Here is a 115,343-nt window from a genome sequence, read left to right on the forward strand (position 1 = left end):
TAGAAGCAGTTCGTGAAATAACACCCAAGAAAGCAAAGATCCAACTGATTGCCCAAGAACAAACAATAACAAGAATTCCTGCCAAGATCACAAAGCCTATACCACCATCTGGTCGATAACCCATAATATATCCCATCGTAAACGTAAGAGTTGTGGCAATGGTATAGCGAATAGTATCAGCAAGCAATGCTCCTGCTAAAGGAGCAATTCTGGCAATCGGCAAAGACTTAAAGCGGTCAAACACTCCTTTATCCATGTCCTCCCTGAGCTGGACACCTGTTACCACTGATGTTGTAATAACAGTTTGAACGAGAATTCCCGGAATAATAATCGGTAAATAGTTTTGCACATTGCCAGAAATAGCTCCGCCAAAAATATACGTAAACATAAGAGTAAAAAGAATCGGCTGTAAGGTAACATCTGATAATTGTTCAGGTGTACGCTTTATCTTAAGCAAACCTCTATAGGCCATTGTTAATGAATTTCGCACTGCTTGACGAAAAGTGGAGTTTCTGTAAACTTTTTGTTCTCTGGTTGGTTTTAATGTAGTACTGCTCATACTAATCCCTCCCCTTTACTAGATTTATCTACATTTGCATTAGAACCAGTAATAGCTAGAAATACTTCATCTAATGTTGGCTTTTGCACACTTAATTCAGCCAATGGAATGCCAGCTGTCTTTAATGTCATAAGCAAATCGGTTACTTTATCCGCATCAGCCATTGGCGCTGTAATTTTTCCACCTTCTGCTGATACAGCTGATTGAACGTTAAGCACACGTTCCACAATCAGGCGAGCTTCCTGCATATTTTGTTCATTTTGAATACTTAAGTGTAAGGAGGAAGTCCCGATAGACCCCTTCAACTCATTCACTGTACCTTCTGCGACCACTTTTCCATGATCGATGACCGCAACTCGATCTGCAAGTTCATCTGCCTCTTGCAAGTACTGTGTTGTCAGCAGGACTGTTGATCCCCCTTTTACTAATTTCCTGATTGTCTCCCACATTTGATTACGCGTTCGTGGATCAAGTCCAGTAGTTGGTTCGTCTAAAAAAATAAGTGGCGGCTGTGCAATAAGGCTTGCAGCTAAATCCAGTCGTCTCCGCATTCCTCCTGAAAAATTTTTCAATGGACGTTTTGCTGCTTCTGTTAAGCCAAACTCTTCTAATAATTCCATTGCTTTACGTTTTGATTCGATACGCCCTAAACCTAATAACCGAGAAAAAATGATTAAGTTCTCTGTTGCGCTTAGGGATTCATCAACAGACGCATACTGACCTGTTACACCAATTAATTGGCGAACTTGCTGTGGCTCCTTTCCTATATCGTAGCCGAAAATCTTTGCAGAACCTGCATCTGCCTTCAACAAAGTTGCGAGCATTCTAATCGTAGTTGTTTTCCCTGCTCCATTAGGACCAAGCACCCCATAAATAGAACCTGTGCGAACCTGTAAATCCACACCATCTACAGCGCGATTATCGCCAAATACCTTTACCAGCCCTTCCGCTTCCACAGCCAGTTCTCTACTATCTATAATCTTTTTATTATTAGTCACTTGATTCAAAGTAAATCCTCCCTCTTTCATCTTATGTAGTGATAATAAATTATAAATATGAACTAAATATGAACTGGAATAAAGAGACGGATTGAAGCAAAGACAGAAGTCTTTTTGGAATGAAATAGACCTTTATTATCAATAATCCTATCTTTTTTTAGTGGAAATATTATATTTATCTTTTTTTGAAATAAGCGCACAAAGACGGTTCTACCGATGACAATTATATTAATTGCTCTCAGTAGAACCGTCTTTTGACTGCCTTGGCCTTAAAAGTCTATATTTTCTTCACAAATTCCGATTTTAATTTCATTGCTCCAAACCCTGCAATTTTACAATCAATATCATGATCGCCGTCTACTAAGCGAATACTTTTTACCTTTGTTCCTTGTTTTAAAACTGATGAACTCCCTTTTACTTTAAGATCCTTGATAACCGTAACGGTATCTCCATCATTCAAAACATTTCCATTTGCATCTTTGATAACTTTGCTATCATCATTTTCCTCTATATTGCTATTGAATATCCACTCATGTGCACATTCCGGACAAACTAAAAAAGTTCCATCTTCATATGTATATTCAGATTTGCATTTTGGGCAATTAGGCAAGGTGCTCATTATTTTATTCCTCCACTGGTTAATTTGTCTTTAAAAATATTATTATAACAAAAAGAAGGGAGCACCCTATGCTTCCCTTTTCATTAATCTACAGAGGCAGAAGATGCAGCTGCTTGGTCCGCCTTTACACAATTAATTGCAACAACCAAAGCAATGAGTATTGCTTCTGTTTCTTCCTTCAGTATCTGCACTTTATAGCTATCTCCCCAGGTAAACCACTCTTTGCTCACCCTGCCTACTTCTTCCTCATTCTGAAAAACACGGAAATCCATATCCCACCAATTCCCACTTACTTCAATGCCAGCAGCATCAATGGTGTAACGTGCTTTAAAGAAAGAAAGCTCTTTGTTAATCGTTAAAACATTTTCCCCATTGATTTCGATATAAAATTTCGGTAAAAGGCTAAAGACCTTTTTGGTAATTAGGGCAATTTGATTATTACTTGTATCCTTTATGGAGAAGGTTTTAGGGATTTTAAAAAAACTTCCTTCCACATAATAAACATCTTTTTCCTGTTGATCCTTGACTGTAAATTTTTCATTAAGGCTAAAAATCTTTTACTTCATATAGAGTTGTTTCATTCAGTGCCTCCATAATTAAAATAGTATCCTTTTCTCTACGAATAGCTGCCATCTGCTAAAGCTACTTTCGTATAAAAGAGATGTTATCCTTATATTCAACACTTTATGACATAATACCTTTCTCATTCACTCATTAAAGCAGTGACATACAACCAGTTATCTTCTAGTTAAATTATTGTTTACCTTTTCCTATAATTTATTTTGATTTCTTGCTAAAATTTCCTATTCCAATTCATTTATTTATTTAGTTAGCTAACATTTCAGCTGAATGAGTTATTTCATTTGTTGCTTGATAAAGTTGATTGACAATTAAATCACTGTTTTTTATCTCGGTAAATATTATTTCTGTTTTTTCTTTTGATTGTTGAACTGCCTGGACAATTTGATTAAAAAATTCGATTGTTTCTTCCGTGATTTTTTGGTTTTCTACGATACCCTGATTAAAATCGGTAACCGAAGCATGTACTTGTTTAACTTGTTGAGAAATATCCTTCACTAAGGAACCAATTTCTTCCGTAGATTGTTTAGTCAAACTCGATAATTTTCTAATTTCTCCTGCTACAACAGCAAATCCTTTGCCGTGTTCTCCTGCACGAGCTGATTCAATCGATGCGTTTAAAGCCAGAAGATTGATCTGATTGGCAATAGAAGTTACTACATCTACTACACTATCAATCCTTTGACTAACCATACTCATTTTGCTGATTTCGTCTTGCAGAACAAAAATCTGATTTTTTATCGAGCTCGCAGACTCTTTTTCTTGACCCATTCTGATTTTCCCGTCTTCGGACAATTTTTCTACTATTTGAATGGCTTGTCCGCCATCTTTAGTGAGTATTTGGATTTTTTCAAATTGGCTGATGAGCTCTTTTAATGAGGCACTTGTTTCTTCCGAAATTGCTGATAACTCATGAGCTGTTTCTCTCATCGTTCCCTGTATTTTTTCTTTTTCTGATTCCTTTACTTTACGAAGAGATTCTTCCCTTAATTCATAGGATTCTAATACCAGTTGTTGTTCTAGACTAAAGATTTTTTGGAGAGAACGAACAGCTTCAAATAATTCCGCTTTATTTTGAATTTCTTTGTAGAAAACTTCTATAATTGTATTCAGCAGCTGTTGAAAGGCATTAACATACCACTTCGTTCCTAATCCGATTTTGACATGGACATGGGCAATTCTTTTTCTCTGCATGACGTAAGATTCATTTACCTTCCCAGAAAATATTTCTTTAATATGGTGGTATAATGTTTTTCCAAGTTTTTCAACATTGCTATAGGTATTAATAATTGTAATTAAGGAAGGTTCCTTCCCAATAGTTTCATAAAATGAATCTACTAGTTGCTGTGCTTCTCTTTCTATAATTGGCTGCAAAACAAATAATCGCTTCACATCTAGCTCTGTTAATCCAATCATTTCAATTTGGGTTTGTAATTCTTTGGGCAAATTAAAATCAACTTGTATGGTTCCTAAAGAGGAAAAATATAATTCTTCCTTTTTCTTTCCTAATAAGAGCATAATGAGTCTCTCCTTGTTTGTTAGAAAATGTATATTTATAACTATTATACCATTATATATATAGGTAAATGGACTTATTGATGTATATTGATATAATTAAAGATTCCATTTTTTTATAAACCTTATTTATAATTAACTATTTATTTAAAAATAAAATTGACTCATCCAATATGAAAAACATCATTAAATTATTATACAAAAATAACATCGAAACTATAATTCCATATATAAATGGCCATAAAAAAAGAGAAGCCCATTGACTTCTCTTTATCTAGTTATGCTATCTACTCCACCTTGTCACTGCTGCTGTCATGCTAGAAATCACCATTTTTCTCTTTAAATCATCGGAACCTATTTCTCATCATAGAAGACATTAGAAAATTATACTGATTGCATCCGATTCTTTTACAGATGACTTACAAAAGAGACCCCACTTTAACAAGTCTTTCCATGCAAGTATTATAAGCTAACTTGTGGTTGTACAATGGTGCGCTTTAGGAATTCCTTCGTACGTTCTTGTGAAGGATGGTGGAAGATTTGTTCCGGACTTCCTTCTTCCGCAATAACGCCCTTGTCCATAAAGATAACCCTGTCTGACACTTCCTTTGCAAACTCCATTTCATGTGTTACCACTATCATCGTTAGGCCAGAATGTGCGAGCTCTTTCATAACCTTTAATACTTCTCCTACCATTTCTGGATCAAGAGCTGATGTAGGTTCATCAAATAGCATCACATCAGGATTCATGGATAAGGCTCTTGCGATTGCCACACGCTGCTTTTGACCGCCTGATAATTGTTTTGGCTTTGCATTAATATACTTGTCCATTCCCACAACATTTAAGTAATGCATTGCTACCTTTTCGGCCTCTTCCTTGGAGCGTTTTAAAACTTTTATTTGTCCTACTACACAATTGTTCAGTACGTTATGATTGTTAAATAAGTTAAATTGCTGAAATACCATTCCTAAATTTTTTCGGTAGACCGCAACATCATGTTTCTCATCCAGTATATTTTCGCCATGGTAGAGTATCTCCCCGCCACTTGGCTTTTCTAATAGATTTATACACCGAAGAAGCGTTGATTTACCAGAACCAGAGGAACCGATGATCGAAACTACTTCTCCTTTATTAACAGAAAAATCAATATCTCTTAATACTTCATGTTTCCCATAGGATTTATTCAAATGCTTGATATCAATAATTTTGTTGTCCAACCTTATTCACCTTCTTCCTTATTTTAGTTTACCCCTTAATGGTTGTGCATCTGTTCCGATAACAGTGTAGCTATCGGACCCTTCTAACTTTCTCTCCATATATAACAATATTCTCGTAACAATAAAGGTCATTACAAAGTAAATTAGACAAGCTACAAAGAATGATTCAAAATACTTAAAGTTATTTCCAGAAATTGATTTTGTTACAAAATATAATTCGGTAACAGAGATAACATTTAATACAGATGTATCCTTAATATTAATAACAAATTGGTTACCAGTTGCAGGTAAAATATTACGGATGACCTGTGGCAATACAACGTTCCACATTGTCTGCACATGATTCATTCCAATCGCATGTGCTGCTTCAAACTGCCCTTTATCAACAGAAATAATTCCCCCTCGAACGATTTCTGCCATATAGGCACCTGTATTAATGGAGACTACAATGATTGCTGCAGCAAAAACATTCATGTCTATACCAAATGCTAGCGCAGAACCATAATAAATCACCATTGCTTGAACAATCATTGGTGTTCCACGGAAGAATTCAATATAGATAGACAGGATGATATTAATTACTTTTAAAATAAACTTTTTTATGCCGCGTTCCGGTGTTGGAATAGTGCGGATAACTCCCGCAATCAATCCTATAGCAGCTCCAATAATGGTCCCTATCAAGGCAATGATAAGCGTTAACCCAGCACCACGAAGAAACATCGGCCAGTTTTCTGATATTATTTTAACGATCCACTCAAGACTCATTTTTTCTCCTCACTTACTATATAAAACCGCCTGTATAAAGATATACAGCCGGTTTTTTTCTTTTTTATTCTGCTGCTGGTTGATTTTTGATTGCATTATCCATCAAGCTTGTACGTTCTACCTCTGGGATATCTGCTAAGATTTTATTAATCTTCTCTGTTAAATCACTATCCTTTTGCAGCCCTACAGCAATGGATGTGTCTTCTTCTGATGTTTTAAATCCTTCCTTAAATTCAACCATTGCAAATTTATCATTTGCAGTTGATGCACTAACTGCTTCAGGACGTTCTGATACGTAGCCATCTATAACACCAGATTCTAAAGCAACCCTCATAGCTGGGAAGTTATCCATTGCTGTCTTTTTTTCTACCCCTTCAATTTGGTCAATGACAGAATAGTGAAAGGTATTTAGCTGTGCCGTAACTTTAGCTCCTTTAAAATCCTGGATAGAAGTAGCCTTTTCATACTTGCTGCCTTTTTTCACTACCATTACTAAATTTGATTTATAATAGCTATCTGAAAAGTCAACTGTTTCTTTACGTTCTGCAGTTGGTGACATCCCTGCTATAATAGCATCTATTTTCCCTGAAACTAACGCTGGTACTAGCCCGTCCCATTCTGTTTTCACAATGACTAATTCTTTTCCAAGACCTTCAGCCACTTTTTTAGCAATTTCCACATCATATCCACTAGCATATTCTGAAGACCCTTTGATTTTAACAGCTCCATTAGAATCAGTGTTTTGTGTCCAGTTAAAAGGAGCATATCCCGCTTCCAGTCCTACTCTAAATGTATTGTCATCTGATGATCCAGAAGCTGACTTATCGCTTGTTCCACAGCCTGCCAATAAAAGAATGGCTGAGACCATTAAAACCATCATCATTAATAATTTGTTTCTCATGTTGTCTCTCCTCCTATTTTTCTTTCAATCTACTAAAACAAAAAAACGACCTGAGATCAACTCAGGTCGTAGTATATGCAATAGCCCTAAAGTCCTCTCTTTATCCCAAATGAGATAGCACAACTCAATAAACTAGGCGTTTATTGAGACAGTCCTGCAGCTCTTAACTACAGACCCAGCATGTAATACGGAGAAATATTACAAACTTCGGCGACATTTCCTTCTCCTTAGCATCATAGCTTCTCAAACTCCACTAAAGACTGTTAAATATCGCGCCTCTACCTCACTGTAAAAAAGTGAGGTCTTATTCAATTAATTTTAATAGTACCGTATTTTGGCAAGATTCGTCAACACGTTTTTCCTTTCTAGTTTTTTCCTTATTTAATTTCACCCTGTCTTGTTAAAAAAATTTTTCCTGTGAATTATTTATTCTTTAACGCCTCTGCAAGTTTCCTTAAAGACTGATATTCCTTTATTTGATAATTCCTTCCGTCCTTTTGTAAATATTGTTTTTCACAAAATTTTGTAAGCATGTATAACAAATGGCGATAGGATACCCCTAAATAATCACAAACAATTACATGTTTCTCCTTATAAATTCCATTGTCTGCCGTTTGCAAGATAAAATCTGCAAGTCTATTTTCAAGGGGAAAAGCGAGAGTTTGCGAATACTTAGCTGCCATTACTGTTGCCTTTTCACTTAAAAACCTTGTAAGCTCACGCAAAAACTTAGCATCCTCCAATAATTTTGTTCGGTAATAATAAAATGGAAGAGCAAAACAAATAACTTTAGTTGATGCTTGTATGCCCTTTGTATAATACACATCATGCAGTAATTCCATTTCGCCAATATAATCATTTGCATTAATGAAATTTATTAAAGATACCTTTCCATTTTGATGTGTTACATATATTTTCGCTTTTCCTTCCATTACAAAAAATAAATAATCCGGTCTCATTCCTTCTTTTATAATCCATTCATCCCGCTGATATTCATGAATTTCTATATATTCTTCTACTTGGAAAGAAAATAGATCAGCAATTGAAGTCCTTGTTAAAAATTGCTGCTTTTTATCTTCTTTGTAAATTTGCATCTTCTGCCTCCATAAATAAGAGATATCTCCTATTATTTATCTTTACTTCTATGATACCATGCTAATGAATGAGGAGGATAAGAATGAATACACAACGATGGATGAGTACACGTTTTTTTAGTTTTTTTATGACTTGGGGAATATTCCTGCCTTATTGGTCTGGCTGGTTAATTTATACAAAAGGAATCTCCGTCTCACAAGCCAGCTTCATTATGAGTCTTGGCTTAATCGCTAGAGGGCTGTCAACATTATTTGCCTTTCCTTATTTGTCGGAGAAATTTAGTAGTAAATCGTTATTAAATATCATGGGAGTCGGCACATTTGTCTCTATTTGTGGTTATATGCTAACAGACTCTTTTTCCGGTCTATTACTCGTAACGGTTATTTTACATCTGTTTTATCCAACTTTAATGCCAGCTTTAGATAGCGCAGCAAGTGTCCTTGTGCAGAATAAACAATTAAAACACTATGGGAGAAGCCGCCAATGGGGATCTATTGGGTTTGTTTCAGTAGGAGTCATATTAACTATTTTCACCGGAAAGTTTGGGGATGAGATCATTTTTTGGGCGCTCTTACTAGGGATTATTGGGTTCGTAGGTCTTAGTTTTATGAATGCACCTGCTATTTTAGCGAAAAAGCCACAAATTAAGCCAACAGAAAAAATAGGTTTGTCTCAACTATTTCGCATCAAGCATTTCATTTTAGTACTTGTTATTGTCATTTTGCTTCAAGCAGCTCATGCTACATATTACAATTATGGCTATATTTTTCTTCAGGATATACACGCACCTATTTATCTCATTGGAGTAATCATTAACATAGCCGTCATTGCCGAAATCGTCTTTTTTTCCATAGCAGATAAACACTTTAGTAAGTTCTCTGTCGGTACGTTATTGGCGGTAGCAGCAGCGGGTTCTTCTCTGCGATGGATATTCATTTTTGCGTTTCCTAATGTCATTGTTTTCTGCCTGGCGCAAACTTTACATGCCTTTTCGTTTGCAATGGGACATTATGCCTTTATGAAATACTTAATTAGCAACATTTCACAGGCACAAATTCCCAAAGCACAAGGGATATATTCAGCTCTGGCTCTAAGCTGGAGCACTGCCGTATTCACCATACTTGGAGGCTTTTTATACGAAATAGAACCAAGGTATGCCTTTCTTGGTATGCTCGCTTGCAGTCTGCCCGCAATGATCGTTGCACTGATCTATCAAAGGCTAGAGCAGCGAAAACAAGTTCGGATTTCTAATTGATATACCCTTCAAAACAGCTTCACTGTTCCTTCACTTAAAAAGGATTGGCCGCTATGATGGACCAATCCTTTAGTCATTATTTTGCCTTTTTAGATACTCTTACAACGTTAAAGATGCTGGCTGCTAAACCACCCCAGAGGATGATCATTCCCACTATCATCATAGTGATTGCACTAGCTGACATATTAAGCAACCTCCTTATTTTTGTCTAGAGCTATTTTCGCATTCCATTTTTTCCTGGATAGAAGAACTCCAATAATGATGCTTAGCGCAACCACAAGCACACCGGCAGACAGAATCAATTCTGTTGGATATCCTCCATAATTTTCTCTTAAGTTTTGGCGAATATTATCAAACATCATATAGCCTAGAACAATAGGTGTTATAACACTTAAACAAAATTTCCACCATGCACCAATACGCAAGTCAGAAATAGCATTCGTATGTGACTGTAATCCGTTTAATCCTCTAAAGAACCATGCAATTAAGATTACTTCTACAAATCCTGCCGTAACAATTCCAAAGTTATTAATAAAGTAGTCCACTACATCCAGTAAATATAAACCGCCATTTGTTGCGAAAAGCAGGGAGATAACTGTTGCAGCAATTCCGCTTGTTAATACTGCTTTTGTTCTTGATACATTAAATTTCTCTTGCACACCTGCTATAAAGGTTTCGACGATTGAAATCATGGATGTCAAACCGGCAAAAACAAGAGAAAGGAAAAATAATACCCCAAATAATCCGTTCATACTAGGAAATTCATTGATGATGCTTGGGAAAACCACAAATGCTAGTCCAATTCCACTGCTGACTACATCTTGGACCTCCACACCTTGTTGGTTAGCCATAAATCCAAGAGCAGCAAAAACACCGATCCCCGCTAATAATTCGAATCCAGAATTTGCAAATGCTGTAATAAACGCATTATTATTGATATCTGATTTTTTTGGTAGATAGCTAGAATAAGTAATCATGATGGCAAAACCAATCGATAAAGAAAAGAAAATTTGCCCATATGCGGCAATCCAAACTTTTCCGTCCAAAATCATATCCCAGTTTGGCTTAAAGAAAGCATTCAAGCCTTGGGCAGCTCCATCTAATGTTAAGGCACGAATAACGATTACCAAAAACATCACAATAAGAACAGGAAGGAATATCCTATTTAATTTTTCAATGCCTTTAGAAACTCCACGATACAATACAAATAACGCTACAACCCATACAAAAAGTACTGGAATGACAATACCAGGAACTAACCCGCCAATCGTTCCAGCTGTATCTGCTCTCTTTAAAACATCATTGAAAAAGAAACTTTCCGGATTTGAACCCCATTGGGTCCCAAATGAATAAATAGTGAACTTAATAGCCCATGCGACAATGACAGAATAATAAGTACAGATGACAAAGGCAATTAACAACTGCCACCAGCCAAGCCACTCTGCTTTTTTATTTAAACGGAATAGAGAAAGTGGTGCGGAACCACGAAATTTTTGTCCGATAGTGAATTCTAATATTAATATTGGGATACCTGCTGTTAAGATCGCAAATAAATAAGGTAAGAAAAATGCTCCTCCCCCATTCTCATAAGCAACTGCTGGAAACCTCCAAATATTTCCTAAACCAACTGCTGAGCCTACAGCCGCCATGATAAAGCCATAGCGTGACCCCCATTGCTGACGTTGTTCCATAAGATGACCTCCAATTAAACTATTTTTTGAAAAGATTCAGATAGTTTAGTTTTTTGCATTCTATTAATATAGGTGTTATTTGCATGAATGTCAAACTACTTTTTAAAGTTTTTGTCGAAATTTAGGTGGTTATTTTTCCCACCCTTTTATATAGTAATCATCCGCAGACTGAATAAACTTTGCCTTCCATGGGGCGAGCCCTCGTTTGAAGGGAATCTCGAACTATCTCGCAGCTCCCATAAGAATCTATGTGTATTCAATCTGCTCCGTTTTTTTTAACAATCTTGACTGCGAACTGTTCTAAAGTCTTTGTCAGTCCTTCTTTGCTTCATATACCTTCAAGGATTTCCCTTTTATCGGCGTATTCTTCATCTTTTCGAGCACGATTCGTCCTTTATCATTCAAAATCTCTACATAAGAAAAAGTATCCATGATCGTAATAATCCCAATATCCTCTGCTGATACCCCATCTATTTTTGCAATTGTTCCAACAAAGTCGACTGCTCGAAGCTTCTTTTTTTTGCCGCCATTAAAGTATAATTTCATAATATGCTTATTTAATTTTTCATTTTTTGCCTTTTTAATCGCCGGCTCGATATTCTTTTTTACCTCAAAGTCAGACCGCTTATCGGCAATTTCCTCCTCTGTAGGAACAGCCATTATAGGAATTTTAAAGCCAATATATTCTTCTATCTCCTGTAAAAACTTCTCTTCAAACGGAGTCATGAAGGTAATGGCTCTGCCTTTTTTACCTGCCCGTCCAGTCCTTCCAGTACGATGAACATAGCTTTCCTTTTCTAAAGGAATATCATAGTTGATCACATGGGTGATATTATCAATGTCAATGCCCCTTGCTGCTACGTCTGTCGCAATTAGATAGCGGAATTCTCCTCTTTTAAAATCATTCATAACATCTAGCCTATCTTCCTGTACCATCCCGCCATGAATTTGATCACAGTTATATCCTAAGTCCGTTAATTGGTCACTCAGCATGTCCACCCTATCTTTTGTCCGACAAAAGATAATACAACTATCAGGATTTTGTACAATCGTTACGGCTTGAAGAAGAGAGAATTTTTCTTTTTCGTCTACTTTTATAAGCGTATGGTCAATTTTATCGGTAGTCAGTCCATTTGCCTTGATTTCAATGTCAATAGGTGTTTTCATATACCGTTGCGATAGCTCTTTAACTGCCTCCGGCAACGTTGCTGAAAACAACATAGTTACTCGTTTTTTTGGTAAAGCCTTGATTATTGCCTCTACCTGTTCAATAAATCCCATGTTTAGCATCTCGTCCGCTTCATCGATCACAAGATAGTTCACTTTTTCTAAGGTCAATGTTCCTCTCTCGATATGATCTAATACGCGACCTGGTGTACCAACTACTACATGTGTTTTTTGTTTTAATTCTGTTTTTTGGATGGCAAACGGCTGCTTTCCATATACAGCTGTTGCTTTAATCCTCTTCAGTCTTCCTATATCAATAAAGTCATCTTTGACTTGAACAGCAAGTTCCCTTGTTGGCGTTAATATTAACGCTTGTGGTTTATTCTCTTCCCATTCCACTAATTCACAAATAGGAATTCCATAGGAAGCTGTCTTACCACTTCCTGTTTGAGATTTTACGACGAGATCAATCTTCTCTAACACAAGGGGGATAACTTTATTTTGAACCTCTGTTGGATTTTTATATTCTAAACTATCTAGAGCTTTTACTATTTGATTACTTAAATTAAATGCATGAAAACCTTTTTCACTCATAACAAAGCCTCTTTTATTTTGGATTATTCTTTTATTATTTCCGTAAGCTCCTATTATACGCTATTTTTAACTTGATTCTCCTTGAATATTTAGAATGACAATTTTAAATGAATATTTTTCTCATTCACTCATCTAAATTTGCTAAATACGCTTGCCGAAATAATAGAAGAAGACGATCCACTTCATACGTGAATCGTCCTAATACTATTCAAGAAATTTTTGCATATCCTCATTTAAATAAACCCAGCCCTTCCAGCCAATATGAATCGTATCCCTCATAAAATAGGGATCGTGCTCATGGCCGGAGTAATCAGCATAGTTAAAGCCATTATCGCTTATCTGTTTCTTTATACGATTGTAATAATCTTGCCGCCCTTTTTTAGGAAAGCCTGTGTAATCATAATAAGCACCATTAACTGGGATAATAACAAAAAGCGGTTCAGCTTCTGCCTTTTTTAGAATATCAAGCATCAGCTGAAAATCATCGTACTCCAGCGATTCAGCATAGGAATGACCTTTGTTCTTTCCTTTCATACTCTTCATATAATCATTCTTATGCTTATATACTTTATCATCAATGTAAAATTGAGAATGCTGTGTCCGTTTTTTGCCATAGGCATCAGCTTGTGCACGTAATTCTTCCCACGTCTTATCCTTCACTTTAGCTGACTGATGTCGATTGGTTGGTTTATCTTTCAAAAGCGTAAAATATAAATCCTTTTTCTTAAGGATGGATATATACCCCTTTGCAGGAACGGATAACATATTAAACAATGTCTTTTTGTCTTTTAGATAAGCATCATAAAGTTGATAGAGTATCGTATCGTTCTTGACCGCACTATATGTCATCAGACGCTCCATCAATTTTCGTTTCACCTGCTCATCCACATCCTTATTAAATGGAAGCTGGTACGCTTGCAGGGCAGAATAATTTGGTGCAAAATGCTGTTCATCTGTACCATGCTTTACAAACCATTGCGGCGATACAATAATGACCATTTGCTTGTTCTTCAATTGAGCAGCATGTGTTGCAAAGTTTAAATCATGAATAATTGACGTCATTCCGCCTTTTCCTATTAAATAAGGTGTGAATGGGGCGGAATTCACTTCGAAATAATTGGATGGATGAAATGGATCCCAGCGTGACAACTCCGAAGAGCCATAGATCGGAACATAGGTCGAACGCTTGAGCATCTCATTTTGCAAATATGTTCCTTGGAACATATTTGGCTCTAAACTGATTGCAGATTCCTCTAACCGATCAGCAGGAACTAGCTTAGCCAGCCATGATGTGGGTATAAATACAACCCCGGCAAACAGGACCAATGCAAGAATGATTGGTCCAAATAAATATTTCTTCTTCATTATTTCAGCTCATTCAGACGTTCAACGATAGCATTTGGTGTATTCCATGTATCTCGGTCGAACTCTGTAATTGGTACATTGATTTCAAGTTGTTCCTCAAATTTAACAAGTAATTCTACAGTCCCAAACGAATCGATCAATCCTGAATCGAATAAATCCAAATCAAGCTCTTCTTTCACCACATCATCTTGACAAACTTCTGCAATAACTTGTAGTACTTTTTCTTTAAAATTCATATATAGATCCCCTTTTTATTGAAATGGTTTGCCGGAAAACAGATAAAAACCGAAACAAACAACATGGAAAGTAATAATGATAGAAACCACTGTCATCGCTTTTCCTGTTGGCCAGCGTTTATGTTTTTTATTCCAAGTCTCGAAGAAATTAAAACCGCTCATCATCAGGGCATGATATGCTCCATAAATGATGTATTGAATCTCTAATCCATGCCATACGCCCATCAAAAGGAACAGGAGAATATACCCTAAATTTGAAACGAGCATATTGTTCTTTATCCATTTTTTCTTCTTTATTAAAAAAACAAAGCGCATAAACACATAATCACGGAACCAAAATGACAAAGACATATGCCATCGATTCCAGAAATCCTTTATATTACGGCTCATAAATGGCTTATTAAAGTTCTCCGGTGACCGGATACCCATTATATAACTGACTCCGACTGCAAATGCCGTATAGCCGGCAAAGTCGAAAAATAGGTATAGGCTATAGCTGTACATGTATAGCAGGTGATAAGAAAGCTTACCATCTGAAATATAAGTTAAATTCATGATGAAATATGCATTAATGCAATAGCCGATTATAAATTTATACAAAAATCCAAGGAAGATTTTGTTAATCCCTTTATAAAGCAGCTCTCTATATTCCTCTGGTGTCCAACGCTTATTCTCATCCTTCTCAAATCGACGGAAACGGTCAATCGGCCCAGATGAAATGGTCGGGTAAAATAACATAAAATTAACAAGCTGAAAAATCGAAAGCTGATTTTTAATCAATCCATCTCTTGTTTCAATAATAATTTGGACAGCTCGGAATGTCAGATAAGAGATACCTAGAAAACTCGCCCAATTATCCACTGCCAAAATAGGCAAGACTTTAGATAAAATTAAAGGCAGAATGGATAGAAAGCTTATTACATAAAATATGAGACTACTATTCTTTTTCTGGCGATAATGAATATAGCCTTTTACCAATATTACTTGAAGGATAGTGAAAACTACTAATGAGAAAAAGCCTGCATTCCCACTAGAAAAGATAATGGCCAGTACAACAATAGAAACAAATACATTGTAAAAACGCAGGTTCTTGCCCTTTATACCGAGGATTATCGTCGGCAGTAGCAAGATACCTAAAATAATAAAGAAAAGGAAAGAACTATACGGGGTCATGCTAGTACCTCTTCCTTCATCTTCTTACGGTCTACTTTTCCATTTATCGTCATTGGAATAGAAGAATGATACGTAAATTTACGAGGAATCATATATGCTGGTAAGCGCAAGGCAAGATCCTTACGAATAGCAGCAGTCAGTTTGAATTCCTTATCAAAGTCATGATTCTCTGGAACAACTGCCGCAATCAAGTATTCAATTTCTTCATTTGGTGCATAAGGAATAATAATGGCAGTCTTAATATATTCAGACTGATTCAGGTGGAATTCAATTTCTTCCAGTTCCATCCGATAGCCATGCAGCTTAATCTGATAATCCATTCTTCCTTGGCAGTACACCACTCCGTCTTGAATGAACCCTGCGTCTCCGGTACGATATGCATTCATTCCGTTTATCATGCCAAATGCCTTTTCTGTCAGTTGCGGCTCACCGAGATATCCTTTTGATACACTTGGCCCTGCAAGAATAAGTTCACCTTTTTCTCCTTCTGGGAGCGGATTATCTAATTCATCCAAAACGAAAACACGCATATCCGATTTTGGATAGCCTACTGGCAGAGCCTTCTCTTCTGCAAGCAATTCTTCCGTAATTTCAATAGATGTCACCGCTACTGTTGCCTCTGTAGGTCCATAGGTATTAAAAATTCTCGCTTTCGGGAAGCGCTCCTTCAGCTCCGTGGCTACAGCAAGTGGCAGTACTTCCCCACAGAAAAGGAATAGTTCAAGCTCTGGAAGCATCTTTTGATTAAAATCTGGGTTAGGAAAACACATTTGCACAAAAGATGGTGTCGATGTCCATATTTGTATAGACGAATGACTTAAGTTCTCAAACAAAAGCTTCGGTTTATTGCTTACTTCTTTCTCCAGCGTATGAATGGTACCCCCACTCTGTAAGGCTGGATAAAAGTCCATTACAGACAAATCGAATGAAAAGGGAGCCTGGTTCAAGAATACCTTTCCTTCCCCTAGCGGAAAGTCCCCTGTCATCCAATCGGTAAAGGATTGTAGATTCGCTGCAGTTATTTGAACTCCTTTGGGATTTCCAGTACTGCCAGACGTATAAATGATATAAAAAACCTCATCACTTTGGACCCAGTACTCTTCTCCAATATGCTCTACTTGTTCCAAATTCATTTCTAGCATCTGTAAAACTATAACACCTTCAAAATCCAGCTTGCTAGTTGTCGTATTAATTACCACCCCAGCGCCAGATTTTTCGACAATAAGACGCACCCGTTCGATTGGAATCGATGTATCTACCGGTATATAAGGATGGCCGGCTTGAACACAAGCGAGAAACGATACCGGCATATCTATTCCCATATGTCCATACACTACAATTGGCGTCTGCCGCTTAAGCTTAATGGCGTGTAATAAGCTTGCCAGCCTTCTTGATTTATCCCAGAGCAATCCATAAGTCAGCATCTGGTCTTCTGTACGATATGCTATCTGTTCTGATTTTTTTACCGCATGCTGCGCAATACGAGTTAAAAGTTTCATTTTATTATCTTCTCCATTTAGAAATCATTATAAATATAGTTGCCTGTATTGGCCGTATGGAAGCCATACAGCAAGAATAAGGTAATGAGGATAGCCAAATAAAAACAAGTCTGTAAAGCAAACCGGACGCCAGTATGCCTATACAACTGTTTAAGCTTATTCATCTTCTCTCTCCTTTCTTTTATTCAAACTTATAGCCTGTTCCAATAACAGTCCGGATATGATGGGATTCAAAGCTTAATTTAGCCCTAAGCTTTTTAATATGTGTATCCACAACTCGACTATCACCATCGAAGTCGAATCCCCATACATGATTCAAAATTGTTTCACGTGAAAGGACATTATTTTTATGCTGAAGTAAGAAAACTAATAATTCATATTCTTTTGGCGTTAATTCGACTTGTTGACCTGCAAGCTGAAGTTGATGAGACTTAGTATTAACAATTGCCTCACCGAAGCTTATCATATGACCAGTCGGCAGATAATGCTCTTTTGCCCGTTTCATTAAGGAATTAGCACGTGCTACTAACACTTTTGGACTGAACGGCTTGGTAACATAATCATCAGCTCCAAGTTCAAAGCCATGGATTTTATCATCATCACTGGATTTCGCTGTCAGCAAAATAATGGGTACGCCAGAGCTCATGCGAACCTGCTTGGTAACAGCAAATCCATCCATTTGTGGCATCATAATATCAAGAATAACTAAATCAGGATATATGGCATCAAACCAATCTATTGCACTGCTGCCATTATCCGTTTCATACACTTCCCAGCCGTCCTTTTTAAAATAATCAGCTACGACTTCTCGAATTCTCACTTCATCCTCGACAAGCAATACTTTCTTCCCCATCGTGAATCTTCCTTCCAATTTAAAGATATTAACAAGGTTATATGTCTTTCATGTGTCCTATAAGAAATTATTACCATTAACGAAAGTGAATATAGAAACGTACACCGCCTGGTATGTTTTCTGCTCCATAATGAAAGCCATGCAGGCTGAGTATTTGCTGAACAATGGCCAATCCTAATCCTGTACCACCAGTCATTCGGCTGCGAGAAGATTCAGCTCGATAGAAACGTTTCCAGATTTTATCCAGCTGCTCTTCTGGTATCTGTGGACCTGTATTCTCGATTTGAAACACACTGTTGCCATTATCTTGATCCAATTCGATACAAATTCTAATGACAGAGTCAGGTTCGCTGTGGCGGATCGCATTAATAAGAAGATTCTTCATTACTCGTTCCATCCACTCATAATCTGCCAAAATATGCTGTTCATTCTTCGGCATGATTTCAATTACCACATTTTTCTCTCTAGCTATACAAAATAGTTTATTTGCCAAATCCTCAATCATTTCACTAAGCAAGAAAGATGTTTTTCGTAGTTTGATTACACCGTTCTCCAACTTAGCCAAATCCAGCATATTTTTAATCAGCACTTCCATCTTTTCTGATTCCTCAATAATTACTTCTATATAGTGATCCTGTTTATCTGGACTGACTCCATCTTGCAGCCCTTCTGCAAAGCTTTTGACAATACTCAGAGGGGTCTTCAGCTCATGGGAAGCATGTTCGAAAAATTCACGCTGCTCCTTCTCCATTTGCAGACGCTTTTCCATATCCTCTTTCAGCTTTCCATTGGCTTCTTTCAAACCATTTAATGCAACATCCAAGTTCTGCGCCATAACAAGCATATTGTTCGCCAGACTCCCCAGCTCATCCTTCTGCTTAATCGGTTTCAGCGATGAGAAGTCTAGATGCACCATTTTTTTTGCCATTTCATTCAGCTTAATCAGTGGTCTACTAACAAGACGGGAGAAGAATAACGACAATAAAAGGATGAGAATAAAGCCAGCAATTCCGATATATACATAAAATATTCGGAGCGATTCATTGGTATCTCTGATTTCTTGAAGAGATGTGACAGAGAACATAATTTGCATTTCTCCGTCTTTCTTGATTGGCTCCATTAATACTAAATAATGTTTTCCACTCCATGACTCTACCCAGTCTAACTTTAGGCTTTCTCCTCTGGAAAGCTGCTTTATCTGCTTCTCTTGAAGAGGGAACCATTCCAATAGTGCATCATAGAGAATTCCTAGCCCTCTACTTGCCACTTTCCCTTTAGGCAGCGAAATACTTTTTACCTTCCCTTTAATGGTCACTTCATTCTCGGCCTGACTTTCCCCAACACTAGAGCTATTCTTCGTAATAATAGATGGATAAATGACTGAAGAAACTAGAGCATCTGTTTCCCCTTGTACAATCACTGTATCCCCCTTTGCAATATTCAATGCTTGTACTTGTTTTCCATAATCTGTGATGAGTAATGAAAGTGATACTTCCACAATTTTGCCATCCTCTGTATCCAACATGATATTAAAAGGATCTTGTACCAACTGATAACCTTCTGTGTCCACAATCGTCAACGGGCTTTTTGTCTTCTTTATGTAGGACAATGTCTGTTTTGTCAGTTCTGCTTCGCTCCAAGAATTTTGCTCATATCCTTCTGCTAACTGATGGATATGCTTTGCTGCTTCTTTCGTTTTATGATGTTGATAAAAACGGTCAAAGAATACTAGCTGAAATATCATAATCATGGCGTAAAACACCAAAAAGAATATAGACGTTACAGCGAATAACTTGACAGTAATACTGCGTTTTCTCATGTTATACTCCTTTGTTTCATGCGGCAGTTTATTCCTAACTTAAACTTAAGCTATGGATATGTTTTTTGTGTGTCCACATGTAATCATCCATATATTAACCATTTTTTTCAAGTTAGGGAAGCCATTTTTTATCTAGATTTTAATATTAGAATAAAAGAGATTCTCGCCTAAACTAATATGGATTATAGCAAATAACGATATGCAATATTTTAGTGACGTGGATTATTTATCCAGCGGAGAACACCTATTTTTTGTACGTAATTATTCGAAAGAGACAAGTGAGGAAAATTAAAAGATGATCTTAAAGTCCTATAGAACCTTAAGAAAGAGATAACCTAATTGAAAACATGCGCAAAGACTATTTCTGCTTTATCTAAAAGTGGAGAGGTATCCTATTATGTGTTAAATCGAAGATGAAGAGATTTTATATTATGTATATAATCTAAATTGGCTATTACCTAAAGAAAATTAATCTCTAAATATGTATTATTATATTTGATAATACATATTTAGGAGGGATATAGATGATTTTTGAAATGACTACTCAGGTTAGAGTTGCCAATATTGAAGAAGGGCAAAAGTGGTATGAAACACTGCTTAATAAGAAGCCTGATTTCACTCCACACGAGGGATTTGCTGAGTGGGAACTCATTCCTGGTTGTTGGTTGCAGGTCGCAGAAGGAACTCTTACCGAGGGTAACGGACCTTTACGTTTAGGAGTTACTAACATTGAAGCTGAAAGAGACAGACTGATAGATGAATTAAAGATTGATAGTTTTGAAATACATTCAAGACCTGAAGTACCAGTGAAATGGGGAACTTTCACAGACCCTTGGGGTAATCGACTGGGATTTTTCGAATACTTAGATAAGGGCGAAGAGCAAGAACGTATTAAAACTATCATTGGAACAATAGAAATTTAAAAAAGTCTAGTTAGAAAGGGAACTTCCCTCGGAGTTCTCTTTCATCTATGAGAAAAACAACAAAGTTTACGAAAACAGCGTTTCTTTTTAAAAAGGAGGTTGTGAGTATCATCCACCTCCCGGGCATCAAATTATCAGATTAACTACTTCGTCGTAAAATAGAAAAAACGCACATTTTTCTTTTTACTGATTCTTTATATTTTCATTTATCTTAAATCAATATTTTTTATTCTATCTGAGGGTGATGTCTTTTTTGATATCGGAGTATTTTTCCCAACGATTACCGAAACGACTACAATTATTGCTGTTACGATCGTTACAAGCGTTATCGACTCATCTAAAAAGATTGTTGCAAAGATAATCATAATAAAAGGTTGTATATATTGAAGCTGGCTAACCCTTGCAACACCTCCTAATGCCATGCCGCCATACCAAACAATGTATGCTAAAAACTGGCTTACAATAGCTAAATAGATTAAGCTAACCCAAGCTTGAAATGGGGCAGTTAACATTTCAACAGAAAAATCCATTACAACTGGAATGACGAAAAATGGCGCTCCAATAACGATGGCCCATGCTATTACTTGCCAACTTCCTATTTCTTTGGAAAGCTTGCCCCCTTCGGCATAACTAAAACCTAAAATAATGACTGCTGTCAAAAGTGCCAAATCTGCAAACTGAAGTTTGCCAAAACCTAAATTAACTGCATAAAAAATTACGGCACCGGCACCGATTAGACTGGCAATCCAAAATCTCACTGAAGGTTTTTCTCCAGCTCTTAACATCGCAATCCCTGCTGTAGCTAATGGCAATAAAGCCACTTCAACCGCTCCATGCGAAACTGGTAGTGCTTGCATTGCCCATGAAGTTAGTAATGGAAATCCTAAGACAGCGCCCATGGCGACAATTAGGATACTTTTAAATTGCTGCCGATTAGGAACTCTCTCCTTTCCAACAACAAGCACGATACCAGCTATAATTGCTGCAAGAACCGTTCTTCCTAATCCAACCACGGTAGTACCAAAATATTCAACAGAAATACTGGTAGCTGGCAAGGTTAAACTAAAACAAATTACTCCCACCAAGCCTAATAATAACCCCAATTTTTCCTTTTCCATTCGTTTTCCTCCTACTATTTTTTTCTGTCTTAAGAAACCTAAATATACAGTGACAGTTTTGCTATAATTTAGATAATACCTGATACAGAAACCAAATATACATATCTATTTTCTAAATCTGTCATGGTACAGTTTGAGGAGGTTGGCCATTATTTTGAGCACAAAATACAAAAAAATTGTAGAGGAAATTAAGAATCAACTTACAAATGGGACACTTGTCGCTGGTAGTAAATTACCTTCTGTTCGCCAGTTGTCTGAAACGTTTTCCTGTAGTAAAAATACTGTGATTAAAGCTTACAGTGAGCTAGAAAAAGAACACTTAGTTTATGCAATACCTCAAAGCGGCTATTATATCGTAAATGAATTTGCCCTCTCTGCCGAGGATTCTACCATTGTTGATTTTTTATCAGCTGGACCAGACAACCATTTAATTCCTTATCTAGAATTTCAGCATTGCTTAAATCAAGCTATCGAAATATACAAAAAGGATATATTCACCTATTCAGATCATCAAGGCTTTTACTCCTTACGTACAGAAATAGTTAAAAATCTTCAAGATTCACAAGTATTCACCGATCCTGATCGTGTTGTAATTGTTTCAGGCTCGCAACAAGCTATCCATCTGCTTACAGCACTCCCTTTTCCAAACGGCAAAAAAAATATTCTTATTGAGCAGCCAACCTATTTTGGCATGATTGAATCACTGCAAATACATCAAGTTTCCACCTTTGGGATAGAACTCTCCATGAACGGTATCGATTTAGACCGCCTTGAATATATTTTTAAAAATAATAACATTAAGTTTTTCTATATCATTCCAAGATTTCATAACCCCCTTGGACATTCTTATACGAATAATGAGAAGAAAAAAATAGTGGAGCTGGCAAATAAGTATGACGTTTATATTGTGGAAGACGACTTTTTGGGTGAATTAGACCGCAACAAAAAATCTGATCCATTATTCTCTTATGACACTTCTGGAAGAGTCATTTATATTAAAAGTTTCTCAAAGGTATTTCTTCCAGGGCTGCGTATTGCTGGAGTGGTATTGCCAAAAATAATGATAAATAACTTCTTACGCTATAAATTTAGTTCGGACTTTAATAGTTCCGTCCTTTCACAAGGTGCGTTAGAAATCTATTTAAAAAGCGGGATGTATAAAAGTCATATTAAAAAAATAAAAGAAGTTTATTTTCATAGAATGCAATTACTAAAAAGTGCTTGTGAAGAATTACTTCCTGAGGGGACACATTACACGCAACCGGACAGCGGTTTTTATCTCTCTATTTATTTACCTGAAAATGTATCAGCCAAAAGACTAGCTTTTTTATTATCTGAAAAACTGATATTAATTGATGATGCGGATAGAATGTTCTTGACCAACTACAAGAAGGATAATCTCATCCGTTTATGTATATCACAAGTACAAGATCATCAAATAAAATGGGGAGTAAAAATGATAGCTGAAACCATCACCCTATTGAGTAATAAAAGGAACTATTATTACTCTCTTCTATAATAAAAATAAAAAATCCACACCAATCTTTAATGATTGGTGTGGATTATCATTAACATTTCAATTACCTGTGATACGTTTTCTCATGTTGAAGCAGCCATTCTTTCCTCCATAAACCTCCTGCATAGCCAGTTAATGTCCCATTTGATCCGATTACTCTGTGACAAGGAATGACAATGCTTAACTTGTTTTTTCCATTTGCGCTTCCTATAGCTCTAATCGCTCTTGCATTCCCAATGGACATGGCTATATCCTTATAGGACCCCGTTTCAGCATACGGTATTTTTATTAAAGCGTTCCATACCGCGCTTTGAAAATCTGTTCCTTCCAATTGGTATGGGATGGAAAATTCATGGCGCTTGCCTTTAAAATATTCGTCGAGCTGGTTATAGCATTCTATTAAAACGAGAGGAGTTTCTGGTTGTAATAAATTCACACTCTTATCATTCTCTTCAGAAAATAAAATAGAAATAATTGCTTCATGGGTACCAATTATTTCTATCATTCCAATCGGCGATTCATAATCTAATTTATATATTTTTGTCATATAATGACCTCCAAAGATAAAAAGTTGCATATGCCTGCCAGCCTTTCCAACCTTCTGCTAATTCTTTCGTTTTTTCTATAGTCGGTTTACTCTTAAGCTCTAATACATTCTTTAAGGCATTATGAAGGCCGACATCTGAAACTGGGAAGGAGGAGGTGTAGTGGAGGCATTTCATCATGACATACTCTGCCGTCCATGCTCCTATCCCTCTTATCAACAGAAGAGATTTTTTTACTTGATAATTATCTTGCTTCATAAGTAATAATTCTTTTGTTAATTTGCCGCTTTGCATATCTTTAGCAATGCCAATGATGTATTCAGCCTTCCTTGTAGTAAATTGAAGTTCCCTTAAATCATCGACATGGATAGACGCAATTTTTTCAAATGAGGGGAATAACCACAATGTTTCCTCTTGGAATGTTAGGCTTTCGCCATACTTTTCAACGAAGCGTTTCTTTAAGGTATAGGCAAATGTTAAATTAATTTGCTGACCCATAATTGCCCACACGGCCGCCTCAAATAAGTCAGGAATGCACATAATCCTTAAACCATGGTATTTATGGGTAAGCTGCCTTAACACTTTATCTTTATCTGCAACTTGGTAAAAGCTCTCCAAATCCTGATCCAAATCAAACCATTCCCAAATATACTCCGCCACTTTTTTGTGTATGTCATTGGATGCTGGATTCAATGGAAATTCGACCTTTATGGCATGATCGATTGATCCAACTTTACATAAAATCAACGATTCATTCACTTTTATCAATTTGTATAAAAATCCCTCTTCAATCCGATGAAGCACTTCCTGATTGGATCTGCCTAAAAAAACTAAACACTCTTCAAAATTAAATTCCTTTGGAGGATAAATCTCGATATAAGATTCATAATCAATCCAATTCATGTTGGTATCCCTTGCGATATTCACTAGGAGAACAGTTTTTTATGCTTCTAAATACTTTGTAAAAATTAGAGGAACTCTGGAAACCCACCTCATAACAAATTTCTAGGTTTGTCATAGCAGTGCTTTTGAGAAGGTAGGCCGCTTTATCAATGCGTATTTTTTCTAAATAAGCACGTGGGGTTTCAGCAGTTTCCTTTTTAAACAATCGCTCCAAATAAAAGGGACTCAAACCGACATGGGCTGCTATATCCTTTAATATCAAATTTTGTTTATAATGATTGACTAGGAAGGTAATGATATTTCTGACAAGTTCAATATGAGGAGAATGCTCAACTTCTGGCTGGCACCTTTTGCAAGGACGATACCCAGCTTTTTCAGCTTCATTCCTATCATAGTAAAATTCAACATTTTTCTTTTTAGGCTTCCGTGATTTGCAGGAAGGACGGCAATATATTTTTGTTGTTTTTACTGCGGTAAAAAAAATCCCATCATATTTACGATCACAATTGATGATTTTCTCCCACATCTCTTCAAATGAAAGATTGAGATTAGTCGACATATAAACCACTATCCTTTCACCCTAGTGCTTCTTTTTCATACAAAGAGGACGTATCCTTGAACTCTAATAATTCGCCAACCTTTTTTTCTAAATGAACAATTACACTATCAGATAGAGCGTTTCCAAAACTAAATCGTCTTACTCCTAATTCTTTAAGCATATTACAATTCGTCAGCCCAGGTAAAGATAATAGATTTAGTGGAGCGCTAACATTCTTTGTAATTTCTTTAATCTCTTTATCCTCTCTTAACCCAGGAACAAAAATTCCACTGGCACCACTTTCCACATATGCACGAGCTCGTTCCATTGTTTCCAGCAAGGGATTTTTCCTTTTTAGGTAAGTATCCGTTCTGGCGTTGATATAAAAGTCTTTATAACCATTTCTATCTAAGGCTGCCCTCATTTTTTCCATTAGTTTACAATGCTGCGTTATTTCTCTCAATTCATTTGATTTTTTCAGTGAATCCTCTATATTGATACCAGCAACTCCAATCTCAGCTGTCCTTAATACATTATTAATAATTTTATCTATATCCTCACTGTATCCAGCTTCAATATCAGCGGAAACAGGGATTCTTACATTCTCTGTAATCGTTTTGATTATAGCTAAGTGTCGATCAAAATCAATTAATTCTCCATCTGAATATCCTAATGAGTTAGCAATTCCCCAACTAGTTGTACCAATTGCTTTAAATCCAGCCTTTTCTAGCGTTAAAGCTGAAAGAAGATCCCAGGCGTTTCCAAGAAATAATAAATCCTCTGAAAAATGTAGTTCCTTGAATTCCTTCATCTTATTCATTTTAATTTTCCTCCAAATCTTTTATTGGACCTATTTTAACAAGTAATCTGCCACCATTTCGTCCTCATTCTTGCTTTTATGGTCTGTCTTTAGAAAAAGAATATTATGCTCTTCTTAGCTCTATTAAAATGAAAGAAGATAACCATAAACGGCTATCTTCTTTAGATTCACAAGCGTATTTTATGAAATATATCCACCCAAATACAATAACAAAGAAGTCCTGTCTATACTTTTAGACAGGACTTCTTTGTTATTTAAGCATCGTAGCTTTTAAAAATTCTTGTGTTCTTTCTTCTTTTGGATTGTTAAAAAATTGCTCAGCTGTACCGTGTTCAATAATCTTTCCATCATGCATATACACAATACTATCTGCTACTTCTTTAGCAAATCCCATTTCGTGGGTTACAACCACCATGGTCATTCCTTCTTCTGCTAAGTCTTTCATCGTTGTTAATACCTCTCCCACTAGCTCGGGATCCAGTGCTGATGTCGGCTCATCAAAGAGCATAATATCTGGTTCCATTGCAAGTGCTCTGGCAATGGCTACCCGCTGCTTTTGCCCACCTGATAGTTTACTAGGATAAACATCTGCCTTATCCTCTAAATCTACTTTTTGCAGTAACTGTTTTGCTTTGGAGATAGCTTTATCTTTGTCTACACCCTTTACCATGATAGGTGCTTCAATAATATTTTCCAGTACGGTTTTATGTGGAAATAAGTTGAAATTTTGAAATACCATTCCTACCTTTTCCCTAATTTTGTTCAAGTTATCGGTGCTTGGATTGACCTCATTCCCCTCAATGATAATGCTGCCGTTATCCTTTTTTTCTAAAAAATTCAAACAGCGAAGGAGGGTACTTTTTCCTGAACCACTTGATCCTATTAAACAAACGACATCACTTTCATAAACAGTCAAATCGATATTTTTCAATACATGTAAGTCTCCAAATGATTTATTCAATTGGTTTATTCTGATCATTTCTTTCTTGTCCAATTTCTTCGCCCCTATCTGTCGCTTACTGCTAATTTTAATTCAATTCGGTTTACTACAAATGTCAACAGTGCTACTAGTACTAAATAGTAGACAGCTACAATGAGTAAATAGGTCATTTCGTCAAAATTATTGGATCCTAGTGTTGTTGCTACATTGAACAGCTCATTCATGGAGATAAATGCAGCTAGCGAAGAATCTTTTAAACTAATGATAAATTGATTACCTAAAGGTGGCAGCGCGCGTCTAAATGCCTGTGGAAGAATAATTCTCCTTAATGTCAGTGCCTTTGTCATTCCCAAAGAACGTCCTGCTTCTAACTGACCTTTGTCAACTGCCTGAATTGCTCCACGAAGAATCTCAGAAATATAAGCTCCATTATGGAATGCTAACGCCAGGGAAGCAGCCCAAAAATCAGGAAGAAGGAAAATTCCACTTATTCCGAAATAGAGAATAAATATTTGAACAATCAGCGGTGTCCCGCGAACCAAATAGACATATGCATCGGAAATAAACTCCAGCACTTTGATTTTAGAAATTTTTAATAAGGCAAAGATCAGCCCAATGACGATTCCGAGTACGATCGAAACAGCTGTCAGCTCTAATGTCAAAAGCATAGCTTTTAGGAATACACCTTTTGTTTCCGCTAGTATGTTAAAAAAATGTGAAAAACTTGGCAAAGTATTACTTCCTTTCTATTCTGGTATAAATTTATTCTGGTTTAGTCGTAATGTCCTCTCCAAAATATTTCATGCTAATGCGAGTAAGTGTCCCATCCTCTCGGAGTTTTTCCAAGGCTTGGTTTACTCGCTTCAATAGTTTTGGATTATCTTTGGGAAGAACTATCGCTTGTTCACTGCGATCAATTAACTGCTGTGCTTTAATCTTAAACCCTTCCTGTGCAGCACTTTTCCCTGTTACAAAATCGGTGATTACTGCATCATGGCGACCGCTGCTTAACGCTTGTAAAGCCGTAATATCACTGTCATATGTTTTTATTTTGTCCGTATACTTGGAGGCAGTATCGGCATATGTAGAACCTTTTGCAACAGCTACTTCCTTTCCCTTTAAATCGTCGACCGTCTTAATTGAACTATCTGGTCTGGTGAAAATTTGCGGGCCCGAGTAGTAGTAAGGAGTACTGAAGGCAACATGTTTGCTCCGCTGCGGATTAATCGTGTGACTGGCAACGGCTGCATCTGCACGTCCTGTTTTCACCCCTTCTACAATCCCTTTGAATTTAATTCGCTTCTGAACTGGTTCAAGTCCCATTTCTTTTGCAAGTGCTTCGCCAACTTCAACATCAAATCCTGACATGGTGAGATCGTTATTTATATAACTAAATGGCTTAAACTCACCAGAAGCAGCAAAAACAAATTGATTTTTATTAATCAGTTCAGATCCATCTGCAAGCTTCTCCTTTTCGGCACAAGCAGATAAAAGGCAGAGCCCGATTAAACTGAAGAACAGTAGTATCTTTTTATTCAACAACATGTTGGCTATCCATCCTTTTTCTTTCATTTACTTTTTACCATTACCTCTAACTTGATATATTGCTTATGGAAATATATACCCCTTATCCTTCTGATAAAACAAAAAAGTCAGGTAGATTAATAGTAGGTAATTCCGTTTTGTGAATAAAACACTATAAATACATGTAAATTTGCTAGCTTGCAATATAGCAAATAACACCCCTAATCGCTTCTTAACAATAAATATTGAATCGTGCAATCGGGGTGTTATTTTGCTTGTTATTTGGTATGTCATTTTTATCTCATTCAGGAAATTTCAATAGTTATAATTCTGATGCCTGCTATAAGAAATATATTTTTACACTTAAATAAATGAGTTCAAATAAAAAGACAAAATCCAGAAGAAAATCCATTTTGTTCAATTCTTATTCAAAATAGATTTTTTGTGTTTGCTGTTAAATAAGGAATTAATGTGATATTTCTGAGAAAGATGTCCATGCCTACTACCAATATTCCAATGTTTTTCTATATTATAATTAGCAGAATAACTGGCTCAAAATCTCTGAGTATGGTTTTGTTATGTAGATTTAGGTTATTTACTATACTAACCTAAAAATTTGGTGGGATTAAAATGACGATTAGTCTAAGTCTTGTTTTTGTAATTGGATTTATTTTTATTCATTTCTTTTCTAAAACAATGAAGTTTATCAAAGATTCACCTAGAAGTAGATTTCTCTCAATCGCTGGTGGTATAGCAGTTTCTTATGTATTTATCCATCTAATGCCCGAGTTAAGCAAACATCAAAGAGTATTAGAGCAATTAGGAGATAAAGGAATTTTTCACCTATTTGAGAATCACGCCTATCTGATAGCTCTGCTGGGATTAACTATTTTCTATGGACTAGAAAAGATGGTTAAAAAATCAAAAAAAGAAAGTGGGACAAAAAAATCGAAAACCGGTGTATTTTGGATTCATATAACATCTTTTTTTGTATATAACGCGCTAATTGGTTATCTTTTGATTAGAGAAACATATAGAAGCAATTGGGGAATGTTATTCTACTTCTTAGCAATGGCGGTTCATTTTGTTACCAATGATCACAGTCTAAGAAAAGATCACAAAGAAATATATGACCATTTTGGTAGATGGTTACTAACATTAGCAATATTATTTGGATGGATGGTTGGCTTATTTACTGAATTAAAGGAAATTTATATTTCCATGCTCACAGCATTCTTGGCAGGGGGGATAATTTTAAATGTACTGAAGGAAGAGTTACCAGAAGAAAGAGAGAGCAGTTTCATTGCTTTTTTCCTTGGTTTGGTGAGCTATTCTGTCTTGTTATTGCTTGTTTAGCTAGAAAGTTTTGAAGTGTTTAAATAGCCAAAGCATAAGTAAGAAAAAAGAAAGCTTGTAAATAATGCTACTTAAACCAAAAGATCCGTCCGTTAAATAAGGGATACATTTTTACTAATAGGAAAAAATAGGAATATCTATAAAACGACATTCCTAAATTATTACTGATAAACTTCTTTCTATCCAAATAGAACCAGTAAAGAATGGTTCACTAATTAATGGTAGTTCGGCCAAGACATTATGTTTTATATTTTACGGGAACCACCACCATTTTTTCTTTACTGAAAATTTTTCTTCTAGAACAAGATATGCACTCATTGTTAGAGCAGTAAGTACATATTTCTTAATTGTTTTTTTGCTATAAGCGGAATAGATAAACAAGGTAAAGTAACCATTAGAATGAGAAGCCAAATTTTTTCACAGCATAAATATTTACAATCTAACTACCTACAAGTTCTCTTATAATTTTGCTTAACTGGTAAATTCCCTTTTTCAAGTTAGCGATGGAGGCATAGCTATAAGAAAGGCGAAGATAACGGTTAGAATCTTGACCATATATACTTCCAGGGTTCAGTAATATGCCTCTGTCTAAGGCTTTTACATAAAGTTCTTTCATGGAAATTTTTGAAGTTATTTTTAACCAAATAAAGAATCCACCCTTTGGTGTATACCAAGAAGCTATATCGCTTAAATAATATTCTAATGTTTCTAACATAACTGTCCGTCTTTTTTTTAACTCTTCTCGTACCAAGCCAAGGTGTTGTTCATATAACCCACTTTTAAACCATTCAGCTGCTACTCTTTGAGATATGGAGCTGGAACCATAATCTGTCTGCATTTTTATATCGGATAATCGTTCAATGACTGGTTCTGGTCCAACAATCCATCCAATCCTTAAACCAGGGCTTAACGATTTAGATAGACTGCCTAAATACAATACATGACCATGTTTATCATTTGCCTTAATAGGAGAAGGTGAAATTTCATCAAGCCATAATTCTCGATAAATATCGTCTTCAATCATAGGAAGCTGTTCCTTTTTACAAATGCTAAGGAGCTCTTGGCGTCGTTTGTCAGGCATTAAGATACCTGTAGGGTTATGAAAACAGGGAATGGAATACAAAATGGCTCTGTTGCGTTGTTTATTTGTGATGGAAATAGAGTTAGGTATAAGTCCATCTTCATCAATTGGTAGTCCTGTAAGCTTCATCCCAGCAGATTGAAAAACACGAAGGGAATAAAGATAGGAAGGTTGTTCCAGTAAAACACTTGAACCTCTATGGAGTAGCCCCACTGAAATTAATTGCAGAGCCTGTAATGCACCAGATACAATTAAAATGGAAGAAGGGGAAGCCTGAATACCGATAGTTTTAAGATAATCACTCAAAGCTTCTCTTAAAGGAAGAAACCCTTTTGGTTCTTCATACCCAAAAGCCTCTAATTGGTCAGATACTCTTCTTAACACTGATTTCATTGTTTCTAAGGGAAATAAATCTTTAGATAACTCCCCTTTGCTAAGTTGTATAAGATCAGCATTAGATTCGGCCAAATTTATTTCCTGTACAGTTGATTGACTTGGTCTAAGTAATCCAGATTTTACATGTTCATCCCAATCAGGTGGTGGATTTGTAGCCAATAAAGTCCATGTGTTATTCGCTACGTATGTGCCTAATCCAATTTTAGCCTCAATTAATCCATCAGCCATTAACTCTTCCAAAGCAGTAATAATTGTACTTCTATTAACCTCGAATCTTTTTGCTAATACTCTTTGGCTAGGTATTTTACTTCCGATTGGCCACTCTCCATTAGATATTTTCTCTTTAATAAAATCGATTATTTGTTGATATTTTGGAGTTTTAATTTTCAATACCAATTCCGTTTACCTCCATTAAAATTCCCTTATCACTTAAGTGGTTGGTTTTTTTCTTTTTTAACTGGTTGCAGACATTTTAACAAATCTTAAATACTATGGGAAAGAAAAATAGAATTGGTTGGAAATTTTATCGAGGATGTGAACATATGCCGTATAAATTGAATATTAGGATAGTAGTGGCAAATTGTCTTATAATTTTTCTTTGGGGATCAGCTTTTACAGGGATTCGGGTCGGATTACAATCTTATACACCTGAGCACCTTGCCCTATTTAGAATGTTAGTGGGTTCCATATTACTCATAGGAATTGCTATTATTTTTAAAATGAAATTGCCTGAATTTAAAGATATTCCCATTATATTTTTGTTTGGATTTTTAGGCTTTACTGTATACCATTTGGCATTAAATATAGGAGAAAAGACAGTTAGTTCAGGAATTGCCAGTTTACTGGTCTCAACTACACCGATTATTTGCGCTTTTTTAGCTGGTTGGTTTCTCCAGGAAAAATTCGGAATATCAAAATGGATTGGATCTATTATTAGCTTTTTTGGAGTAGCTTTGATTTCCTTAGGAACATGGGGTTTTGGAACTGGCAGTGGAATTTTATTTATTCTTATAGCATCAATATCAGAAAGTTTTTATTTTGTTTTTCAAACGCATTATATTAAGAAGTATGGTTTTTTCGCCTTTACTGTTTATACCATTATTGCTGGGACTATTTGTATGCTTTTTCTTCTCCCGGGTTTAGTAGGAGAAATTACAAATTCTTCATTAGAGTCCACTTTAAGCGTCATATATTTAGGGATATTCCCTACCATTATTCCGTATATAATATTAGCTTACTTAACTTTACGTGTTGGGTCCTCTGTAGCAACTAGTTCGCTTTATTTAACTCCAGCACTTTCATTTGTGATTGGGTGGTTTTGGCTTGGTGAAAAACCAACACAGGTATCTCTATTAGGGGGACTACTAATATTAGCAGGGGTATCGTTTATTCATCTTAATTTAGAAAAATTACAAATTAGATTTAATTTGAGAAGAAGGGGATTTCAAAAATAAGTAAAGGAAGTTAAGTGAATTTGTATAATAAAAATAATCTGATGTTGAATATATCTCTATTTAGAGATAGGAAGATTTCCATAATAATTGAATTGAAAGGGAATTAGCCTGTTAAGAAATATACTTAAAGTAATGGGGGAGCTCGTTGAAGAAAACAACTTTGCAAACAAAACGATTGGATAATAAATCCAATCGTTTTGTTTGTTATCATATATTAGTTCATCGAGTATTTAAACTACAAGTTAATCCTCATCTATTCCATCCCTATGCCTTAGCAGCAAACGATTGTTTGCCGTATAAATTTTCCCTTTGGGACTTCACACCGATCTACTATTTCAAAACCTGCTTCACCCAGTATTCCATCTATATCTTCAGTCGTTACGATGACCATTTTTTTAGCAAAGCGACGGGCGCTTTGCAGCATTGCAAATTTTTCCTCATCGGAAACAACGGAGCAAAGATTATATGGCATGTCGATAATTGCCACATCATACATTTCTGTTATGTCTCTGATATCCCTTAAAAATACAGGACCAGAAAGTCCAAAATGGGCGAGATTGTTCCGAATGCCCTTCATGACTAAGGGATTATAATCACTGCCTGTTATATTAACTCCCATCGATAAAGCCTCTACCAATACTGTCCCGATGCCACAGCATGGATCAATCACCTTCACTCCTCTTAATTCTGGAACTGCAATATTTACTAGCGCTCTAGCCATTCGGGTAGTTAGTGCAGTTGAGTAGTTATGAGGTTTCTGTTGATGAATAAGCCACATACCCTGATTTTCCGAATAGTATCCGAAATACCATTTTCCTTTTAACTTGGTAATAGCAAATACTATCTCTGGATTATGAAGACTTGCTGCACCTGGAACCAAGCATCCAATTTGTCTAGCGATTCCTTTCCTATCATTAAATTCCATTTTATCAAGGGGATCGATGTCCCGATAATTGATGCCGATTACCTTATACGTACTAGGCAAAGAAGGCATTGCCTCTACCCTTTGTTTTAGCTCTTCTAACGTATCACCTGTAAATAGAACCGCTATTTTTTCTTTTATAAAAGGACTCCTGCTTGGATCTCTATTTATACTGCTCTCTAATACAAAGGCATGTAAGTCAGCACGAAATAGAGAACGAACTTCTAATTTACATAGGTGTTCTTCTTCCTCCGCATAATTGAAGGTATACAAGAAGGTATTCGGGACCAATCTATTTTGACTCAAGTTCTTTCTCCTCCTTTTTTTTGGATAAGCCCTTGAGCTGTTCCACGTTTTCATGAAAATAGTAAAACGGGGCTGAGACAAAACTAAAAAGGATAATGCTTAAAGCTGAATAATCATTTGTTGAATTAGACGAATGATAAATAAAATCTATTTTTGTTTCTCGCCCCATTTTATAAGATTAGTGAAATGGAGTGGAAGACACTCGACTCCTGCGGGAAATAGAGGAAAGGCTGAGACCCCGCAGCGCAGTGAGGAGGCTCAGCTTCCTCCCCGCGGAAAGCGAGTGACTGGAGCGCAATGGAACGAACTTGTTTTTTAGCTATAAAAAAGATAAATCAGCGAAAAGAAAAACGCGAACTATTACGATGTTTTATTGTATTATAGTTTGGCTTTTTCTTTATGTAAAATTCTTTTGTCCCACCCTCTGCGTTGTTTTTCCTACGTATCTTAAATGGAAGACTTGTTAAAGCCTTCTTCCTTTAAGTATTCACAAGCTTCCTCGTAGCTTGAAAAACTATTTTCTAGATTGACTCCGGCATATATATTCCAAAACCCTTCTTCTTGAAGAAGAAGGAGTGTATTATTTTCCGTATCAATCCATGTTTCTTCTTCCACTGTTTCTTCCTCGACCGTCTCTTCTTCTTGTATATTCGGTCTTAATGATTGAATGGATTTTTCAATAATTTCTTTTAGTTCTTCTTTTGAAAAATCTCTAATATTGACCATCCCTTTTTCATCTGTCTCATACTCATTCAGCTTGTCCGCATATACAAATCCGTTTCCATTGGGATGTAAGTGATACACGACGTTCTTTTTGTCACTTCCACTTTCCGCATAATGAAAATTAACGCGTTTTAATGAAACATTCTTTCGTTCTAATTGAGGGAACTCCTCAATAATATTTAGTTTTTCTTCAAATGATAGCATATTTGCCTCCCGAATTTTTATTATATTATTATAATTAGTCTCCGTTCTAATTGTGGGTAAAACTAATATACCACGTTTTATTAGTATGAATATAGTTCAACTTATTAGGATGTAATTTCTAAAATATTTCCATCTGGGTCTATAACATAGAATCGAGAATGGATAGAACCTCTTCTTACCTTAAAATTTTGTGATTCTAATAGTCGATAAAGATAAAATATTTGCATCGGTTTCGCTTCCCGTATTGCTTTAGTGAGTGCAATAATAATTTCTTGATTAGAAGAGGGGATTTTTATATTATTATTTTGTAATTTTAGTTTCTTTCTAGACCGATGAAGTGCTGTTTTAATCGCCTCATTACTTATTCTTAACATGGATGCCATTTCTTTTGAAGTGTAGCCAAATACATCCTTCAAGGTAACTAGCATAGCCTGTTTTAAAGGTAGGGTGGTAAGTAAAATTTCTATTAAACCATCGTAATCTATAAAATCGTAGGCTTCTCCGAAAATGTCCTCATTAAATAAAATACTCTCTTTATATTTCCTGTTCTCATCGATAAACTGATTTTTTGCCACAGTACATAAATAAGAAAATGTAAACTCCCTTTTCGGCTCTGCCTTTTTTATTTTATAAACCTTTAGGATCGTTTCTTGTACTAGATCCTCGGCTGTCCAAGGAGACCCTGACAACCTTAAACAATATTTATAAAGTTTCTTAATCACAACCTCGATATCTTCAAAAACCATGTTTCCTCCTCTTTTATATAAATTTATATGTAAGTGTAACTTTTCCACTATTATATTCGTTATAAGGAAGAATTTCATTTCAAGGAGGAAAATTATGTTTAAAGTAGGTAGTATATTTATTCCCGTTACAGATATTAAGAAATCTACCGATTGGTATGTAAAGTTTCTTGGTGTGAAGATAATCGATAGTTGGGAGGATGGTGCCGGCTTTTATTTACCAGCTGGAACAACACAATTAGCCTTAGTAAAAGTAGAATCCCCCCAGCCTACTGAATTTATTATTAAAGGGGATCAGAAGAACTCCTATTTTAATTTTGTCGTTGATAATATTGAAGCTGCCCATCAACAATTTAGAAACAATGGCATCGTTACTACCGAAATCGATGATTTTGGCGGAATGAAATTTTTTGATTTCTTTGACTTGGACGGTAACCCATTTAGTGTCGTTAATGAAGTGAGCAATTCTCCCTTCCACTCAGAAAATGTGAGAGAAATGCAAGAAAGAGATAAAACAAAGAAATAACTATTAAAAAAAGAATTACCCATACTTTTTTGATGGTAATTCTTTTTTCTTTCACAGTAGGATATGTTCAAGTCGTTATTATCCCCATTTAATAATATTTGGACAAAGTTTATCTGATGCCGCCTTCCTTACAGCCAGAGACTGAAATGGTCCCATTAACAGTAAATATAATAAAAAAAACAAAATTTTGCTGGCTATATGTGAAGTAAATCACACGTAGACAGCAAAATTTTTTTTATTGTTGTATAGAGGACAAATATGAAATCATAAGAAAGGATATCGTCATATGAAAAAACAAACGATTCAACTAAATCTGCAAACGTTTAATCTTGTCATTGGATTCATGGTGTGGGTGATCTTATCCTCCCTAATGCCTAGTATTCGAGAAGATATTTCATTAACAGCATCACAAGTGTCATTAGTGACGGCGCTTCCTGTTATTTTAGGTTCTATACTGCGGATTCCCATAGGCTTTTATACAAACCGCTATGGAGCAAGACTATTATTTAGTATTAGTTTTTTTATTCTTCTATTTCCCGTCTACTTTATTAGTATAGCTAATTCATTCTCAGATTTAGTAATTGGTGGATTATTTCTTGGAGTCGGCGGAGCTGTCTTTTCCATTGGTGTCACCTCGTTACCAAAATATTATCCGAAAGAAAAACATGGTTTTATTAATGGAATTTATGGCGTAGGTAACATTGGTACAGCCGTTACTTCCTTCGGAGCCCCTGTTATCGCAGCAATGCTCGGTTGGAATAAAGCGGTTCAGATGTATCTTGTCTTATTATTATTGTTTATAGCTTTAACTGTTTTTTTAGGAGATAAGCAGGAAAGTAAAGAGCATGTCGCTTTATCTAAGCAATTTAAAGCTGTATACAAAAATGCGACATTATGGGCGTTAAGTCTTTTCTATTTTATTACCTTTGGAGCTTTCGTGGCGTTTACCGTTTATTTACCTAATTTCTTATCTACTCATTTTGAATTGAGTACGGTTGATGCAGGAATGAGAACGGCAGGGTTCATAGCGCTTGCGACTTTCCTAAGACCAGTTGGTGGCTGGCTTGCTGATAAATTTAACCCGTATATTATTTTAATGATAACATTTATCGGCATCACTGCTTCAGGTATCATTTTATCATTTTCCCCAACCTTGACTTTATACACGATCGGAACATTATCTGTCGCTGTAACAGCAGGTATCGGGAATGGAACGATCTTTAAATTAGTTCCATTGCACTTTCCAAAGCAAGCTGGGATTGTGAATGGAATAGTTTCTGCCATTGGTGGTTTAGGCGGGTTCTTCCCACCTCTTATTTTGACTGCGGTTGAACAAATGACAGGGCAATATTCGATCGGATTTATGGCATTGTCCCAATTTGCATTGGTTAGCTTCGTTATTGTAGTTTGGATGTATTATCAAGATGAGAAAAACATCGAGAAGCAGATCATAGAAAACACAGCCGAAGCAATTATGTTAACAGATAAAAAACGCGTCATTAAACGGGTAAATTCTGCATTTTCACGGATTACTGGGTATACAACAGAGGAAGCCTTAGGAAATACTCCTGTGCTCCTCCAGTCGGGCAAACACGACAAGTCCTTTTACCAAGAAATGTGGAAATCGATTGATCAGCATGACTTCTGGGAGGGTGAAATATGGAATAAAAGAAAAGATGGCTCCTTTTATTTACAATGGTTGACCATTAGTGCCATCAAAAATAATGTCGGGGAAGTCCGGTATTATGTCGGGATATTTAACGATTTAAGTACAGCAAAAAGGGAGATAAACGCTTAAGTTCATATAAGTGTAAAGGCGAAGGACCATGATTTACTATCATTCTTCGCCTTCTTATTTTTTCTCTACTTAACTTTGAAGCAAAGAGTGAGGATAGTCATGTAAATAAATATGATCATTAAGTAATTCACAGAGTATAAAAAATTCCAATGCGCCCATTTCCATTGATCTCTTACCAAGAATCCCGATAAAGCTAAAATAAGCCAGCCCATTGTGAAAACAAATGTCACGATCACAAATACTTTTCCAAATGAAGCAAGGAGAAAGGGAATTGGTAACAGACATGCAATATAAAATAACATGTGATATTTTGTTTTAGTTATTCCCGATACAACTGGCAGCATTGCTACCTTCGCGTCCGCATACTCTTGAAACTTTTTAATAGCGATGGCATAGGTGTGAGGCATTTGCCAGATAAACAAAAGCAAAAATAAGGCAAGTGGGATTTTATGAAGAATAGACCCAACTGCCGCCCATCCCATCAATGGGGTCACAGCCCCTGATAAACTGCCTATCAATGTATTAAAAGCATAGCGGCGTTTAGACCACATTGTATATAAAAAGACATACGTAAACCAACCGATGAACGCAAATAACGTAGTCTTCATATTCACCATCAGTAAAAAAATAAAGCCAGCTATCGTGAAGCCTATTCCTAAAATAAGCACCGTCTGCAGTGGCACATTACCTGTTACGGTTGGGCGCTTTTGCGTACGCTCCATGATGGAATCAATATCCACGTCATACCAATTATTCAGTACCAATGCTCCTCCCATTACCAAAGTTGAACCAAGTAAAACAAAGATAAATTCCATCCAGTAATCTAAAAATCCTTCTCTAAGGATGTTCAGTGCTAATAGAAAGGAAGTCAGCACTGGCAAAACATTAGCTAATAATACCTTACATTTAATTAACAATAATAAATCGTGAACTGTCCATTTATAAAGAGGCTTCTGTAATTGCTGCTTCGTATCCTTATTTATGTTCATTTCCTTATATTCCTTGTCTCTAATTTATAGCACCTATCCAGGCATTTATACTCTTGGCTACTTCTTTATTAGATAATCGTAATCCCGCTGATAATTCAAATTGTAAAAAGGCTCTTCATCTTCCACCTCAACTGTTTTTACCTTTAGCTTTTGAAGGAGCTGATAAACAGCATAGTCCCCAGCTTGCAGCATTTCCTCAATGATAGGAGCAACGGTCGCATGATATACACCGACTAAAGGTTGTAACCTTCCTTTACAAAATGGAATAATTGCCTGATATCCAGGCTGGATTTCCTTTACGATCAAATGAATCGTAGCTTCTGTCATAAATGGGACATCGGTAGGGATGACTAAATACCATGTACTTCGATTTTCCTGCATGGCAGAATATATCCCGGCAAGCGGGCCTTTTTCTTTTATAGAAGGCAAATCTATCAGGATAGAAACATCTGCCTCTGCACTTTTTATCTGATCTACATAATGCGGCTGGGTTACCATGTATACATGTTTAACAAAAGGGGTAATAGCATCCAGACTATGATGATAAAAAGCTTTTCCATTATGCTCGGCAAACATCTTCGGCGAACCAAAGCGGCTTGATTTTCCTCCTGCCAATAAAATACCAACGATAGGTTGCTGCATGTCATCACTCCATACTTAGACGCTTATTGTTTAAAAATTGTCATTAAGTTTTAGTTTTTCAACGAGCTACTTGCATTTTTTTCATGCTATCATGGAAATGAAACCATGATAAGGGGGTCTCCACGTGAAAATTCCAATACAAGCATCAAGGAAAAGAATGATTTCTCCAGAACTGCGGCATTTGCTTGTGTCTATTGGTACAAAGAAAAAAATATATAAAGACCATTATCTATTCCGCGAAGGAGAAGAAGCAAAAGAAATTTATTTACTAGAATCCGGTTTAGTTCAAATTAGCAAGCTTACTGCAGAAGGAAACGAACTATTGCTGCGGCTTTGTAAACAAGATGATATCGTCGGTGAGCTAACGCTGTTTGCTGATAATCCAAAGTTTCTATTAAGCTGTAAAACGCTCCAAACCGGTGAGGTCTATGTGATAAAAAGAAGCAAATTAGAAAAAGAATTAATGGCTAACAGCGCACTCACCTTTGAATTCATGCGCTGGGTAAGTGACCACATGAGAAAATTCCAATCAAAGCTGCGCGATTTACTATTAAATGGAAAAAAAGGTGCTGTCTATTCTACCTTAATTCGCTTATCCAATAGTTACGGTGTCCCTGTGGATGATGGCATCCTTATCGACATGACCTTAACAAATCAAGAGCTAGGAAGGTTCTGCGCAACTACAAGGGAAAGTGTGAACCGCATGCTCGGTGACCTTCGGAAAAACAATATTATTTCTTTGAATACACAAGGAAAAATAATCCTTCACGACATTGAGTATTTACGTCAGGCGATCGGCTGTGAAAACTGCCCGCTGGAAATGTGTAATATTGATTAATGAAGCAGATTTTGCGTGTATTGTTCCAGAAGCCAACAGGCCAATTTTTCTAATTGATTAGGCTTAAATATCGGAACAGATATTTCTTCTAAAGGAATACTAGAAACTACCGCTTTCAGGTTAGATACTTTATTTATTAGATGGATATCCTCTTGCTCCCCAATTAGCACAATTTTCGGCTTTGGTTCATGCTTGTATCCTTCTATAAATAGAATATCTACGTTTAATAGCGTGTATAATTGTAAAATTACATCTAGATTCCATTCCTTATTTGTCGCAATTTGCAGCAGGTTTTCTCCTTGCACACCAGCAAAATCTGCTCCTGCTTGAAGATGTTTTGCATTATCTGTCTTCTCCCACCCTAAAGGAGGGCCTCCATGTCCATGGTGCTTGATTGCTGCCACTTGGTAATGGTATTTTGAAAAGTATCCTATTAAATGCTCTACTAAAGTGGTTTTCCCACGATTTTTATAACCGATAATTTGTACACATTGCATGTGCTATCATCCTTTAATATCAATTGAACTAACTGCTTCACCCGCCGCTGACTGGCGGAATGAGTGCCACTACATCATCTTTTTGGATCATAGCTTGGCCCCTTGCGAATTCTTCATTTACGGCAATCATGACCTGGTCTAAAGAATCAATCCCATAGCTTTGTTGAAAGGCTTCTTTAAATGTCTGAACCGTCTGTGCTTCCCAATCCAGCTCTAATTCTGATGTGCCAAGCTGCTCTTGTAAATGTGCAAACACCAATATTTTCATTTTAAATGCCTCCCTCGTTTGTTGACCATGGATCATGATAGGGGATTTGCTCGAGCTGATCTCCAATCCATGTTTCGCCGTTTTCCCAATGCTCTTTTTTCCATATTGGTACTATTTGCTTAATTCGTTCAATCGCATACTGATTTGCCTGGTATGCAGCTTCACGATGCGGGGAAGAAACCGCTATTACGACGGCAATATCCGTAATTTCTAATCTACCAATTCGATGGGTGATTGCAATTTCGGTATTCGGCCATTTTTCCGTTATCTCATGTCCAATTTGTTCCAACATTTTTATTGCCATTGGAATATATGCTTCGTATTGTAAATAGATGGTACGCTTTCCTTTCGTCCATTCCCTTACCGTTCCAATAAATGTTGTAATGGCACCTGCCTCAGGACGCGTTACTTTGTCAATAAGTTCATCGATTGCAATAGGCTGATCCACGATTTTGTAACGCTTAGTGTCCATGCTGTCTCTCCTTTAATTGATAATTGTTTAAGAACTCGGCATCCCCTTCTGCATATTCGAGTAATAAGGCAACCACACTGCTTCCTTGTTCATATCCCCTTGTGCCTCCTGGTAATACAATCAATACATCTGCTTCTCCTAATGAGGAAACGACATTTGATTTATCTAGCCCGATCGGCGTGACAACAGGTTGTGCTTCGGTAAAATAAAGCTTGCCGCGCACAAATCGATCAAATGGATTTGGCTTTGCAAAATCCAATCCAAGCCTAGCTTGGATTGCTTTATTATAGGCTAGTGGATTTCCTAAAAAGAACTGGAGCACTGGTCTTACAAAAAGCTCAAAGCCGACATAGCACGCAGATGGATTACCAGATAACCCGAATAACAGTTTGCCAGCTAATTCGGCAACAGTTGTTACACTGCCCGGTCGCATCCCTACCTTATTAAATAATACATTTGCTCCCATTCTCCGATAAATCTCTGGCAAGTAATCATAATCCCCTACTGACACACCACCTGTTGTTATTAAAAAGTCCACCTGTTCAATCGCTGTATTTACTTGGTTATAACATACTTCTAAATCATCGATAAATTGACCGAAATAGATTGCCTTTGCGCCAGCTCGTTCTAATTGGGCCATAATCATATATGCGTTACTATTTCTAATTTTCCCTAGTACAAGTGGTTCATCTACTTCTAGTAATTCACTGCCTGTCGCAATCACTCCTACAGTCGGCTTTTTTGCTACAGGGACTTGCTTATAGCCAAATGTGGCAAGTAGTGCGACAATTCCTGGGTTAATTCGAGTTCCTTTTCTAACAATGGCATCATTCTTTGTTGTATCTTCGCCTTGAAAGGAAATGTTATCATTCGGCTTCACTTTACGTTTTATGCAAATCTTGTGCTCGGATACTTCCTCTACTAGTTCTAGCATGATAACAGCATCACATCCAACAGGAATCGGCCCTCCTGTCATAATCCGGACCGCTTGATTTTCCCTAACGGTATTTGCAAAAACTTCCCCGGCGCCAATATGACCGATAACAGATAGTGTGATAGGATTTTCTGTTGATGCTCTGCAAGTGTCACTGGAGCGAATAGCATATCCATCATATGGCGAACGATCAAATGGGGGCACATCATGATCGGCCAGAACATCTTCTGCCAGAACTCGATCCATACTTTGTTCCAATGCTATATGTTCAATGTCGCCTGCTGCCCCATATTGCATGACTCGTTCAATTGCTTCTGTAACTTTTATTGGTTCTCGCCGTTCCATCATTATCCCCCCTTAACCTACTAGCTGATAGTAAATTTTTTTCGCTTCTGTAACGGAATTAGTGCCATGTATTAATGTTCTCCCATCAAGGAAAAAGACAATTCGATAGGACTGGTACGTAATCGATACTAGATATTCATTCTGTTTTACACTTGTAAATACTTGAAATCGGGCTGCTAATGCTGCTAAGGAGTGTGATGTACTCGCCCTAAGCTGGACCGTATCTCTTCCACACAAGACTTCCGTCTTCACCTGATTTTGGTATGCTAATGCTGGATATGTCGGGGTCATCCCACAAGTAAGGCACTCATCCCGCTTTACTCCCTCCACTCTAATCGTTTGATAAAGGTTATTCCAGAGATCAAACGTTAAATAAGTGGCTCGTTGTTTACCTGCTGCACCTGTTAGGAGCTTCAATGCTTCAGCTGTTTGATGTGCTACAACCATTTGCACGGCAGGACCAATGATTCCAACTGCATCACATGTCACACCTGCTACCGGTATGGCGTCAAGCAAACAACGTAAGCAAGGTGTTTCATTTGGAATAACCGTATAGCTCATTCCCGTAGCACCGACACAGGCACCAAAAATCCAAGGTATCCTATGCTGGTGCAACGCATCATTCAAGATAAATCGAGTATCAAAATTGTCAGTTGCGTCCATTACCAGATCCACATCTTTTATTAATGGCTCAAGCGTTTCACCTGTTACATCCATCACATGTGCATGGATCTTTATACACTGATTTATTTCCCGCAGGTGTTGTTGAGCTGCAATTGCCTTAGGGAGCTGCTGCTCTACATCTTTTTCCGTAAACAGATGCTGGCGTTGTAAATTACTCTCTTCTACATAATCTCGATCCACAATAGATACTTCCCCAACTCCCGCGCGGACAAGTGCTTCTGCATTAGCCGATCCTAAAGCTCCACACCCTACTATTAATACGTGCTTTTTCGCCATTTGCTCTTGTCCATGCTCGCCAATTGGCTGAAAACGTATTTGTCTGGAATATCGATTATTCATCGCTTTGCTCTCCTTTATTGATCTATCCACCAATATAGGACATCTCCATTTTCTTTCTATACTTCGCTGACTCTTCCGTCCGTTCATCTGAATAGCGGTCGTTTCTGTTTTTCCATGTTGGCACAATTGATTGTAAAATTGTCTGGTCATCTGCATTAGAACGTAATAATGTTCGAAGATCGAGCCCGCCGCTTGCAAATAAACAGGTATAAAACTTCCCATCTGCTGCTAGCCTGGCTCGTGTGCATGTAGAACAAAAGGATTCAGAAACTGACGTAATGAATCCAACCTCTGCATTAGTTCCAACATAACGATAACGCTTTGCCACTTCTCCTATATAGGCAGAATCCACAGGTTCCAGCTCAAAATGATGGCTTAATTGCTCAAACAGCTGTTTTTTCGTTAGCACCTGGCTGAAATCCCAACCATTTGTTTGGCCAACATCCATAAACTCAATGTATCGCAATGGTATTTCCTGTTCTTTAAAGTATTTTGCCATTGGGATTACTTGTTGATCATTCATTCCCTTTTTGACAACCATATTCACTTTTACACTGAGTCCAGCCTTTCGTGCCTGTTCAATGGAGTCTAATATTTTTTTAGTCGGTATACCGCTATCGTTAATTGATTGAAAAACTTTATCATCTAATGCATCCAAGCTCACATTCACACGTTCTAAACCTGCTTGCTTCAAACTTTTTGCCATTTTCCCTAGCAGCATTCCATTTGTTGTCAAGCCAATATCCTCTAACCCATCAATAGCAGCTAACTTCTCAATTAGGGTTGCAATGTCTCTTCGTAATAAAGGTTCCCCGCCTGTTAAACGAATTTTCCTTACGCCTAATTGAACAAATAGTTTAGCTAATCGTTCAATCTCCTCAAAACTTAGCAACTGGTCTTTGGGCAAGAAAGAAAAGTCTTTACCGAAGATTTCCCTTGGCATACAATACGTACAACGAAAGTTACATCGATCAATAACTGATATACGTAAATCTTGTAATGGACGACCGAGCCTATCCTGTAACATGCTAAATTCTCCTCTGTTGGTTGTAACCTCATATTTGATCGCTTTCTTCTCTTTTATACGATAATACTTCTCAGCTGTTTACTTGCAATTTGACTAGCTTGTTTTCATAGTAAGACTGCTGCTTTGGAAAATCATGACGCTGGTAAAAATCAATTACTGCTGCGAGTGCCTCTTCAGAGAGTGCCTTATCTTTTAGCTTTTCTATCTGTTCTACGCCATACTGGTACCACTCACTTGCTTTTGCAATGTCCTTTTCAGCCTTTTGTTCATAACAATAAGCAAGACGAATACTTGCAAATCCTAAGGAATCCTTACTAACCGGTCTAAGGCCTTGATAAATATCAATGGCTTCTTGATAGCAGATAAAAGCTTTTTCCATATCGTTTTGTTGAATAAAATTAAATCCAATTGCTTGTAATGTATCTGCATATGCCTTCGATTGTTTTTTATTTGCCTTTTCCAATTGATCTAGGAAAGCTTGATATAGATTTCTCGCTTGTTCATACGACTGTTCTTTCGAATAAATCTTCCCGAGTGCATAAAGGAATTGCATTTGAATACGGGGATGGCCTTTCGTTAACGGCAACCCTTTCTCCAAGTAGTATTTGGCGTCCTCTAATTGGTTTACCTTCATAAGTAACGTTCCGATTTTTGAATAGGCATAGACAACCATGAAGTGCTCTTGCTCATGAACTTGTTCCAGCTGTTTAAGGCTTCTCTTATAATAATTGATAGAACGTGGAGCATTTGCTAGATTCTCCTCCAGCTCTGCTAATAGCAAATTCGCCTTTGCTTGGTAAAGCAACAGTGGCTGTTCAAGGGCTTTCAAAAATGCCAGCGATTGCGATATTGCTTTCCTTGCCTTTTTCAAATCAAGATAAAAGTAGATTTCTCCCATCCGTAACAGGATCAAGGCTTGGGTTAACTTGTCATCTGTCTTTTGGTAATCTTGTAAGGTCTTCTCTTGAAGATACAAGGCGTCCTGATAATGCTCCATGCGAATATACGTCTCTGTCAATTCATTAATAGTCTGATAGATAATAGGATGCTCTTCAGGAATTACTTTCCGAAAGCAGGTTAATGCTTCTTTAAATTGTTCAACAGCCGTATCAAAGGCCAGATCTTGAAAGCCAATTTGTGCTAACAAATGATAGACGAGACCAAATATATAGTTATCTTCTACCTTATTTTTCTCTAGCTGCATCAACAGTGTTGCTAATAGTTTTCTAGCATTGTCAATCTGGTTATAATCTTTTTCTAGTTTTGCATAGTTTAAATACGCGTCAACCAGTGGTCTAGTTAGTCCGAGCTTTCCTATTTTTGCTTGTTGAATTGCCTGTCTGCTATAATGAGCCGATTTATCATACTGGTTCCTTTTTCGAAAATACTTTGCAAGTGACAACGCAATGGTTAATTGATTCGATACGGAAAACTCCTGTGATCTCGCCTCGTAATGAGGTTCCAACTGGCTCACGATATCTTTTGCTTGTGCCATGTTATTCTCTTGGAGTGTTTTATCGAGCTCTGCCCCCAATAAAAGAATGTCCTGATGGTTCATCCTCATCCCAACCTTATTTGTAAAATTATTTCACTATGATAGGTGCTTCCCATCTCATCCAGCCTTACGTTGAACTCTTCGTTTATAAATCACATAATTTCTACTTAAATAACGAAGCGGAAAACTAAATGCATGAACTAATCGAGTAAACGGCCAAGAAACATATAAAGCAAATGTTGTGTAAATATGGATTTTAAACCAAATGGGTACTTCAGCCATTAGCTCAGGCTGCATACGAAAAACGAATAAACCTCTAAGCCACGGCGCGATCGTTGTCCGGTAATCAAATCCTTGTGAATCGACGTTCATGCTTGTTGCTAATAATCCTGTAAAAATAACAATGATGACCAAGATTAATGCTACCCAATCGCCAATCGAAGAGGTCGCTTTAATACGTTTCACACTAAACCTGCGGTGGGCAAGCAACAGAATCCCAATAAAAGCAACAATTCCTGCAGGTAACCCAAAGATTAGGGCAATTCTATGGTAAAAGTGCTCAGAAATACCAAAAGCATTATAGAAAGATACTGGAACAATCAGCCCTGCAATGTGGCCGCCCAAGACAAAAAATAACCCCCAGTGGAACATGAGCGATCCAATTCGCAGTCGCTTTTTTTCAAAAATTTCACTAGACTTTGTTGTCCAACCAAATTGATCCTTTTGATAACGATAAATTAAACCGCCAATAAAAATGGTCAGGACAATATAAGGGAAAACTCCCCAAAGTAATAAATTGAGTGAGTTCATATTGGTTACTCCTTTTCTTCCAGCTAATATCTCTTATCCTAGCTGGTTCTTAATTAATTGATCTCGCATCTTTGCAAGAATAGCTTGATCTTCTAAATTTGGTATAGGAGTTTGCTTTTCGGCTGTCAGATGATGCTCGAGGCCATCTTGTTCAAACAGCTGAATCAAAACATCAAAAAGTAAGCCATAAAAGCTTTTAATTGATAAGAGAGTTTCTCTAATTTCCCAAATTGCTTGTTCATGCATTTTCCAAAGCTCTTGTCTGATATCAGCTGAAACCTGTGCAGAAAATTCAAGCATTAACGGTATATAATCTGGCAGTTCTGTTTCAACAATGTCAAAGCCGGCTGCCTGATAAAATTTTTTTAGTTTTAGAAGCTCTAAGCCTCGCTCCTTTTGTTCACCATTTTTAAAATACGTAACGTAAAGATTTGTTTTCCGGTCAAAGTCAAATTGGCTTACATAATGATTAATCCAATCATCCAATGGTGTTTGCTCTACCAGCTCTATAAATTGAAACAGTTTTTGACGAATTCTCGTGTCGCCCACTTCCTGTATTTCTGCTGTTAATCCAAGTAGAATCTGCCTAAATTCTTCATTTGGATAGCGTAATAAAAATGCTAGCATTTGATAAAGCTCTGTTTGTTTCATGTTTGTTCATCCTTTTTGTCAGGTTACTTATTATCGCAAAGCAGGTTTATTGTGTGGCTAGTAATCCATTGCCTATCTCGAATAGGGCGGGCGCTGCTATAGATTGTGGCGCCCTTTCCCAGCTTATGCTTATGCTGTTTCCGCGAAATTCTAGCAGCTACAGATTCCTAGGATTGTGGTTTCCCCACGCAATTCCCTTCATTCATATTTGCTCTAATCATTTATTCTCCTCGTGAAAGGGTGGAACCATTTATCAAGACAAGACGCCACAGGCGCCAGGCCCGCTAGCAAAATCTAATCCACAAGCGCCTTGGTCATAGTAAAGATCTGCTATATCTTCCTTATGGCTTTTAGGAATAACAAAGCGATCATTATATTTGGCAATGGCTAGCAGTCGGTACATCTTTTTAATGTCGTTTTCCTCGAGTCCCAGCTCTTCAATAATAGAGACATCAAAGGATTTCCCTGTTTGTTCGGCCCGCATATAGCTACGCATAACTGCCATTTTCTTTAATACAGTACGAATATGAGCCGTATCCCCAACAGTTAATAAATTAGCTAGATATTCAATCGGAATGCGCATTTCGTCAATAGCCGGGAAGATATCTTCTGTATCTGCTTGACTGCCTTTTCCTTCTATCATATTCATAACTGGGCTAAGTGGTGGAATATACCACACCATTGGCATTGTTCGGTATTCTGGGTGTAATGGTAAAGCAATCTTCCAGTCGATGATCATTTTATATAATGGAGATTGCTGCGCCGCTTCAATCCAATCCATTGGGATGCCTTCTTTTTTCGCTTCCTTCACTACTTCTGGGTCATTTGGATCTAAGAAAATATCTAATTGTGCCTGATACAATTCTTTCTCTTCTTTAACAGAAGCTGCCTCCAATACTTTATCAGCATCATAGAGCATGACCCCGATATAACGGATTCTGCCAACACATGTTTCGGAGCAAATCGTTGGCTGGCCATTTTCAATTCTTGGATAGCATAATGTACATTTCTCCGCTTTACTTGTTTTCCAGTTAAAGTACACTTTTTTATATGGACAGGAGCTGACGCATTGTCTCCAAGCACGACAAGCATTCTGATCTACAAGTACAATGCCATCTTCATCACGTTTATACATCGCACCGGATGGACAAGAGCTCACACAAGGTGCGTTAATGCAATGTTCACATATACGCGGCAAGTACATCATAAATACATCTTCAAACTCCGTTTTTATTGATTCCTCCATTTGCACAACATTTGGATCACGTAAACCAGTTATATGCCCGCCAGCAAGGTCATCTTCCCAGTTCGGTCCCCACTCTAAATCCATAAACTCGCCAGTGATAGCTGACTTTGCTCGGGCAATAGGTTGATGCTTACGTTCTGGACTGTTTGTCAATGTTTCATAATCATAATTCCATGGTTCATAATAATCATCAATTTCTGGTTGATTTTGGTTATAGAAAAGGCTGAATAATCGATTTACTTTAGAACCTGATTTCAGTTTTAGTTCACCCTTTTTATCCAGCTCCCAGCCGCCTTTATATTTCTCTTGGTCTTCCCATTGTTTCGGATAGCCGATTCCAGGTTTTGTTTCGACATTATTAAAGTACATATATTCTGCGCCAGGGCGATTGGTCCACGTATTTTTGCATGTCACACTACATGTATGACAGCCAATACATTTATCTAAATTCATCACCATGCCAATTTGTGCTTTAATCTTCAAGCCACTCCACCTCCTTCATCTTTCTAATGACGACATGTAAATCCCGTTGGTTTCCAGTTGGTCCATAATAGTTAAATCCATAGCTTAGTTGGCCATAGCCACCAATCATATGCGTTGGCTTAACATGGATTCGCGTAGGACTATTATGTGTCCCTCCTCGGTTTTTCGTAAGATTTGTGCCAGGAACGTGAATATGTCTGTCTTGAGCATGGTACATAAAGGCAACACTTCTAGGAATTCGATGAGAGACAACCGCTCTGGCAACGACCACACCATTTCGGTTAAAGCATTCAATCCAATCGTTATCTTCTATATCTACTTCTTTGGCATCTTCCTTGTTCATCCATATCGTTGGTCCACCTCTAAACAATGTCAGCATCGGCTGTGCATCATAATACATACTGTGAATAGACCATTTATTATGTGGTGTTAGATAATTTAACGTAATTTCTTTTCCTTCCACTTTTGGACGATCTTGCTGAAAAGGTGTATGGTGGAGCATTGGCTTAAATGTCGCCATCTCTTCCCCAAATTCCTTCATCATCTCATGATCTAAATAAAAGGACTGTCTTCCTGTAAGGGTATGGAAAGGAATCATTCGCTCAATATTTGTTGTAAATGGTGAATACCGTCTCCCGCCTTTTTCCGAACCAGTAAAGGCAGGTGACGTAATGACCGTTTTTGGTTGTGCATTAATTTGTTCTAATGTAAATAGATCTTCTTCACGCTCTGCAGCTAAATCCTTTAACTCCAAGCTTGTTTGCTGTTCCAGTGATTCCCAAGCTTTGACTGCGATTTTGCCGTTTGTCGTAGATGACATCATGAGAATGGCCTGACAAGCGTCTCTTGCACTTTCAATATTTGGGAGACCTTTGGAAATGCCTTCTTCTTCTACTACACCAATTGCATGCTTGACTTGTTCATACTCTTTTTCCATGGACCAGCTTATCCCTTTGCCGCCATATGGGTTTTTGGCAACATTCGGTCCTAGAGAGGTCATTTTTTTATAAACCTGCTTATAATCTCGTTCTACCACATGAATATTTGGCATGGTTCGCCCTGGAATTGCTTCACAATCACCTTTGGACCAATCTTTAATCTCCCCAAAAGGCTGGGCCATTTCTTGTGGAGTATCGTGCTGCAGCGGTGTAGCTACAACCTCTTTAATTACGTCCATATCGATTTGTTCGGCTAGCTCTGAAACCCCTTTTGCTAGCTTCTTGAAAATATCCCAATCTGACTTCGATTCCCAAGGCGTAGCAACCGCTGGATTAAATGGATGTACAAATGGATGCATATCTGTGCTTGATAAATCAAATTTTTCATACCAGGTCGCAGCTGGTAAGATAATATCGGAATACAATCCCGTTCCTGCCATCCGGAAATCAAGATCGATTAAAAGATCCAATTTTCCTTCTGGTGCTTCTTCCCGCCATTTTATTTCAGCTGGTCGAATACTAGATTGATCATCATTCAACAATCCGTGTGTTGTTCCAAGTAAATGTTTTAGAAAATATTCATGCCCTTTTCCAGAGCTTGAGATTAAATTGGCACGCCAAACAAATAACGTACGAGGAAAATTGACTGGATTATCTGGGTCTTCTATCGCAAATTGCAATGATTTATTCATCAACTCTTTTGCTACATATTGCGCAATTTCCTCTTGGGTTTGACAGCCCTTCACCACTGCCTCTTTATAAATAGCAATGCCATTCTTATTAAATGTTGGATAGGATGGCAGCCATCCTAATCGAGCCGCTAGCACATTATAATCCCCATGATGGTCATATCTTGCTTTCTCTACTGTAGCAGCCGTTATCTCATTAACAGACGTTTCTTCATAACGCCACTGGTCTGTAGCAAAATAAAAAAATGATGTCCCATTTTGCAGTTTTGGCGGTGCCTGCCAATCTTTTGCTGTAGCTAAGGTATTCCATCCTTCTGCTGGTCGAAGCTTTTCTTGCCCTACATAATGTGCCCAGCCTCCCCCATTTACTCCTTGCGCACCTACCATTAAAATTAAGTTGATGATGGCACGATAGATAGTGTCAGAATGGAACCAATGGTTAATACCAGCACCCATAATAATCATAGAACGACCTTTTGTATCGATAGCATTTTGGGCAAATTCTTTCGCGATTTTAATAACTAAGTTTCGATCGACATTACTAATACTCTCTTGCCATGCTGGAGTAAAAGGCGCCATGTCATCATAGGATTGCGCGACTTCTCCACCGATGCCTCGATCAATTCCGTAATTAGCAAGCATAAGATCATAAACTGTTGTGATATATTCTGTTTGCCCATTTAATTCAACTGCTTTTACTGGAACGGCACGATTCATAACGGAACGCTTTTCTGCATCAAAGTAGGGTAATTGAATTTCCATCACCTCATCTTCAAGCCCTAGAAAGCTTAGCTTTGGATCAATTGCTTCTCCTGTATATTCATCCACTAAATGCAGATTCCATTTCCCTTTTTTATCCCATCGCGAACCTATTGTTCCTTGTGGAATAGCAAAATTCCCCGTGCGCTCATTATACATAGCAGGCTTCCACTCATTATGCTCACCAGAAAGGCCTAGATCCTTTGCATGTAAAAAGCGGTCAGCCTGATAGCTTGATCCCACTTTTTTCAAACGAACGGCGAAAGGAAAATCAGTATATTGTTTCGCATAAGATTCAAAGTATGGTATTTGTTTTTTATGATAAAACTCATTTAAAATAACATGTCCCATTGCCATGGCTACCGCACCATCCGTCCCTTGCTTGACAGCCATCCAGTCATCAGAGAATTTGGTTGATTCCGCATAGTCTGGACTAACAGAAACCACTTTTGTTCCTTTATATCTTGCCTCGGCAAGGAAGTGAGCATCTGGTGTACGTGTTAAGGGAACATTAGAGCCCCATGTCATAATATAGCCAGCATTAAACCAATCAGAGCTTTCTGGAACATCTGTCTGATCTCCCCAAATTTGTGGAGATGCAGGTGGCAAATCCGCATACCAGTCATAAAAGCTAAGCATCGGTCCTCCTATTAGGGACATAAAGCGGCTTCCCGCTGCATGACTCACCATGGACATCGCTGGAATTGGAGAAAAGCCAACATTACGATCAGATCCGTATTTTACCGTTGTATACAAAACAGCCGCTGCAATAATTTGCGTAACTTCTTCCCAATCAGCCCGTACTAATCCGCCTTTTCCGCGAACACTTTTATACTGATTGGCCTTTTCTTTATCTTCCACAATGCTTTTCCAAGCATCTAATGGTTTCTTGTGTTCCGCTATGGCCTCTCGCCATAAATATAGTAGCTTTTTACGAATATAAGGATACTTCACACGCAACGGGCTATATAAATACCAGGAAAAACTTGCACCTCGCGGACAGCCCCTTGGCTCAAATTCCGGCATGTCTGGTCCTGTTGTTGGATAATCCACATTTTGCCCTTCCCATGTCACAATGCCGTCTTTCACAAAGATGTTCCAGCTGCAAGAACCCGTACAGTTCACTCCATGAGTGGAACGGATTACTTTATCATGCTGCCATCTTCTGCGATACACATTTTCCCAATCCCGGTCTCCTTCTTGTAATTGACTATGGTTATTGCTATATGTTTCTTTTGGTTTCAAATAGTTTAATCGTTGCCAAAGTGGAGATGGTTTTTTCTTCATCTTTATCCCTCCATATTCCGACCTGTCATCAAATCAGGTTGCTTATAAGCTTATTAAAACATCCTCCACTAGCTTAAGGTGTGAAATACATCACACATGGATGCATTAATTGCGGCGCGCCCTCTTTTGAATAAAAAGCAGCATAACAAAAGAAATAATCACCATCATCATCACCCAGCTCCATGCGAGTACAAGTTTGTTAGATTCAAAAGCAACATAAATCGCTAATGGAAGCGTTTGTGTTTGTCCCGGAATATTTCCTGCAAACATAATCGTTGCACCAAATTCCCCTAAGGCTCTGGCAAAACTTAATATTGTGCCTGTGACAAGAAAGGGAGAACATAATGGTAGTGAAATATGTCGAAATAGACGCCAACTATTTGCACCATCTACTCGAGCTGCATCCTCTATTAATGGATTCATACTCGTAAACCCATTTTTCACCGATTGATACATTAATGGGAAAGCAACCACAACAGCTGCAAGGATAGCTCCCGAAACGGTAAACATTAAGGATTCGCCAAATAAAAAATCAATAGCTTTCCCAATCACACCCTTCTTGCCAAATAGCATAATCAGCAGGAAACCAATCACTGTTGGTGGTAACACAATTGGTAATAGCAGAATGACTTCTATGATCGCCTTGCCCGGAAACTCTTTTTTCGTCATGAACCATGCCGTTACAATTCCTAATATAATTACAAAAAGCGTCGCGCTAATTGCAATTAATAAAGAGAGCTCAATAGGCTGCCAAAAGCTACTTTTCATTCTGCACTCTCCTTTACTTGTTTACGGTGGTGAACCCATACTTCGCAAAAATAGTGTCTGCCTCTGTACTTCGCAAAAAGTTATAAAAGGCGACTGCTTCTTCCTTATGCTTGGTATCTTTCAAAATTCCGATTGGATACTGGATAGGATCATGCCATTCTTCATCGACTACTCGCTCTACTTCTACTTGCTTAGCGGCTATTACGTCTGTGGCATATACAAAACCAAAGTCAACACTTCCTGATTCCACATACTGTAATACTTGGCGAACATCTTTTGCATAGACTAATTTAGATTCAAGGGAATGAAATATCCCTACATGTTCGAGCGCCTGTTTTGCATAAATACCTGCTGGGACGCTTTCTGGTGTCCCAATAGCAATTTCTTGTACCTGTTCGTCTAGTAAATCCTTAAATTCGTGAAATTGAGAGAAGGTATCTTTTCTTTTGATCAGGACTAACTGATTACGTAATAATAATTCTTGATGTGACTTATCTAGCAAACCCTGTTTATTTAAATAGTCAAATGGCTCTTCAGCAGCTGAGAGAAAAATGTCAACTAGTGCGCCTTGACTAATTTGTTGTTGTAATGCTCCTGAAGATGCTAGATTTAGCGATATAGCTATATTAGGTTCTCTTGATTCAAATGCCTCCACAAGCTCCTCCATCGCATCCGTTAAACTCGCGGCGGCTGACACGGTTAGCTTCACTTCTCTTTTCTCCGAGGAACAGCCCGCTAGAAGAAAGAAACAGATACAAATAATAATCAAGCCTTTCCATTTATACATATGGTCCTCCTTTATCTTTTTTAGCCGATAATGATGCAAGACGCATCCATTTACTTTTGTTATACTACAAACAAGGAGTGATATTAGTGACAAACTTCACACATTTTAATCAGCAAGGCAGGGCAAAGATGGTTGATATCACCGAGAAGCAGGAATCATCTCGCACAGCTATTAGTCAATCAAGTATTATCGTGAATGAACTTATTTATAAAAAAATAATGAACCATGAGTTTGCAAAAGGAGATGTACTTGCTGTTGCACAAGTTGCTGGTATTATGGCAGCAAAGCAAACTTCTTCGATTATTCCCATGTGTCACCCACTTTCACTAAGTGGAGTTGATATGCAATTTAATTGGAAACAAAATGAGGATAAATGGGAGCTTATTATACGAGTAGAAGTAAAAACCAAAGGAAGCACTGGGGTCGAAATGGAAGCATTAACGGCCGCCACAGTTACAAGCTTAACCATTTATGATATGTGCAAAGCTGTCGATAAAGGGATGGTAATCGGGCCAACCTTTCTAGTGGAGAAATCCGGCGGGAAAAGTGGCGATTATAAGCGAGAGGAAATGTGAGATTTAAGTGGCGGAAGCTGGATCAAGCAGAGACGTTTGATCCAGCTTTTTTTTACTCTCCTCTTCCATGATTACACCCTAATTTATAAATAGGTAAGTGCTTGGAAAGAAAGGGAGAATCTATTAACTAAACGCTCCTATTCTATGAAAAATAAAATATTCCCTGTTAACTTTATTGCATTTGGGGAATACATCTAGAATAATAGATGGAAGAAATCCATACATAAGGAAGTGACAACATGAAAAGACTAGCCTTGTTATTTTCAGGAGTACTACTTGTTGTGCTCCTCATCTCTTGTTCGAAAAACACTCCTACTATTAAAGAAACTGAACAACATGATGAAGAACAGACACAGGAAGAAAAGTCTTCTGGTGAGAAGAAAGCAATAAAAGAAGAGAATCCTCCGCCAGCCTACAAACCGCTGGAACCAACAGAAGGTGCTTCTTCTCTAGACAAAAAGGTTGCTGATGAGGAAATAGAGAAGATGCCGAGTGCAGAAGCCCGTGGAGAAGATCCCACCAGGATGGTTCCACTTGGAGAAACATTAGTAAAAGATGCCGTTGATCAAACAGATGGTCCCTTAAAGAATCATAGACTTATAGCGTATTACGGACATCCAAACTCTACCAAAATGGGAATATTGGGAGAAATGGAGCCAGATGAATTAATGGCAAAATTAAAAGAACAGACCCAAGCATATTCAGATGCAGACCCTTCACGCCCTGCCGTACCAATGATTGAACTCATTTCTACCGTAGCACAGCGTGATCCAGGGACGGATGGGAAGTACTACCATCCAACTTCACCAGAGCAAATTGATGAATATTCTACTCTCGCGGAAGAAAACGATGCCCTGCTTATGCTGGATGTTCAACTTGGAACAGATTCCGTTCTAAATCAGGTGAAATTACTTGAGAAATGGCTAAAGCTCCCTCATGTCCACCTAGCGATTGATACGGAATTTCATGTAAAAGAAGGACAAACTCCAGGTGTCAATCTTGGTCAAGTAGACGGAGCTGAAGTACAAGAAGCAGTGCAGTACTTAACGGAAATCGTAAAAGAAAATAATTTGCCCGATAAAATTGTCCTTGTCCATCAATTTATGGACGAAGCATTAACGAACAAAGAAGCCATCAAGCCAACCGAGAATGTAGAAGTAGCCTTAAATTATGACGGTTGGGGCGATTCTAATACTAAAATGGCGCTCTATCGCAAATTCGTGCGCAATGAAGCAGTGCAATACGGTGGATTTAAAATCTTTTATAACAAAGATAAACCTGTGCTAAGTCCTGAAGAGGTCTTGAAGCTGGATCCTAGCCCTGCGATTATTAATTATCAATAAAGAGTTAATATTTGTGAAAAAAGGGAGTTTCATTACTCCCTCAGACTGTCGACAAACTCCTAATTCGGTAATTAGGAGTTTGTCTTAGTTTATAAATATACATTCTTTTAAATAAGAGTTGATTTCCGTTGCAGGGGTTCGCTTTCCGTGGGGCTCGCGCTGAGCCGCTTCGGCCTAAAGGCCTGCAGGGTCTCAGACTGTCTCGCAGATCCCACAGGAGTCTCACCCCTTTCACTCCAATCAATGCATAATAATTCCATTTACATTTCCTAAATTCCTTTTGTCAACAAGCTGAGGGAGTTTCATTGCTCCCTTTTTATTATGATCCCCCTATCTTCTTCATCCATGTAATGTGCTACAAACTTGTGCAAGAGCTCATAGAATTGGAAACCTACTTTCATCCCTTGATCTGCCACTATTTATGATAACTTCATCACTCTATTATCCGATTAATATATGAGCCACTCGAATTAGAAAAGTTATATATCAACTATTCCACTCATTCTCTAGTATTCCCGATATGACAGATAGTGCTATAACACTCCGCCTAGGTAAAAAGGTAAAAAAATCCACTAAGCGGTTGCATGTCAAAAAGGAGTTTAGTCTCAAGACAGGGTGGAATGTTAAATAACACATAAATAATTTAGGAGGCGTTATAATTGAGTAAATTAGATGAACAAACCATATTATCAAATGGAGTCAATCCTCAAAAACAATCCGAGCAGCCGGGGGTTGAAAAGGAAATGGACCCTATCCCGATTTATGAGCTAGAAACCCATGTTGGTTCTGGAAAATTGAAAGGCAAAGTGGCCTTGATTACTGGAGGAGACAGTGGAATTGGTAAGGCAGTAGCGATTGGGTATGCAAAGGAAGGCGCGGATATTGCCATCGCCTACTTAAATGAGCAAGAGGATGCGGAAAATACGAAAAAGCGTATTGAACAAGAAGGCGTAAAATGTACGTTGCATGCTGGAGATGTGGCGGATGAAGCATTTTGTAATCAACTAGTTGAAGATGTTATTCAGCAGCATGGAAAACTGAATATCCTTGTTAATAACGCAGCACGTCAGGAAGTAAAAAACAGCGTGCTAGAAATCTCTGCTGAACAATTGAAACGTACATTTGACGTAAACTTTTTTTCAATGGTGTATTTAACTAAAGCTGCCATTCCCCATTTATCAGTTGGTGATAGCTTAATCTATACCGCTTCTATTAATGCATATGTTGGCAATAAAGCGTTGATTGATTACACATCTACTAAAGGGGCTATTGTATCCTTTACTCGTTCCATTGCTCAAGAACTCTCCTCAAAAGGAATTCGAGTTAACGGTGTAGCACCTGGACCGATTTGGACACCACTTATTCCAGCAACCATGACAACCGACCTGCAAGAATCATTTGGCGTTTCTACCCCTATTGGTCGTCCTGGTCAACCAGCAGATCTTGTAGAACCATACATCCTGCTTGCTTCTGAAGGTTCTGCCTATATGACCGGCCAATTCATCCATGTGAATGGTGGACAATATATGTCTTCTTAATTAGATAAATAAGTCATTCGGACAGCAAAAAAAATCAAGCAGTATTTTCCTCATGGTAGGGAAATACTGTCTTGATTGCTGCTATCTATTCAATGTCTCGCATAATGGAGGAGGGTAGCCAATATGGAAGGTTCAAGTTATATCCAGTTTGACCATTATCAGGATAAGGGAGAATTGAAGAAACATATATTTAAGACACTTCATTTTTATTATCCGGCCTGTATCGATGAGGAAAAGGGCGGATATATTAATGGGTTTTTAGATGATGGTACTATTAATGACACAGATACTAAACATTTAGTAGCGACTAGCAGGTATATTTATATTTTTAGTATTGGTGCGATTTTAGATGGACCAGACTGGTGTTTAGAAGCCGCACGACATGGGATCCAATTTTTGCATGAACATCATTTAGATAAACAGTATAATGGATACTACTTTGAAATGAAGGGAACGGATGTAAAAGATGCTGCTAAAATGGCCTATGGTCATGCCTTTACATTATTAGCATCCTCTATCGCCTACCAAGCTGGCATAAAAGAAGCCAGAGAAGTGATGGAAAACGTCTTTAATGTGGTGGAAAATCACTTTTGGGATCCGGAACATGGATATTACAAAGACCAATGGGATGCTGCGTGGACCACTCTTTCCTCTTATAGAGGGCAAAACCCAAACATGCATATGTGTGAAGCCATGCTGACTGCATATGAAGCAACAAATGAAGAAAAATACTTAAAGAAGGCCTACCAGCTAGCAGAGGGCGTTACCCAAGAATTAGCAGACCGTGCAAGTGGAATGATTTGGGAAAACTATACACCGGACTGGCTGCCTGATTATCAATTCAATAAAAACAACACAAAAGATGAATTCCGCCCATATGGATTTATCCCTGGTCATCAATTTGAATGGAGTAAACTCTTAATGTGGCTTGACAGACATCAATCAGAACCTTGGATGCAGGAGACTGCAGAGAAATTGTTCGCAAAAGGATGGGAACAAGGTTGGGATGTAAAATATGGAGGTATTTATTTTGCCCTATCGCCAAGCTTAGAAGTCATTGATACGGATAAAAATTACTGGGTTATGTCAGAAGCAATCGCTGCCGCAGCCTTACTAGCTGCAAAAACAAAGAATCAACAATACTGGGATTATTATAATCAGTTATTCACTTATTCCGCCCAGTATTTCATGGATCATGAACATGGTGGTTGGTATACACTGCTTAACCGGGAGAATGAAAAATATAGCAATGTAAAAACCTCACCTCCCAAAACAGATTACCACCCCGTCTCAGCCTGCTATCAATCCATACTAGCTCTGCCATAAGCCAGATGTCTAAAGAATGGCCTGGATTATGATATTAAAAAGCATCTTTTAGTGGGTTTGGCTAAAAGATGCTTTTGTCTCTAGATTTTCCACTATCTTCCGATTATTTTTCTATTATTTGTCTCTTAGTGGCCTGATTAGCACTTGATTTAATTATTTCCAATCCCTTGATCCATCTGTATTTTCTCTTCTCTCGAGCTAAAATAAATAGCCATAAAGATTAGGCATAGTCCTATTAGATGGTAATAATAAAGTGGTTCTTTCAAAAGGAAAAATGATAGAACTACTGTGCTTAGTGGCAAAACGCTTGTTAATATACCTACTGTCGCAGCAGATAATACAGCAAGGCCTTGATACATAAGCAAAAAAGCCAAAACAGTAACAACCATTCCGAAATAAAAAATCAAAAGCCAATCATAACCAGAACCGAATGAATAATTAGCAGTTATGCTATCATAAATAGCCATTGGTAAAAATAACAATCCCCCTATAACAGACACTCCTGTTGTTATAGTTAATGGACTTACTTTTTTTGATATAGACTTACCTAAAATGATAAACAATGCTTCTCCCATCACTGCCCCCAAAACAAGGAAGTTACCTACTATTTCTAGATGACTGCCCGATATCTCTTGCATCACTCCTGAAACGTTAAGAATGATGACTCCTAAAATAGCAGTTATTATACCCGCTATTTTATTTCTTGTAAGTTTCTCTTTCATTATAAAGTAAGCAAGAAGAGCAACCATTGCTGGTAAAGTACTAGTAACTATTCCTGCCTCCATTGCAGTAGTATATTTTAAACCATACAGCATAAAGATACTAAATAAAAATACTCCCGTCAGAGATTGAAAAAAGAGAATGACAATATCCCTTCTACTTAATGAAGGAATCCCCTCCTTGTAAATCAGTAAAGGGACTAATATTAGGGAAGCTACTAAAAACCTTAGCTCAGATGCTAAAAATATCGGCATCGTTTGAATTAATATTTTTCCTGCAACCACCGAACTACCTACAATGGTCATTGCCGCAATAACTTTAAGGTATGCTACTATCCTTTCACTCAATATAACCAACTCCATCTCAAGTAATTATTCCATTTAAACTGGTGTTACAGTAAAATTAACATTATAAATTGGTTTATTAAAGAACCAATTATCATTTATTTTTAAAACCAATATGAACACTTTAGGTGATAATGATGATTTGGATTGAATTAGATAGAACTTCAGAAAAACCAATATTTCAACAAATATACGTGAAAATTAAAGAACAGATTTTACGAGGAGAACTTCTTGAGAGGGACCGACTTCCCTCGAGTCGTGATTTAGCTACCATTTTAGACGTGTCTCGAAGTGTCGTTCTCGAAGCCTATGATCAATTAATGGCTGAGGGATACATTAAATCTAAACAAGGAGCTGGAACTTTCGTGGAATCTGGAATATCACTAGAGGGTTTTCCTACGAATGAGGAACGGCCTATCTCTGAAAAAAGTACTGATTCAATAAGTAAGGTAAAGACAAATAATTTCATTGACTTTCGTTCAGGCGTACCTTGTTTAAAAAAGTTTCCTCGAAAAAAGTGGGCCAGTATAGGAAAAGACGTTTTTGAAACGATTGAAGACTCATTATTTGGTTATAGTTCACCTGAAGGAAGTGAAGAGTTACGGGTGGTATTATCAAGCTACCTTTATAGAACTAGAGGAATAAACTGTCATCCTAGTCAAATTATTATCACCTCTGGAGCTACTCAAGCATTCACACTTCTAGCTAAACTATTAGTAAAGACTAACTCCGAAGTATTAATAGAGGATCCAGTAACGAAAGAAATTCCTGAAATTTTTATTGAAAGAGGGGCTAATATTACTCCTATTCCAGTCGATGAATTTGGAATGCAAACAGAATGGCTTACAACGAAAAAAAAAGAAAACATTATTTTCGTTACTCCCTCTCATCAATTCCCTTTAGGTGGAATATTACCCATTCAAAGAAGAATTCAACTTATTAATTTTGCTAAGGAAACAAATAGTTATATTCTAGAGGACGATTATGATAGTGAATTTCGCTATTCTGGTCATCCAGTAAGTTCACTGCAAGGATTATTTCCTGAACGAGTTATTTACATAGGGACTTTTAGTAAAATCTTATCACCTAGTCTGCGAATTGGTTATGTCATTTTGCCAAATGCACTGGTAGAAGAAGCCAAAAATCTTAAAAGATACACTGATTATCACTCTCCCACTATTGAGCAAGTAATTTTAGCACGTTTTATAAAGGATGGACACTTAGAGAAACATGTAGTTAAAATGAGGAAACTATATAAAAAAAAGAGAGATTTCTTAATAGGATGTCTAAAAAAGGAATTTGGAGACCTAATTGAAATCCTTGGTGCTTCAACAGGCATTCACCTAGTTGTTAAATTTAATTTTAAGTTCCCACAAAAGATCTTAGATGAAATCAAAAATAAAGGAGTTAATATCTTTTCCGTAGAGAAACATGCTTTAATTAAAGGAAAACACAACAACAAGCTTATTTTCGGATATGGTAATTTAACTGATACGGAATTAGCAGAAGGAGTAAAGCTCTTAAGAAATGTGATAGAGGCAGAGTCAGGACAGAAAAATTAAACAACACTACTAAATAATCCAATAATAGCTGATTTGAAGAAATCCCTTTTTAATGGAAGGAGGGAAGATATTGGTAAAGCAATTGACAATCGATTTATGAAAGCAGGAGTATATTGAGCATGACACCATGATCATCATACAGTTACAACGGAAATGCTTAGAATGATTCGTCTCTCACTCGTCAAAAGCATAAACCAATACCTTATTTACTGGTTCAACGTAATCTATATAAATGGGGTCTAACAAGCAATGATTATGGACAATATAGAGATAGTCTCCCTTGTAAACCTTCCAAGATTTCTACAGGCATTTCCCTGACCTTGATATCCTCACCTAGGAATAATAGCCAACTTATTATTTCCGTTAATTCTTCGGAATGATTAACATTAATAAAGGTCTTTAGAATGGCTGTAGTTTGGTAAGGATTCGTATAAGAAAGTGACATTCTTAACGGATGGTATTTCTTATACTGTGCAATTGCCTTTGGACCAAGTTCAAGGACAAGGTTGATTACTTCCTCCTGCTTACTTAGTTTTTCTAAAATCTTTTTCCTGCTTAATCTATTATTGATAGTGCATGGTTCTACATCTGTGAGATTGTCAACAGGCATTATCCGTTTCTTCTCTTCCTTTAAATCAAAGCCTTCAATCAGCCACAGGCTTTTCTCACGATAAAGGTTCAAGAGGTAAATAGGATAGGACTTTATAACTTTCTCCTCTCTAATGGTAATCAGTAAATATCTATCCATAATAAGTAATTGGATTAATTTTTCTAACATGGGATGAGGAAGATCTGACAAATCAAGCAGATCAGGATTATTCGGGTTGGTCCCTTCAAATAGCAAGATGCGATTTAAAAGAACAAGGTCATCTTGCTGGGTTTCTGAGATGAGTCCTAGTAATTTTTCAGCTAGTGACTGGCGACTCTTTAAATAAGGGAGCTGTTGGTTTCTCGTAGCCATAAAGGCAATAAAAAGAGCCTTAATTTCATTATCGGTAAAGCGAACAGTCGGCAAGACAGAGTTGTTCATAACAAAATATCCCCCGTCCCTTCCAACTTCTGCGACAAGTGGCATCCCCATCGCTTCAATTTCTCTGATGTCTCTAATTGCTGTCGAACGAGAGATGTTAAATTCTCTCATGATTTCAGAAATTGTAAAGTTGGCGCGGTTGTTAATATACCGCATAATGGTATTAATTCGTTCAACCTTTTTCATCCCGTCCCCCTAAACAGTATCATTTTTTGACATGGTTTAAGTTTATTATATATCTATCAAGTGAAAAGAAGAATCATTTGATTAATTTTTTAAAGAGGAAGTGTTGAATATGGCAGGCTATATGCTAGAAGAAAAAGACAGCTTTATCGTTTTAGGGATTGGAACTGAACTTAAGAGTGATTATACAGACTATGCGGGCATAGCAAAGGAAAAAGCAGACTTTTGGCAAGTAGTCAAACAAGAAGGAAAGCTTGACGCCTTAAAAGCCATTGCCACAAATGACTATATTTTTATCGTAAACGAAGCGGTAAACAACAAGATGATGCATTATGTCGGGGTCATGACAGAGCAATCATTACCAGAAGCGGACAGAATGATTCAATTTCCTAAAGGAGAATACTTAGTAGTTAAAGGGGAAAGTAAGACCGCTGATGAATTGCAGAATATGCTTACTGGCATTGCATTTGGTCAAGTCTTGCCTGAAGCAAAGAATTTCGCCTATGTTGGTGGACCAAATACAGTGGTAGAAATGGGACAGCAAAACGGCTTATTACTTGGTGAGATGTGGATTCCTGTTGTAAGGAAATAAGAAGGATAGAGGGATAGGAATGGCCTATATCGTTGATTTTAAAAATGTGTCTACGATTGGTTTAGAATCTTCACCTGTAGCAGAAGCACTTGCTGGCTTACGAGCTAACGAGGCCCGGTACTTTATGAACAAATATAAGCATGAATTTACGGTTGTACCAGCTAATGAGTCCTGCGAAACTCTAGATTATGTGAACCGGATTTTAAAGGAAGAACGTGGTATTGAATTTGCAGCCAAGCCTTTAGAAACTTCAACCTTTCAAGTAGAAAATATTAAATGGACCTACGTCTTTTATGAGGATGGTCTTGCAATTAACGTTCTGTATACAGTAGATAACCCGAAAAAGCGCGCCGTTGGTTTTAAGCTTTCTGATGGGATGGAAGTACCAAAGGAATTAGAAGGGAAATTTAAGTTTGCTAGGCAGAAATCTAAGTTAGCCGGAACAATCCGAGGCTCGTTTTTTGTTATTAAAGGAGAATATTAACGTTAGTAAAGCAGCACCCCTCAAAATAGAGGGTGCTGTTTTTATTTTTGCTTAGGTTATTTACTTGTGGTACGGTTCATCGCCGCTACTCTACATGAGGTTTTTCCTCCATTAATTATGTTATAGTCCTACTAACTAATAAACCACTCAATTGACTACAAGTAAAATTTACGAGAAAATAGAATATAAAAAAGAATGCTGAAAGGAGGATCTCTGTGGAACATCGCTCTCTAATTCTGCTTGGGTTACTAATGGGACAAAGTCAACATGGATATCAAATTAATGAATTCATCGAAAGAAACTTAAGTACTGTGACAGATATGAAAAAACCCACTGCTTATGCTACTCTGGATAAACTAAATCAAAAAGGTTATATAGATATTCATTTAGTACAAGAAGGAAATAGGCCCACCCGAAAAGTGTACTCTATAAATGAAAGCGGCCGAGTATATTTTTATCAATTACTATTAGATAATCTGTCTTCTGCGGAAAGTGTAAATTACCAAGGGGATATTGGGTTAATGTTTATTGATTTCCTTCCGATGAATCAAGTAATACCGGCCTTGAATGAAAGATTAAAGAAAAATAAAAAACTCATAGATCTATTTAAACAAACTCCTGAACATGGTATACGAACCGGTGTTAACCTTGCAGTCAAACATAAGATTACCATGTTAGAAGCAGAAATTTCCTTTCTTGAAAATACCATTCAACATCTTATTCAATCGAATTAAAATTTTATATCCAAAAGATTCAAAGGAGCCGATAGAGGGTTCCTTTTTTATTTAAATCTTAATAATAAGTTTTCGTGATTAGTCACAATTGACTAATCACGAAAATACTAATATACTTTTATTAGTCAAACGTGACTATTATTATTTACAATAAAGGAGTGACATTCATTGTTTCTTGCTATTAGAGAATTAAAGCATGGTAAATTGCGGTTTCTGATGATTGGGGTTATAACTGTCCTGATTGCTTGGCTTGTATTCATTCTATCTGGATTAGGTAATGGCCTATCCACTCTTAGTGCGGCGACATTTAAAAATATGGATGCCGATTATGTGACGTTTGAAGAGGGGGCAAGAGCCTCTATGAGCCGATCGTTGTTGAATGAATCATTGGCAGAAAAACTAGAAAGCCAACCTAATGTCTCAGCTGCATCAGTAATGGGTGCAACCATGGGAACAGTAATAATTAATTCAGATTTGAATGAAAGTGAAAAAGTAGACATTGCCATGCTAGGAATCAATCCCGGTAGTTTTCTGGAACCTAAAGTAATTGAAGGAAAGCCCCTTCATACTAACCTCCCTTTGGAGGTTATCGCTAATGATACTTTAAAGAAAAAGGGCTTTAAGATTGGTGATACGCTGAAGATTGAAGGATCATTAGAAAAAATAAAAATTGTTGGGTTTGTCAAAAATGAAACATACAATCATTTGCCAGCTATTTTTACTATTCTAGATAAATGGCGCTCTATTCAATTTGCAGCACCTGGTTCTGATAAAGGTATTAAGAAACCTGTGAATGCCATTATGCTGCAAGGAAAAAAAATCGACTCAGCGGAACTAAATCATTTATTTAAGAATACTGAAACAGTCACTAAGGCCACAGCCATACAGGGAATGCCCGGTTATAAAGAAGAGAATGGCACAATTACAATGATGCTCGCTTTCCTTTTGGCCATTTCGGCATTTGTTTTGGGGGTATTCTTCTACGTACTTACGTTGCAAAAATCAAATCAGTTTGGGATATTGAAAGCCATCGGCGCCAGCAATCGTTTCCTTGGAAGAGCTATTGTATCGCAAGTATTTTTATTATCATTCATTAGCATTGTCTTAGCAATCTTGTTAACCTATGGGACAGCCCTTATTCTTCCGGATGAAATGCCATTTTCACTTGATCTGAAATTAGTTGTCCTTTATGCTCTTTTACTACTTATCATTTCGATTTTAAGTTCATTGGCTTCCGTTCGAAAAATAGCAAAAATAGACCCACTTCAAGCGATTGGGAGGATAGAATAATGTCAGGAATACAATTTAAAAATGTCTCTAAACTTTATCAACAGGGTGAAAATCAAGTTCTTGCCCTTGATGATGTCTCCTTAACTGTGGAACAAGGTGAGTTTATTGCCGTCATTGGCCCCTCAGGTTCTGGAAAAAGTACATTTTTGGCGATCGCAGGTGCCTTACTCCAACCTACTAAAGGTGAGGTCATTGTTAACAGTAAAAACCTTAATGAATTAAAATCTAAAGATTTAGTACGAATGCGGTTGGATGAAATCGGATTTATCTTACAAACCAGTAATCTTGTCCCTTATTTAAATGTTCTGGAACAATTACTTGTAGTGAAAAGAATGGCAGGGAAACCTGTGAAACAGGATAAGGAATATGCAAAGGAATTATTACACAGTCTCGGTTTAGCAGCAAAACTGGAAAAATTACCTGAACAGTTATCTGGAGGAGAACGGCAGCGTACGGCAATTGCTCGTGCTTTTATAAACAACCCATCTATTATTCTGGCAGATGAGCCAACAGCAAGTCTGGATTCAAAAAGGGCTCATGAAGTGGTTCAACTCATAGCCAAAGAAACGAAAACAAGAAACAAAGCAGCAATTATGGTTACCCATGACGAACGAATGCTGGAATACTGTGATAAAGTGTATCGAATGGAAGATGGCAGACTTCAACATGACGATTCTTTCAGTCTTGAAAAGTGAAGACAATTTTACAAAAGGATAAACATTTTCATAGAAAACTATGGAGGTATAACCAATGATTATAGTAACGAACAGACTTAAAACAAAATTGGGTTTTGCTGAAAAGATGGCTCCCATGTTCACAAAACCAGGATCCCTACAAAAAATGGATGGGTTTATAAAAGTGGAGGTTTTAATTACAAAGAATCTAACAGAATATGATGAGCTAAATGTAAATATGTATTGGAATACTATTGAAGATTTTACCCTTTGGAAAAACAGCACTGCTTTTAAGGAAGCACATACAGGCCCAACCAACACTGAACAGGAATCCCCAATCTTGGGAAGTGAAATCATTATTTCACAGGTTGCTTCGACTTCAGAACCAAATGCATAATAACTTATTAACCCCTACTTCAAATAGTAGGGGTCTTATTTATGAACTGTAAAATATAAAGAATAAATAAATCAGGGAGAAACCGTAAATCTATTTTATCTAATAAAAAACCGCACTTACTTATGATACGGTTCACCGTACAAATATAAGAGGCAAAAAAACATAAGACGAGGAGCAACCTCGTCTTTTTTTCTCTACAAACATGAGTATACGTCTTCAATAAATTGATTTATTGCTTCTACAAATGCTTCTTTCTCTTCAACAGCAATGTTTATATAAACTCCATGAATTTTATCTGTAATAAAGTTATTGGATTCAATTCTCAAAACATCAATGGGTTTATCCTCCACCGTTGGATAACATAACACAATTTTTTTTGCATCTAACATATGAGCATAGAATAACATTTGATATACATCTGCGTTTCCAAATACAGAGGAAAATTTATTTTTGGTATCTAACACCGCCATTGCCTTTTCGTCTCTTTCATCATATCCATATAAAATGTCTGGCCTATAACTTTTTTCATATCCTTCACCAAACACTCCATATAATTTATCCATTTTCCAATCTTGAAACTTAGTATCATTGGTATAGTTAAATAAAATCTTTTTAACAAATTGCTCATATAGCAAATCAAAGTCAATTAAGAAACATTCACCATTCTTATCCCCTAGGTTTTCAAAATAATACTCTTTAATAATTAATATTGCGTAGAAATAAGCATCTTTACAATAATTATTTTTATTGCTGAATACTATCTTTGAATCTCTTTGCTCGTTATAGTCGTTTGAAATAGATTGTAAAGCCCTTTCATATTTTTGCAATTTGTGTCTATATTCGTCTATCCTTTTTACCTTATTCAAAGCAAATTTCAATGTCTTGTTAAGAGGAGTCTGTAATGATACTTCATCATATTGACTCAAAAAAGGTTCCTCTTTCAAAAGCATCACATTCTTATAACTGGGAACATAATCAACAGATCCTCTTATATATCTTGATTCTTCTACTACCTCAATATACTCTGTAGGGAGTCCATGTCTTAAAATCTTGTCTAAATCATTTAAAAATAGGTCAATTATATTTACATACTGACTTGAACGACTTAAATCAAAAACTTTATCCTGTAAATTGTTAAAATGACCATTTACAAAATAATACATCCTAAAGATATGTTTCATTCCCAATTTATCATGCTTCGGTAGCAATTCAATCATACGTCTTGGTGTTTTAATATAGCCTACATATCTTTGGCTCAGGTTTAAGATTCTTTGTTCTTTATCCAAACTATCAGGATTTATTCCTTTTGCTTTGAGCATTGACTCTAAAACATTTATTTCATCTTCAAAAATACTTATGGAATGACCTTGATTAATTTTAAAATTATTTCCCATTATTGAATCGCCTTCTTTTATAGTACAACTTCTGGGAATTGTTCTACTATTGCTTCTATAAACTCGTCATCTTCATATATCCGATCTGGAATTTTTTCTCCAAGTATATTCTGTAAATCATTCTTGTTTCCATATGTGTATTCTTCAAGAATTGGGAGCACGTTGTAATTGATAACATATTTAACCAATTTCTTAGACCATAAAATTCTATTTGTTGATTGATCCTTTTCAGCAAAATTAGGAAGGAAATAGGATTGACCTAATAATAGTTCTTCGTCATTAAGTGTATCAAGAATTTTTTTATTGATACTCCTATAAAGTCTTGAAACATCAATACCTAATTCCTCAACATCTGACAATTCCCTTACTATATCGTAATTTGGGAAAAGTTTAATAAAAGCAAATCTCCTACGTATTGCATTGTCTAAGATTGCAATACTTCTATCCGCTGAATTCATTGTTGCAATAATATAAAGATTGTCTGGTATTTGAAACTTATTTATTTCTCTACCATTGACACTTAATGGCTTTACAAGATCCACTGTATATTCTCTATCCAACCCTAAAATGGTTTCTCCAAATATCTTTGAAATATTACCACGATTAATTTCATCTATTACAAAAAGATACTTCTTTCCATCATTTCGAATTGCTTCCTGACACCAATGTAGAAAAATACCTGCCTTCGAAACAATTGTTCCATTCTCAATAGTTGACCCACCGATAAACTCTTCGTAAGTTGTAGATGGATGAAATTGGATATTAATTGTTTCATCAAAAAACTGGTTTCCATCCGCATCCTTCCAATTTTCCAAATCTTTGATAAACATGGATTTTCCTATTCCTGGAACACCATATAACACTATTTGCTTTCTTAACTCTAATAATTCCTTTATTTCATTAGTTGAGGGGTTTTTACCATTCAATTCTATATACCTCCGTACATCTTCAAGAACTAAAATATATGGATTTACCACGTTATAATCCCTTGAAGAACTGATTTCAGGATAATCTTCTCTAGTCTTAAATCGAAACATGCTTCTTAATTCTCGACCCTCAATCATATTTTCTTGATAGGTAATTTGGGTCGTTGATGTATCATCGTAAAATAACTCATCTAATTCCCTTTCAAGCAGATTTAAGGAATCAATTGTATATTGAACACAAAGTCTTGTGAATTCAGCATTGTCTATTGATTCATCTGCAGAAAAAGTAATAAATCTACAGTAATATGCAGAAAAGTAAGATAAGGATATTTTGTTTCCATTTAGATAAAGCTCTTTAAGAAGCTGTATGTAATTTCTTTTTAATCTAATGCTATCTTCCTGCTTTTCCAGAAATTTATCTATTAGAGTGTTATCTATTGTGTCAATCAGCCTACTCAACAAACCTTGAAAGGAAGACGCCTGATTGTAAAAATTCCCTTTTACAATTTCCTCTTTAATTGAAAATGGAAATAAACAACATTTCTTTATTCCTTCCTCATTAAAGTCAAACACAGCTCCAAGTTTGTGTAATCTATCATAGTATATCTTTTTTTCATCATCGGTCATTTGACCAGCCTTTTTTAAAGGCTTGTATGAATTTTGGTTGATTCCTACACCTTTACACAAAAAGAATAAGCCAAATTGCTCAGGAGAAGAAATAGATAGTTTTGAGAAATAATTTACGGATTCCTTTATACTTTCTTCACTAACAAAAACATCCACCTTTTTATCACCTCTTTATTCCTTAACCAAATTTTAACATAGGTCTTTCCTCACTGTCCCCTACTGAATTTAAAAAATGCCATAAAAAAAGGTATCTCACATAAGATACCTTAAATATTTAATGCAACTTGTCCATACTCTGGAATAATTACTTCTACCTCATTATTTACTTCCTCTGATCCAGAGCTATTACCTAAAGTAATGTCTAAGCACTTCTTAATAGAATCCCCAATGGCTTTACCTAATAGTGGAGGAACCGCATTTCCTATCATCTTATATTTTGCAGCAAGAGAATCACTAACGAACACAAAATCATCTGGAAATGATTGAATTCTCGCTATTTCTCTGACGCTATACCTTCTATCCTCAAGTGGATGTATAATACCACAATTCTCAGGTGTAGCAGCCGCAGTAATTGTTCCGTTTATCTCATTTCTAGCAAAGCGTCTATAAAAATTCGGTGCTCTGTACTTTTTCATATTATCTCTTATTCTTTTTAAGCGTGGTGGAAGTATTTCATAGGGTATATCTTTCCACGAACCCCCTTCATTAATATAAGGAATTAGAGCCTTAGATTGTGGAGAAAACTCCCATACTTCATCTTGGTTAGGTGTTTCTTTGGGTACATCAATTATGCTTCCAACAGTTAGAGATGGATCATCAGGAGAGTGAGTTGGTCTTGGAAAATCATATTTTACATTTAAGTCATTCCTAAAGGCCACAAATACTACACGATACCTTTGTTGTGGAACGCCATAATCACTTGCTTTTAATAACCTGTATTGAACACTATAGCCTGGTTCAATTGCTTCTAAAAAGTTAACTATAGAATTTAATAGTAAAGACCCATCTTTATTTTTAGTTGATAAAATCCCTCTGACATTTTCAAAGATAACAACCTTTGGTTTTTTATCATCAATTACTCTTAGACACTCTTCGTAAAGTGTCCCTCTTGCATCTTCAACACCTAGTCGATTTCCAGCTGAGGAAAATGGTTGACATGGAAAACCTGCAACCAATACATCACAGTCAGGGATATCTTTCGAATCTATATTTCTAATATCGCCTTCCACGATATTACCGATGTTATGTTGATAAGTAGTTACAGCATGTTTATCTAAATCATTAGCCCATACGACTTCAAACCCTGCCATTTCAAGCCCTAGGTCCAGGCCTCCGCAACCACTAAAGAGAGAGACAATTTTGTATGTCTCTGTTTTATCCATACTACATACCTCCGCACAAAACTTTAATTAAGTTATTTATATAAATACTATGATAAAATTCACGAGTATTGGAATTAGACTTATTATAACATTCTTTTAGTTTCTTGCCCTTTTATCAGTTTTTATCATATATTTCCATTTTCAAATTAACCATTCAAAAGATTAATTTAACACTTTGGTGTTATCAATCTGTCGTTTTATAGAATAAATGGTATTCCTTGATAAACTTGTTTTACGATGAATATCCATTACACTTACATTTTCTTGTAAACATTTTACTACTTCATCGTATAGTATTTTATCCCTACCAGTTGCACCTGCATGATATTTCTTTTTCCCCCCTTTGAACTTCCCTTGCTTCTTTGCAATTTCAATTCCCTCACGTTGAGCCGTTCGGATACGTTCTCTTTCTTCATCAACCATCCAAGATAATAACGTAAGGACAATATCTGAAACTAATTGTCCCACACCTTCGAGTTCTTTATATTTACGTGTATCAAGTATGGGCATATTTAATACAACTATGTCTATTTCTTCTTCCACCAAATTTTTCCACTCTACAAGTATTTGCTTTTTATTTCGTCCAAAACGACTTAAATCATGTACAACCAAAACATCACCAAAACGCATTTTAGAACGCATCTCTTGATATATTGGTCTATCGAAATCTTTTCCAGATTGTTTTTCATGAAAAATACGATCACAGCCATATTCCTCTAATTCCTTAATCTGGCGTGATAAATTCTGACTTTTCGAACTAATCCTTGCGTATCCAAATATCATTTTTTAACCGCACCCTTATTGAACAAGTCTGTTTGAACATTTCTATATCCTTATATTACTACATTTCTATCTGTTTGGACAGAGTGTACCTAAAAAGGACAGATAAAAATAATAGTAAAAAACCCTACAAATCAATTCTTGTAGGGAAGCCATGAAATTCAATGTTGATTTTTTATTTCTATGTTTCCAAATTACTCTTCTTGTTTTGGACGTAAAAGGAATTCTATGGTAACGAATGGAAAACTACTTTGGTGCTTGAAAACATTGACATCCAATAACTCTTCTCCCATTTCCTCACTCTGTTTCCTTCTCCAATCAATCATTTCATCAATCAATGATTCAACACAATTAATGGCAGATTTTCTTGTCCCCACCCATTTCCAAATATCTTGCTGTTGCTTTTTTATCACTTCAATCTTTTTGTCCATTTGTAAACCTCACTATCCCATTGTATGTCATCAACATTTTCAAGAATTAGTCCCTATTTTAACTCTGTTTTTCTAAACCTTATATTAATCGCATTAATTGCTAGTTCGACATTCAGCATGTCCAAGTTTCGGAACAGCTCTAATACTGTACCGCAGGGATAATTATTGTACAGATTGTAACCAAGCTGAACCAATGCTTTACCACTACTAGAAAGGGTAGCGATTTCATCATCTTCTATTCGAATCATTCTGTCTTGAAAATCATAAAAGAGATCCACCTGATTCGTAATTTCTTCGTAACCAGCCAAAATATAAAATAACGCTTTTCTTTCAATATCATTTGGATGTGTTCCATCCTTTTGTAATAAGAACTTAAAGTTTTCCTGATGATTTGGAAACAAATACATTGGATTTTCCTCCTGTTTTTTATTTGCATACTTTGTTCTATGCAGTTAGGAACAGAATGATAATGTGAGGGGGTAAATAATTATGTAGAAAAAGAAAAGATTCCCCTTTAATATGTGGGGAACCACTCCTTATAGACTGTATTTAGTTGGGTTGGTAAACAACATCAACTACTTTCTTAAACAGCCTAACTGCCATTTCTACCTTTTCCTTTGGGTCATCTGATTCAGGTATGGGGAAAACTATCCTTTTATCTTCAAAGATGATAGTTTCGAAGCAATCACTATTCATAAATTGCCTTACCATCCTTTGAAATAATGGTAATTGCCAATCACTTTCTAATCTAATAGCGGCTTCACTTGCAGCTAGATTGATAACAAAACTAAGGTCTGAATACCCTGAACCAAAGATGATTGGATTTACAGTTAATTTCTTCGAGCGATGGACATTAAGTAGGTACGGAACTTCTTTTCTTAAAGAAGATAAAAGATAGGAATTGATTTCTTTTGTTGAAGTAAATTCAAGTGGATAATTTGAAGCTGTTCCAGAGGAATCTTTAAATCCGTTTGGTATCTCACCCCATCGTTTCTCGACTTTTAATTTTGGAAGCACAAAATCATTTTGATTAATTTGCTTCCAGATTTCTGGATCCTTTTGTCGATTAAGATTGCCTAGCGTTTTCAAGTAACCTTCTTGTATTGAAAGAGCCAGAATTGTGATAGGATTCTCTAACACATGTAATTCAAACAAATCCCCAATAGCAGCCAAATATTCATCTTTAAACCTAGAAGCAATCCAGATAAAAATGCCACTCTCATTTTGATTTTTTTCTATTAGATACCTTACCTTCTCAAAATGATCTTTATCTGAACATCCTAATTGGCTTTCGATGTAAATTGGAGAGTTATGAGTTAAGTCTCTGCCAAAAATATCAATCCTCTTATCAGAGTCGTGTTCTAACTCGATTAATTCAACATCTCCAACAAAGTGTCTCAATAACTGTGGGTTTCTTTGCAGGATAAGGTTAAAGATATATTCCTTTTTACTTCCTTTTTTGCTCATCTGACATTCCTCCTAAAAGGGAAGCATCCAGCTCCCCTCTGTATTTTGATACGACAGTCTTTGCATTTTCTATCTTACTATTTATGGGGAAACGCAACTCCCAATAGGTATCCCAATTCTATTTCCAATACCTCTGCGAGACCATAAACTATACAGACACTTGGATTCGTTCGTTTATGACTCTCGATTCTGGAAATATAACTTTCGCTTGAATGGACTGCTGAGGCAACTTTTTTAATTGTGTAGCCTAAATCTTCTCGTCTTTGTTTGATAAGGTTTCCAAACTCTAGTGAAACCTCTTTTACTTTACTTTGGTTACTTTTCATTACAATCACCTACAATCATAGTTTTTTGCCAAAATTGATATTTGTTATCTTCATTTGACTACTTATCCTACTATTCCAGTCAACAAAACATAACGACCTAATTCTTTTATTTTGTCGTATATTGTTTTATCCTTTAAAATTGAAATGGGTTTTTCACGAAAGATGGTGATTTTCTACCCTTGGGGATTAAGATAGGATTTATGTTGAGGGAATTTAGTTGTTTGAGGAACTTTTTACGATAATACGTGGAATACTTGGATTCAACATAATCAAATCCATGTTTTGATATTTCGCACAAAAACAATAACAGCTTTTCTTTTTCAGAATCTTTCAGTTGGCTTTTATTGAGGATAGTTCGGACCCTAGTAATTTTGTAATAGTGGCCACTAAATAGAATTTCCCCAAAGTATTTCATCATATATTCCCTGAATAGCTCATTTTTAAAGTATTCCCTGAGACTTTTTTCTTTCCCTTTTCGGTACTTTTTGTATTTTAAATGTTGATTGAGTATTCTCGCTTCCAATCTCAACACCGAATCTTCATACCATTCCACCTTTCCTCTTTGCTCTTTCGCCTCTAATTCTTTGTCGTATACACAACTAATTACGCTATTACTGTTGAAATATAATGTTGTTTTATATTTCAAGTCTTTTTTTTGATGACGATGTTTTGATGTTGTCTTTCTGAACAAAAAGAGCAGCAGTTCCCTTTCTTCCGTAGGTATTTGTGCGTCCAAGCGATAATCTATTCTGGTCATACAAATACGATTAATGAACGAACTATCACGAAAAAGGAATAGGATGAATTCCTCAATTTTCCTTTCAGCTTTGTCGTAATCACTTTCTTCAATAGACGACTTATTCAGTAGCTTAACAAAATCAATAACGAAGAATAGCCTTATTCCATACTTTTTGATCACCCATGCTGTGATACCGTAAAAGTTTCTTTCAACCATTGGTTTAAGTTGGTCCAATGTAATACCTAAATTTCTTTCAATTAAATATGCTTCATCCATTGTCAAATTGATGTAAAAACGTGCAGTGTGTAGCATTTTCATTCCTCCTTCGAGTGTATTACGGGAAATTTTAAACCCTCTCATTTTTGCTAGTATTCTTTTGTTTTCTCTATAATTCTTTAATTTTCGCTAACATCCAGAGTCTTTTTTTCCCGAAAACCACCCATATTTAATGTATTTATCAACCACCTGTTAGGCAATTGACTTTTGAATGCTATGTCAGAAGGAAACAAATTATTCAATGGTAAAGTCGTATGTAGCTAAACAAAGGGGCAACCATAAATTGGCAACTTTACTAACCTGGGGTAGAACCTAATTTTTTAGACTTTGATTTGATAGTCTTGTAAAGTTATAAATACAAAGCAGCTACACCAAAGATAAAACACTAAGGAAAAGGAGATACAACATATGAAAAAAGATTTAATTTTGGATTATGAAGAATATATGAAGGATATACTTTTCGGGGAGAAGGATTCACAAAAAGTTCATGCTCAAAACTTCCTTAACGTTATGGTCGACTTGATTATTGAGAACAGTAATCAAGCGGAATTAAATAATAAGTCTGAGGAAAGGCAGGTTGCATAACATGGAAAAAGCAGTAGGATATGTTCGTGTTTCAACAGATTTACAACTTGATGGCTATTCAATTAATGCTCAGATTGAGAGAATTGAGGATTATTGTAAATCCAAAAATATTACCTTGGAGAAAATCTATAATGAAGAATCGGGATCTGGTTCCTCATTAAAGAATCGCCCAGAATTCATCCAAATGATACAAGATGTACTTTCTTCTGAGAATACGGAAAAAACGTATATTGTTGTATGGTCGTCTGATAGATTTGCTCGAAAACTCTTAGATGCAAAATATATCACTGAACTAATATCAAAAAAAGGACATCATTTAGTTTGCATTTCTGAGGGCATCAATACTGAAGATCCATACGCACGTTTTGCGTTAGATATTCTTCTAGCATTTTCAGAGAATACTAGACACAAAATCAATCAAACTTGTAAAGAAGGAATGCGTAGAAGAGCGGTAGAAGGTTACTTTAATGGAGGACGGGTTTTCGGCTATACATCAACTCCATCTAAAACCCTTAAAGTTAATCCTGATGAGGCCAAAGTTGTAGAGTTCATTTTTGATCGGTATACAGATGATCATTGGGGCTATAAAAAAATAGCACATTTCCTCAATACGCAATATACAGAAGCTAAGTTAGAAAGAGAATGGGATGTAATTTCGGTTAAAACTATCGTTACAAACCCCATTTATGCAGGATATATTCGATGGGGAGAAAGGAATGGAGAAAGAAAAGTCTATGAGGGAAAACATCAAGCTATCATCAGCCAGGCTAAGTGGGAAAAGGCAACAAAAATATTTGATTCCAAAAGTAAAAAACCAATAAAGATTCATAAAGGGTCTTACTTTCTATCTGGGTTACTAAAATGCCCAGAATGTGGGTCTTCTATGGTTCAGCATAAATCCAAAGGTGGTAAATACCTGTATTATCAATGTAGCAGAAATAAGACAAAGGGTCTCTGTAATTCGAACCTAATCAACAAAGAAGCTGCAGAACAAAAAGTCCTCTCTGAATTATCCTCAAAACTACAATCCCCTGAATATGAAAATCTCCTCATAGAAAAAATTAACTCACAAATCAAACTCGAACAAATCCCGATTAAAAGGCAAATTTCAATGATTGAAAAAGAGGAAAAGGATCTTCAAAGAAAAGTGAACGAAGTAATTGACTTATATACAAGTCAAACAATTTCCAAAGAAACATTACAAGATCAGTTATCAAGATATGAAAGTATGAAAGTAGATTTAAAAACTCGAAAACAAATGATAGAAACCAAACTAAGCCTATCCTCTTCACAGAACACCACATTTATCGTCAAACAGGTTTTAAACAACTTTGAAGGTTTCTTTTGTTCTTTTGGAGACACCGAAAAAAAGGAACTTTTGCGGGAGATTATATCAGATATTCATGTTGAGGAAGTAGATACAGGTGGCAAGAGGAAAAAACGCCAAATTTCTGAAATTCACTATCACTTCGATGAAAAAACTTTAAAAGAAATAGCATCTTAAAAGAAATTAGGAAAGGAGAACATCCTTTCCTTTTTTATTTTGTACATAGTATCATGGTATTGAAAGGAGGTACTATATGTTTAACGAAATCAAAAAGGTCTGTCTTTATATACGTGTTTCAACCGAGGAACAAGCAACAGAAGGTTATAGCCTTTCCGCTCAGGTAAATACATTGCGACAATACGCAGAACTCCAGGGATGGTATGTTACAAATGTATATGCAGATGAAGGCATAAGCGGAAAATCAATTAAAGGGAGACCACAATTACAACAGTTGCTTGTTGATATGCAATACGGGCAATTTGATGGGATTCTTGTTTGGAAGATTTCTCGATTATCCCGATCTCTTTATGATACTTTGACATTACTAAAGAGGTTTGAAGAATTTAACGTACAATTTGTTTCATACTCTGAAAACTTCGATACATCTACCCCTATTGGCCGACTTGTATTACAACTTATGGCGGGTATTGCTGAAATGGAGCGGAATACTCTTAGCGACAATGTAAAACTCGGTATGAAACAAAAAGCATTGGAAGGTGGTTGGAACGGCGGTAGTGTTTTAGGGTATGATTCAATTGATGGAGAGCTTGTAATTAATGAAAAGGAAGCAGAGGTAGTTAGAATTATCTTTACAGAATACGCACAAGGTAAAGGATTAAAAGCTGTTGCAAACAAACTTAATAAGTCTGGATATAAAACAAAAAGAGGAAGATTATTTTCTATAAATGGTATTGCACAAATTCTTGATAATCCAATGTACATCGGGAAAATTCGTTGGATGCGGATGAACGATTGGAACACAAAAAGACGTAAAGGCAAAAATCCAAATCCTATTATAGTAGATGGTAATCACAAAGCAATTATTTCAAAGGATTTATGGGCTATTGTGCAAGAACTTAGAACAAACAAATCTTTTAAACAAAAGCAATCTGATGAGCCATTCTTATTAAATGCTTTACTCCGATGTCCCGTTTGTGGACAAGGTATGGTTCCTCATATAACTACTTATAAAAGAAAAGATGGGACAAAAAGAAAACACCGATATTATGAATGTGGTGATTTCCATAATAAAGGTACAGTAGCTTGTAATGCAAACTCTGTACGTGCATTTGAAGCAGAAGAGCGTGTATTTTCTCTTATTAAGAATTTCATTCAAAATGATGAACAAATAAGGGAAAAGATTCAGGGAATAAATCAGAATAACAGTCAGCATGAAAATGCCTTCCAACAAGAAATTGATGAGTTAAATAAAAGGATTAACGAACTGAATGATCTGCAAGAACGATATTTTCATGCGTTCGAGAACAAACTATTCCCGCTTGATATGCTACAAGATAGGCTAAGGTTGGTTTCTGAAGAAAAAACTGCAATAGAATATAAATTAAACAGTTTGAGGGGAGAAATTACTCGCTCCATTAATAAGACTATCTCCCCACAACTTATCAAAGAATTACTACAAAGATTTATCATTGTTTATGAAGACGGAACCAGAGAACAGAAGAAGCATTTGTTACAACTTCTTGTAAAGCAAATTAATGTTGCCTTACAACCAAATGGCCCATTGAAGAGAGGCGTTGAATCAATCGAGTTAGAGTTTGACTTCTTGGATCAACATAATTCCAAGTCTATCATCCTTATTCATCACTTATTTGGCGACTCAAAATGGTCTAATTTATCCATAATTGACCCAAACAATAGACATTTACCTCCATATCTTCAAAAGTTTTTGCCTCTATTTATGGTACGGTTCCCCCCTCATAATCCGAAAAGCCCGATAAACCTGCTCCACCAAAATCAACCGCATCAATTGATGGGGAAATGTCATCTTGCTAAACGACAACTTATCATCTGCTCGCCTTAACACTTCATCGCTTAATCCCAACGATCCGCCAATAATAAATGTCACTTTGCTCTTCCCGTATGTACCTAACTTATCGAGTGTGTCGGCTAACTCCTCGGATGACTTTTGCTTGCCCTCTATCGCAAGTGCAATAACGTGTGCATCAGCTTGAACTTTGGCAAGGATTCTTTCTCCTTCTTTTTTCTTCACTTGCAGCATCTCGGCATCGCTTAAGATTTCGGGTGCCTTTTCGTCTGGCACCTCAATAATTTCTATTTTAGAATAGCTTGAAAGCCTTTTTGTATATTCTTCGATTCCAAGCTTTAAATATTTTTCTTTTAACTTTCCTACTGTAATAATTGAGATATTCACATGCTTTCCTCACTTTACAAACAAGATATCCACAATACTTATCCACATATCCACATTTTTAATCCACATATAGTATGGAATCACTTGTTCGCCACCATATATATGGCATTATTTTTACAATATTCACAGGTTGTTGATAACTTTTTTTCTTCTGAAATTTGTTCTAAAATCGGAAAGGTTTCATACTCATTTACAACGGAATCTATTGCTATATCAACGTGTTCAGCACAACTATAAATCATATCTTCTTCTCCTTTTAGCTCTTACTGTTTTCATTTTTCTAAAAATAATTGTGGATAATATTTCTTCTTGACCTTATTATTAGTTATCCACATTCCATCTTATCATTCTACCTAAAAACTGCAACTACTCTAATGAAATTCCTCTGCTTTTTTCGATAAAACCTTATCCACAAGCATTTATTTATTTTTTTCAGAAACTATTTCGCTCCATTACATCTATTCAGCAATAGTATCTCCATTCAAAAAATACGTACACATAAAAAAAGTAGAGCGATACCTAAATAAGGCTTCGCTCTACTTTCTTAACTACATTTCTTCCTCTGATAACGTAAGCTCTGTTGTTTCTAGTTTACCGTTTCGATAATATTTCACTTCCATTTTATCGCCGATTTTCTTCTCCGTATATAAATGCTTTCTTAATGCAATTAAATCGACTATTTCTTCCCCATCTAGTTCTACGATAACATCTAGCTCTTTTAATCCTGCTTTTTGCGCTGGAGAATTTCGTGAAACATCTTTTATCGCAACGCCTGTTGTAACATCATTCGGTAATTTCAAAGCTTCCTGCTGATAGTAGCCTGGAATATCACTAACAGATTGTAGTTCTACCCCCATATAAGGGCGCTGCACTTCTCCATGTTGTTCTAAATCCTCAATAATTGGAATCGCTGAGTTAATGGGAATCGCAAGTCCAATTCCCTCTACCGCAGATTCAGCAATCTTCATGCTATTAATACCGATAAGCTGTCCTTCGATATTAACCAGTGCACCACCACTATTTCCTGGATTAATCGCTGCATCTGTTTGAATAACTTCTGATTGCCAATCAGGTGTCCCATCTTCATTTATATCGACAGGGATAGTTCGCTGTAAGCCAGATATGATTCCTTGCGTGACAGAACCAGAAAACGTTAATCCGAGAGGATTCCCAATTGCAATGACTGGTTCTCCTGCCTTTAAGCTGTCGGAATTGCCAAACTCTGCTACTTTTGTTATCTCTTTTGCAGCTACTTCAACTACTGCTAAATCGGTCCAAATATCGGCACCTATTAGCTTAGCGTTAATTTTTTTTCCATCGGATAACGTGACCTCAAGTTCTGTTGCTCCTTGGACTACATGATTATTTGTGACAATAAATGCTTTGCCGCCACTTTTCTTATAAATAACTCCAGAACCTGTGCCCGCTTCTTGGGCTGTTGTTTCATCTGCCCAGAAATTAGAGGACTGCAGATTGGTAATACCGACAACTGAGTCCGCTGCTTTATCCACTGCCTTAGTAATATCCGTTTCCACGTTCAATGAAATATTCTGTGTTTTTATCCCATCAGAATTAGTTACGATTTGCTCATTTTCATTTCCGTTCTGAAAAATTGCTAAGTCCGTCAAACGGGGGCTTAATAATAATACTAGTAATGCTCCTATCACCGCACCTATAAATCCAGAGAAGAAATAGCCTCTTCTTGAGCCTCTCTTTGGCCCATCTCCCCGATTACCGTAATCATACTCCACAAGCTTCATTCCTTTCTAAAGACATAATCTAAAAATCATCCTTAACCTATATCCTTATTATTTTTCCTGTTTTTCAAAAAAACAAACGAAATACTTCAAGAAGTTTTCTCCCTATCATGCCCAAAAGCCTTCCTGCCATACTTTTATTTCTCTAGTAAAAAAAGCGAATATCTGACTATCCGCTTTTTTCGATCCTGCTATATAGCCATAAGCTTTGTTGGTATTCTTGGATCGGTATCAAATAAATGAACTTGTTCCCCCAATCCAACGCCACGGCTTTCTAATGTCTGTCCAACTGACATCCTTGCTAGATCCTTCATATTATTATCTAAGCTTAAGTGCGCAAGGTATATATGCTTTGTACGATCTCCAATCACTTCACTCATGGCTATCGCAGCATCCTCGTTACAGACATGTCCCACATCACTTAAGATACGTCTTTTAATATTCCATGGATATTTTCCCATCCGCAGCATCTGCACATCATGATTGCTTTCAAATACATACGAATCTGCATTGGAAATAATTCCTTTCATTCGATCACTTACGTACCCAGTATCTGTGATAAGAACGAGCTTTTTCTCCCCTTCATGAAATACATAAAACATTGGCTCTGCTGCATCATGAGATACACCAAAGGATTCAATGGAGACATTGCCGAATGTCTTTACTGTTTCCATATCAAAATGAAATTTCTGCTCGACGGGAATTTCCCCAATGAGTGGATCCATTGCTTTCCATGTTTTTTCATTCGCATAGATCGGCAGTTTATACTTTCTTGCAACAATACCTACCCCTTTAATATGGTCACTATGCTCATGTGTTACTAATATGCCTGTTAGATCACTCATTTTTCGTTCAATGCCTTGAAATAAGCCTTCCATTTGCTTTCCGCTTAATCCAGCATCCACTAAAAAGGAATGTTCTCCTGATTCAACAAAAATGGCATTTCCTGTACTGCCACTTGCGAGAACACTAAACCGCATTTTCTCTCACTCCACTTTCATTTCCTCTGTTTCTGGCTGAATAACTTGTCCATCTAGCGCGTTTACATAAAAATCTTCTTCGTTCACTGTTACTTTCCAAGTTGGTGCTAGCAGCTGTGCCGAAGTATCAAGCTGTGTATAATACCCTAGTTCTATATGACTTACATATGAACCACTTTCAATGAAATTATTCTTAAATAAGTTAAGAATAGCATCAGGCGGCTGCATAATGACCTCTTCTTTATCCATCTCTTTAATGTTTTCTAAATATGTCTGGTTATAAGAAACAATTTTGTTTTCTTCATTGACATTAAAGGTAAGCTCCGCTTTAGGATTGCGATACAATGTCTTTCCTGCATGCTGCTGATAGTACTTTATCGTGTTCCCCTTCTTTTCCAGAAAGCGATACTCTGCACCGTTAAGTACGGAATTAAGCAGAAAATCAGACAACTCATCGGGATCGAACTCTTTATCTATACTGATTGGTTTCTCTAGGACTGCTTGAAGATATATGCTATCTCTTACCGTAATTTCTTGACCGCTTAATAATCCCTTTTCCAACTTCTTGATCTCATCATCGGTAAATTTCTTCGATTTGGCAGATAAATATTGATCCTTCACATTATTCACTGGCAGTTTCTCTTTATCGTAATCAATTCCTAGCCGTGACAATGTGTGTGTTGGTGGTTCTGTTGGTAAATCATCGGCCCGCTGGTATTCCTTAATTTTTACATATTCATAAATTAAATAAACATCTAATAGTAAAAAGGCAATGATAAATATTGTCTTTATCTTACTCCAGTCCATCTAAGCTGCCCCCTGTTCCTTCCGAATATAGGGAATACCATTTATGATCATATTGGTAAAACCAAGTTGGCTGTAAAGACACGATACTTTGCGAATCGACCTGCATATCGTATCCCAGTACGATCTTCTGGAGTTTTTCCATCTTCAGTTTTTTATTGCTTTTAAGATATTTTAGAACATCCTCTCCTGATGAGACAGTCTCTTTCGAAAAATCAAACGGAGTGGTTGTATTAATAATAATTAAATTACTCGTTAACAGGCGCTTTGCCTTATTATCTTCCCAGTATAATCGAATATCGGACAACTCCGTATTTAGATTGAACACAGGCATCCCATTTGTATTGTATAAGCGAAAGGTAACCTTTCTATCTTCATCTCGTCCTACATAAAGATAGTCATTAATCCAGCCGCCACGTTCATTAATCAATTCGATACTATTATTTATTATATGGTTCTGAGTCATTTCATTCGAAATGCCTGCAGGTTTAAAGAAACTAACTATATGGGTATCTTTATATATTCGTAATAAACCTGAATCATCCGTATACTCTTCCCAATTTGTCAGAATTTCTTTTTGAGCAATACTAGGCTCTTCAAATAATGCTCTGCTTAAGCGAATAGATTCAATTTGTCTTGTAAAGTATTTATATTTATTTACTTCCTGCTTACCATTAGGCAAGTAAATTAAATACTGGTCATTAGGTTTATAAGAAAAATAGGTAGAGTACACTGTCTTTTTCGCATAAACATTGTCTTTCAATTTATTAAGCTGCTCTATATAAGTTGCATTTATCGATGTTTCATATACTTTCCCTGTTTCTTTAGACAGAAAATAAACATTTCCATCTTTATAAGAAAACAAGATCGTATCAAAATCAAAAGAATTATCTTGATCAATTCTTAAAATATCTTTGTAAATACGAAAAGGAACTTGCCCTGGAAACCTTATTTCTAGACCATTATTCTGCGCTTCTAAAAAAGTAGCTATACTAGGAATGGTGGAAGATATATTACGGAAATTCCCATAATCAAATTCTTTCAATCTATTTAGAATATGGTCTACTTCCTCCTTAGAAATTGTACCATAATGCTGCCCATCAATGTGTTGGTAAATTTCATCAGGTTTTATTACTTCACTGACTTCCTTTTTATCCCCTAATGCCTCTTGCTTCATAGTAGAACCACTAGTATCCATCGCATCAAACTCTCCACCTTGGTCTGTCCAAAGGAGATAATATAATAACACGCTTAATGCTACCAGCAAGATTAAAATGCCACTTTTTACGTTCTCATATTTCATCCCCAATCATCCTCTTCAGATTGAATATACGGTAGGGTGAAAGATATTTTTGTTCCTTTTCCTTCTTTACTGGATGCCCAAATTCTTCCCCCGTGTGCCTCTACCATTTCTTTCGCAATAGCAAGGCCAAGTCCTGTTCCGCCAAGCTTACGTGTTCTCGCTTTATCAACACGGTAGAAACGATCAAATATTTTATCAATATTTTCTTTTGGAATACCTACGCCATTATCCGATACACTTACGATAATTTGCTGTTCTTGCTCCTTTATAGAAAAAGTAATTTTCCCACCTTCAGGAGAGTATTTCAAGGCATTAGAAATTATATTATCAAGAACCTGTGTCAATTTATCTTCATCAATTTCCACAAAGGCTGCTTTCTTAGGCAATTTTCTTATAAAAATAACATTTTGTTCCTTCGTCAATTCAAAACGATCAATAATGCGATTATAAAATACGATGAAATCAACAAGTTCCTTATTTAACTGATAATCACGACTATCCAATTTAGAAAGCTGTAATAAGTCATTTACAAGACGTATCATACGCTCTGTTTCCGTTTGTGTAACATTAAGGAATTTCGGAGCTAATTCGTCATCTTTCCATGCCCCATCATATAGAGCCTCTACATAACTGCGCATTGTTGTTAACGGCGTGCGCAATTCATGGGAAACATTTGCCACAAACTCTTTTCTTTCCATATCAATCTTTTCTTGTTCGGTAATATCGTGGAGAACCGTAATTAAACCATTTACAAATCCTGTTTCTTTTTGGATAACCGAAAAATTCGCCCGTAATACATATGGCTCATAATGGGTACTATAATCCAAAATAACCGATTCTCTTTCCTCGAGAAGTTCCTCAAATGTATACTTCCCATTAAGATCAAGAAGATTAACAATTGGTTCAGAAAGGACTGTTTCACGTGAAACATCCAGCATTTTTGCAGCTGGCTCATTAATAAGAATAATCCGTCCTTTTCTATCTGTCGCAATTACTCCGTCTGTCATATAGGCTAATACTGAAGATAGTTTTCTTCTTTCACTTTCTGTTGTAGCCTGTGACTCTTGAAGCTTCTTAGTCAAATTATTAAAAGTGATCGCCAGCTGGCCAATTTCATCAAATCCATACACCTTTACCTTTCGAGAGAAATTCCCCTTGGATAAAGCAAAGGCATGCTTTTGCATATCAGAAATTGGCTTAGTGATCGTTCTTGCTAACAGGACTCCCAAAATAGCGGTAACAACCAATGTAATAATGGTTCCTTTTTGGAAGATTTGATTGATCTTATCAATTTGTTTATACACATTCTCAATTTTCCCTACCAAATAAATGGCTCCGACTATTTCATCTCCATTTGTCTTTATAGGAGTAATCAGCTCATAGATTTTCTCGCCATTTTTCTGCTTGATCGGATTATCTGGCTGGGAAGAATTAGATAAAACTCGTCTTACCGAATAGTCGACCATTCTCTGGCCAACTAAATTTTGATTTTCCGGATCCGAAGTTCCAACTATAATACCATTACTATTAACTACTCTAATTTCCTTAATATCAGAAGAATTATTATCACTTAGAATTCTTCTAATATCATCTTCTAACGTTGAATCCCCATTTTCGACGACTCTTTCCTTTACAAGCTGCTCTTCTAAATAAATCGATAAGATATTTACTTTCTCTTGAATCGATACTTTAAAACTATCCAATAAGGTTGTCTGTAAAGTCTTTACAAAATAGACTCCAATAATCTGAATAGAAATTAGAATAAGCAAAACAATTACTACCACAAGCTTCAAATGAATAGAACGAAAAAAACTCACTTTTTTCATTAATAAATTTACTCCTGCTCAGGATTTCTCAAATAGTATCCAACGCCTCTTCTTGTCACAATCCAAGTTGGATGACTAGGATTATCTTCAATTTTTTCTCTTAACCTTCTTACTGTTACATCTACTGTTCTAACATCTCCATAGTAGTCGTAACCCCATACAGTTTGAAGCAAGTGCTCTCTCGTCATAACTTGTCCGATATGTTTTGCTAAATAGTAAAGCAATTCAAACTCACGATGAGTCAGCTCAATCATTTCTCCTCTTTTCGATACGATATAAGCATCTGGGTGAATTATAAGGGAACCCACTTCAATTTCATTTGTTTCTTTCTCCTCTTCTGCAGCAGAAGAAACTTGCTGGTGTCTACGAAGATTTGCTTTAACACGTGCAATCAGCTCTCTCGTACTGAAAGGCTTTGTTACATAATCGTCAGCCCCTAATTCAAGCCCTAATACCTTATCTATCTCCGAGTCCTTAGCCGTTAACATAATAATCGGCATCTCATATTTCTTTCTAACCTCACGACATACTTCCATTCCATCTCTTTGTGGCAGCATAATATCTAATAATACTAAATCCGGCTGAAGTTCTTCTACCTTCTCTAACGCCTCGTTGCCATCATAAGCACAATAAACTTCAAATCCTTCTTTCTTTAAATTAAATTGCAAAATATCCGCAATTGGTTTTTCATCATCTACAACTAGAATCTTTTTGTTCATTCCGCTATTCTCCTTATATCAAGTTTTATCTATGGTTATTTCATTCTTTTATTGTTTACTTCTAATGTCTACTTTACCATTTTAAATTTATATAATCACTTTTTTTCTATTATAAGTTTATCCCGCTTTCATCTCCCTTTACCAAGCGAAACCAAAAATAGTTAACAGGAAGACAAAAGTCTATAAAGAACGGCTATTCACTAAATAGTCCCACATAAAAAAACAGTGAAGCTTTTCATTAGCCCACTGACCATTCCTTCCATCCCCGAATAAAAAATCTCTCTATTAAAGAGAGAATTACTTATTTTTCCTTATTAGTGTTTTATTCATATGCATGGGAACTAAAAGTATACATCATCAATACATACTAGGCTTCTATATGTCTTCTTTCTGCAGAAAAAGATTAATGAGAGCATTATTTTACAATAAGAAAAAATACATAGATAGATGGATAAATTATTGAAACCTTTTAGACGAGTTAATCGTCTATATATATGAGTTTCATTTTCCCTTAATTTTGGCAAGGATATCCTTTTTAATAGAATGGATCCCTTGTCCTTTTTTTGTCTATAGCATCCTCTTACATACGTCTTTTCTAAATTAAATAAAACTCTTCTTTTTCTATTCCATTCACTTCATTATTTTATAAAGTTCCTTTCAAAGAAGACATATACATTAACTTTATCATACTTTTATAAGGAAAAATGGTTTGCTATTATATTGTAATAAAATTGTTGTTAAATTTATATGTTCTGTGGGGATTTGTAATAATCGCGGATTTTCTTCACATTTATTTACGGGGAAATAATTTGGCATAAAAAAAACAACGAACAGTCGTTGTAATGATAAATCAAGGTGGCTCAGGACGGAATCGAACCGCCGACACAAGGATTTTCAGTCCTTTGCTCTACCGACTGAGCTACTGAGCCAAACTATTGTGACAGATGCTTACTAGCAGCACAGGTCGAAATTCTTACTTGTCTTCAATATGTATTAGATAAAAAATATATATTAAATATGCAAATGCATAGGAAGAAAAAATGGCGGTCCGGACGGGACTCGAACCCGCGACCTCCTGCGTGACAGGCAGGCATTCTAACCAACTGAACTACCGGACCATTTTTTACTATTAATACCTTTAAAAAGATATTATGACCCATACGGGATTCGAACCCGTGTTACCGCCGTGAAAGGGCGGTGTCTTAACCGCTTGACCAATGGGCCGTGAATTATTACAAGAAATGGTGAGCCATGGAGGATTCGAACCTCCGACCCTCTGATTAAAAGTCAGATGCTCTACCGACTGAGCTAATGGCTCGTATTTTTTGTCATTTGCGACGCTTTTTATATTAGCATATTATTAAAATAAAAAGCAATACTTTTTTAAAAAGTTTTTTTCAAAAAATTTTTTTAACTCCTACGTAACTATTTTTCCTCTGCAAGGTTACTAAAATTAAATACCTAACATAAAGAATGCTGTATACATATCATACCCTCATGCCATTTCTGTAAACGAATCAAGCCAGCCTGCTTCTATTATCTAGTTAGAAAAGAAAAGGTCGTTCTAACACGTTTAGAACGACCTCTTACCATGCTTAGATTTGTCTCCAAGGGCTGTGTATCACATTTGTTTGTGTACGATCTGGGCCAACTGAGAACATGGATAATGGGATCCCTGTTAACTGTGAAACTCTTTCTAAATAATGACGGGCATTTTCAGGAAGCTCACTTAATGTTTTACATCCAGTAATGTCCTCTGACCAGCCTGGTAATTCTTCATATACTGGCTCACAATCAGCTAGTACTTTAAGGCTTGCTGGGAACTCTTCCATTACTTCCCCTTTGTATTTATAAGCAACACAAATCTTTACTGTTTCAATTCCTGTTAAAACATCAATGGAATTCAGAGAAAGATCAGTAATACCGCTAACACGACGTGCATGACGTACAACGACACTATCAAACCAGCCGACACGGCGTGGTCTACCAGTTGTTGTTCCATATTCACGGCCAACTTCTCTAATATGATGTCCAATTTCGTCATTTAGTTCTGTTGGGAAAGGTCCATCCCCTACTCTTGATGTATAGGCTTTGGATACACCAACTACATGTTTAATTTTCGTTGGACCAACACCTGAACCAATTGTTACCCCTCCAGCCACTGGATTAGAAGATGTAACAAACGGATACGTACCTTGATCGATATCTAGCATTACCCCTTGAGCACCTTCAAATAATACTCTGCGCCCTTCATCTAATGCATCATTCAATACAACAGAAGTGTCACAAACATATTTCTTAATTTGCTGCCCATACTCATAATATTCATCTAAAATATCTTCTAATTTAAAGCCTTCCGTTTCATAAATACGCTCTAATAAACGGTTTTTTTCAATTAAATTTCTTGCAAGCTTTTCTTCAAATACTTCTTTATCTAATAAGTCAGCAATACGGATACCAGTACGCGCCGCTTTATCCATATAAGCTGGTCCAATTCCTTTTTTCGTTGTTCCAATTTTATTAGCACCTTTGCTTTCTTCCTCAACCTCATCTAATTTTAGATGATAGGGAAGAATAACATGTGCACGGTTACTAATTCTCAAATTATCTGTATTGATATTACGGTCATGTAAATATTTTAATTCTTCAATGATCGCTTTTGGATCAACGACCATTCCGTTTCCAACCACACTAATTTTTTCTTTATAAAATATCCCAGATGGAATTAAGTGTAACTTATAAGTTTCTCCATTAAACTTAATTGTATGACCTGCATTGTTACCGCCTTGATAACGTGCAATCACTTCTGCATTTTCAGATAGGAAATCGGTAATTTTACCTTTTCCTTCGTCTCCCCATTGCGTTCCTACGACCACTACTGATGACATATCCTAGAGCACCTCCACAGGTTTCTATATCTTTTTATTATATCCTTAATCAACATTCCTATTTTATCAATTTTTCAAGATAAAAGTCAATAAAACACGAACAATCTTTTTGATATTTTCATATTATGTTCGTGAAAAGAGATTAATAAAAAACGATATAAGTTGAAGTATTTGCTCCGATTAAGGCTTCTATCCATCTGAAAAGGTAAAAAAAAAAGACTAGTAGCTAGCAGTCTATTTAATCTCTCTGACATTGTAGGATTATGACATAGTAGCTCCACTCATCTCTAACCCATTCATCTTGGGATATCAGGAAGATCTTCTTGCTGCTTCCCCCATTTGCATAAGGAGCAAATTCATGTCCATAAAACCGGTCATATGTATATGGAACTAAAAGAGAGTCCTCAACATATAACGTGCTTACCTGATAATGGGCGATACTTCTTGCTATTAGATGTGATACAAATGTGGTTCTGTTTCTGGGGTATAAGCTTCCTATAACAATGTTTTTTTCTTTGGGGACTTTTTCTATTTCTGTTTTTGTCTACTTCCTTTTCTTCAATGAGGGTAGGAATGGGTTCTCCATCAATAGCAAGAGAGTAATTTAAAAAGCGTTCTACACTGGAAAAAGGAACTTTTCCTTTAAGCTAAGTGGTAAATTGGTCAATTTAGCTATACTTAAGGGTCGCAAAAGTGTCATAACTACAATTTTTCGAGTATATGACACTTTTTTGAGACCCTTTCACTATATTAAGTTTTAAAGTTTTAACTTAAGTGTTCTTTAATAAATCAGTAATGCTTTCAAATTTAATTTTTACCATTATGCAAATCTTCTATAAGTTGAATCGCTTCGTCAATTTTACTAACACCAATTATATTTATCGAGAGGTTTAAATCGTCTTTTATTTCATTTGCTTCGATAATGTTCTTATTTGGAACTATTATAAACGTGAGACCACTTCTCTCTGCACTTAATATCTTTTCTTTTATATAACCTACCTCTTCGACCTTTCCACTTTTATTAACTGATCCAGTAACTCCGATTAATATATCATTCTGGAAATTCTGTTCAATTAGATAACTAGATAAGACTAACGCTAGGCCAGCACTGTTTCCTTGTGAATTTTTTCGTGACAAAAATTCTTTAATAAGAGTATTATCTGATCCTATATATGCTGAAATGTCCTGATAATATTGTTCAAATTCGGGATTTTTTAATCCTACTAACTCATAAATGAATTGGTTTTTACTGGTATATCGAATAAAGTTGGTAACAGGAACTATTTCATAAATCTCTTGATGATTAGTAGCATAAATATTTCTAACTTCTTTCTCATTTTGTATATTACTTACCGTATCTTCTTTAACCGATAAAAAATATATATTAGTACCACTAATTATTTCTTCTGGTTGATTGAAACTCGTAACTAGGAATTTGTACTCGTCAAAGAATATAATCGGAAATTCATATAATACTATCAAAAATGGGAGTAAAAATGGCATAACAAATACCCGGTTGGAATTACTTTTTTTTCTTAAATTAGAATAGTGAATTATTAAAAATATAAACAAAAATAGTAAAGCAGTAACAAAAATAAATCCCGAAATGATATTAAAAAAATAAAAAATTAAACTTGTCAAGTGTTTATGGCATCATAAAAATGTAGGGTATGGCATTAAATTTGTGCAATAGGGCCGTAGGCCCTGCACAAATTAAAAAACCACTTGTCAACATTCCAAAATACACATACACTTCCTGTTGGGACAAACAAGCGCAGGAGGTATTAAGGAGATGTTGGCAGTGGCCGAAATTAATTATATCAGACATGAGGTAAACATAAAAGACAGTAACTATTCGGAGATTGCACAAAGAATAGGAAGAGATCGTAGAACTGTTAAGAAGTATGCAGAACAGGATGATTTTAGTCCTGTAGAAAATATCAAACAAGACAGACCATCTCCAGTGATGGATCCTATTAAACATATAGTAGATGAATGGTTAATAGAAGATTTTAAACAAAAGAGAAAATTCCGTAGAACTGCAAAGAGAATTTGGGAGCAATTAAAAGAGGAGTTTGATTTTAAGGGTTCTGATCGAACAGTAAGAAACTACATATCCCATCGAAAAAAAGAACTATTAAATGAAGCGAATCAAGCAGCGTTATCACTAGAGAGCAAACCTGGGTCAGCTCAAGTGGATTTTGGAGAAGCTCCGTTTAAATATCAAGGGGAACAGATAACTCTACCCTATCTGGTTCTTTCTTATCCATATAGTAATTCATTTTATTTTCAGGTATTCCCCGCTCAAAACAAAGAGTGTTTTTTAGAAGGATTAAAGCGTATTTTTCACCATATGGGTGGTGTTCCAAGAACAATTAGATTCGATAATCTTTCAGCTGCCGTAAAGAAGGTATTGCCAAATGGCGAACGGCAGTTAACAGAGGAATTTCAGAACTTCGTTCTACACTATGGGTTCGAAAGTGAATTTTGTAATCCTAATAGTGGGAATGAAAAGGGTCATGTGGAAGCAATGGTGAAATATGTGAGAAACAATTATTTATTGCCTGGTCTCCACGTACTGAATTTAGACGAACTTAATAAGACGTTGTGGGAAAAAGCTGAGAAAGATCGTGAGAGAAAACATTATGAAAAGGAATCTTTCATATCCCAGCTGTTTGAAGAGGATCGGAAAGCCTTTTTGGTTTTACCAAGTAAGGAATACCAATGCATCAGATACGAAACAGTGAAAGCCGATAAGTACGGTTATATTAAAGTAGAAAAAAATCTATATTCTACTTCACCAAGATACGCTTTAAATAAGGTTCTAATTCGTATTTCATATAATTCAATTGATATTCTTACAGATGATTATCAACTAGTCGTTAGCCATCCTCGACTCTATGGTCAATATAGAAAATCGATTAATTGGCAGCCATACTTAAATCTAATGGCCAAACGTCCTATGGCACTTAAATATACTAGTTTCTATGAGCAGTTACCACAAGAATGGCAAACATATTTTAATTCATGTACTTCCTCTGAAAAATCAGAAGCCCTGAAGTTATTAGGTACAGTGATGAAAGATTATGATTTTAGTAAAATTACTGAAGCGCTGAAGATTGCATCAGAGCATGGTCATCCTTCGGTTGAATCAATTAAACAAGTATTCTACCAACTAATTAATGGTCGAGGGATACGCGAAGAAGTACATCTCCAAAAGTCATTGCCTATTATGCCGGAGGCTACTAGAGGTCTACAGCATTATAATCAGCTTCTAAAAGGAGCTGAAATAAATTGAGTACGCAGATTCAAGAATTCGCTAAACGATTGAAATTAAGTTGGATTAGAGAACATTATCAAGAGATAGAAGCCACATCAAATGAAGAGTATTTACTGAAGCTTTTTGAAAAAGAAATTGAGCAACGAGAAGAACGAAAAACAAATCTTTTACTTACACAAGCAAGCTTACCTAAAGTCAATGGGAAACCTTTTGATTGGAAGGACATTGTCCTAACAGCAGGACTAAGTAGTGAAGACCTATTAAATGGAGTATTCATGGAGCAGCAAGAAAATCTAATTTTCTATGGGGGTGTAGGTGCAGGTAAAACCTATTTAGCTACGTTAATTGGATTGAATGCCATACAAAGGTATGGCAAAGCTGTTAAATTCTATACAGCGGCATCATTAGTTAATCGATTATTAGAAGCAAATGAAAAAGGTAATCTCAATAAGCTTTTTAAGCAAATAGAGAAATTGGATCTTTTGATTTTGGATGAGTTAGGTTACATTCCTCTTCACAAACAAGGGGCTGAATTATTGTTTCAGGTTATTTCGATGTGTTATGAAACCAAAAGCATCATAATCACGACAAACCTTCAATTCGGTCAATGGAATCACGTTTTTGGGGATCCAATATTAACGGAGGCAGTAATTGATCGACTCATCCATCATTCGCATTTGATTGTATTTAAAGGCGATAGTTATCGTTATAAGGAGTCAATTATTCAGAATTAAATTTCGTTGGCAAGTGGTTACATTTTTGATTGCCGTTTTATGCATTTTTTGCTTGCCAAATACACTTGTCAAGTATAATAAAATTAATCTAGAAACAGGGGGAAATTCATAATCTTTTATGGATTTATTTTTTAACCTGTTCCTTACTTTTAACTTTTTGGGAGACAGTTTAGCAATTTTATTGTTAATTGAACTCATTAAAATTCCCCTCGTTATTTTTATTATGAATATTTAATGGATCTTTGCATTAATAAAATTTCTTTTAGTCTACTGCTTTTCTATAGATATTTGTTTAAAAACCAAAATTAAATGGAGACATTTTTCCATTATAATAATAACATACTCATAGAATATAAACTTTTTGAAAACAGTTTATCAGTCCTCATTGATTTAACCTTCTAATTATATTTGGAATGCTGTTTTTTAAATTTCCAGACTTATACTGCTATATAAAATCACTGTAAAGTAACCGTAAAATATCTTCCACAATAAATTCATTATCAGGCTCCACCTCTTCTTCTTGCTACTCTTTTTACCATTTGCCTTTCCTCTTCCGAAAGAGGAATCTTCACATCTTTCTTTTTATCGCTCCTTGTTTGTCTGCCTTCTTCTTTGGTTATAGACCGTTTCCGAACATTCTCTTTAATAGATGGAATTTCTTTTGGACGGTTGCTGATATTGAATATAGGATTTAGTAGTTCCATTTGTTTCATCTCTTCCTCTTTCCCCTCTGCTTCTTATATTTTGGTCTTTTATCTCAGTGTCAAATTGTTATATTGCTAGAGTATGAGAGGGGAGAGAGGATTAGAATGTATATAATCTAGAAATCTGGACAAACTTTAACTAGACGAATATTTACATAAGGTAGGAGGATAATATATGGCTAAATCGATTTTAAGGGGAGAAAAAATCCCGAAGGATCTTTTAAAACAATTTGAGAAATTAGGGAAGAAATCAACCAGTGTTACTAAGGTAAAGATAAGAAAAAACCATAACCATCTTAATTTTTTGGGTTAAGATGGTTATGGTTTTTTTCAAGGTGCTCGTCAAAAGAGAAATTAGATTTTCCTAATAAAACTCTTCTAATTAAGATGTTAGCTCCAATATCATTTTAACGTGCATATGTCGTACTAATTAGGAATTATTGTACATACGTAATAACATATCAAAAGTTACTTCTTTATCAGGTGCATGTAATTTTAATAAATAGATATAGTTTTTTAGCTACTAATCTTTTTTCCCTAAGCGCCTGTCGGCATTGCCCCATCTTCAAAGCGCCGTTCTAAATTGACGAATTTATTATATTCTTTAACAAAAGCTAATTGTACTGTTCCTGTTGGTCCATTACGCTGTTTCGCAATAATGATCTCTATAATATTCTTGCTTTCTGATTCCTTGTCATAGTAATCATCACGGTACAAGAATGCTACAATATCGGCATCCTGCTCAATACTTCCTGATTCCCGGATATCAGACATCATCGGACGCTTATCTTGTCTTTGCTCTACCCCACGTGATAGCTGCGACAAGGCGATTACAGGCACTTGAAGCTCACGTGCAAGCTGTTTTAAGGAACGGGAAATTTCCGAAACCTCTTGCTGTCTATTTTCGCCTGCTCGCCCACTTCCTAAAATAAGCTGAAGATAATCAATTAATATCATTCCTAAGCCATGCTCCTGCTTTAAGCGGCGACATTTAGCTCTTATATCGGTAATCTTCACCCCTGGTGTATCATCAATGAAAATACCAGCATTGGATAGACTCCCCATTGCCATTGTCAGCTTGCCCCAGTCCTCGTCCGTTAATGACCCTGTACGAAGACGCTGTGCATCTATATTACCTTCTGCACAAAGCATACGCATAACAAGTTGCTCTGCTCCCATCTCCAAACTGAAGATTGCTACATTTTCTCCTGTTTTTACGGCAACATTCTGAGCAATATTTAAGGCAAAGGCCGTTTTACCAACGGATGGTCTCGCTCCAACGATAATTAGATCATTGCGCTGGAATCCAGCCGTCATTTTATCAAGCTCAGCAAACCCTGTTGCTATCCCTGTTATATCGCCTTTACGATTATGCATCTCTTCAATATTATCGTATGTTCGCACGAGAACATCTTTGATATTATGAAACGCACCTGCATTTTTCCGCTGTGCTACTTCTAAAATATTCTTTTCCGCTTCACTTAGAAGGGCTTCTACTTCATCCTCGCGGGAATATCCGTCTTGGGCAATATTTGTTGCTGTTCGAATTAATCGGCGCAGCAATGACTTCTCTTCTACGATCTTCGCATAATATTCTATATTGGCAGCAGTTGGCACAGATGCTGCCAGCTCGCTCAAATAGCTAACTCCACCTGTATCTTCTAAGTTATTAGTAGCTGCTAATTCAGACGTCACAGTTATTAAATCGACTGCTTTTCCTTCATCATTTAATTTAAGCATCGTTGAATATATTCTTTGATGTGCGCCACGATAAAAGTCTTCCGGTATTAATATTTCAGAAGCTAGTGTTAAGCTTTGTGGTTCAAGAAATATGGCCCCTAATACGGCCTGTTCAGCCTCGATATTTTGAGGGGGCATTCGATCATTTAACATTTCACTCAATCTATAAAACCTCCTTAAATGAGAGGATATGATAATAAACATAGCCTAGGTGAAAAAAAGCAACAATCTATACAAAAAGATTCTTTCATTTGCCGAAAGAGATTTTTGTATCCGCTGTGCCCTTTTCATTTCTTTTAAATATTTTCTATTAAAAACAGTCAAACAAAAAATGTGACCAGCTCAACCTGTATCACATTTTCTTAAGCTTATTCTATTTTAACATGTTTAGCGGCAAATGGAACTTCCAATATTAGCTTAATTCTTTTACATGTACATTTAATGTTGCAGACACTTCATGATGAAGCTTTACTGGAACCTTTGTCACACCTAATGAACGAATAGCATCATTTAATTCAATTTTTCGTTTATCGATTTTAATTTGATGCTTTTTATTTAGCTCTTCAGCAATTTGCTTACTTGTAATCGACCCAAACAATCTGCCGCCTTCACCTGATTTAGCATGCAGCTCTACTGTTACTTTTTCTAGCTTTTCTTTTAATTCCTTTGCTCTATTAAGCTCTTCAATAGCTTCTTTCTCTTCTTTTTTCTTTTGTGCATTTAATGTACTAACAGCGGAAGCATTCGCCTCTACAGCCAAACCTTGTTTTAAAAGAAAGTTATGTGCATAGCCATCTGCTACGTTTTTAACTTCCCCTTTTTTCCCTTTTCCTTTTACATCTTTTAGAAAAATAACTTTCATTCTTTTCTTCTCCCTTCAAAATACTCATCAATCGCTAACTTAAGCCTTGCCTCTACTTCTTCCATCGGCATATTGGATAGCTGTGTAGCAGCGTTGGTCAAATGGCCACCACCATGGAGACTTTCCATAATAATTTGGACATTGATTTCTCCTAAGGAGCGTGCGCTAATTCCTATCATCGTTTCCCCTCTAGGTGCTATAACAAAGGAGGCGATGATACCATCCATTGTTAATAGTGTATCAGCTGTTTGGGCAATTAAAACACCATCTACTGCTTCTTCTTCCTTCGCTATTGCTATTGCAATTCCCTCTTTATAAAATTGAACATTTTCAATAATTCTTGCTCTTTTCACATAGTTTTCAATATCCTCTTTTAGGAATTTTTGAACAAGTACAGTGTCTGCTCCCTGCCCTCTTAAATAAGAAGCAGCATCAAATGTTCGTGCCCCTGTTCTAAGAGTAAAGCTTTTTGTATCCACAATAATTCCTGCTAAAAGGGCTGTTGCTTCTAACATTTCAATTTTAACAGTTTTCGGCTGATATTCTAGTAATTCTGTTACTAGTTCGGCAGTAGAGGAAGCATATGGTTCCATATAGACAAGAATCGGATTCTCTATAAATTCCTCTCCACGACGATGATGGTCAATCACTACTACATCTTCTATTTTATTCAATAAATGCTCTTCAATCACTAAAGAAGGCTTATGGGTATCAACTACTACTAGAAGTGTATCGCCTGTAGCCATTTCTAATGCTTGATCAGGTGTGATAAATTTCGTAAACAAGGTCTCTTGTTTTTTTATTTCTTCCATCAACCTTCGAACAGCTGTATCTATCTCTTGAAAATTAATGACTATATATGCTTCCTTTTGGTTCATCTGGGCTACTTTATGTATCCCAATCGCTGCGCCAATTGCATCCATATCCGGGTTTTTATGTCCCATAATAATGACTTTATCACTCTCTAAAACTAATTCCTTTAGAGCATGAGAAATTACACGTGCTCTAACCCTAGTTCGTTTTTCTACAGGATTTGTTTTACCTCCAAAAAACTTCACTTTTCCATTTGGCTGCTTTATCGCTACTTGATCTCCCCCTCTTCCTAAGGCTAAATCAAGACTGGATTGTGCAATATTTCCCAGCTCAGGCAAGGAAGATACACCAGATCCAACTCCAATACTAAGTGTTAAAGGTACATTTTGCTTCGTAGTTAATTCTCGAACATCATCTAATATTGTAAACTTGCCCTTTTCCAAATTTTGTAGAATATGTTCATTGAAAATAGCAATGAAACGATCAGAGGAAATCCGTTTTAATAAGACTCCATTATCTGTAGCCCATTTATTTAAAATGGCTGTGACTGTATTATTAATGCTACTTCTTGTCTGATCATCCATACCTTGCGTTAAGTCATCATAATTATCTAGAAAGATAATGGCAATTGCCGTACGTTCGTCTTCATACAGCTTTTCAATTTCCGTTTGCTCTGTCACATCGAAAAAGTATAATAGTCGTTCTTCCACTTTATGAATGACTCGGAACTTTCTTTCATGTAATGTAATGATTTCTGTTTCTACCTCTTGTTTAATTAATGGGATAATGGATGGAGAAACATCATATAAAGACCTTCCAACAAGTGTATCCTCTGTAAAACAAGATGCTAAAAAGGGATTTGTCCATTCGATATAATAATCATCATTTATAAGCATGATTCCTATTGGCATTTCCATTAATGCCTCTTCCCCTACTTTTTTAACACGGTAGGAAAGAGTGGTTATATATTCTTCCGTTTCCTTTCTCTGACGACTATCTATTCGTAAGATAAAATAAAAAGGAATAACAAAAAGAAATAACCCAATTAAGGAAAAGAACCAATTATAAAAAGAGAGGATTCCAAGCATGATAATGGTAATACCGATTAAACTTATTAATGGATACCGTATGGATCCTTTCTCTAAAAAAGTAGGCAATTTTTCTCCTCCTAAAACTCGTGAGATTTTCACATAATCCTTACTATGTATTCATTAAACCTGATACTATTATACCCCATAATACTAAATTAAAATATAAAAAGGTCTATCTCTGTTCGTTTACTCCATGATGGATGAATAAGATTTTCCACATAATTAATTTCTTATTATGGCATTAGAAAAAGAGATTCTACCAGAAAAAAGGGTTTGGGTTTGCATCTTCATCTAATATTTTACTATCATTTATCTACTTCTTCAATTTAGTGACAACATGAGTATAGAGAACAAAAAAAATAAAATGCAAGTGTTTTCATATAGATAATATAAAAACCCTATTAAACAAATGTCTAATAGGGTTTTTTATAGGCTAATTATTCTCCACTTACGTATGGTAGTAAAGCCATAGTACGAGCACGTTTAATAGCAATCGTTAATTTACGTTGATATTTAGCGCTTGTACCAGTTACACGACGAGGTAAAATTTTACCACGTTCTGAGATGAATTTTTTAAGTAAATCTACATCTTTATAATCGATGTGAGTGATACCGTTAGCTGTAAAGTAACATACTTTACGACGTTTTGCACGGCCACCTCTGCGTCCACCCATTGCCATGAGATTAACCTCCTTTTTATTATCAAAATTACTGTTTAGAACGGTAGATCATCATCTGAAATATCGATTTGACCGCTATTTGCAAATGGATCTTCATCCACTTTTGTATAATCTTGATTGTTTCTATTTGTTTGAGGTCGCTGATTCTGATAATTATTTGATCCTCCAAAAGGATTATCTTGTTCTCTTGGGGCCCCATAATTCATGTTGTCACTTCTATTATTACCAGAGCTGTTTCTAGGTTCTAAGAACTGAACACTTTCTGCTAATACTTCTGTTACATACACGCGTTTTCCGTCTTGTCCATCATAGCTACGAGTTTGAATACGACCATCAACACCTGCTAAACTTCCTTTTTTCAAGAAGTTAGCAACGTTTTCTGCTGGTTTTCTCCAAATAACACAGTTAATGAAGTCTGCTTCTCTTTCCCCTTGTTGGTTCGTAAAAGTACGGTTAACCGCAAGTGTAAAAGATGCCACAGCAACTCCACTCGGTGTATAACGCAAGTCAGGATCCTTCGTTAGACGGCCAACAAGAACTACCCGATTCATCATCAGTTTCAACTCCCTTCCATTTTAAATGTTTCACGTGAAACATCACTTATCTATTATTATTTTGCTTCATCTTTAACTACGATGTGGCGAATGATATCTTCGTTGATCTTAGCTAAACGAGAGAATTCTTCAACCGCTACTGGTGCAGCGTTAACTTTTACTAATTGATAGTAACCATCGCGGAAATCATTGATTTCATATGCAAGGCGACGTTTACCCCACTCTTTTGATTCTGCTAATTCCGCTCCATTATCTGTAAGAATAGAGTTGAAACGCTCAACAAGAGCTTTCTTAGCCTCATCTTCAATATTTGGACGGATGATGTACATAATTTCGTACTTTTTCATCACTTTCACCTCCTTTTGGTCTAGACGGCCCATATTGGGCAAGGAGCAACTATACATTACTCACAATGTAAAAGTATAGCATACTTCATACTAAATAGCAATGCAGGAAAATGAGCTGATATCTTTTCTTTTTTATTATACAAATAATGAAAAGTACTAGCTCTTTTAAGCGTACTTTTGATTAATATTACGACTGGATTGTAAAACATCATAGTAATCACTTATTAACCCATCAAAAATAGTATCCCATGATTGAGTTAAAGCATAATTTCTAGCTTCTACTCCCATTCTCAATCGCATCGTTTCATCTTCCAATAGCTCACTTATTGCATGAACAAAACTCTCAGCATTTTGCTGTTCACATATTCTTCCATTCACATCGTTTATTACAAACTCTTTTACCCCTCCTGCATTCGCAACCACAGCCGGAGTACCACTAGACATGGCTTCTAATACGACATTCCCAAAAGTTTCTGTAAAGGAAGGGAAAACAAAAAGATCTGCTCCTGCATATATCCTTGCCAACTCTTCCCCCTTTATATAACCAGTTAAGGTAATATTTTTTTGTACTCTCTCTTTTTCCCTCCAGGCTACTTTGTTTGGTCCATCTCCAACAATTAGCCAATGGACCGAATCTTTGATATCAGAAGGAAAATGAATAATTTTATTTAATGTATCTAAATCTTTCTCTGGAGCTAATCTACCTACATACAATAAAATATATTTTTTTTTTATATGGTATTTCTTTCTTAGTTGTTCTTTAGCATCATGATTAGGCGCAAAAAGCTTTGAATCAATCCCTCTTCCCCAAACTTTTAAGCCATCAAAATGTAAGGACTCTAACTTTCTTTGTGTTTCTTTACTGGGAACAAATATTTTTTCCGTTGCTTGATGAAACCATTTTAAATATTTCCATAAAAATGGTTCTAGCAAGGAGGCATGGTAGTATTTAAGATATTGATCAAAGTTGGTGTGATAGGAGGATACCACTGGAATATTTAATTTCTTAGCAGCAAATAACCCGTATAATCCCATCATGTATGGTGTTGCTAGATGAATAAGGTCTGGTTGGAATTTTTTTAAACTATTTTCTATTTTCTTTGGATTGGTGATAACAGTTCGGCACTCAGGATAAAGAAAAAACGGAAGACTTGGAAATTGGTTTATATTAGGGTATGTAGTAGAAGTTTTATTTTCAGGAGAATAAACTTGATAAGCTATTTGTCTGTTGTCAAAATGATTAGTAAGTCTTTTTAAAGTCTGAGCAACACCATTTACTTGAGGAAAATAAGTGTCTGAAAAAATGGCAATTTTCAAAAGCCTCACTCCCTTTTTAGCAAACTATTTTATGTTATATTTATTTTAACAATCGAATGCTTGGAGAGTTTTAAAGAATTGTAAAAAGATTGTACAGTTATCTTCTTTCATATAAAAAATCACTCCCGCTATTCCTTAGCAGGAGTGATTTTCCTATTTATTGTATTAAACGTTGAAACGGAAGTGGATAATATCTCCATCTCTCACAACATATTCTTTACCCTCCAAGCGAACTTTACCAGCTTCCTTTGCTGCAACCATATTACCGCTCGCTAATAAATCCTCATAAGAAACGGTTTCGGCACGAATAAAGCCTCTTTCAAAATCGGAATGAATAATTCCTGCACATTGTGGTGCTTTCATTCCTTGTACAAATGTCCAAGCACGTACTTCTTGCACACCAGCAGTAAAGTATGTTGCTAGCCCAAGAAGATGATAAGCCGCACGAATTAACTGATCTAAACCAGATTCTTCAATGCCAAGCTCTTGTAAGAACATTTCTTTTTCTTCCCCTTCAAGCTCCGCAATTTCTTCTTCGATTTTTGCACAAATAATAATAACTTCTGCATTTTCATTTGCAGCAAATTCTTTTACTCGCTTTACATATTCATTATTTGCTGCATCAGCAATTTCATCTTCGCCTACATTCGCAACATATAATACCGGCTTAATGGTTAAGAGATGTAGCCCCTTAGCAATTTTTGCTTGTTCTTCTGTAAATTCTACGGTTCTTGCTGGTTTTTCTTCTTCAAAAGCAGCTTTTAATAGTTCTAATACTTCTAATTCCGCAACTGCTTCTTTATCTTTTTGTTTCGCCATTTTCCCAACTCGGGCAATTCTTTTTTCTACCGATTCTAAATCAGCAAGAATTAACTCTAGGTTGATTGTTTCTATATCAGAAATTGGATCTACTTTTCCTGAGACATGGGTAATATTATCATCAGCAAAACAACGTACTACTTGGCAAATTGCATCTACTTCACGAATATGAGATAAGAATTTATTACCAAGCCCTTCTCCTTTACTTGCCCCTTTTACAATTCCGGCAATATCTGTAAATTCAAAAGTAGTAGGTACTGTTTTTTTCGGTTGTACTAATTCTGTTAATTTTGTTAAACGATGATCAGGTACTTCTACAATTCCAACATTTGGATCAATTGTACAGAACGGATAGTTTGCTGATTCTGCACCTGCTTGTGTAATTGCATTAAATAATGTAGACTTACCAACATTGGGTAAACCAACTATTCCAGCAGTTAACGCCATTATGCCACTCCCTTATATAAACTTTCTACCTCTATCGTACAAAATAGAAAGTAATTTCATTATTATTATAAACCTCTAACAATTATAGTTTTAACGAGAGAAAAAGACAAGTAGTGTTCCTTTCCCATCAATAAAAAGACCACAAATATTATTTGCAGTCTTTTCTGAGAAAAATAGTCTATTCTTGTTCATGCTTTACTAATACCTTTTTCATTTTCCTTGCAAATTCTCTTCGCGGAATAAGAACACTATGCCCGCATCCCTCGCATTTAATGCGAATATCCATTCCTAATCGTATTATTTTCCAGCGGTTTGTACCGCAAGGATGGGCTTTTTTCATCTCAACTACATCATTTAGAGCAAATTCTTTCTGTTCCATAATACCTCCTAAAAAATGAATTACTGTGGTTGCGAATACATAACTAATTTTGGGACAGGACTTTCAATTCCATTTTCATCTAAAACATTTTTTATTTCTTTCCTTAATATCCTTGCAATAGCATGATGCTTCGTTGGCAATGTTTCAGCGACAACACGAATGGTTACTTCTGCTGCTTGAATATTTTGTACCCCTAATAATTCAGGAACACCAACAATATCTTCATATTGCTCTGGTAATTTTTCGATTAGTTCCTGTATTACTTTTTCTGCTCGATTAATATCACCTTGATAAGCAATACTTACATCGACAATCGCTTTACTATTATTGATGGAGAAATTCGTGACATCCACTATACTTCCATTCGGGATAATGTTTACCTCTCCAGTAAATCCTTTTATTTTTGTTGTACGTAATCCAATTTCCTCGACTACGCCCTCGTAAGTACCTATACGTACTTGGTCTCCTACAGAAAACTGGTCTTCAAAAATTATAAAAAAACCAGTAATAATATCTTTCACAAGACTTTGAGCTCCAAAACCAATAGCTAGGCCGACAATTCCTGCTCCTGCTAATAATGCTTTAACATCAATATGAAAGACAGATAATGCCATCATGATAGCTATGAAATAAACAACATAAGTAATCGTGTTTTCTAACAGCTTAATTAATGTTGCTTCTCTTCTTTCAGATACGCGTAAGGCAGAATGTGTTCTTACTTTAAATATATTCCGTACCGCAGCCTTCCCTATCCTGATGATAATTCCGCTTATTAGAAAAATAAGGACAAGTTTTAGTGCTCCAAAGCCGACATCCCTCCACAAATTCTCATTCATAAGACTATCTATACCTTCTTTTATATTTTTATCCATTTAGAACACCTCTAAATATAAACTTCTACTAGATTATTTTCCTTTTATCCTCTATTCATGCAACGTAATGGATGAAACACTTTCTATAAAGTTACATCAAATAAAAAATAATGCTAACTATTTTTCTATTTTACTCTTCAAAAGCCTTCATATTGGGTAAGTTTATTTTAACAGTTTTTCTATTTGCTTTGTAGTACGATATTTCCTAAAACAAAGGACTTTTGCCCTTATTACCATAAATTCCCCTCCTATTTGTCTCACTCTTTTTTCCTTTATTTTGATGGATATGTATAGAATATGTCTCTTTTCCATATACTGAATACTACAATAACTTTGCTTAAAAACAACTAATGGTTCGATAGATTTCCATCTTTGATGGTTGGTCAAAACATCCATTAACTTAATAATTGCTTTCTCCTATAGATATTATCGAATCCTAAATAAAAGGAGTAGATTCAATGACCTTATATTCCAGCCTTTTCGAAAAAAATGAACTTCCCGTTAGAATAGCATATGATGAACAATTAGCCGCCTTTAAGATTGCAGATTCATTAGCTAAACATTTGCCATCCATTTCAATCAATCAGCCAATTGTCTTTATGTGTATTGGAACTGATCGTTCTACTGGAGATTCATTAGGTCCGCTTATTGGTACCTTGTTAAGCGAAAAGAATATTTCTCCTTTTCATGTTTATGGAACACTAGATGATCCAATACACGCTCTTAATTTAGAGGAAAAATTAAAAGAAGTGCATGAAAAACATAAAAATCCTTACATTATAGGGATTGATGCTTGTCTTGGTAGAATGAAAAGTGTAGGTATCGTACAAATTGGTGATGGGCCTGTAAAACCGGGTAGTGGTGTCAATAAAGAGCTTCCTCCTGTAGGAAATATTCATATTACAGGGATAGTAAATATTAGTGGTTTTATGGAATTCTTGGTTCTTCAGAATACTAGATTGAGCTTAGTATTAAATATGGCCAAAATCATTTCAAAAGGCATTTATCATACTAGCCTTCGCTATATGCATACTAGAGAATATCAGGTGAAGGAGGAACCCGTTTAATCGCCTTCTATCTTTTCTAATATAAAAGCCCCCTAAAAAAGGTGTAGTTCACATCCTCTGTAAACTCCCCTTTCTTAGGTGGCTTTTTACTTTTCATTTTCTAATTCAAATAATTGAAGAATACGCGCTAAGTCGTCTTCAGAGAAAAATTCAATTTCAATTTTCCCTTTATTTTTCTTCTGTTTAATATGAACAGTAGTACCAAATCTTTCACGCAGAAATGACTCTTGCTCTTTTAAAAAGACATTTTTCACAGGCGCTTTTTCTTTTTTTGTTTCACGTGGAACATTCTCATTTAGTTGCTGAATCAATTGTTCCAGCTGACGCACGTTTAATCCGTCTTTAATAATTTTATCAACTATTGCTGGAAGCTTATCTTTATTTTTCAGTCCTAATAAAGTTCTTCCATGTCCCATGGATATTTTACCGTCAGAAATATAATTTTGCACAACCTTTGGAAGAGTCAATAAGCGAACATGGTTGGCAATATGGGGTCTGCTTTTACCTAAACGCTTTGCAAGTTCCTCTTGAGTCAGCTTTAGCTTCTTCATTAAAGTCTGATAGGCATGTCCTTCTTCAATAGGTGATAAATCTTCTCTTTGAAGATTCTCTAGTACTGCTAATTCCATCATTTGTTGCTCTGTTAATTGACGGACAACTGCTGGAACTGTCTCTAGCCTAGCTTCTTTAGCTGCTCGATATCTACGTTCACCAACAACTATTTCATAGCCTTTAATACTCTTTCTAACGATTATCGGTTGAAGAATTCCATGTTCTAGTATAGAAAGCTTCAATTCTTCAATCGCTTCCTCATCAAAGAATTTTCTTGGCTGATAAGGATTCGGACGTAATTCATTTAGACTTATTTCTTGAACATTTTCTTCCTTCTCAACATCTATTTTAGGAAAAAAGGCATCTAATCCTTTTCCAAGTCCTTTAGCCACTAGTAACCACTTCCTTCGCAAGGTCCAAATATACTTCTGCACCACGTGACTTTGGATCGTAAATGATAATTGGTTCCCCATGACTCGGTGCTTCTGATAATCGAATATTTCTTGGAATAATTGTTTTATAGACTTTGTCTTGGAAATACTTTTTAACCTCTTCAATAACTTGTAAACCTAGATTTGTTCTAGCATCTAACATTGTTAGCAGCACACCCTCTATGGCCAAATCATGATTTAAATGTTTTTGAACAAGTCGAACTGTATTTAATAATTGACTTAATCCCTCTAACGCATAATATTCACATTGAACTGGAATTAATACCGCATCTGAAGCAGTTAATGCATTAATCGTTAATAACCCTAAAGAAGGAGGACAATCTATTAATACGTAGTCATAGTTATGTTTGACTTCATCTAATGCCCTTTTTAATCTAACTTCTCTCGAAATAGTAGAAACAAGTTCTATTTCTGCCCCAGCTAACTGAATAGTAGCTGGAATAACATCCAAATTCTCTACATTTGTCTGTTTAATCACCATACTTGCTTCTAGATCATCGACTAACACATCATAGATACAATGATCAACATCAGCTTTTTCAATACCTACACCACTAGTAGCATTTCCTTGTGGATCAATATCTACTAATAATACACTTTTCCCGATATATGCTAAACAAGAGCCAAGATTGACTGATGTAGTTGTTTTTCCAACTCCACCTTTTTGGTTAGCAACAGTAATAATTTTACCCATGATGTCACCTACCTTTTATTCCATACTAGCTACGAAATATAAATCGACGCAAGATGGCTACTTAATATAAAATGATTGAACCGTTTAATAGCTCATTTAAAACTATAAAACAATTTATTAGTAAAAAAACAGAATAGACTACAACATGGCTCATTTCCTACCTATTGTAATCACGTATATTATTTTATCATGAAAACTTCTAAATTTCGTTATTTTTTCTTTTAATCTCGATTAATGATGGAAAATGAAAAGAAACTCCTACAATAAAATAAGGGATAAAACCTTATTATTACAAGTATTTTTGGAGAATTTCTCTATTTGATTGGCCTAAAAATAATCATCGTAAATAAGCAATGGAGGTTTTAAATTTTTATTTGTGGTGTCCTTTGAGGAAAAAATCATCCTATAAAAAAGTGAGAATCAGCATAAATGGCTATTATTCTCACAAAAAATATGCTCTGTTAAATAAATATAATGACGAAAAGGAATTCTTAATACAAATGGAATTTAACAGAGCTCAAAATCTTCAAGGAAATATAAATAATTATGCTATATAAAATCTATTAACCTATTATTTCTTTTTCGGTATTTTAATCGTAAATTGGTAAAAATCTTCAAATTCTTCTTCTTGAGCATTCAGATTAATACCACTATCAGAAACCATATTTAATGATTGGCGGATTGTATTTACAGCTATCCGCATATCTTTACTAAAAGCCTTTCTTTTTGGCTTTGGCTTCTGCTTCGTCTGTTCGAGCATTCTCACTACACGCTCTTCTGTTTGCTTTACGTTTAAGCCCTTTTCAATGATTTCTTGTAAAAGCTGAATTTGTTTTTCGCGTTCTTTTAATGGAATCATCGAACGAGCATGACGCTCAGAAATCTCTTTATTTAATAAAGCTTCTTGAATTTCTTCTGGCAATTTAAGAAGTCTCAATTTATTCGCAACAGTCGATTGCCCTTTCCCTAATCTTTGCGCAAGGGCCTCCTGGGTAAGATTGTGCAGCTCTAATAATTTTCCATATGCAATTGCTTCTTCAATTGGAGAAAGCTCTTCTCTTTGAAGATTTTCAATAAGTGCAACAGACGCAGTTTCTGTATCACTCAAGTTTTTTATGATAGCTGGCGCTTCTTCCCAACCAAGCTTTTTCATTGCTCTCCATCTTCGTTCTCCAGCAATGATTTCAAATTTATCTTGCTCATACTCTCTAATTACTATTGGTTGAATAATACCATGGGTATGGATTGTACGAGCTAATTCTTCAATTTTTTCATCATCAAATACCGTTCTTGGTTGAAAACGGTTAGGAACAATCTGATGAATTGGGATTTTTCTAACTTCTTCACTGTTTCCCATATTCTCGATCTCCTCTTGAGCAGCATCTGCACCTAATTGACTAGCATCTTCTATTGGATCTCCTTTTTCGCCTAGTCCAAAAAATCGTGAGAAAGAAGGCTTCATCACCCTGCACCACCTTTACAAAACTCCCTATTAATTATTCTCTATATGAAACATTAATCCCTGCAAAGTCATCTAACTTATAGAAAGAAACTTCTCGAAATTTAATAGAATATGACAATTATAGGTATATTATATAGTAGATATGATAATTGATATAGTCCTAATCCTATGAATGATTATATCATTCTCTTTTCTCTTTCGTAATAGCTTAAAATTAATCGCCTATTTTTACTGTCTTCATAGTAAGATTCCACCCCTTATCATTCGACAAACTTCACTTTAAAGAGGGGTGGAAAAAAGAGTATCTTCGAAAGACGTGAAATTAGCTTTAAGACAGCTAACATTTCATCCCGCTAAATTGCTTAGGCTTTCCCTATTCGATTGGTTCCTTATTAGGAGTTCCTGGTTTTCTAGGATACTTTTTAGGTGTTGGCTTTTCCTTTGCGATTGTGATGATATTTCTTTCGCTTTCTTCAATTGGCAACAAAAAGGCGTGTGTTGCATTCACCTTTCCTCCTAATAGGTTTACAGCCTTTTTTCCAGCTTCCAGTTCTTCTTTGGCACTTGCTGCTTTCATAGCAACAAAAGTACCTCCAACCTTTACTAGTGGTAGACAAAGTTCACTTAAGACGGAAAGTCTTGCTACAGCTCTGGCCGTAACAATATCAAATGTTTCACGATACTCTTTATTTTGGCCAAAGGTTTCTGCTCGGTCATGAATAAAGTTAACCTCTTCTAACTCTAAAACGGACGCTAGATGCTCAAGAAAGTGAATTCTTTTCTTCAAGGAGTCAACAATTGTTACCTTTAAATCAGGAAAGACAATTTTTAAAGGAATACTTGGAAAGCCAGCCCCAGCTCCCACATCACATAGCTGTGCAGGATGATGAAACCCTTCATAGTAAAATCCAGCAGTAATGGAATCATAAAAATGCTTCAAATAAACATCTGATTTTTCCGTAATAGCTGTTAAATTCATTTTTTCATTCCACTCTACCAATGTTTCATAGTAGAGCTCAAACTGATTTATTTGCTTTTCCGATAAAGTGATTCCTTTATCGGAGAGCATTTGAATAAATTCTTCCGTATTCATGCATGAACCCTTTCTATCCAGAGATTAAACTCGAGCAATTTTCCCTTGTTCTAAATAAACTAATAAAATGGATATATCTGCTGGATTTACCCCAGATATTCTTGATGCCTGCGCAATGGACAATGGTCGAACTTTTTTTAATTTCTGTACTGCTTCTGTTGCAAGACTAGAGATAGCATCATAATCAATGTTCTCAGGAATTTTTTTATTCTCCATTTTCTTTAGTCTTTCTACTTGCTGTAAGGATTTCTCAATATAGCCTTCATACTTTATCTGAATTTCTACTTGCTCTTTTATATCTTCCGTTAATTCTATCTCACTAGGTGCCAGTCCTTCAATATGACTATAATTCATTTCAGGTCGCTTTAATAAGTCTCCTGCTCTTATGCCATCTTTTAATTCACTGCCGCCTTGTTCTTTAATAACGTTTTGAACTTGTTCATTTGGCTTTAGCATGACTTCGCTTAAACGTTGCTTTTCTTTTTCAATTAATTGCTTTTTCTCCGAGAATTTTGCGTAACGTTCTTCAGAAATAAGACCAATTCTATAGCCAATATCCGTTAAACGCAAATCTGCATTATCATGGCGAAGTAATAAACGATATTCTGCTCGAGAAGTTAAAAGACGGTAAGGTTCATTTGTACCCTTTGTAACTAAATCATCAATTAAAACGCCAATATATGCATCAGAACGACTTAAAATAACTTCTTCTTTTTCTAAAGCATTTAAGCCTGCATTTATCCCAGCCATTAATCCTTGCCCTGCTGCCTCTTCGTATCCTGAAGTTCCATTAATTTGACCAGCAGTATAAAGATTTTTGATTTTCTTTGTTTCCAATGTTGGCCATAGCTGTGTTGGCACAATTGCATCATACTCAATTGCATATCCCGCACGCATCATTTGCACATTTTCTAATCCTGGTATCGTTCTTAGAATTTCCTGTTGAACATCTTCAGGCAAGCTTGTGGATAATCCTTGCACATAAACTTCTTGAGTGTTTTTTCCCTCTGGCTCTAAGAAAATTTGATGTCGCGGTTTATCGTTAAATCGAACCACTTTATCTTCAATTGATGGGCAATAACGTGGTCCAGTTCCTTTAATCATCCCTGAGTACATCGGAGAACGATGTAAGTTTGCATCAATAATTTGGTGTGTTGTTTCATTTGTATATGTTAACCAGCAAGGAAGCTGTTCTGTAATAAATTTCGTTGTTTCATAAGAAAATGCTCTTGGAACATCATCTCCTGGCTGTATTTCTGTTTTAGAGTAGTCGATAGTATGACTATTTACACGAGGAGGTGTTCCTGTTTTAAAGCGAACTAAGTCAAAACCTAGCTCCTGTAAATGTTCTGATAATCGAATGGATGGCTGCTGGTTATTCGGACCGCTTGAATATTTAAGCTCCCCTAAAATAATTTCGCCGCGAAGATATGTTCCAGTAGTGACGACAATTGTTTTTGCACGATACGTAGCACCCGTTTTCGTAATGACACCTTTTGCAGCTTGATCCTCTACTATTAATTCTTCTACCATCCCCTGAATTAATGTCAGATTAGGTTCATTTTCTAATGTCTTTTTCATTTCATGTTGATACATATATTTATCAGCCTGAGCTCTTAGTGCACGGACTGCAGGTCCTTTTCCTGTATTCAACATTCTCATCTGAATATAGGTCTTATCAATATTTTTACCCATTTCGCCGCCAAGGGCATCAATTTCTCTAACAACAATCCCTTTTGCTGGTCCTCCCACAGATGGATTACAGGGCATAAAAGCAACCATATCTAAATTAATTGTTAACATTAATGTTTTGGCGCCTAGTCTTGCTGCAGCAAGTCCTGCTTCACAACCTGCATGGCCTGCACCAATAACAATTACATCATAATTTCCAGCTTCGTACTGCATCATGATGCCTCCTTCTTTCTAAGTCTTTCTTTTAGCTTGATTTCGAGGCTCTGTACTATTTATGTTAATTCATTTATTTCCCCAAACAAAATTGCGAGAACAACTGATTAATTAAGCTTTCATGAACACTTTCACCAATAATCTCACCAAGTATTTCCCACGTTCTTGTCAAATCAATTTGTACAATATCGATTGGTGTTCCAGTTTCTGCGCCTACTATTGCATCACTAATAGCATTTAATGCTTGATTCAATAAGGAAATATGTCTAGAGTTAGAAACATAAGTCATATCACTTGCTTCAATGGAACCTTCAAAGAATAGGCTGGATATTGCCTCTTCTAATTGATCTACACCATTTTCTTCTACTAAAGAAGTCGTAATGACTTTTCGATTACCGGCAAGTTCTTTTACTTTTTCTAAATCAATCTTTTGTGGTAAGTCTGTTTTATTAACTATTACAATAAAATCCATACCTTCTGTTGCCTTAAAAATATTCTTATCTTCTTCTGTTAAATCATCCGCATAATTTAAGACAAGCAAAATTAAATCTGCTTCTCGTAGTACCTTCCGAGATTTCTCTACCCCTATTCGCTCTACAATATCTTCTGTTTCTCGAATACCGGCAGTATCCAGCAAACGAAGAGGAACTCCGCGCACATTTACATATTCTTCAATGACATCTCTTGTTGTACCAGGGATATCTGTAACGATTGCTTTATTTTCTTGCACTAAACTATTTAATAAAGAGGATTTCCCTACATTTGGTCTTCCCACAATAACGGTTGCTAGACCTTCTCGCAGAATCTTTCCTTGTTGTGATGTTTGCAGTAATTTTTCAATCTCCGTCTTAATATACTTCGATTTCTCGAACATCACTTGCTGTGTCATCTCTTCCACATCATCATACTCTGGATAATCTATATTAACCTCTACTTGAGCTAATGTCTCTAAAATTTCTTGGCGCAAATGCTTGATTAATTTCGATAATCTTCCTTCCATTTGTCCAAGTGCTACATTCATCGCTCGATCTGTTTTGGCTCTTATTAAATCCATTACCGCTTCTGCCTGAGAAAGATCGATTCTTCCATTCAAAAAGGCTCTTTTTGTAAATTCACCTGGTTCGGCAATTCTTGCACCATGAGAAGTAGTCAACTGCAATAAGCGATTCACCGAGGCAAGTCCACCATGGCAATTAATTTCGACAACATCTTCTTTTGTAAAAGTTTTCGGCCCTCTCATCAACGATACCATTACTTCTTCCACAACCTCATTTGTTGCTGGATCCATGATATGTCCATAATGTATCGTATGAGTTGCTACCTCACTTAACTTTTTATTTCCTATACTCTTAAAGAGCTTGTCTGCGATTTTTATTGAATCCGGCCCACTTAATCGAACGATTGCGATCGCTCCCTCGCCCATTGGCGTCGATATCGCAGCAATTGTATCTAATTCCATCTTTTTCACCTCAATTCAAAAAAATAATATCTATTTAAATGATTGTATTCACCTTTGACATGATTACAATAGATTAGATTAACATATCCACAAATGTAAAAAAAGAAAAAAATCCGCACACTTATCCACATTCATTTTTATCATTACTTACCATTTTATCTTATCCACATGTGAATAACAATAAAACGAAAAATAAAATTACAAAAGCAATGCCCTTCTTCTTACTAATTTTATGGATGCTTAGATCCAGTTTATTAGCTCCTATTACTTTTTTCTAAATCACTTTTATTCGATAGTTGCTTTTGTTCCTTCTTTCATGGCTCTGCCTCCAAAACTAAATAACCAACGAACCATCCATAATGGGAAATAACCACTAACTTCTTTTAAAGGCAAAAAAAGAGATTGCCTCTTTCTTGAGAGACAATCTCTTTTTCTATCTATTTTTCATCTTAATCGGTGCAATAATTATATGCCTTTTCGCATCTTCTCCCGAAGAGTAAGTTTTTATTCCTTTGAAAGATACCAAAGCAGTATGAATTGTTTTTCTTTCATCAGCGGGCATCGGTTCGAGCGGAATCTCTTTGCCTATTTTAACCGCTTTATAGGCAATTCTTTCCGCTAACTGAATTAACGCCTGTTTTCTTCGTTCACGGTAGCCTTCTGCATCTAATAATACTTTTAAGTATTCTTTTGATTCTCTATTAATGACCAATTGTGCTAGATATTGAATAGAATTAAGGGTCTGCCCTCTTTTACCGATTAATAGAGCAATTTTTTCACCAGATAATTCATACAATATATTTCTGCCATTTTGTTTTACTTGAATCTTAACCGGAACGCCCATTTTTTCGCAAACATCTTTGAGAAATTCCTCTACTAATTCCACTGGATTCACTTTTTTCTTTACAATTACCTTTGCTGTTCTAGAACCAAAACCAAGAAATCCCTTTTTTCCTTCCTCAACAACAATGATTTCAACTTGATTCTTTGTTGTCTTAAGCTGAGCTAAAGCTGACTCCACTGCTGCGTCGACTGTTTGTCCTACGGCAGTAACTTCTTTCACTTCTTCGCTCCTCCTGCTTTGCTAGTTTGTCCAGCAGTTTTAATTTCAGGA

General features: G+C 36.2%; 111 protein-coding genes, 4 tRNA genes, 1 pseudogene and 1 riboswitch (2 of these 117 only partly in view). Of the genes and pseudogenes, 26 read left to right on the forward strand and 90 right to left on the reverse strand.

From position 1 onward, the window contains the following. The 9 genes from NX902_RS24080 to yeiL form a co-directional block, all read right to left on the reverse strand. Positions 1–559 carry the 5' portion of an ABC transporter permease gene (locus NX902_RS24080; RefSeq protein ID WP_341123454.1) on the reverse strand. The gene continues 257 nt to the left of window position 1, outside the view, so only the first 559 of its 816 coding nucleotides appear in the window; the start codon lies at positions 557–559; its stop codon lies beyond the left edge, outside the window. After that, complete coding sequence (locus NX902_RS24085) at positions 556–1,566, reverse strand: ATP-binding cassette domain-containing protein (protein ID WP_095329348.1); 1,011 nt, start codon at positions 1,564–1,566, stop codon at positions 556–558. The genes NX902_RS24080 and NX902_RS24085 overlap by 4 nt, the downstream gene beginning before the upstream one ends. A gap of 268 nt (positions 1,567–1,834) precedes the next feature. After that, on the reverse strand, positions 1,835–2,176 hold the full coding sequence (locus NX902_RS24090) for a zinc ribbon domain-containing protein YjdM (RefSeq protein WP_163187315.1): 342 nt from the start codon (positions 2,174–2,176) through the stop codon (positions 1,835–1,837). An 83-nt stretch (positions 2,177–2,259) separates the two neighbouring features. After that, entirely contained in the window at positions 2,260–2,730 is a 471-nt protein-coding gene (locus tag NX902_RS24095; RefSeq protein ID WP_286167765.1) for an LURP-one-related/scramblase family protein, read from the reverse strand. 271 nt (positions 2,731–3,001) lie between these two features. Further along, entirely contained in the window at positions 3,002–4,273 is a 1,272-nt protein-coding gene (locus NX902_RS24100; protein ID WP_163187313.1) for a protoglobin domain-containing protein, read from the reverse strand. 459 nt (positions 4,274–4,732) lie between these two features. Continuing rightward, positions 4,733–5,488, reverse strand: coding sequence for an amino acid ABC transporter ATP-binding protein (locus NX902_RS24105; RefSeq protein ID WP_095329345.1), 756 nt, complete (start codon positions 5,486–5,488; stop codon positions 4,733–4,735). 18 nt (positions 5,489–5,506) lie between these two features. Beyond that, positions 5,507–6,253: an amino acid ABC transporter permease gene (locus tag NX902_RS24110; protein WP_163187311.1), complete on the reverse strand. Its 747-nt coding sequence runs from the start codon at positions 6,251–6,253 to the stop codon at positions 5,507–5,509. A 64-nt stretch (positions 6,254–6,317) separates the two neighbouring features. Beyond that, entirely contained in the window at positions 6,318–7,154 is an 837-nt protein-coding gene (locus tag NX902_RS24115) for a transporter substrate-binding domain-containing protein (RefSeq protein ID WP_163187309.1), read from the reverse strand. Positions 7,155–7,261: 107 nt separating this feature from the next. Continuing rightward, positions 7,262–7,443: riboswitch (Lysine riboswitch) on the reverse strand. A 133-nt stretch (positions 7,444–7,576) separates the two neighbouring features. Next, positions 7,577–8,248: a transcriptional regulator YeiL gene (gene yeiL, locus NX902_RS24120; RefSeq protein WP_123258585.1), complete on the reverse strand. Its 672-nt coding sequence runs from the start codon at positions 8,246–8,248 to the stop codon at positions 7,577–7,579. 83 nt (positions 8,249–8,331) lie between these two features. Here yeiL and NX902_RS24125 point away from each other — a divergent pair, with 83 nt between their 5' ends. After that, on the forward strand, positions 8,332–9,504 hold the full coding sequence (locus tag NX902_RS24125; RefSeq protein WP_163187305.1) for an MFS transporter: 1,173 nt from the start codon (positions 8,332–8,334) through the stop codon (positions 9,502–9,504). Positions 9,505–9,580: 76 nt separating this feature from the next. Here NX902_RS24125 and NX902_RS24130 read toward each other — a convergent pair whose 3' ends face one another. From NX902_RS24130 to NX902_RS24175, 10 genes are all read right to left on the reverse strand, one after another. Further along, positions 9,581–9,688, reverse strand: coding sequence for a methionine/alanine import family NSS transporter small subunit (locus NX902_RS24130; protein ID WP_123258587.1), 108 nt, complete (start codon positions 9,686–9,688; stop codon positions 9,581–9,583). A 1-nt stretch (position 9,689) separates the two neighbouring features. Next, on the reverse strand, positions 9,690–11,195 hold the full coding sequence (locus tag NX902_RS24135) for a sodium-dependent transporter (RefSeq protein WP_163187303.1): 1,506 nt from the start codon (positions 11,193–11,195) through the stop codon (positions 9,690–9,692). Between the two features lie 312 nt (positions 11,196–11,507). Beyond that, on the reverse strand, positions 11,508–12,956 hold the full coding sequence (locus NX902_RS24140) for a DEAD/DEAH box helicase (protein WP_095329339.1): 1,449 nt from the start codon (positions 12,954–12,956) through the stop codon (positions 11,508–11,510). 204 nt (positions 12,957–13,160) lie between these two features. Continuing rightward, entirely contained in the window at positions 13,161–14,321 is a 1,161-nt protein-coding gene (gene dltD, locus NX902_RS24145) for a D-alanyl-lipoteichoic acid biosynthesis protein DltD (RefSeq protein ID WP_095329338.1), read from the reverse strand. After that, entirely contained in the window at positions 14,321–14,557 is a 237-nt protein-coding gene (gene dltC, locus NX902_RS24150) for a D-alanine--poly(phosphoribitol) ligase subunit DltC (protein WP_095329337.1), read from the reverse strand. Before dltC ends, dltD begins: the two co-directional genes overlap by 1 nt. Positions 14,558–14,572: 15 nt before the next feature. Then, on the reverse strand, positions 14,573–15,730 hold the full coding sequence (dltB, locus tag NX902_RS24155) for a D-alanyl-lipoteichoic acid biosynthesis protein DltB (protein WP_171510224.1): 1,158 nt from the start codon (positions 15,728–15,730) through the stop codon (positions 14,573–14,575). Next, positions 15,727–17,229, reverse strand: a complete 1,503-nt coding sequence (gene dltA, locus NX902_RS24160; RefSeq protein WP_123260222.1) for a D-alanine--poly(phosphoribitol) ligase subunit DltA — start codon at positions 17,227–17,229, stop codon at positions 15,727–15,729. The genes dltB and dltA overlap by 4 nt, the downstream gene beginning before the upstream one ends. Before the next feature lie 17 nt (positions 17,230–17,246). After that, positions 17,247–17,393 carry a teichoic acid D-Ala incorporation-associated protein DltX gene (locus NX902_RS24165; RefSeq protein WP_095329334.1) on the reverse strand — a complete coding sequence of 49 codons (147 nt, stop codon included), beginning with the start codon at positions 17,391–17,393 and terminating at the stop codon, positions 17,247–17,249. A 17-nt stretch (positions 17,394–17,410) separates the two neighbouring features. Further along, positions 17,411–18,082 (reverse strand): response regulator transcription factor, encoded by a 672-nt coding sequence (locus NX902_RS24170; RefSeq protein ID WP_095329333.1) that lies wholly within the window; start codon positions 18,080–18,082, stop codon positions 17,411–17,413. Between the two features lie 76 nt (positions 18,083–18,158). Then, on the reverse strand, positions 18,159–19,901 hold the full coding sequence (locus NX902_RS24175) for a sensor histidine kinase (protein WP_341123456.1): 1,743 nt from the start codon (positions 19,899–19,901) through the stop codon (positions 18,159–18,161). A 524-nt stretch (positions 19,902–20,425) separates the two neighbouring features. Here NX902_RS24175 and NX902_RS24180 point away from each other — a divergent pair. Then, positions 20,426–20,824: a VOC family protein gene (locus NX902_RS24180; protein ID WP_123258591.1), complete on the forward strand. Its 399-nt coding sequence runs from the start codon at positions 20,426–20,428 to the stop codon at positions 20,822–20,824. 206 nt (positions 20,825–21,030) lie between these two features. Here NX902_RS24180 and NX902_RS24185 read toward each other — a convergent pair whose 3' ends face one another. After that, positions 21,031–21,942 (reverse strand): DMT family transporter, encoded by a 912-nt coding sequence (locus tag NX902_RS24185; protein ID WP_171510226.1) that lies wholly within the window; start codon positions 21,940–21,942, stop codon positions 21,031–21,033. A 154-nt stretch (positions 21,943–22,096) separates the two neighbouring features. Between NX902_RS24185 and NX902_RS24190 the strand changes: the two genes are divergently transcribed. Next, positions 22,097–23,461 carry an aminotransferase-like domain-containing protein gene (locus NX902_RS24190; RefSeq protein WP_123258593.1) on the forward strand — a complete coding sequence of 455 codons (1,365 nt, stop codon included), beginning with the start codon at positions 22,097–22,099 and terminating at the stop codon, positions 23,459–23,461. A 61-nt stretch (positions 23,462–23,522) separates the two neighbouring features. Here NX902_RS24190 and NX902_RS24195 read toward each other — a convergent pair whose 3' ends face one another. The 7 genes from NX902_RS24195 to NX902_RS24225 form a co-directional block, all read right to left on the reverse strand. Next, complete coding sequence (locus NX902_RS24195) at positions 23,523–24,005, reverse strand: methylated-DNA--[protein]-cysteine S-methyltransferase (RefSeq protein ID WP_171510228.1); 483 nt, start codon at positions 24,003–24,005, stop codon at positions 23,523–23,525. Continuing rightward, positions 23,989–24,906, reverse strand: a complete 918-nt coding sequence (locus NX902_RS24200) for a DNA-3-methyladenine glycosylase family protein (protein ID WP_123258595.1) — start codon at positions 24,904–24,906, stop codon at positions 23,989–23,991. Before NX902_RS24200 ends, NX902_RS24195 begins: the two co-directional genes overlap by 17 nt. Then, complete coding sequence (locus tag NX902_RS24205; RefSeq protein WP_171510377.1) at positions 24,893–25,465, reverse strand: bifunctional transcriptional activator/DNA repair enzyme AdaA; 573 nt, start codon at positions 25,463–25,465, stop codon at positions 24,893–24,895. Before NX902_RS24205 ends, NX902_RS24200 begins: the two co-directional genes overlap by 14 nt. Positions 25,466–25,481: 16 nt before the next feature. Continuing rightward, positions 25,482–26,264, reverse strand: a complete 783-nt coding sequence (locus tag NX902_RS24210; RefSeq protein WP_341161052.1) for an isocitrate lyase/PEP mutase family protein — start codon at positions 26,262–26,264, stop codon at positions 25,482–25,484. 250 nt (positions 26,265–26,514) lie between these two features. Continuing rightward, positions 26,515–27,243 carry an amino acid ABC transporter ATP-binding protein gene (locus NX902_RS24215; protein WP_061797312.1) on the reverse strand — a complete coding sequence of 243 codons (729 nt, stop codon included), beginning with the start codon at positions 27,241–27,243 and terminating at the stop codon, positions 26,515–26,517. A gap of 26 nt (positions 27,244–27,269) precedes the next feature. Further along, the gene (locus tag NX902_RS24220) at positions 27,270–27,935 is read right to left on the reverse strand and encodes an amino acid ABC transporter permease (protein WP_095329327.1); all 666 of its coding nucleotides are present in this window, start codon (positions 27,933–27,935) and stop codon (positions 27,270–27,272) included. 31 nt (positions 27,936–27,966) lie between these two features. After that, positions 27,967–28,749: a transporter substrate-binding domain-containing protein gene (locus NX902_RS24225; RefSeq protein WP_095329370.1), complete on the reverse strand. Its 783-nt coding sequence runs from the start codon at positions 28,747–28,749 to the stop codon at positions 27,967–27,969. 609 nt (positions 28,750–29,358) lie between these two features. Between NX902_RS24225 and NX902_RS24230 the strand changes: the two genes are divergently transcribed. Beyond that, positions 29,359–30,084 carry a hypothetical protein gene (locus NX902_RS24230; protein WP_123258599.1) on the forward strand — a complete coding sequence of 242 codons (726 nt, stop codon included), beginning with the start codon at positions 29,359–29,361 and terminating at the stop codon, positions 30,082–30,084. A gap of 439 nt (positions 30,085–30,523) precedes the next feature. Here the strand turns inward: NX902_RS24230 and pdxR (NX902_RS24235) are convergent, their stop codons facing one another. Further along, positions 30,524–31,957, reverse strand: a complete 1,434-nt coding sequence (gene pdxR / locus NX902_RS24235) for a MocR-like pyridoxine biosynthesis transcription factor PdxR (RefSeq protein ID WP_163187297.1) — start codon at positions 31,955–31,957, stop codon at positions 30,524–30,526. A 146-nt stretch (positions 31,958–32,103) separates the two neighbouring features. On the opposite strand from pdxR (NX902_RS24235), the gene NX902_RS24240 reads away from it, so the two are divergent. Next, positions 32,104–33,015 carry a DMT family transporter gene (locus tag NX902_RS24240; RefSeq protein ID WP_123260217.1) on the forward strand — a complete coding sequence of 304 codons (912 nt, stop codon included), beginning with the start codon at positions 32,104–32,106 and terminating at the stop codon, positions 33,013–33,015. Positions 33,016–33,286: 271 nt separating this feature from the next. Here NX902_RS24240 and NX902_RS24245 read toward each other — a convergent pair whose 3' ends face one another. The 3 genes from NX902_RS24245 to NX902_RS24255 all read right to left on the reverse strand — a co-directional run bounded on the left by NX902_RS24245 (position 33,287) and on the right by NX902_RS24255 (position 35,916). Next, positions 33,287–34,243, reverse strand: coding sequence for a TRM11 family SAM-dependent methyltransferase (locus NX902_RS24245; RefSeq protein ID WP_249928534.1), 957 nt, complete (start codon positions 34,241–34,243; stop codon positions 33,287–33,289). Between the two features lie 447 nt (positions 34,244–34,690). Then, positions 34,691–35,170, reverse strand: coding sequence for a hypothetical protein (locus NX902_RS24250; protein ID WP_095333325.1), 480 nt, complete (start codon positions 35,168–35,170; stop codon positions 34,691–34,693). 104 nt (positions 35,171–35,274) lie between these two features. Next, the gene (locus tag NX902_RS24255) at positions 35,275–35,916 is read right to left on the reverse strand and encodes an RNA polymerase sigma factor (RefSeq protein WP_123260216.1); all 642 of its coding nucleotides are present in this window, start codon (positions 35,914–35,916) and stop codon (positions 35,275–35,277) included. 94 nt (positions 35,917–36,010) lie between these two features. On the opposite strand from NX902_RS24255, the gene NX902_RS24260 reads away from it, so the two are divergent. Together NX902_RS24260 and NX902_RS24265 are read left to right on the forward strand one after the other, a co-directional pair. Next, a complete protein-coding gene (locus NX902_RS24260; protein WP_095333320.1) occupies positions 36,011–36,439 on the forward strand; it encodes a VOC family protein in 429 nt (142 codons plus the stop codon). A gap of 286 nt (positions 36,440–36,725) precedes the next feature. Next, on the forward strand, positions 36,726–38,237 hold the full coding sequence (locus NX902_RS24265) for a nitrate/nitrite transporter (protein ID WP_095333318.1): 1,512 nt from the start codon (positions 36,726–36,728) through the stop codon (positions 38,235–38,237). Between the two features lie 65 nt (positions 38,238–38,302). On the opposite strand, the gene cyoE is transcribed toward NX902_RS24265, so the two are convergent. Both cyoE and NX902_RS24275 read right to left on the reverse strand, forming a co-directional pair. Next, on the reverse strand, positions 38,303–39,226 hold the full coding sequence (gene cyoE / locus NX902_RS24270; RefSeq protein WP_095333315.1) for a heme o synthase: 924 nt from the start codon (positions 39,224–39,226) through the stop codon (positions 38,303–38,305). Between the two features lie 57 nt (positions 39,227–39,283). After that, positions 39,284–39,868, reverse strand: a complete 585-nt coding sequence (locus tag NX902_RS24275) for a molybdenum cofactor guanylyltransferase (protein ID WP_341161053.1) — start codon at positions 39,866–39,868, stop codon at positions 39,284–39,286. A 157-nt stretch (positions 39,869–40,025) separates the two neighbouring features. Between NX902_RS24275 and NX902_RS24280 the strand changes: the two genes are divergently transcribed. Further along, the gene (locus tag NX902_RS24280) at positions 40,026–40,706 is read left to right on the forward strand and encodes a Crp/Fnr family transcriptional regulator (protein WP_095333327.1); all 681 of its coding nucleotides are present in this window, start codon (positions 40,026–40,028) and stop codon (positions 40,704–40,706) included. On the opposite strand, the gene mobB is transcribed toward NX902_RS24280, so the two are convergent. The 13 genes from mobB to modA form a co-directional block, all read right to left on the reverse strand. After that, the gene (mobB, locus tag NX902_RS24285) at positions 40,703–41,203 is read right to left on the reverse strand and encodes a molybdopterin-guanine dinucleotide biosynthesis protein B (RefSeq protein ID WP_095333311.1); all 501 of its coding nucleotides are present in this window, start codon (positions 41,201–41,203) and stop codon (positions 40,703–40,705) included. The two genes, NX902_RS24280 and mobB, sit on opposite strands and share 4 nt — an antisense overlap. Positions 41,204–41,240: 37 nt before the next feature. Continuing rightward, entirely contained in the window at positions 41,241–41,471 is a 231-nt protein-coding gene (gene moaD / locus NX902_RS24290; RefSeq protein WP_095258333.1) for a molybdopterin converting factor subunit 1, read from the reverse strand. A gap of 1 nt (position 41,472) precedes the next feature. Then, positions 41,473–41,943: a molybdenum cofactor biosynthesis protein MoaE gene (locus NX902_RS24295; RefSeq protein ID WP_095333309.1), complete on the reverse strand. Its 471-nt coding sequence runs from the start codon at positions 41,941–41,943 to the stop codon at positions 41,473–41,475. After that, positions 41,933–43,225, reverse strand: a complete 1,293-nt coding sequence (locus tag NX902_RS24300) for a molybdopterin molybdotransferase MoeA (protein WP_095333307.1) — start codon at positions 43,223–43,225, stop codon at positions 41,933–41,935. Before NX902_RS24300 ends, NX902_RS24295 begins: the two co-directional genes overlap by 11 nt. A gap of 9 nt (positions 43,226–43,234) precedes the next feature. After that, positions 43,235–44,245: a ThiF family adenylyltransferase gene (locus tag NX902_RS24305; RefSeq protein ID WP_095333305.1), complete on the reverse strand. Its 1,011-nt coding sequence runs from the start codon at positions 44,243–44,245 to the stop codon at positions 43,235–43,237. A gap of 22 nt (positions 44,246–44,267) precedes the next feature. Next, positions 44,268–45,272: a GTP 3',8-cyclase MoaA gene (gene moaA / locus NX902_RS24310; protein WP_095333303.1), complete on the reverse strand. Its 1,005-nt coding sequence runs from the start codon at positions 45,270–45,272 to the stop codon at positions 44,268–44,270. Between the two features lie 70 nt (positions 45,273–45,342). Continuing rightward, positions 45,343–46,830 (reverse strand): tetratricopeptide repeat protein, encoded by a 1,488-nt coding sequence (locus tag NX902_RS24315; RefSeq protein WP_095333301.1) that lies wholly within the window; start codon positions 46,828–46,830, stop codon positions 45,343–45,345. 54 nt (positions 46,831–46,884) lie between these two features. Then, a complete protein-coding gene (gene narI / locus NX902_RS24320; protein WP_095333299.1) occupies positions 46,885–47,577 on the reverse strand; it encodes a respiratory nitrate reductase subunit gamma in 693 nt (230 codons plus the stop codon). Between the two features lie 33 nt (positions 47,578–47,610). Next, entirely contained in the window at positions 47,611–48,228 is a 618-nt protein-coding gene (narJ, locus tag NX902_RS24325) for a nitrate reductase molybdenum cofactor assembly chaperone (RefSeq protein WP_095333296.1), read from the reverse strand. 253 nt (positions 48,229–48,481) lie between these two features. After that, positions 48,482–49,957: a nitrate reductase subunit beta gene (narH, locus tag NX902_RS24330; RefSeq protein WP_341161054.1), complete on the reverse strand. Its 1,476-nt coding sequence runs from the start codon at positions 49,955–49,957 to the stop codon at positions 48,482–48,484. Next, entirely contained in the window at positions 49,947–53,630 is a 3,684-nt protein-coding gene (locus NX902_RS24335) for a nitrate reductase subunit alpha (protein ID WP_163186607.1), read from the reverse strand. Before NX902_RS24335 ends, narH begins: the two co-directional genes overlap by 11 nt. A 105-nt stretch (positions 53,631–53,735) precedes the next feature. Further along, complete coding sequence (gene modB / locus NX902_RS24340; protein ID WP_095333289.1) at positions 53,736–54,398, reverse strand: molybdate ABC transporter permease subunit; 663 nt, start codon at positions 54,396–54,398, stop codon at positions 53,736–53,738. A gap of 13 nt (positions 54,399–54,411) precedes the next feature. After that, complete coding sequence (modA, locus tag NX902_RS24345; protein ID WP_163186605.1) at positions 54,412–55,185, reverse strand: molybdate ABC transporter substrate-binding protein; 774 nt, start codon at positions 55,183–55,185, stop codon at positions 54,412–54,414. A gap of 86 nt (positions 55,186–55,271) precedes the next feature. Between modA and moaC the strand changes: the two genes are divergently transcribed. The 4 genes from moaC (at position 55,272) to NX902_RS24365 (ending at position 59,967) form a co-directional block, all read left to right on the forward strand. Further along, positions 55,272–55,760 carry a cyclic pyranopterin monophosphate synthase MoaC gene (gene moaC, locus NX902_RS24350; protein ID WP_095333285.1) on the forward strand — a complete coding sequence of 163 codons (489 nt, stop codon included), beginning with the start codon at positions 55,272–55,274 and terminating at the stop codon, positions 55,758–55,760. Positions 55,761–55,999: 239 nt separating this feature from the next. Continuing rightward, on the forward strand, positions 56,000–57,103 hold the full coding sequence (locus tag NX902_RS24355) for a hypothetical protein (RefSeq protein ID WP_095333283.1): 1,104 nt from the start codon (positions 56,000–56,002) through the stop codon (positions 57,101–57,103). A 659-nt stretch (positions 57,104–57,762) separates the two neighbouring features. Further along, positions 57,763–58,641 (forward strand): SDR family oxidoreductase, encoded by an 879-nt coding sequence (locus NX902_RS24360; RefSeq protein WP_235973164.1) that lies wholly within the window; start codon positions 57,763–57,765, stop codon positions 58,639–58,641. 123 nt (positions 58,642–58,764) lie between these two features. Next, positions 58,765–59,967 carry an AGE family epimerase/isomerase gene (locus NX902_RS24365; protein ID WP_095333278.1) on the forward strand — a complete coding sequence of 401 codons (1,203 nt, stop codon included), beginning with the start codon at positions 58,765–58,767 and terminating at the stop codon, positions 59,965–59,967. A gap of 149 nt (positions 59,968–60,116) precedes the next feature. On the opposite strand, the gene NX902_RS24370 is transcribed toward NX902_RS24365, so the two are convergent. Then, a complete protein-coding gene (locus tag NX902_RS24370; RefSeq protein WP_235850349.1) occupies positions 60,117–61,034 on the reverse strand; it encodes a DMT family transporter in 918 nt (305 codons plus the stop codon). A 134-nt stretch (positions 61,035–61,168) separates the two neighbouring features. On the opposite strand from NX902_RS24370, the gene pdxR (NX902_RS24375) reads away from it, so the two are divergent. Next, complete coding sequence (pdxR, locus tag NX902_RS24375; protein WP_123260202.1) at positions 61,169–62,593, forward strand: MocR-like pyridoxine biosynthesis transcription factor PdxR; 1,425 nt, start codon at positions 61,169–61,171, stop codon at positions 62,591–62,593. 253 nt (positions 62,594–62,846) lie between these two features. Here pdxR (NX902_RS24375) and NX902_RS24380 read toward each other — a convergent pair whose 3' ends face one another. Next, positions 62,847–63,809: a helix-turn-helix transcriptional regulator gene (locus NX902_RS24380; protein ID WP_341161055.1), complete on the reverse strand. Its 963-nt coding sequence runs from the start codon at positions 63,807–63,809 to the stop codon at positions 62,847–62,849. A gap of 109 nt (positions 63,810–63,918) precedes the next feature. Here NX902_RS24380 and NX902_RS24385 point away from each other — a divergent pair, with 109 nt between their 5' ends. The 6 genes from NX902_RS24385 (at position 63,919) to NX902_RS24410 (ending at position 67,977) form a co-directional block, all read left to right on the forward strand. Continuing rightward, on the forward strand, positions 63,919–64,398 hold the full coding sequence (locus NX902_RS24385; RefSeq protein ID WP_095333270.1) for a GyrI-like domain-containing protein: 480 nt from the start codon (positions 63,919–63,921) through the stop codon (positions 64,396–64,398). A gap of 19 nt (positions 64,399–64,417) precedes the next feature. Next, positions 64,418–64,882, forward strand: coding sequence for a phage tail protein (locus tag NX902_RS24390; protein ID WP_095333269.1), 465 nt, complete (start codon positions 64,418–64,420; stop codon positions 64,880–64,882). Positions 64,883–65,097: 215 nt separating this feature from the next. Continuing rightward, positions 65,098–65,616, forward strand: a complete 519-nt coding sequence (locus NX902_RS24395) for a PadR family transcriptional regulator (protein WP_095333267.1) — start codon at positions 65,098–65,100, stop codon at positions 65,614–65,616. A 168-nt stretch (positions 65,617–65,784) separates the two neighbouring features. Continuing rightward, positions 65,785–66,906, forward strand: coding sequence for an ABC transporter permease (locus NX902_RS24400; RefSeq protein WP_341123485.1), 1,122 nt, complete (start codon positions 65,785–65,787; stop codon positions 66,904–66,906). Further along, positions 66,906–67,601: an ABC transporter ATP-binding protein gene (locus tag NX902_RS24405; RefSeq protein ID WP_095333264.1), complete on the forward strand. Its 696-nt coding sequence runs from the start codon at positions 66,906–66,908 to the stop codon at positions 67,599–67,601. Before NX902_RS24400 ends, NX902_RS24405 begins: the two co-directional genes overlap by 1 nt. A gap of 55 nt (positions 67,602–67,656) precedes the next feature. Next, entirely contained in the window at positions 67,657–67,977 is a 321-nt protein-coding gene (locus tag NX902_RS24410) for a heme oxygenase (protein ID WP_341123487.1), read from the forward strand. 194 nt (positions 67,978–68,171) lie between these two features. On the opposite strand, the gene NX902_RS24415 is transcribed toward NX902_RS24410, so the two are convergent. The 9 genes from NX902_RS24415 to NX902_RS24455 all read right to left on the reverse strand — a co-directional run bounded on the left by NX902_RS24415 (position 68,172) and on the right by NX902_RS24455 (position 76,361). Then, positions 68,172–69,371, reverse strand: a complete 1,200-nt coding sequence (locus NX902_RS24415) for a 5-methylcytosine restriction system specificity protein McrC (protein ID WP_341161056.1) — start codon at positions 69,369–69,371, stop codon at positions 68,172–68,174. Between the two features lie 17 nt (positions 69,372–69,388). Further along, a complete protein-coding gene (locus NX902_RS24420; protein WP_341161057.1) occupies positions 69,389–71,080 on the reverse strand; it encodes an McrB family protein in 1,692 nt (563 codons plus the stop codon). A 110-nt stretch (positions 71,081–71,190) separates the two neighbouring features. Further along, positions 71,191–72,306 (reverse strand): DNA cytosine methyltransferase, encoded by a 1,116-nt coding sequence (locus NX902_RS24425; protein ID WP_341161058.1) that lies wholly within the window; start codon positions 72,304–72,306, stop codon positions 71,191–71,193. A gap of 162 nt (positions 72,307–72,468) precedes the next feature. Continuing rightward, positions 72,469–73,089: a recombinase family protein gene (locus tag NX902_RS24430; protein WP_341161059.1), complete on the reverse strand. Its 621-nt coding sequence runs from the start codon at positions 73,087–73,089 to the stop codon at positions 72,469–72,471. Between the two features lie 191 nt (positions 73,090–73,280). Further along, a complete protein-coding gene (locus tag NX902_RS24435; protein ID WP_341161060.1) occupies positions 73,281–73,517 on the reverse strand; it encodes a hypothetical protein in 237 nt (78 codons plus the stop codon). 53 nt (positions 73,518–73,570) lie between these two features. Next, the gene (locus NX902_RS24440) at positions 73,571–73,924 is read right to left on the reverse strand and encodes a DUF6075 family protein (RefSeq protein WP_341161061.1); all 354 of its coding nucleotides are present in this window, start codon (positions 73,922–73,924) and stop codon (positions 73,571–73,573) included. A gap of 142 nt (positions 73,925–74,066) precedes the next feature. Beyond that, positions 74,067–74,984, reverse strand: a complete 918-nt coding sequence (locus NX902_RS24445; protein ID WP_341161062.1) for a hypothetical protein — start codon at positions 74,982–74,984, stop codon at positions 74,067–74,069. Between the two features lie 77 nt (positions 74,985–75,061). Then, complete coding sequence (locus tag NX902_RS24450; RefSeq protein WP_341161063.1) at positions 75,062–75,310, reverse strand: helix-turn-helix domain-containing protein; 249 nt, start codon at positions 75,308–75,310, stop codon at positions 75,062–75,064. Positions 75,311–75,443: 133 nt separating this feature from the next. Further along, complete coding sequence (locus tag NX902_RS24455) at positions 75,444–76,361, reverse strand: phage/plasmid replication domain-containing protein (RefSeq protein ID WP_341161064.1); 918 nt, start codon at positions 76,359–76,361, stop codon at positions 75,444–75,446. Between the two features lie 372 nt (positions 76,362–76,733). On the opposite strand from NX902_RS24455, the gene NX902_RS24460 reads away from it, so the two are divergent. The 3 genes and pseudogenes from NX902_RS24460 to NX902_RS24470 form a co-directional block, all read left to right on the forward strand. Further along, positions 76,734–76,910 carry a hypothetical protein gene (locus tag NX902_RS24460; RefSeq protein WP_341161065.1) on the forward strand — a complete coding sequence of 59 codons (177 nt, stop codon included), beginning with the start codon at positions 76,734–76,736 and terminating at the stop codon, positions 76,908–76,910. A gap of 1 nt (position 76,911) precedes the next feature. Then, positions 76,912–78,414, forward strand: coding sequence for a recombinase family protein (locus tag NX902_RS24465; RefSeq protein WP_341161066.1), 1,503 nt, complete (start codon positions 76,912–76,914; stop codon positions 78,412–78,414). Positions 78,415–78,490: 76 nt separating this feature from the next. Then, positions 78,491–79,546, forward strand: a pseudogene (locus tag NX902_RS24470) (recombinase family protein); the annotation flags it as partial. A gap of 603 nt (positions 79,547–80,149) precedes the next feature. Here the strand turns inward: NX902_RS24470 and rlmH are convergent. The 14 genes from rlmH to NX902_RS24540 form a co-directional block, all read right to left on the reverse strand. Continuing rightward, a complete protein-coding gene (rlmH, locus tag NX902_RS24475) occupies positions 80,150–80,629 on the reverse strand; it encodes a 23S rRNA (pseudouridine(1915)-N(3))-methyltransferase RlmH (protein ID WP_095333261.1) in 480 nt (159 codons plus the stop codon). An 80-nt stretch (positions 80,630–80,709) separates the two neighbouring features. Continuing rightward, positions 80,710–80,871 carry a CxxH/CxxC protein gene (locus tag NX902_RS24480; RefSeq protein WP_095333260.1) on the reverse strand — a complete coding sequence of 54 codons (162 nt, stop codon included), beginning with the start codon at positions 80,869–80,871 and terminating at the stop codon, positions 80,710–80,712. A gap of 306 nt (positions 80,872–81,177) precedes the next feature. Next, positions 81,178–82,389 carry a S1C family serine protease gene (locus NX902_RS24485; protein WP_095320359.1) on the reverse strand — a complete coding sequence of 404 codons (1,212 nt, stop codon included), beginning with the start codon at positions 82,387–82,389 and terminating at the stop codon, positions 81,178–81,180. Positions 82,390–82,577: 188 nt separating this feature from the next. After that, on the reverse strand, positions 82,578–83,366 hold the full coding sequence (locus tag NX902_RS24490; protein WP_047941022.1) for an MBL fold metallo-hydrolase: 789 nt from the start codon (positions 83,364–83,366) through the stop codon (positions 82,578–82,580). A gap of 6 nt (positions 83,367–83,372) precedes the next feature. Next, positions 83,373–84,173: a two-component system regulatory protein YycI gene (locus tag NX902_RS24495; protein ID WP_341123493.1), complete on the reverse strand. Its 801-nt coding sequence runs from the start codon at positions 84,171–84,173 to the stop codon at positions 83,373–83,375. Next, positions 84,160–85,473: a YycH family regulatory protein gene (locus NX902_RS24500; RefSeq protein ID WP_341161067.1), complete on the reverse strand. Its 1,314-nt coding sequence runs from the start codon at positions 85,471–85,473 to the stop codon at positions 84,160–84,162. Before NX902_RS24500 ends, NX902_RS24495 begins: the two co-directional genes overlap by 14 nt. Next, positions 85,470–87,299: a cell wall metabolism sensor histidine kinase WalK gene (gene walK, locus NX902_RS24505; RefSeq protein ID WP_095333252.1), complete on the reverse strand. Its 1,830-nt coding sequence runs from the start codon at positions 87,297–87,299 to the stop codon at positions 85,470–85,472. Before walK ends, NX902_RS24500 begins: the two co-directional genes overlap by 4 nt. 8 nt (positions 87,300–87,307) lie before the next feature. After that, a complete protein-coding gene (gene yycF / locus NX902_RS24510; protein ID WP_047941026.1) occupies positions 87,308–88,018 on the reverse strand; it encodes a response regulator YycF in 711 nt (236 codons plus the stop codon). A gap of 856 nt (positions 88,019–88,874) precedes the next feature. After that, positions 88,875–88,947 (reverse strand) — tRNA-Phe (locus NX902_RS24515). A 112-nt stretch (positions 88,948–89,059) separates the two neighbouring features. Further along, a tRNA-Asp gene (locus NX902_RS24520) sits at positions 89,060–89,136 on the reverse strand. A 34-nt stretch (positions 89,137–89,170) separates the two neighbouring features. Further along, positions 89,171–89,242 (reverse strand) — tRNA-Glu (locus NX902_RS24525). 18 nt (positions 89,243–89,260) lie between these two features. Beyond that, positions 89,261–89,336, reverse strand: a tRNA-Lys gene (locus NX902_RS24530). A gap of 277 nt (positions 89,337–89,613) precedes the next feature. Further along, a complete protein-coding gene (locus NX902_RS24535) occupies positions 89,614–90,906 on the reverse strand; it encodes an adenylosuccinate synthase (protein ID WP_047944584.1) in 1,293 nt (430 codons plus the stop codon). 807 nt (positions 90,907–91,713) lie between these two features. Next, positions 91,714–92,409, reverse strand: coding sequence for a S16 family serine protease (locus NX902_RS24540; RefSeq protein WP_341123495.1), 696 nt, complete (start codon positions 92,407–92,409; stop codon positions 91,714–91,716). Between the two features lie 289 nt (positions 92,410–92,698). On the opposite strand from NX902_RS24540, the gene istA reads away from it, so the two are divergent. Both istA and istB read left to right on the forward strand, forming a co-directional pair. Continuing rightward, positions 92,699–94,204: an IS21 family transposase gene (gene istA / locus NX902_RS24545; protein ID WP_171509407.1), complete on the forward strand. Its 1,506-nt coding sequence runs from the start codon at positions 92,699–92,701 to the stop codon at positions 94,202–94,204. Then, positions 94,201–94,920, forward strand: coding sequence for an IS21-like element helper ATPase IstB (istB, locus tag NX902_RS24550; protein ID WP_036179323.1), 720 nt, complete (start codon positions 94,201–94,203; stop codon positions 94,918–94,920). The genes istA and istB overlap by 4 nt, the downstream gene beginning before the upstream one ends. Before the next feature lie 500 nt (positions 94,921–95,420). Here istB and NX902_RS24555 read toward each other — a convergent pair whose 3' ends face one another. Continuing rightward, a complete protein-coding gene (locus tag NX902_RS24555; RefSeq protein WP_095333251.1) occupies positions 95,421–95,633 on the reverse strand; it encodes a hypothetical protein in 213 nt (70 codons plus the stop codon). 166 nt (positions 95,634–95,799) lie between these two features. Between NX902_RS24555 and NX902_RS24560 the strand changes: the two genes are divergently transcribed. Next, positions 95,800–95,937: a hypothetical protein gene (locus NX902_RS24560; RefSeq protein WP_163185934.1), complete on the forward strand. Its 138-nt coding sequence runs from the start codon at positions 95,800–95,802 to the stop codon at positions 95,935–95,937. 224 nt (positions 95,938–96,161) lie between these two features. Here NX902_RS24560 and dnaB read toward each other — a convergent pair whose 3' ends face one another. The 10 genes from dnaB to NX902_RS24610 form a co-directional block, all read right to left on the reverse strand. After that, positions 96,162–97,526: a replicative DNA helicase gene (gene dnaB, locus NX902_RS24565; RefSeq protein ID WP_047944586.1), complete on the reverse strand. Its 1,365-nt coding sequence runs from the start codon at positions 97,524–97,526 to the stop codon at positions 96,162–96,164. Between the two features lie 250 nt (positions 97,527–97,776). Then, positions 97,777–98,226, reverse strand: a complete 450-nt coding sequence (gene rplI, locus NX902_RS24570; protein ID WP_095333249.1) for a 50S ribosomal protein L9 — start codon at positions 98,224–98,226, stop codon at positions 97,777–97,779. Continuing rightward, complete coding sequence (locus NX902_RS24575) at positions 98,223–100,196, reverse strand: DHH family phosphoesterase (RefSeq protein ID WP_095333247.1); 1,974 nt, start codon at positions 100,194–100,196, stop codon at positions 98,223–98,225. The genes rplI and NX902_RS24575 overlap by 4 nt, the downstream gene beginning before the upstream one ends. 371 nt (positions 100,197–100,567) lie before the next feature. Further along, positions 100,568–100,804 carry a 30S ribosomal protein S18 gene (gene rpsR / locus NX902_RS24580; protein ID WP_047944615.1) on the reverse strand — a complete coding sequence of 79 codons (237 nt, stop codon included), beginning with the start codon at positions 100,802–100,804 and terminating at the stop codon, positions 100,568–100,570. A gap of 41 nt (positions 100,805–100,845) precedes the next feature. Beyond that, positions 100,846–101,364 (reverse strand): single-stranded DNA-binding protein, encoded by a 519-nt coding sequence (gene ssb, locus NX902_RS24585; RefSeq protein ID WP_047944589.1) that lies wholly within the window; start codon positions 101,362–101,364, stop codon positions 100,846–100,848. Between the two features lie 56 nt (positions 101,365–101,420). Then, on the reverse strand, positions 101,421–101,711 hold the full coding sequence (gene rpsF, locus NX902_RS24590; RefSeq protein WP_047944590.1) for a 30S ribosomal protein S6: 291 nt from the start codon (positions 101,709–101,711) through the stop codon (positions 101,421–101,423). Positions 101,712–101,876: 165 nt separating this feature from the next. Then, complete coding sequence (locus NX902_RS24595) at positions 101,877–103,028, reverse strand: glycosyltransferase family 4 protein (RefSeq protein WP_341161068.1); 1,152 nt, start codon at positions 103,026–103,028, stop codon at positions 101,877–101,879. 165 nt (positions 103,029–103,193) lie between these two features. Continuing rightward, positions 103,194–104,294: a redox-regulated ATPase YchF gene (gene ychF, locus NX902_RS24600; RefSeq protein WP_095333245.1), complete on the reverse strand. Its 1,101-nt coding sequence runs from the start codon at positions 104,292–104,294 to the stop codon at positions 103,194–103,196. A gap of 178 nt (positions 104,295–104,472) precedes the next feature. Next, the gene (locus NX902_RS24605; RefSeq protein WP_095333243.1) at positions 104,473–104,673 is read right to left on the reverse strand and encodes a DUF951 domain-containing protein; all 201 of its coding nucleotides are present in this window, start codon (positions 104,671–104,673) and stop codon (positions 104,473–104,475) included. A gap of 20 nt (positions 104,674–104,693) precedes the next feature. Further along, the gene (locus tag NX902_RS24610; RefSeq protein WP_095333241.1) at positions 104,694–105,545 is read right to left on the reverse strand and encodes a mechanosensitive ion channel family protein; all 852 of its coding nucleotides are present in this window, start codon (positions 105,543–105,545) and stop codon (positions 104,694–104,696) included. Positions 105,546–106,003: 458 nt separating this feature from the next. Here NX902_RS24610 and yyaC point away from each other — a divergent pair, with 458 nt between their 5' ends. Beyond that, complete coding sequence (gene yyaC / locus NX902_RS24615; RefSeq protein WP_095333240.1) at positions 106,004–106,612, forward strand: spore protease YyaC; 609 nt, start codon at positions 106,004–106,006, stop codon at positions 106,610–106,612. Positions 106,613–106,698: 86 nt separating this feature from the next. Here the strand turns inward: yyaC and NX902_RS24620 are convergent, their stop codons facing one another. The 8 genes from NX902_RS24620 to spoIIIJ all read right to left on the reverse strand — a co-directional run. Continuing rightward, positions 106,699–107,556, reverse strand: coding sequence for a ParB/RepB/Spo0J family partition protein (locus NX902_RS24620; protein WP_163185940.1), 858 nt, complete (start codon positions 107,554–107,556; stop codon positions 106,699–106,701). Further along, on the reverse strand, positions 107,549–108,310 hold the full coding sequence (locus NX902_RS24625) for a ParA family protein (RefSeq protein ID WP_047944597.1): 762 nt from the start codon (positions 108,308–108,310) through the stop codon (positions 107,549–107,551). Before NX902_RS24625 ends, NX902_RS24620 begins: the two co-directional genes overlap by 8 nt. Positions 108,311–108,881: 571 nt before the next feature. Next, the gene (gene noc, locus NX902_RS24630; protein ID WP_095333235.1) at positions 108,882–109,772 is read right to left on the reverse strand and encodes a nucleoid occlusion protein; all 891 of its coding nucleotides are present in this window, start codon (positions 109,770–109,772) and stop codon (positions 108,882–108,884) included. A 373-nt stretch (positions 109,773–110,145) separates the two neighbouring features. Then, complete coding sequence (gene rsmG / locus NX902_RS24635; RefSeq protein WP_095333233.1) at positions 110,146–110,865, reverse strand: 16S rRNA (guanine(527)-N(7))-methyltransferase RsmG; 720 nt, start codon at positions 110,863–110,865, stop codon at positions 110,146–110,148. A gap of 24 nt (positions 110,866–110,889) precedes the next feature. Continuing rightward, on the reverse strand, positions 110,890–112,770 hold the full coding sequence (gene mnmG, locus NX902_RS24640) for a tRNA uridine-5-carboxymethylaminomethyl(34) synthesis enzyme MnmG (protein WP_095333231.1): 1,881 nt from the start codon (positions 112,768–112,770) through the stop codon (positions 110,890–110,892). Between the two features lie 73 nt (positions 112,771–112,843). Further along, complete coding sequence (gene mnmE, locus NX902_RS24645; RefSeq protein ID WP_095333229.1) at positions 112,844–114,229, reverse strand: tRNA uridine-5-carboxymethylaminomethyl(34) synthesis GTPase MnmE; 1,386 nt, start codon at positions 114,227–114,229, stop codon at positions 112,844–112,846. A gap of 433 nt (positions 114,230–114,662) precedes the next feature. Beyond that, the gene (gene jag / locus NX902_RS24650) at positions 114,663–115,292 is read right to left on the reverse strand and encodes an RNA-binding cell elongation regulator Jag/EloR (protein ID WP_095333227.1); all 630 of its coding nucleotides are present in this window, start codon (positions 115,290–115,292) and stop codon (positions 114,663–114,665) included. Next, positions 115,289–115,343, reverse strand: the 3' end of a protein-coding gene (spoIIIJ, locus tag NX902_RS24655) for a YidC family membrane integrase SpoIIIJ (protein WP_369988879.1). 680 nt of this gene lie beyond the right edge of the window; only the last 55 of its 735 coding nucleotides appear in the window; the start codon falls outside the window, past its right edge; the stop codon is at positions 115,289–115,291. Before spoIIIJ ends, jag begins: the two co-directional genes overlap by 4 nt.

This window comes from Niallia sp. FSL W8-0954, assembly GCF_038005605.1.
GTDB lineage: Bacteria > Bacillota > Bacilli > Bacillales > Cytobacillaceae > Niallia > Niallia circulans_A.

Coding starts and splice junctions, on each gene's coding strand:
- NX902_RS24090 (WP_163187315.1), bottom strand. CDS start 2,176: ATGAGCACCTTGCCTAATTGCCCAAAATGCAAATCTGAATATACATAT.
- NX902_RS24100 (WP_163187313.1), bottom strand. CDS start 4,273: ATGCTCTTATTAGGAAAGAAAAAGGAAGAATTATATTTTTCCTCTTTA.
- NX902_RS24110 (WP_163187311.1), bottom strand. CDS start 6,253: ATGAGTCTTGAGTGGATCGTTAAAATAATATCAGAAAACTGGCCGATG.
- NX902_RS24115 (WP_163187309.1), bottom strand. CDS start 7,154: ATGAGAAACAAATTATTAATGATGATGGTTTTAATGGTCTCAGCCATT.
- yeiL (WP_123258585.1), bottom strand. CDS start 8,248: ATGCAAATTTACAAAGAAGATAAAAAGCAGCAATTTTTAACAAGGACT.
- NX902_RS24125 (WP_163187305.1), top strand. CDS start 8,332: ATGAATACACAACGATGGATGAGTACACGTTTTTTTAGTTTTTTTATG.
- NX902_RS24130 (WP_123258587.1), bottom strand. CDS start 9,688: ATGTCAGCTAGTGCAATCACTATGATGATAGTGGGAATGATCATCCTC.
- NX902_RS24135 (WP_163187303.1), bottom strand. CDS start 11,195: ATGGAACAACGTCAGCAATGGGGGTCACGCTATGGCTTTATCATGGCG.
- NX902_RS24140 (WP_095329339.1), bottom strand. CDS start 12,956: ATGAGTGAAAAAGGTTTTCATGCATTTAATTTAAGTAATCAAATAGTA.
- dltD (WP_095329338.1), bottom strand. CDS start 14,321: ATGAAGAAGAAATATTTATTTGGACCAATCATTCTTGCATTGGTCCTG.
- dltC (WP_095329337.1), bottom strand. CDS start 14,557: ATGAATTTTAAAGAAAAAGTACTACAAGTTATTGCAGAAGTTTGTCAA.
- dltB (WP_171510224.1), bottom strand. CDS start 15,730: ATGACCCCGTATAGTTCTTTCCTTTTCTTTATTATTTTAGGTATCTTG.
- dltA (WP_123260222.1), bottom strand. CDS start 17,229: ATGAAACTTTTAACTCGTATTGCGCAGCATGCGGTAAAAAAATCAGAA.
- NX902_RS24165 (WP_095329334.1), bottom strand. CDS start 17,393: ATGAATAAGCTTAAACAGTTGTATAGGCATACTGGCGTCCGGTTTGCT.
- NX902_RS24170 (WP_095329333.1), bottom strand. CDS start 18,082: ATGGGGAAGAAAGTATTGCTTGTCGAGGATGAAGTGAGAATTCGAGAA.
- NX902_RS24175 (WP_341123456.1), bottom strand. CDS start 19,901: ATGAGAAAACGCAGTATTACTGTCAAGTTATTCGCTGTAACGTCTATA.
- NX902_RS24180 (WP_123258591.1), top strand. CDS start 20,426: ATGATTTTTGAAATGACTACTCAGGTTAGAGTTGCCAATATTGAAGAA.
- NX902_RS24185 (WP_171510226.1), bottom strand. CDS start 21,942: ATGGAAAAGGAAAAATTGGGGTTATTATTAGGCTTGGTGGGAGTAATT.
- NX902_RS24195 (WP_171510228.1), bottom strand. CDS start 24,005: ATGACAAAAATATATAAATTAGATTATGAATCGCCGATTGGAATGATA.
- NX902_RS24200 (WP_123258595.1), bottom strand. CDS start 24,906: ATGAATTGGATTGATTATGAATCTTATATCGAGATTTATCCTCCAAAG.
- NX902_RS24205 (WP_171510377.1), bottom strand. CDS start 25,465: ATGTCGACTAATCTCAATCTTTCATTTGAAGAGATGTGGGAGAAAATC.
- NX902_RS24210 (WP_341161052.1), bottom strand. CDS start 26,264: ATGAATAAGATGAAGGAATTCAAGGAACTACATTTTTCAGAGGATTTA.
- NX902_RS24215 (WP_061797312.1), bottom strand. CDS start 27,243: ATGATCAGAATAAACCAATTGAATAAATCATTTGGAGACTTACATGTA.
- NX902_RS24225 (WP_095329370.1), bottom strand. CDS start 28,749: ATGTTGTTGAATAAAAAGATACTACTGTTCTTCAGTTTAATCGGGCTC.
- NX902_RS24230 (WP_123258599.1), top strand. CDS start 29,359: ATGACGATTAGTCTAAGTCTTGTTTTTGTAATTGGATTTATTTTTATT.
- NX902_RS24240 (WP_123260217.1), top strand. CDS start 32,104: ATGCCGTATAAATTGAATATTAGGATAGTAGTGGCAAATTGTCTTATA.
- NX902_RS24250 (WP_095333325.1), bottom strand. CDS start 35,170: ATGCTATCATTTGAAGAAAAACTAAATATTATTGAGGAGTTCCCTCAA.
- NX902_RS24255 (WP_123260216.1), bottom strand. CDS start 35,916: ATGGTTTTTGAAGATATCGAGGTTGTGATTAAGAAACTTTATAAATAT.
- NX902_RS24260 (WP_095333320.1), top strand. CDS start 36,011: ATGTTTAAAGTAGGTAGTATATTTATTCCCGTTACAGATATTAAGAAA.
- NX902_RS24265 (WP_095333318.1), top strand. CDS start 36,726: ATGAAAAAACAAACGATTCAACTAAATCTGCAAACGTTTAATCTTGTC.
- cyoE (WP_095333315.1), bottom strand. CDS start 39,226: ATGAACATAAATAAGGATACGAAGCAGCAATTACAGAAGCCTCTTTAT.
- NX902_RS24275 (WP_341161053.1), bottom strand. CDS start 39,868: ATGCAGCAACCTATCGTTGGTATTTTATTGGCAGGAGGAAAATCAAGC.
- NX902_RS24280 (WP_095333327.1), top strand. CDS start 40,026: ATGATTTCTCCAGAACTGCGGCATTTGCTTGTGTCTATTGGTACAAAG.
- mobB (WP_095333311.1), bottom strand. CDS start 41,203: ATGCAATGTGTACAAATTATCGGTTATAAAAATCGTGGGAAAACCACT.
- moaD (WP_095258333.1), bottom strand. CDS start 41,471: ATGAAAATATTGGTGTTTGCACATTTACAAGAGCAGCTTGGCACATCA.
- NX902_RS24295 (WP_095333309.1), bottom strand. CDS start 41,943: ATGGACACTAAGCGTTACAAAATCGTGGATCAGCCTATTGCAATCGAT.
- NX902_RS24300 (WP_095333307.1), bottom strand. CDS start 43,225: ATGATGGAACGGCGAGAACCAATAAAAGTTACAGAAGCAATTGAACGA.
- NX902_RS24305 (WP_095333305.1), bottom strand. CDS start 44,245: ATGAATAATCGATATTCCAGACAAATACGTTTTCAGCCAATTGGCGAG.
- moaA (WP_095333303.1), bottom strand. CDS start 45,272: ATGTTACAGGATAGGCTCGGTCGTCCATTACAAGATTTACGTATATCA.
- NX902_RS24315 (WP_095333301.1), bottom strand. CDS start 46,830: ATGAACCATCAGGACATTCTTTTATTGGGGGCAGAGCTCGATAAAACA.
- narI (WP_095333299.1), bottom strand. CDS start 47,577: ATGAACTCACTCAATTTATTACTTTGGGGAGTTTTCCCTTATATTGTC.
- narJ (WP_095333296.1), bottom strand. CDS start 48,228: ATGAAACAAACAGAGCTTTATCAAATGCTAGCATTTTTATTACGCTAT.
- NX902_RS24335 (WP_163186607.1), bottom strand. CDS start 53,630: ATGAAGAAAAAACCATCTCCACTTTGGCAACGATTAAACTATTTGAAA.
- modB (WP_095333289.1), bottom strand. CDS start 54,398: ATGAAAAGTAGCTTTTGGCAGCCTATTGAGCTCTCTTTATTAATTGCA.
- modA (WP_163186605.1), bottom strand. CDS start 55,185: ATGTATAAATGGAAAGGCTTGATTATTATTTGTATCTGTTTCTTTCTT.
- NX902_RS24355 (WP_095333283.1), top strand. CDS start 56,000: ATGAAAAGACTAGCCTTGTTATTTTCAGGAGTACTACTTGTTGTGCTC.
- NX902_RS24365 (WP_095333278.1), top strand. CDS start 58,765: ATGGAAGGTTCAAGTTATATCCAGTTTGACCATTATCAGGATAAGGGA.
- pdxR (WP_123260202.1), top strand. CDS start 61,169: ATGATTTGGATTGAATTAGATAGAACTTCAGAAAAACCAATATTTCAA.
- NX902_RS24380 (WP_341161055.1), bottom strand. CDS start 63,809: ATGAAAAAGGTTGAACGAATTAATACCATTATGCGGTATATTAACAAC.
- NX902_RS24385 (WP_095333270.1), top strand. CDS start 63,919: ATGGCAGGCTATATGCTAGAAGAAAAAGACAGCTTTATCGTTTTAGGG.
- NX902_RS24390 (WP_095333269.1), top strand. CDS start 64,418: ATGGCCTATATCGTTGATTTTAAAAATGTGTCTACGATTGGTTTAGAA.
- NX902_RS24405 (WP_095333264.1), top strand. CDS start 66,906: ATGTCAGGAATACAATTTAAAAATGTCTCTAAACTTTATCAACAGGGT.
- NX902_RS24410 (WP_341123487.1), top strand. CDS start 67,657: ATGATTATAGTAACGAACAGACTTAAAACAAAATTGGGTTTTGCTGAA.
- NX902_RS24415 (WP_341161056.1), bottom strand. CDS start 69,371: ATGGGAAATAATTTTAAAATTAATCAAGGTCATTCCATAAGTATTTTT.
- NX902_RS24425 (WP_341161058.1), bottom strand. CDS start 72,306: ATGGATAAAACAGAGACATACAAAATTGTCTCTCTCTTTAGTGGTTGC.
- NX902_RS24430 (WP_341161059.1), bottom strand. CDS start 73,089: ATGATATTTGGATACGCAAGGATTAGTTCGAAAAGTCAGAATTTATCA.
- NX902_RS24435 (WP_341161060.1), bottom strand. CDS start 73,517: ATGGACAAAAAGATTGAAGTGATAAAAAAGCAACAGCAAGATATTTGG.
- NX902_RS24440 (WP_341161061.1), bottom strand. CDS start 73,924: ATGTATTTGTTTCCAAATCATCAGGAAAACTTTAAGTTCTTATTACAA.
- NX902_RS24445 (WP_341161062.1), bottom strand. CDS start 74,984: ATGAGCAAAAAAGGAAGTAAAAAGGAATATATCTTTAACCTTATCCTG.
- NX902_RS24450 (WP_341161063.1), bottom strand. CDS start 75,310: ATGAAAAGTAACCAAAGTAAAGTAAAAGAGGTTTCACTAGAGTTTGGA.
- NX902_RS24455 (WP_341161064.1), bottom strand. CDS start 76,361: ATGCTACACACTGCACGTTTTTACATCAATTTGACAATGGATGAAGCA.
- NX902_RS24460 (WP_341161065.1), top strand. CDS start 76,734: ATGAAAAAAGATTTAATTTTGGATTATGAAGAATATATGAAGGATATA.
- NX902_RS24465 (WP_341161066.1), top strand. CDS start 76,912: ATGGAAAAAGCAGTAGGATATGTTCGTGTTTCAACAGATTTACAACTT.
- NX902_RS24480 (WP_095333260.1), bottom strand. CDS start 80,871: ATGATTTATAGTTGTGCTGAACACGTTGATATAGCAATAGATTCCGTT.
- NX902_RS24485 (WP_095320359.1), bottom strand. CDS start 82,389: ATGAAGCTTGTGGAGTATGATTACGGTAATCGGGGAGATGGGCCAAAG.
- NX902_RS24490 (WP_047941022.1), bottom strand. CDS start 83,366: ATGCGGTTTAGTGTTCTCGCAAGTGGCAGTACAGGAAATGCCATTTTT.
- NX902_RS24495 (WP_341123493.1), bottom strand. CDS start 84,173: ATGGACTGGAGTAAGATAAAGACAATATTTATCATTGCCTTTTTACTA.
- NX902_RS24500 (WP_341161067.1), bottom strand. CDS start 85,473: ATGAAATATGAGAACGTAAAAAGTGGCATTTTAATCTTGCTGGTAGCA.
- walK (WP_095333252.1), bottom strand. CDS start 87,299: ATGAAAAAAGTGAGTTTTTTTCGTTCTATTCATTTGAAGCTTGTGGTA.
- yycF (WP_047941026.1), bottom strand. CDS start 88,018: ATGAACAAAAAGATTCTAGTTGTAGATGATGAAAAACCAATTGCGGAT.
- NX902_RS24535 (WP_047944584.1), bottom strand. CDS start 90,906: ATGTCATCAGTAGTGGTCGTAGGAACGCAATGGGGAGACGAAGGAAAA.
- NX902_RS24540 (WP_341123495.1), bottom strand. CDS start 92,409: ATGCCATTTTTACTCCCATTTTTGATAGTATTATATGAATTTCCGATT.
- istA (WP_171509407.1), top strand. CDS start 92,699: ATGTTGGCAGTGGCCGAAATTAATTATATCAGACATGAGGTAAACATA.
- NX902_RS24555 (WP_095333251.1), bottom strand. CDS start 95,633: ATGAAACAAATGGAACTACTAAATCCTATATTCAATATCAGCAACCGT.
- NX902_RS24560 (WP_163185934.1), top strand. CDS start 95,800: ATGGCTAAATCGATTTTAAGGGGAGAAAAAATCCCGAAGGATCTTTTA.
- rplI (WP_095333249.1), bottom strand. CDS start 98,226: ATGAAAGTTATTTTTCTAAAAGATGTAAAAGGAAAAGGGAAAAAAGGG.
- rpsR (WP_047944615.1), bottom strand. CDS start 100,804: ATGGGTGGACGCAGAGGTGGCCGTGCAAAACGTCGTAAAGTATGTTAC.
- ssb (WP_047944589.1), bottom strand. CDS start 101,364: ATGATGAATCGGGTAGTTCTTGTTGGCCGTCTAACGAAGGATCCTGAC.
- rpsF (WP_047944590.1), bottom strand. CDS start 101,711: ATGAAAAAGTACGAAATTATGTACATCATCCGTCCAAATATTGAAGAT.
- ychF (WP_095333245.1), bottom strand. CDS start 104,294: ATGGCGTTAACTGCTGGAATAGTTGGTTTACCCAATGTTGGTAAGTCT.
- NX902_RS24605 (WP_095333243.1), bottom strand. CDS start 104,673: ATGGAACAGAAAGAATTTGCTCTAAATGATGTAGTTGAGATGAAAAAA.
- NX902_RS24610 (WP_095333241.1), bottom strand. CDS start 105,545: ATGGATAAAAATATAAAAGAAGGTATAGATAGTCTTATGAATGAGAAT.
- yyaC (WP_095333240.1), top strand. CDS start 106,004: ATGACCTTATATTCCAGCCTTTTCGAAAAAAATGAACTTCCCGTTAGA.
- NX902_RS24625 (WP_047944597.1), bottom strand. CDS start 108,310: ATGGGTAAAATTATTACTGTTGCTAACCAAAAAGGTGGAGTTGGAAAA.
- noc (WP_095333235.1), bottom strand. CDS start 109,772: ATGAAGCCTTCTTTCTCACGATTTTTTGGACTAGGCGAAAAAGGAGAT.
- rsmG (WP_095333233.1), bottom strand. CDS start 110,865: ATGAATACGGAAGAATTTATTCAAATGCTCTCCGATAAAGGAATCACT.
- mnmG (WP_095333231.1), bottom strand. CDS start 112,770: ATGCAGTACGAAGCTGGAAATTATGATGTAATTGTTATTGGTGCAGGC.
- mnmE (WP_095333229.1), bottom strand. CDS start 114,229: ATGGAATTAGATACAATTGCTGCGATATCGACGCCAATGGGCGAGGGA.